103 protein-coding genes, 1 other RNA gene and 4 pseudogenes (2 of these 108 only partly in view) are annotated in these 113,392 nt (G+C 61.1%); 58 read left to right on the top strand and 50 right to left on the bottom strand.

Annotated features, from left to right (window positions below):
• A protein-coding gene (locus tag AC1D2R_RS16270; RefSeq protein ID WP_477968340.1) for a hypothetical protein crosses the window boundary here: on the top strand, positions 1-283 show its 3' portion. Its footprint begins 65 nt before the window's first position; the window shows 283 of its 348 coding nt (coding positions 66-348); its start codon lies off the left edge, out of view; its stop codon occupies positions 281-283.
• Positions 284-615: 332 nt separating this feature from the next.
• Here the strand turns inward: AC1D2R_RS16270 and AC1D2R_RS16265 are convergent, their stop codons facing one another.
• From AC1D2R_RS16265 to AC1D2R_RS16250, 4 genes are all read right to left on the bottom strand, one after another.
• A complete protein-coding gene (locus tag AC1D2R_RS16265; protein ID WP_477968338.1) occupies positions 616-3,093 on the bottom strand; it encodes an ATP-dependent helicase in 2,478 nt (825 codons plus the stop codon).
• Between the two features lie 75 nt (positions 3,094-3,168).
• Positions 3,169-3,495 (bottom strand): YoaK family protein, encoded by a 327-nt coding sequence (locus AC1D2R_RS16260; RefSeq protein ID WP_477968336.1) that lies wholly within the window; start codon positions 3,493-3,495, stop codon positions 3,169-3,171.
• A gap of 107 nt (positions 3,496-3,602) precedes the next feature.
• Complete coding sequence (locus AC1D2R_RS16255; RefSeq protein ID WP_477968334.1) at positions 3,603-3,728, bottom strand: hypothetical protein; 126 nt, start codon at positions 3,726-3,728, stop codon at positions 3,603-3,605.
• A 164-nt stretch (positions 3,729-3,892) separates the two neighbouring features.
• On the bottom strand, positions 3,893-4,714 hold the full coding sequence (locus AC1D2R_RS16250; RefSeq protein ID WP_477968332.1) for an alpha/beta fold hydrolase: 822 nt from the start codon (positions 4,712-4,714) through the stop codon (positions 3,893-3,895).
• Positions 4,715-5,041: 327 nt separating this feature from the next.
• Between AC1D2R_RS16250 and AC1D2R_RS16245 the strand changes: the two genes are divergently transcribed.
• The 4 genes from AC1D2R_RS16245 to AC1D2R_RS16230 all read left to right on the top strand — a co-directional run bounded on the left by AC1D2R_RS16245 (position 5,042) and on the right by AC1D2R_RS16230 (position 11,464).
• Positions 5,042-6,205: an efflux RND transporter periplasmic adaptor subunit gene (locus tag AC1D2R_RS16245; RefSeq protein WP_477968330.1), complete on the top strand. Its 1,164-nt coding sequence runs from the start codon at positions 5,042-5,044 to the stop codon at positions 6,203-6,205.
• Positions 6,202-9,357, top strand: coding sequence for an efflux RND transporter permease subunit (locus tag AC1D2R_RS16240; RefSeq protein ID WP_477968328.1), 3,156 nt, complete (start codon positions 6,202-6,204; stop codon positions 9,355-9,357). The genes AC1D2R_RS16245 and AC1D2R_RS16240 overlap by 4 nt, the downstream gene beginning before the upstream one ends.
• 244 nt (positions 9,358-9,601) lie before the next feature.
• Positions 9,602-10,597 carry a flagellin N-terminal helical domain-containing protein gene (locus tag AC1D2R_RS16235; protein WP_477968326.1) on the top strand — a complete coding sequence of 332 codons (996 nt, stop codon included), beginning with the start codon at positions 9,602-9,604 and terminating at the stop codon, positions 10,595-10,597.
• 201 nt (positions 10,598-10,798) lie between these two features.
• A complete protein-coding gene (locus AC1D2R_RS16230; protein WP_477968324.1) occupies positions 10,799-11,464 on the top strand; it encodes a YiaD family glycine zipper/OmpA-like lipoprotein in 666 nt (221 codons plus the stop codon).
• Positions 11,465-11,512: 48 nt separating this feature from the next.
• On the opposite strand, the gene AC1D2R_RS16225 is transcribed toward AC1D2R_RS16230, so the two are convergent.
• The gene (locus AC1D2R_RS16225; protein ID WP_477968322.1) at positions 11,513-11,920 is read right to left on the bottom strand and encodes a DUF2000 family protein; all 408 of its coding nucleotides are present in this window, start codon (positions 11,918-11,920) and stop codon (positions 11,513-11,515) included.
• Positions 11,921-11,954: 34 nt separating this feature from the next.
• Between AC1D2R_RS16225 and AC1D2R_RS16220 the strand changes: the two genes are divergently transcribed.
• A complete protein-coding gene (locus AC1D2R_RS16220; protein WP_477968320.1) occupies positions 11,955-12,842 on the top strand; it encodes an AraC family transcriptional regulator in 888 nt (295 codons plus the stop codon).
• On the opposite strand, the gene AC1D2R_RS16215 is transcribed toward AC1D2R_RS16220, so the two are convergent.
• Complete coding sequence (locus tag AC1D2R_RS16215; RefSeq protein ID WP_477968318.1) at positions 12,802-13,944, bottom strand: AbrB family transcriptional regulator; 1,143 nt, start codon at positions 13,942-13,944, stop codon at positions 12,802-12,804. The two genes, AC1D2R_RS16220 and AC1D2R_RS16215, sit on opposite strands and share 41 nt — an antisense overlap.
• Positions 13,945-14,105: 161 nt before the next feature.
• A complete protein-coding gene (locus tag AC1D2R_RS16210) occupies positions 14,106-15,008 on the bottom strand; it encodes a LysR family transcriptional regulator (protein ID WP_477968316.1) in 903 nt (300 codons plus the stop codon).
• A gap of 92 nt (positions 15,009-15,100) precedes the next feature.
• Between AC1D2R_RS16210 and AC1D2R_RS16205 the strand changes: the two genes are divergently transcribed.
• The 3 genes from AC1D2R_RS16205 (at position 15,101) to AC1D2R_RS16195 (ending at position 21,592) form a co-directional block, all read left to right on the top strand.
• A complete protein-coding gene (locus AC1D2R_RS16205) occupies positions 15,101-16,135 on the top strand; it encodes an aldo/keto reductase (protein WP_477968314.1) in 1,035 nt (344 codons plus the stop codon).
• A 108-nt stretch (positions 16,136-16,243) separates the two neighbouring features.
• Positions 16,244-17,656 (top strand): FAD-binding oxidoreductase, encoded by a 1,413-nt coding sequence (locus AC1D2R_RS16200; RefSeq protein ID WP_477968312.1) that lies wholly within the window; start codon positions 16,244-16,246, stop codon positions 17,654-17,656.
• A gap of 201 nt (positions 17,657-17,857) precedes the next feature.
• Positions 17,858-21,592, top strand: a complete 3,735-nt coding sequence (locus tag AC1D2R_RS16195) for an AsmA family protein (protein WP_477968550.1) — start codon at positions 17,858-17,860, stop codon at positions 21,590-21,592.
• Between the two features lie 66 nt (positions 21,593-21,658).
• On the opposite strand, the gene AC1D2R_RS16190 is transcribed toward AC1D2R_RS16195, so the two are convergent.
• The 5 genes from AC1D2R_RS16190 to ssrA form a co-directional block, all read right to left on the bottom strand.
• Positions 21,659-21,835, bottom strand: a complete 177-nt coding sequence (locus AC1D2R_RS16190; RefSeq protein WP_477968310.1) for a hypothetical protein — start codon at positions 21,833-21,835, stop codon at positions 21,659-21,661.
• Positions 21,819-22,097 carry a ribbon-helix-helix domain-containing protein gene (locus AC1D2R_RS16185; protein ID WP_477968308.1) on the bottom strand — a complete coding sequence of 93 codons (279 nt, stop codon included), beginning with the start codon at positions 22,095-22,097 and terminating at the stop codon, positions 21,819-21,821. The genes AC1D2R_RS16190 and AC1D2R_RS16185 overlap by 17 nt, the downstream gene beginning before the upstream one ends.
• A gap of 97 nt (positions 22,098-22,194) precedes the next feature.
• A complete protein-coding gene (locus AC1D2R_RS16180) occupies positions 22,195-22,389 on the bottom strand; it encodes a DUF4169 family protein (protein ID WP_477968306.1) in 195 nt (64 codons plus the stop codon).
• 48 nt (positions 22,390-22,437) lie between these two features.
• A complete protein-coding gene (locus AC1D2R_RS16175) occupies positions 22,438-22,950 on the bottom strand; it encodes an SspB family protein (RefSeq protein WP_477968304.1) in 513 nt (170 codons plus the stop codon).
• Positions 22,951-23,074: 124 nt separating this feature from the next.
• Positions 23,075-23,444, bottom strand: a transfer-messenger RNA (tmRNA) gene (ssrA, locus tag AC1D2R_RS16170).
• Positions 23,445-23,785: 341 nt separating this feature from the next.
• Between ssrA and thyA the strand changes: the two genes are divergently transcribed.
• Positions 23,786-24,709: a thymidylate synthase gene (gene thyA, locus AC1D2R_RS16165; RefSeq protein ID WP_477968302.1), complete on the top strand. Its 924-nt coding sequence runs from the start codon at positions 23,786-23,788 to the stop codon at positions 24,707-24,709.
• A gap of 299 nt (positions 24,710-25,008) precedes the next feature.
• Here the strand turns inward: thyA and AC1D2R_RS16160 are convergent, their stop codons facing one another.
• The 3 genes from AC1D2R_RS16160 to AC1D2R_RS16150 all read right to left on the bottom strand — a co-directional run bounded on the left by AC1D2R_RS16160 (position 25,009) and on the right by AC1D2R_RS16150 (position 30,056).
• Positions 25,009-26,304 (bottom strand): epoxide hydrolase family protein, encoded by a 1,296-nt coding sequence (locus tag AC1D2R_RS16160; RefSeq protein WP_477968300.1) that lies wholly within the window; start codon positions 26,302-26,304, stop codon positions 25,009-25,011.
• A gap of 210 nt (positions 26,305-26,514) precedes the next feature.
• The gene (locus tag AC1D2R_RS16155) at positions 26,515-29,532 is read right to left on the bottom strand and encodes a PAS domain-containing protein (RefSeq protein WP_477968298.1); all 3,018 of its coding nucleotides are present in this window, start codon (positions 29,530-29,532) and stop codon (positions 26,515-26,517) included.
• Positions 29,533-29,687: 155 nt separating this feature from the next.
• Positions 29,688-30,056 carry a response regulator gene (locus AC1D2R_RS16150; RefSeq protein ID WP_477968296.1) on the bottom strand — a complete coding sequence of 123 codons (369 nt, stop codon included), beginning with the start codon at positions 30,054-30,056 and terminating at the stop codon, positions 29,688-29,690.
• 520 nt (positions 30,057-30,576) lie between these two features.
• Here AC1D2R_RS16150 and AC1D2R_RS16145 point away from each other — a divergent pair.
• Complete coding sequence (locus tag AC1D2R_RS16145) at positions 30,577-31,509, top strand: LysR family transcriptional regulator (RefSeq protein WP_477968294.1); 933 nt, start codon at positions 30,577-30,579, stop codon at positions 31,507-31,509.
• A 332-nt stretch (positions 31,510-31,841) separates the two neighbouring features.
• Here the strand turns inward: AC1D2R_RS16145 and AC1D2R_RS16140 are convergent, their stop codons facing one another.
• Complete coding sequence (locus tag AC1D2R_RS16140; RefSeq protein WP_477968292.1) at positions 31,842-32,510, bottom strand: VOC family protein; 669 nt, start codon at positions 32,508-32,510, stop codon at positions 31,842-31,844.
• A gap of 222 nt (positions 32,511-32,732) precedes the next feature.
• Here AC1D2R_RS16140 and AC1D2R_RS16135 point away from each other — a divergent pair, with 222 nt between their 5' ends.
• The 4 genes from AC1D2R_RS16135 to AC1D2R_RS16120 all read left to right on the top strand — a co-directional run bounded on the left by AC1D2R_RS16135 (position 32,733) and on the right by AC1D2R_RS16120 (position 36,610).
• A complete protein-coding gene (locus AC1D2R_RS16135; RefSeq protein ID WP_477968290.1) occupies positions 32,733-34,019 on the top strand; it encodes an epoxide hydrolase family protein in 1,287 nt (428 codons plus the stop codon).
• 38 nt (positions 34,020-34,057) lie between these two features.
• The gene (locus tag AC1D2R_RS16130) at positions 34,058-34,870 is read left to right on the top strand and encodes an SDR family NAD(P)-dependent oxidoreductase (protein ID WP_477968288.1); all 813 of its coding nucleotides are present in this window, start codon (positions 34,058-34,060) and stop codon (positions 34,868-34,870) included.
• A gap of 69 nt (positions 34,871-34,939) precedes the next feature.
• Positions 34,940-35,968, top strand: coding sequence for a D-cysteine desulfhydrase family protein (locus AC1D2R_RS16125; protein ID WP_477968286.1), 1,029 nt, complete (start codon positions 34,940-34,942; stop codon positions 35,966-35,968).
• Positions 35,969-36,016: 48 nt separating this feature from the next.
• On the top strand, positions 36,017-36,610 hold the full coding sequence (locus AC1D2R_RS16120) for an NADPH-dependent FMN reductase (protein WP_477968284.1): 594 nt from the start codon (positions 36,017-36,019) through the stop codon (positions 36,608-36,610).
• A gap of 73 nt (positions 36,611-36,683) precedes the next feature.
• Here AC1D2R_RS16120 and AC1D2R_RS16115 read toward each other — a convergent pair whose 3' ends face one another.
• The 6 genes from AC1D2R_RS16115 to AC1D2R_RS16090 form a co-directional block, all read right to left on the bottom strand.
• Positions 36,684-38,213, bottom strand: coding sequence for an aldehyde dehydrogenase (NADP(+)) (locus tag AC1D2R_RS16115; RefSeq protein WP_477968282.1), 1,530 nt, complete (start codon positions 38,211-38,213; stop codon positions 36,684-36,686).
• Between the two features lie 207 nt (positions 38,214-38,420).
• Positions 38,421-39,056 carry a cysteine hydrolase family protein gene (locus tag AC1D2R_RS16110; protein WP_477968280.1) on the bottom strand — a complete coding sequence of 212 codons (636 nt, stop codon included), beginning with the start codon at positions 39,054-39,056 and terminating at the stop codon, positions 38,421-38,423.
• Positions 39,057-39,082: 26 nt separating this feature from the next.
• Positions 39,083-39,631 (bottom strand): hypothetical protein, encoded by a 549-nt coding sequence (locus AC1D2R_RS16105; RefSeq protein WP_477968278.1) that lies wholly within the window; start codon positions 39,629-39,631, stop codon positions 39,083-39,085.
• Between the two features lie 123 nt (positions 39,632-39,754).
• Positions 39,755-40,738 carry an enoyl-CoA hydratase/isomerase family protein gene (locus AC1D2R_RS16100; protein ID WP_477968276.1) on the bottom strand — a complete coding sequence of 328 codons (984 nt, stop codon included), beginning with the start codon at positions 40,736-40,738 and terminating at the stop codon, positions 39,755-39,757.
• Between the two features lie 36 nt (positions 40,739-40,774).
• On the bottom strand, positions 40,775-41,245 hold the full coding sequence (locus AC1D2R_RS16095) for a RidA family protein (protein WP_477968274.1): 471 nt from the start codon (positions 41,243-41,245) through the stop codon (positions 40,775-40,777).
• Positions 41,239-41,964 carry an SDR family NAD(P)-dependent oxidoreductase gene (locus AC1D2R_RS16090; RefSeq protein WP_477968272.1) on the bottom strand — a complete coding sequence of 242 codons (726 nt, stop codon included), beginning with the start codon at positions 41,962-41,964 and terminating at the stop codon, positions 41,239-41,241. The genes AC1D2R_RS16095 and AC1D2R_RS16090 overlap by 7 nt, the downstream gene beginning before the upstream one ends.
• Before the next feature lie 295 nt (positions 41,965-42,259).
• Here AC1D2R_RS16090 and AC1D2R_RS16085 point away from each other — a divergent pair, with 295 nt between their 5' ends.
• Both AC1D2R_RS16085 and AC1D2R_RS16080 read left to right on the top strand, forming a co-directional pair.
• The gene (locus tag AC1D2R_RS16085; RefSeq protein ID WP_477968271.1) at positions 42,260-43,348 is read left to right on the top strand and encodes an NAD(P)H-dependent flavin oxidoreductase; all 1,089 of its coding nucleotides are present in this window, start codon (positions 42,260-42,262) and stop codon (positions 43,346-43,348) included.
• 168 nt (positions 43,349-43,516) lie between these two features.
• Positions 43,517-44,722: a YbfB/YjiJ family MFS transporter gene (locus AC1D2R_RS16080; RefSeq protein ID WP_477968270.1), complete on the top strand. Its 1,206-nt coding sequence runs from the start codon at positions 43,517-43,519 to the stop codon at positions 44,720-44,722.
• Between the two features lie 7 nt (positions 44,723-44,729).
• On the opposite strand, the gene AC1D2R_RS16075 is transcribed toward AC1D2R_RS16080, so the two are convergent.
• The 4 genes from AC1D2R_RS16075 to AC1D2R_RS16060 all read right to left on the bottom strand — a co-directional run bounded on the left by AC1D2R_RS16075 (position 44,730) and on the right by AC1D2R_RS16060 (position 49,547).
• Positions 44,730-45,410, bottom strand: a complete 681-nt coding sequence (locus AC1D2R_RS16075) for a response regulator transcription factor (protein ID WP_477968269.1) — start codon at positions 45,408-45,410, stop codon at positions 44,730-44,732.
• Positions 45,411-45,620: 210 nt separating this feature from the next.
• Complete coding sequence (locus AC1D2R_RS16070; protein WP_477968268.1) at positions 45,621-45,989, bottom strand: response regulator transcription factor; 369 nt, start codon at positions 45,987-45,989, stop codon at positions 45,621-45,623.
• On the bottom strand, positions 45,986-48,886 hold the full coding sequence (locus AC1D2R_RS16065; protein ID WP_477968267.1) for a PAS domain-containing protein: 2,901 nt from the start codon (positions 48,884-48,886) through the stop codon (positions 45,986-45,988). Before AC1D2R_RS16065 ends, AC1D2R_RS16070 begins: the two co-directional genes overlap by 4 nt.
• 1 nt (position 48,887) lies before the next feature.
• On the bottom strand, positions 48,888-49,547 hold the full coding sequence (locus AC1D2R_RS16060) for an MEDS domain-containing protein (protein ID WP_477968266.1): 660 nt from the start codon (positions 49,545-49,547) through the stop codon (positions 48,888-48,890).
• Positions 49,548-49,852: 305 nt separating this feature from the next.
• Here AC1D2R_RS16060 and AC1D2R_RS16055 point away from each other — a divergent pair.
• Positions 49,853-49,987 (top strand): annotated as a pseudogene (locus AC1D2R_RS16055) (type 1 glutamine amidotransferase domain-containing protein); the annotation flags it as partial.
• 107 nt (positions 49,988-50,094) lie between these two features.
• Entirely contained in the window at positions 50,095-50,556 is a 462-nt protein-coding gene (locus AC1D2R_RS16050) for a YybH family protein (protein ID WP_477968265.1), read from the top strand.
• Positions 50,557-50,704: 148 nt separating this feature from the next.
• Here AC1D2R_RS16050 and AC1D2R_RS16045 read toward each other — a convergent pair whose 3' ends face one another.
• On the bottom strand, positions 50,705-51,763 hold the full coding sequence (locus AC1D2R_RS16045) for an LLM class flavin-dependent oxidoreductase (protein ID WP_477968264.1): 1,059 nt from the start codon (positions 51,761-51,763) through the stop codon (positions 50,705-50,707).
• A 190-nt stretch (positions 51,764-51,953) separates the two neighbouring features.
• On the bottom strand, positions 51,954-53,000 hold the full coding sequence (locus AC1D2R_RS16040) for an alpha/beta fold hydrolase (RefSeq protein WP_477968263.1): 1,047 nt from the start codon (positions 52,998-53,000) through the stop codon (positions 51,954-51,956).
• 227 nt (positions 53,001-53,227) lie between these two features.
• On the opposite strand from AC1D2R_RS16040, the gene AC1D2R_RS16035 reads away from it, so the two are divergent.
• A complete protein-coding gene (locus AC1D2R_RS16035; protein ID WP_477968262.1) occupies positions 53,228-53,452 on the top strand; it encodes a hypothetical protein in 225 nt (74 codons plus the stop codon).
• A 292-nt stretch (positions 53,453-53,744) separates the two neighbouring features.
• Here the strand turns inward: AC1D2R_RS16035 and AC1D2R_RS16030 are convergent, their stop codons facing one another.
• A complete protein-coding gene (locus tag AC1D2R_RS16030; protein WP_477968261.1) occupies positions 53,745-56,039 on the bottom strand; it encodes an FdhF/YdeP family oxidoreductase in 2,295 nt (764 codons plus the stop codon).
• A 396-nt stretch (positions 56,040-56,435) separates the two neighbouring features.
• On the opposite strand from AC1D2R_RS16030, the gene AC1D2R_RS16025 reads away from it, so the two are divergent.
• The 7 genes from AC1D2R_RS16025 (at position 56,436) to AC1D2R_RS15995 (ending at position 63,075) form a co-directional block, all read left to right on the top strand.
• Complete coding sequence (locus tag AC1D2R_RS16025) at positions 56,436-56,744, top strand: hypothetical protein (protein ID WP_477968260.1); 309 nt, start codon at positions 56,436-56,438, stop codon at positions 56,742-56,744.
• A 247-nt stretch (positions 56,745-56,991) separates the two neighbouring features.
• Positions 56,992-59,286 (top strand): PAS domain S-box protein, encoded by a 2,295-nt coding sequence (locus tag AC1D2R_RS16020; protein ID WP_477968259.1) that lies wholly within the window; start codon positions 56,992-56,994, stop codon positions 59,284-59,286.
• Between the two features lie 248 nt (positions 59,287-59,534).
• The gene (locus AC1D2R_RS16015; RefSeq protein ID WP_477968258.1) at positions 59,535-60,083 is read left to right on the top strand and encodes a VOC family protein; all 549 of its coding nucleotides are present in this window, start codon (positions 59,535-59,537) and stop codon (positions 60,081-60,083) included.
• Positions 60,084-60,698: 615 nt separating this feature from the next.
• Positions 60,699-61,412, top strand: coding sequence for an SDR family NAD(P)-dependent oxidoreductase (locus AC1D2R_RS16010; protein ID WP_477968257.1), 714 nt, complete (start codon positions 60,699-60,701; stop codon positions 61,410-61,412).
• Between the two features lie 70 nt (positions 61,413-61,482).
• Positions 61,483-62,115 (top strand): DsbA family protein, encoded by a 633-nt coding sequence (locus AC1D2R_RS16005; RefSeq protein WP_477968256.1) that lies wholly within the window; start codon positions 61,483-61,485, stop codon positions 62,113-62,115.
• Between the two features lie 36 nt (positions 62,116-62,151).
• Positions 62,152-62,388 (top strand): tautomerase family protein, encoded by a 237-nt coding sequence (locus tag AC1D2R_RS16000; protein ID WP_477968255.1) that lies wholly within the window; start codon positions 62,152-62,154, stop codon positions 62,386-62,388.
• A 294-nt stretch (positions 62,389-62,682) separates the two neighbouring features.
• Entirely contained in the window at positions 62,683-63,075 is a 393-nt protein-coding gene (locus AC1D2R_RS15995) for a tautomerase family protein (RefSeq protein ID WP_477968254.1), read from the top strand.
• An 89-nt stretch (positions 63,076-63,164) separates the two neighbouring features.
• On the opposite strand, the gene AC1D2R_RS15990 is transcribed toward AC1D2R_RS15995, so the two are convergent.
• Entirely contained in the window at positions 63,165-63,314 is a 150-nt protein-coding gene (locus AC1D2R_RS15990; RefSeq protein WP_477968253.1) for a hypothetical protein, read from the bottom strand.
• A 227-nt stretch (positions 63,315-63,541) separates the two neighbouring features.
• Here AC1D2R_RS15990 and AC1D2R_RS15985 point away from each other — a divergent pair, with 227 nt between their 5' ends.
• Positions 63,542-64,243, top strand: a complete 702-nt coding sequence (locus tag AC1D2R_RS15985; protein WP_477968252.1) for a type 1 glutamine amidotransferase domain-containing protein — start codon at positions 63,542-63,544, stop codon at positions 64,241-64,243.
• A gap of 477 nt (positions 64,244-64,720) precedes the next feature.
• Here AC1D2R_RS15985 and AC1D2R_RS15980 read toward each other — a convergent pair whose 3' ends face one another.
• Positions 64,721-64,978 (bottom strand): DUF2171 domain-containing protein, encoded by a 258-nt coding sequence (locus AC1D2R_RS15980; RefSeq protein WP_477968251.1) that lies wholly within the window; start codon positions 64,976-64,978, stop codon positions 64,721-64,723.
• Positions 64,979-65,250: 272 nt separating this feature from the next.
• Between AC1D2R_RS15980 and AC1D2R_RS15975 the strand changes: the two genes are divergently transcribed.
• The 7 genes from AC1D2R_RS15975 to AC1D2R_RS15945 all read left to right on the top strand — a co-directional run bounded on the left by AC1D2R_RS15975 (position 65,251) and on the right by AC1D2R_RS15945 (position 72,532).
• Positions 65,251-67,002 carry an MOSC domain-containing protein gene (locus AC1D2R_RS15975; RefSeq protein WP_477968250.1) on the top strand — a complete coding sequence of 584 codons (1,752 nt, stop codon included), beginning with the start codon at positions 65,251-65,253 and terminating at the stop codon, positions 67,000-67,002.
• Positions 67,003-67,048: 46 nt separating this feature from the next.
• A complete protein-coding gene (locus AC1D2R_RS15970) occupies positions 67,049-67,645 on the top strand; it encodes a redoxin domain-containing protein (protein ID WP_477968249.1) in 597 nt (198 codons plus the stop codon).
• Between the two features lie 227 nt (positions 67,646-67,872).
• The gene (locus tag AC1D2R_RS15965) at positions 67,873-68,010 is read left to right on the top strand and encodes a hypothetical protein (protein WP_477968248.1); all 138 of its coding nucleotides are present in this window, start codon (positions 67,873-67,875) and stop codon (positions 68,008-68,010) included.
• Between the two features lie 12 nt (positions 68,011-68,022).
• Positions 68,023-68,535, top strand: coding sequence for a dihydrofolate reductase (locus tag AC1D2R_RS15960; protein WP_477968247.1), 513 nt, complete (start codon positions 68,023-68,025; stop codon positions 68,533-68,535).
• A gap of 154 nt (positions 68,536-68,689) precedes the next feature.
• Entirely contained in the window at positions 68,690-69,775 is a 1,086-nt protein-coding gene (gene hflK, locus AC1D2R_RS15955) for an FtsH protease activity modulator HflK (protein ID WP_477968246.1), read from the top strand.
• 3 nt (positions 69,776-69,778) lie between these two features.
• The gene (hflC, locus tag AC1D2R_RS15950; RefSeq protein WP_477968245.1) at positions 69,779-70,732 is read left to right on the top strand and encodes a protease modulator HflC; all 954 of its coding nucleotides are present in this window, start codon (positions 69,779-69,781) and stop codon (positions 70,730-70,732) included.
• Between the two features lie 201 nt (positions 70,733-70,933).
• Entirely contained in the window at positions 70,934-72,532 is a 1,599-nt protein-coding gene (locus AC1D2R_RS15945; protein ID WP_477968244.1) for a DegQ family serine endoprotease, read from the top strand.
• A 31-nt stretch (positions 72,533-72,563) separates the two neighbouring features.
• Here the strand turns inward: AC1D2R_RS15945 and serB are convergent, their stop codons facing one another.
• A complete protein-coding gene (serB, locus tag AC1D2R_RS15940; RefSeq protein WP_477968243.1) occupies positions 72,564-73,454 on the bottom strand; it encodes a phosphoserine phosphatase SerB in 891 nt (296 codons plus the stop codon).
• Between serB and miaA the strand changes: the two genes are divergently transcribed.
• Positions 73,453-74,346 (top strand): tRNA (adenosine(37)-N6)-dimethylallyltransferase MiaA, encoded by an 894-nt coding sequence (gene miaA, locus AC1D2R_RS15935; RefSeq protein ID WP_477968242.1) that lies wholly within the window; start codon positions 73,453-73,455, stop codon positions 74,344-74,346. The genes serB and miaA overlap by 2 nt on opposite strands.
• Positions 74,347-74,361: 15 nt before the next feature.
• Here the strand turns inward: miaA and AC1D2R_RS15930 are convergent, their stop codons facing one another.
• A complete protein-coding gene (locus AC1D2R_RS15930; RefSeq protein ID WP_477968241.1) occupies positions 74,362-76,449 on the bottom strand; it encodes an ATP-binding protein in 2,088 nt (695 codons plus the stop codon).
• A 333-nt stretch (positions 76,450-76,782) separates the two neighbouring features.
• On the opposite strand from AC1D2R_RS15930, the gene AC1D2R_RS15925 reads away from it, so the two are divergent.
• Both AC1D2R_RS15925 and ilvN read left to right on the top strand, forming a co-directional pair.
• The gene (locus AC1D2R_RS15925; RefSeq protein WP_477968240.1) at positions 76,783-78,576 is read left to right on the top strand and encodes an acetolactate synthase 3 large subunit; all 1,794 of its coding nucleotides are present in this window, start codon (positions 76,783-76,785) and stop codon (positions 78,574-78,576) included.
• Positions 78,577-78,600: 24 nt separating this feature from the next.
• Positions 78,601-79,173, top strand: a complete 573-nt coding sequence (gene ilvN / locus AC1D2R_RS15920; RefSeq protein ID WP_477968239.1) for an acetolactate synthase small subunit — start codon at positions 78,601-78,603, stop codon at positions 79,171-79,173.
• A gap of 36 nt (positions 79,174-79,209) precedes the next feature.
• Here ilvN and AC1D2R_RS15915 read toward each other — a convergent pair whose 3' ends face one another.
• Positions 79,210-80,058, bottom strand: a complete 849-nt coding sequence (locus tag AC1D2R_RS15915; protein WP_477968238.1) for an aldo/keto reductase — start codon at positions 80,056-80,058, stop codon at positions 79,210-79,212.
• A gap of 44 nt (positions 80,059-80,102) precedes the next feature.
• On the opposite strand from AC1D2R_RS15915, the gene AC1D2R_RS15910 reads away from it, so the two are divergent.
• Entirely contained in the window at positions 80,103-80,474 is a 372-nt protein-coding gene (locus AC1D2R_RS15910) for an AbrB/MazE/SpoVT family DNA-binding domain-containing protein (RefSeq protein ID WP_477968237.1), read from the top strand.
• A gap of 105 nt (positions 80,475-80,579) precedes the next feature.
• Positions 80,580-81,173: a LysE family translocator gene (locus AC1D2R_RS15905; protein ID WP_477968236.1), complete on the top strand. Its 594-nt coding sequence runs from the start codon at positions 80,580-80,582 to the stop codon at positions 81,171-81,173.
• Here AC1D2R_RS15905 and AC1D2R_RS15900 read toward each other — a convergent pair.
• Positions 81,165-81,347: pseudogene (locus tag AC1D2R_RS15900) on the bottom strand (DUF2269 family protein); the annotation flags it as partial. The gene AC1D2R_RS15905 and the pseudogene AC1D2R_RS15900 sit on opposite strands and share 9 nt — an antisense overlap.
• A gap of 314 nt (positions 81,348-81,661) precedes the next feature.
• Here AC1D2R_RS15900 and nthA point away from each other — a divergent pair.
• Genes nthA through AC1D2R_RS15885 form a run of 3 tightly spaced genes read left to right on the top strand, consistent with a single transcriptional unit; the run spans position 81,662 to position 83,320 of the window.
• The gene (nthA, locus tag AC1D2R_RS15895; protein WP_477968235.1) at positions 81,662-82,306 is read left to right on the top strand and encodes a nitrile hydratase subunit alpha; all 645 of its coding nucleotides are present in this window, start codon (positions 81,662-81,664) and stop codon (positions 82,304-82,306) included.
• Positions 82,303-82,962, top strand: coding sequence for a nitrile hydratase subunit beta (gene nthB / locus AC1D2R_RS15890; RefSeq protein WP_477968234.1), 660 nt, complete (start codon positions 82,303-82,305; stop codon positions 82,960-82,962). Before nthA ends, nthB begins: the two co-directional genes overlap by 4 nt.
• Entirely contained in the window at positions 82,949-83,320 is a 372-nt protein-coding gene (locus AC1D2R_RS15885) for a nitrile hydratase accessory protein (RefSeq protein WP_477968233.1), read from the top strand. Before nthB ends, AC1D2R_RS15885 begins: the two co-directional genes overlap by 14 nt.
• Before the next feature lie 3 nt (positions 83,321-83,323).
• Here the strand turns inward: AC1D2R_RS15885 and AC1D2R_RS15880 are convergent, their stop codons facing one another.
• Genes AC1D2R_RS15880 through AC1D2R_RS15870 form a run of 3 tightly spaced genes read right to left on the bottom strand, consistent with a single transcriptional unit; the run spans position 83,324 to position 85,020 of the window.
• Positions 83,324-84,106, bottom strand: coding sequence for an anti-sigma factor family protein (locus tag AC1D2R_RS15880; protein WP_477968232.1), 783 nt, complete (start codon positions 84,104-84,106; stop codon positions 83,324-83,326).
• Complete coding sequence (locus AC1D2R_RS15875) at positions 84,103-84,618, bottom strand: RNA polymerase sigma factor (protein ID WP_477968231.1); 516 nt, start codon at positions 84,616-84,618, stop codon at positions 84,103-84,105. Before AC1D2R_RS15875 ends, AC1D2R_RS15880 begins: the two co-directional genes overlap by 4 nt.
• Positions 84,619-84,639: 21 nt before the next feature.
• The gene (locus AC1D2R_RS15870; protein ID WP_477968230.1) at positions 84,640-85,020 is read right to left on the bottom strand and encodes a COG4315 family predicted lipoprotein; all 381 of its coding nucleotides are present in this window, start codon (positions 85,018-85,020) and stop codon (positions 84,640-84,642) included.
• A 138-nt stretch (positions 85,021-85,158) separates the two neighbouring features.
• Here AC1D2R_RS15870 and AC1D2R_RS15865 point away from each other — a divergent pair, with 138 nt between their 5' ends.
• The gene (locus AC1D2R_RS15865) at positions 85,159-86,286 is read left to right on the top strand and encodes an ATP-dependent DNA helicase (protein ID WP_477968548.1); all 1,128 of its coding nucleotides are present in this window, start codon (positions 85,159-85,161) and stop codon (positions 86,284-86,286) included.
• 43 nt (positions 86,287-86,329) lie between these two features.
• Here the strand turns inward: AC1D2R_RS15865 and AC1D2R_RS15860 are convergent, their stop codons facing one another.
• The gene (locus AC1D2R_RS15860) at positions 86,330-87,019 is read right to left on the bottom strand and encodes a MerR family transcriptional regulator (protein ID WP_477968229.1); all 690 of its coding nucleotides are present in this window, start codon (positions 87,017-87,019) and stop codon (positions 86,330-86,332) included.
• Positions 87,020-87,447: 428 nt separating this feature from the next.
• Between AC1D2R_RS15860 and AC1D2R_RS15855 the strand changes: the two genes are divergently transcribed.
• Positions 87,448-88,200, top strand: a complete 753-nt coding sequence (locus tag AC1D2R_RS15855; protein ID WP_477968228.1) for a pyridoxine 5'-phosphate synthase — start codon at positions 87,448-87,450, stop codon at positions 88,198-88,200.
• 56 nt (positions 88,201-88,256) lie between these two features.
• Here AC1D2R_RS15855 and AC1D2R_RS15850 read toward each other — a convergent pair whose 3' ends face one another.
• Entirely contained in the window at positions 88,257-89,144 is an 888-nt protein-coding gene (locus AC1D2R_RS15850) for an SDR family oxidoreductase (RefSeq protein WP_477968227.1), read from the bottom strand.
• A gap of 120 nt (positions 89,145-89,264) precedes the next feature.
• On the opposite strand from AC1D2R_RS15850, the gene AC1D2R_RS15845 reads away from it, so the two are divergent.
• Positions 89,265-89,684, top strand: a complete 420-nt coding sequence (locus tag AC1D2R_RS15845) for a winged helix-turn-helix transcriptional regulator (RefSeq protein WP_477968226.1) — start codon at positions 89,265-89,267, stop codon at positions 89,682-89,684.
• Positions 89,685-89,715: 31 nt separating this feature from the next.
• Here AC1D2R_RS15845 and AC1D2R_RS15840 read toward each other — a convergent pair whose 3' ends face one another.
• From AC1D2R_RS15840 to AC1D2R_RS15825, 4 genes are all read right to left on the bottom strand, one after another.
• Positions 89,716-90,924, bottom strand: a complete 1,209-nt coding sequence (locus tag AC1D2R_RS15840; RefSeq protein WP_477968225.1) for an MFS transporter — start codon at positions 90,922-90,924, stop codon at positions 89,716-89,718.
• A 76-nt stretch (positions 90,925-91,000) separates the two neighbouring features.
• Positions 91,001-91,618 carry a TetR/AcrR family transcriptional regulator gene (locus tag AC1D2R_RS15835; RefSeq protein ID WP_477968224.1) on the bottom strand — a complete coding sequence of 206 codons (618 nt, stop codon included), beginning with the start codon at positions 91,616-91,618 and terminating at the stop codon, positions 91,001-91,003.
• A gap of 60 nt (positions 91,619-91,678) precedes the next feature.
• A complete protein-coding gene (locus AC1D2R_RS15830; RefSeq protein WP_477968223.1) occupies positions 91,679-92,596 on the bottom strand; it encodes a bifunctional helix-turn-helix transcriptional regulator/GNAT family N-acetyltransferase in 918 nt (305 codons plus the stop codon).
• Between the two features lie 68 nt (positions 92,597-92,664).
• Complete coding sequence (locus AC1D2R_RS15825) at positions 92,665-93,384, bottom strand: aspartate/glutamate racemase family protein (protein WP_477968222.1); 720 nt, start codon at positions 93,382-93,384, stop codon at positions 92,665-92,667.
• A 156-nt stretch (positions 93,385-93,540) separates the two neighbouring features.
• Here AC1D2R_RS15825 and AC1D2R_RS15820 point away from each other — a divergent pair, with 156 nt between their 5' ends.
• On the top strand, positions 93,541-94,005 hold the full coding sequence (locus AC1D2R_RS15820; RefSeq protein WP_477968221.1) for an Lrp/AsnC family transcriptional regulator: 465 nt from the start codon (positions 93,541-93,543) through the stop codon (positions 94,003-94,005).
• A gap of 300 nt (positions 94,006-94,305) precedes the next feature.
• Here the strand turns inward: AC1D2R_RS15820 and AC1D2R_RS15815 are convergent, their stop codons facing one another.
• Positions 94,306-96,867 carry a GcvT family protein gene (locus AC1D2R_RS15815; RefSeq protein ID WP_477968220.1) on the bottom strand — a complete coding sequence of 854 codons (2,562 nt, stop codon included), beginning with the start codon at positions 96,865-96,867 and terminating at the stop codon, positions 94,306-94,308.
• Between the two features lie 494 nt (positions 96,868-97,361).
• Positions 97,362-98,603, bottom strand: coding sequence for a flavin monoamine oxidase family protein (locus AC1D2R_RS15810; protein WP_477968219.1), 1,242 nt, complete (start codon positions 98,601-98,603; stop codon positions 97,362-97,364).
• A gap of 239 nt (positions 98,604-98,842) precedes the next feature.
• Here AC1D2R_RS15810 and AC1D2R_RS15805 point away from each other — a divergent pair.
• Both AC1D2R_RS15805 and AC1D2R_RS15800 read left to right on the top strand, forming a co-directional pair.
• A pseudogene (locus AC1D2R_RS15805) lies at positions 98,843-99,587 on the top strand (LysR family transcriptional regulator).
• A gap of 411 nt (positions 99,588-99,998) precedes the next feature.
• Entirely contained in the window at positions 99,999-101,264 is a 1,266-nt protein-coding gene (locus AC1D2R_RS15800) for an NAD(P)/FAD-dependent oxidoreductase (RefSeq protein ID WP_477968218.1), read from the top strand.
• Positions 101,265-101,290: 26 nt separating this feature from the next.
• Here AC1D2R_RS15800 and AC1D2R_RS15795 read toward each other — a convergent pair whose 3' ends face one another.
• Positions 101,291-102,334 (bottom strand): NAD(P)-dependent alcohol dehydrogenase, encoded by a 1,044-nt coding sequence (locus tag AC1D2R_RS15795; RefSeq protein WP_477968217.1) that lies wholly within the window; start codon positions 102,332-102,334, stop codon positions 101,291-101,293.
• Between the two features lie 194 nt (positions 102,335-102,528).
• Here AC1D2R_RS15795 and AC1D2R_RS15790 point away from each other — a divergent pair, with 194 nt between their 5' ends.
• The 3 genes from AC1D2R_RS15790 (at position 102,529) to ilvC (ending at position 105,309) form a co-directional block, all read left to right on the top strand.
• Positions 102,529-103,437: an AraC family transcriptional regulator gene (locus AC1D2R_RS15790; protein ID WP_477968216.1), complete on the top strand. Its 909-nt coding sequence runs from the start codon at positions 102,529-102,531 to the stop codon at positions 103,435-103,437.
• A gap of 149 nt (positions 103,438-103,586) precedes the next feature.
• Positions 103,587-104,237 carry a TetR/AcrR family transcriptional regulator gene (locus AC1D2R_RS15785; protein WP_477968215.1) on the top strand — a complete coding sequence of 217 codons (651 nt, stop codon included), beginning with the start codon at positions 103,587-103,589 and terminating at the stop codon, positions 104,235-104,237.
• Positions 104,238-104,289: 52 nt separating this feature from the next.
• Positions 104,290-105,309 carry a ketol-acid reductoisomerase gene (ilvC, locus tag AC1D2R_RS15780; RefSeq protein ID WP_477968214.1) on the top strand — a complete coding sequence of 340 codons (1,020 nt, stop codon included), beginning with the start codon at positions 104,290-104,292 and terminating at the stop codon, positions 105,307-105,309.
• Positions 105,310-105,361: 52 nt separating this feature from the next.
• Here ilvC and AC1D2R_RS15775 read toward each other — a convergent pair.
• A pseudogene (locus AC1D2R_RS15775) lies at positions 105,362-105,942 on the bottom strand (class I SAM-dependent methyltransferase); the annotation flags it as partial.
• Positions 105,943-106,046: 104 nt separating this feature from the next.
• Positions 106,047-106,304, bottom strand: a complete 258-nt coding sequence (locus AC1D2R_RS15770) for a GlsB/YeaQ/YmgE family stress response membrane protein (RefSeq protein WP_477968213.1) — start codon at positions 106,302-106,304, stop codon at positions 106,047-106,049.
• A 143-nt stretch (positions 106,305-106,447) separates the two neighbouring features.
• Here AC1D2R_RS15770 and AC1D2R_RS15765 point away from each other — a divergent pair, with 143 nt between their 5' ends.
• Together AC1D2R_RS15765 and AC1D2R_RS15760 are read left to right on the top strand one after the other, a co-directional pair.
• Positions 106,448-106,927 (top strand): YidB family protein, encoded by a 480-nt coding sequence (locus tag AC1D2R_RS15765; RefSeq protein WP_477968212.1) that lies wholly within the window; start codon positions 106,448-106,450, stop codon positions 106,925-106,927.
• Between the two features lie 204 nt (positions 106,928-107,131).
• A complete protein-coding gene (locus AC1D2R_RS15760; RefSeq protein WP_477968211.1) occupies positions 107,132-108,355 on the top strand; it encodes an aminotransferase-like domain-containing protein in 1,224 nt (407 codons plus the stop codon).
• An 18-nt stretch (positions 108,356-108,373) separates the two neighbouring features.
• Here AC1D2R_RS15760 and AC1D2R_RS15755 read toward each other — a convergent pair whose 3' ends face one another.
• On the bottom strand, positions 108,374-109,432 hold the full coding sequence (locus AC1D2R_RS15755) for an aldo/keto reductase (protein WP_477968210.1): 1,059 nt from the start codon (positions 109,430-109,432) through the stop codon (positions 108,374-108,376).
• 175 nt (positions 109,433-109,607) lie between these two features.
• On the opposite strand from AC1D2R_RS15755, the gene AC1D2R_RS15750 reads away from it, so the two are divergent.
• The 4 genes from AC1D2R_RS15750 to AC1D2R_RS15735 all read left to right on the top strand — a co-directional run.
• The gene (locus AC1D2R_RS15750) at positions 109,608-110,585 is read left to right on the top strand and encodes an ABC transporter substrate-binding protein (RefSeq protein WP_477968209.1); all 978 of its coding nucleotides are present in this window, start codon (positions 109,608-109,610) and stop codon (positions 110,583-110,585) included.
• Between the two features lie 14 nt (positions 110,586-110,599).
• Positions 110,600-112,294, top strand: coding sequence for an ABC transporter permease (locus tag AC1D2R_RS15745; protein WP_477968208.1), 1,695 nt, complete (start codon positions 110,600-110,602; stop codon positions 112,292-112,294).
• Positions 112,282-113,310 carry an ABC transporter ATP-binding protein gene (locus tag AC1D2R_RS15740; protein WP_477968207.1) on the top strand — a complete coding sequence of 343 codons (1,029 nt, stop codon included), beginning with the start codon at positions 112,282-112,284 and terminating at the stop codon, positions 113,308-113,310. The genes AC1D2R_RS15745 and AC1D2R_RS15740 overlap by 13 nt, the downstream gene beginning before the upstream one ends.
• A 69-nt stretch (positions 113,311-113,379) precedes the next feature.
• Positions 113,380-113,392 carry the start of an endonuclease/exonuclease/phosphatase family protein gene (locus tag AC1D2R_RS15735; RefSeq protein ID WP_477968206.1) on the top strand. The gene runs 1,097 nt beyond the window's last position, so 13 of the gene's 1,110 nt are visible here — the first part of the coding sequence; it begins with the start codon at positions 113,380-113,382; its stop codon lies beyond the right edge, outside the window.

Raw genomic sequence — 113,392 nt, 5'->3', positions numbered from 1 at the left:
CGGCATCATCCTCGGTTTTTCCCTGAGTTTCATCAGCCGGTGGGTCTCCAACCCGAACGACTGGAGCCGCATCGACATCCTGCCGATGCTGTGCCTCACCATCGGCATCGCCGTCCAGGTGAAGGTGTTCGCCGACCTCCTGGCGCGGGACTCGCTGATTGCAGCAAAGTACGACCGCTCGAGGCGGCTGTTCCTGATCGGGCTGGGGATCGTTGCGGCCGGGATCGGGCTGGCCTTGGTGAACGATATATTGGGGTTGGGGTCGATGCCGATCCTGGGGTGAGGGGCTGCTGCCGACCAATTGCCTCAACCATCCGGTAGAGCCGCCCATCAGTCGACGAAATTGAGCGGACGCCACGCCCGCTCAATCTATTCGTCCATCAGATCACGTTCCAATGATCTTGTTGCAGGCAAGCGCAATGCCCGGATTGCTCAGGATGGCAATCACCAGCGACATGCAGATCATCGATAGTGAGTAGCGCTTCATGTGCATCCTCCCGTTCCAGCCCGCGAACGCGCGGAAAGGCCAGTATGCGGGAGGCGGCAGGGGATGCGAAGTCACGAATGGGTGAAGGCGCCCGTTGGCATTCGTGGTGGCCGCAAACGCGAGCTGCGTTAGGAAACCCTCTCCACAAACCCGTCCAGCACGCGCTTCTGACCGGCCCGGTCGAATTCGATCGTCAGCTTGTTGCCTTCGATGCCGGTGATGTTGCCGTTGCCGAACTTGAGGTGGAAGACGCGGTCGCCGGTCTTGAATTTCGACGGTTCCGATGTGGTGGACTTGGCCACCAGTTCGCCGTCTATGGTGCGGGTCTTCGGGCCGCTTTCGCCGTAGCCGATGCGCTCGACGGAATGGCCGGAGCGTGAACCCCAGTTGTCGCGCGTGGCGTCGTTGCGGTTTTGCTGGGCGCGTTTCCAGCCGGGGGTGGAATAGGAGTTGGCGAAAGGTTCGGCCTTGTCGAAACGGGACTGGCCGTAGCCACCGCGGCCGTAGCCACCGTAGCTCTGCTCGACTTCGGCGACCTCGACATGGGTGTCCGGCAATTCGTCGAGGAAGCGCGACGGGATCGTCGATTGCCAAAGGCCGTGGATGCGGCGGTTGGAGACGAACCAGATGTGGCAGCGGCGCTTGGCGCGGGTGAGGCCGACATAGGCGAGGCGGCGTTCTTCCTCCAGCCCGGCGCGGCCGGTTTCATCCAGCGAGCGCTGGTGCGGGAAGAGGCCCTCTTCCCAGCCGGGCAGGAAGACGGTGTCGAATTCCAGGCCCTTGGCGGAGTGCAGCGTCATGATCGAGACGGCGTCGAGGTTTTCGTTCTGCTCGGCGTCCATGACCAGCGAGACGTGCTCGAGAAAGCCGCGCATCGACTCGAAGCTCTCCATCGAGCGGATCAGTTCCTTCAGGTTGTCGAGGCGCGTCGGGGCGTCGGCGGACTTGTCGTTCTTCCACATGTCGGTGTAGCCCGACTCTTCGAGGATCTGCCCGGCAAGCTCGGTATGTGGTGTATTTTCAAGCCTTTCCTGCCATCGGCGGAAAGATTGAATCACGTCGAAAAGGGCCTTGCGCGCCTTCGGCTTCAGCTCGTCGGTCTCGATCATGTCGGCGGCGGCTGCCAGCATCGGGATGTCGCGGGCGCGGGCATAGTCGTGCAGCGCGCGAACAGTGGTGTCGCCGAGGCCGCGCTTCGGGGTGTTGACGATGCGCTCGAAGGCGAGGTCGTCGGCTGGCTGGGCGACAAGGCGGAAATAGGCCATGGCATCGCGGATCTCGAGACGCTCGTAGAAGCGCGGGCCGCCGATGACGCGGTAGTTGAGGCCGAGGGTGACGAAGCGGTCTTCGAATTCGCGCATCTGGAAGGAGGCGCGCACCAGGATCGCCATGTCGTTCAGGGCATGAGGCTCGCCCGAGGCGCCGCGCTGGAGCTGTTCGATCTCCTCGCCGATGGCGCGCGCTTCCTCTTCCGAGTCCCAGGACGCGTGGACCTGCACCTTGGCGTCTTCGGGGTTGCTGCGGTCCGTGAAGAGCGTCTTGCCGAGTCGGCCCTCGTTGTGGGCAATGAGGTGGGCGGCGGCACCGAGGATATGTTCGGTCGAGCGGTAGTTGCGCTCGAGCTTGATCACCTTGGCGCCGGGGAAATCCTTTTCGAAGCGCAGGATGTTGTCCACCTCGGCGCCGCGCCAGCCATAGATCGACTGATCGTCATCGCCGACGCAGCAGACGTTCTGCGGCTCGCCCTTCGGGCGCTGGGCGAGTAGCCTCAGCCACATGTACTGGGCGGTGTTGGTGTCCTGGTACTCGTCGACGAGGATATAACGGAAGCGGCCGTGATATTCCTTGAGGAGATCGGGGTTCTTCCGAAAGATAGCGATCGGATGCATCAGGAGATCACCGAAATCGCAGGCGTTGAGCGTCGAAAGGCGTTGTTGGTAGGCAAGATAGAGTTCGCGGCCCTTGCCGTTGGCAAATGCGCGGGCGTCGCCTTCCGGGATATCGGCCGGGCCGAGGCCCTTGTTCTTCCAGGTGTCGATCATGCCGGCGAACTGCTTGGCCGGCCAGCGCTTGTCGTCCAGCCCCTCGGCCTGGATCAGCTGCTTGACGAGGCGCACGACGTCGTCGGTGTCGAGGATGGTGAAATCGGAGCGCAGGTTGACCAGTTCGGCGTGACGGCGCAGCAGCTTGACGCCGATCGAGTGGAAGGTGCCGAGCCAGGGCATGCCTTCGACCGCGCCGCCAACGAGCACGGCGATGCGCTCCTTCATCTCGCGGGCGGCCTTGTTGGTGAAGGTCACGGCGAGGATCTGCGAGGGGAAGGCACGGTTGGTGTTGAGGATATGGGCAATTCGGGTGGTGAGCACGCGCGTCTTTCCTGTGCCTGCACCCGCGAGCACGAGGACGGGGCCTTCCAGCGTTTCGACCGCGTCGGTCTGCTCGGGGTTCAGGCCCGAGAGGTAATCCGGACGATTGCCGCCGCTACGGGCGGCCATGGCGCGGGCGGCGAGCCCTCCTGTGGCGGGAGCTGAGGGGGCCTGCGGCTTGCGCGGCGCTTCGCCCGGCTCGTCATCGAAGAAGGGCATATCGTCGAAACTGTTGCTCATGGCGCGTAATGTAGTGATTCGGGATGGAAAGACCAGAAAAGATGTTCTGCTTTCATTCCCTGAAGGCCACTGTCCTCAGGCAGTTTTCGATGCGGGTGCCGAAAGCGCCAGGCTGAGCGAGGCTAGCGCTTCCAGCGGCGAAAGCGCGACACACCAGACGCCGGCGGCGGTATAGAGCAGGGCGGCCACGCCGCAACCAGGCCCGAAGGCCGCAACGGCAATCGCCATCCGTCCAAGGCGGGGACGAAGCGGGGCGCCGGTTTCGGCCGATGTGCCATGCGCGAGATCGGCCAGGTCGAGCATGATCTGCGTGGTCGCGCCGGTATCGGCATGCTCGGCGGGCGCGGATGGCATATGCAGATGCGCCGCATTCTGGACCGCCATGGCGATGACGGGCAGCATGCCTGTGAGCGCCAGGGGCAGACCGTCCGGGTCGGTGAAGGGCGCCGGCCAAGATGGCGCAGAAGAAGGCGACTATGAAGGCGAGAAGGATCTTCAAGCCGTTGTCGTCAGTCAAGGGCAGCCTGCGTGTGGGCATAACGCGGCACGAAAATCGTCAGGCAGAAGACCGGCAGGGCCATCAGCCTTGAAATGGTGCCCGACGTGTTGTGGGCGCGTGCTGCGCCGAGCGTCACGACGTTGCCGGTGACATGGGCGGTGACATGGGCGGTGACATGGGCGGTGAAGACCGAGCGCGAGAAAGCCTAGCAGGACGGGAAGGGCGGGGCGCATCCTCTGACTTTTTGCGGAAGCGGCGTTGAGGAGACCCCGGCCCCGTCGGCCGGGGTCCAGCCCGCAATCAGCCCTTGATGAAGGCAAGAACGTCGGCGTTGAAGCGTTCCGGCTCCACCTGGGCAAGGCCGTGGCTGCTGCCTTCGTAGACCTTCAGGATGGCGCCCTTGACGATCTTCGAACTCTTGTGTGCTGCAGCAACGATCGGCACGATCTGGTCGTCGGAGCCGTGGATGAAGAGGGTCGGCTTGTCGATCTTCCTCAGGTCCTCGGTGTAGTCGACCTCGGAGAATTCGCGGATGCAGTCATATTCGCCCTTGATGCCGCCGGCCATGCCCATCAACCAGAAGCTCTCGCGCAAGCCTTCGTTGATCTTGGCGCCGTCTCGGTTGAAGCCGTAGAATGGCATGGTCAGGTCGAGGAAGAACTGGGAGCGGTCGAGCGCCGTGCCCTTGCGGATGCCGTCGAAGACTTCGAGCGGCAGGCCTTCGGGGTTGGCGTCGGTCTTCAGCATCAGTGGCGGGACGGCTCCGACCAGCACGACCTTGGCGACACGCTTGGTGCCGTGGCGGCCGAGATAGTGAGCCACTTCGCCGCCGCCGGTGGAGTGCCCGATCAGGATCAGGTCCTTGAGGTCGAGCTTTTCAATCAGCTCCGCCAGATCGTCGGCGTACTGATCCATGTGGTTGCCTTCCCAGGTCTGGGAGGACTTGCCGTGGCTGCGGCGGTCATGGGCGATGACGCGGTAGCCGTTCTGGCCGAAGAACAGCATCTGTGCTTCCCAGGCGTCGCCCGCAAGCGGCCAGCCGTGAGAGAAGAGGATCGGCTGGCCGGTGCCCCAGTCCGTGTAGAAGATCCTGGTTCCGTCCCTGGTCGTTATTTTCGGCATGGGTATCATCCTCTTCGGGGTTGATGAAAGGCTGCCGTTTCGGCGGTGCTCGCCCGCGGTTCTAGCAGCGGCAGAAAACATCGTAATGACAGGAAACAAAAGCGTTATTTGACGTAGGTCGCGAAATTTTCCAGACAATGGTTGGGATGCCTTTCGCAAGGTACGGACCGGTCACTCAGTATTGATATTACAATTCGGTAATGAGGGGCCAATTTGCTTGCCGGTGACCCGCAAAGCGGCAATATTGTCGCAGATGCGCGGCAAATTGCCTCGCATGCGCCTCTTTCGATCGACCCTGGACAACCTCGTGTCCCTCCGGAGACGTCAATGCCTTTTTGGAAGCAGTTCGCTCTTTGCCTCGCCATCATCGTGGCCGGTTTCGCCGGATGGATCTTCCTTGTGCCCGGTGCCGGCGATACGTTGCGCAGCGCCGGGGTTCCGGACAATCTCCTTCCTGCCGTCGCGGCACCCGGAAAAGCGTCCGGTGCAGCCGAGCAGGGGACCGGGCAACGTCGCGGAGCGGGAGGCAACGGGGCTGTTTTGATCGCAACGCAAGCTGTCGTTCGCGGCATCGTCAACGACCAGCTGAGTGCGATCGGCACCGGCGACGCCATTCGATCTGTCGCTGTCACGCCGCAGGCGAGCGGCACGGTGCGGGAAATCCTGATCAAGTCCGGCGACAAGATAACCAAGGGGCAGGTTCTTGCGAAGCTCGACAGCGAAGAGCAGGTGATCGCAAAGGGGCAGGCGGAGGTTACGCTGAAGAGCGCGGTGGAAAAGTCCAGCCTCTATCACAATATCAAGTCCAGCGTTTCTCGCATGGACGTGTTCGACGCGGAGATCACCGAGCAAGGGGCGAGGCTGCAATTGCAGGCGGCCGAACTCAATCTTGAACGCCGCAACGTCGTTGCCCCTATCGATGGCATCGTCGGGATCATCCCGGTGAATATCGGTGACAACGTCGCGATCACCACCCCCATTGCAACGCTTGACGACCGGACGGAAATCCTCGTTGATTTTTGGGTGCCGGAGCGGTTTGCCAACACGATTTCGGTGGGCCAGCCGGTTGAAGCAACGTCGGTTGCGCTGCCCGGCCGTGGATTTTCCGGCGCCGTCGATGCGATCGACAATCGCATCGATGCAGCGAGCCGGACGCTGCGCGTGCGTGCGCGCATCGACAACGCATCGGACGAATTGCGCGCCGGCATGTCCTTCAACGTCGGGATGAAGTTTGCCGGAAACCAGTATCCGGCGGTCTATCCGCTTTCGGTGCAGTGGGATTCGCAAGGCGCCTTTGTCTGGCGCGTCGAGGACCAGCGGTCGAAAAAAGTCCGCGTCAGCATCGTTCAGCGCAATCCGGACTTCATTCTGGTCACGGCCGATCTGAAGGACGGCGACGCAATCGTCACCGAAGGGCTGCAGCGCGTTCGCGAGGGCGGACCGGTACGCGTCGCCGATCAGGTCGCGTCCAGCGGGGAGCTCACCCAATGAACGTCGACGACATGGACGGGAAGCCGGCCTCGGGCAAACAGAGCTTCACCGCCCTTTTCGTGCGCCGGCCAATTCTGGCCCTGGTCTTCAACACGTTGATGATCGTCGCCGGACTTGCCGCCTATGTCGGTATCGAGGTTCGTGAGCTGCCGGATGTCGATCGGCCCGTCGTGACCGTTCGAACGACCTTCGATGGGGCCTCTCCGCAGACGATCGACCAGGAGCTGACGAAGGTGATCGAGGGCGCCGTCGCGCGCGTCAGCGGCCTGAAGTCGATCTCCTCGAGCTCGCAGTTCGGCCAGAGCAGGGTGACGCTGGAATTTTCGGATTCCATCGACCTTGCCGTTGCCGCCAACGACGTGCGCGATGCGATCGGTCGCATAACGGACAGATTGCCTGAAGACGCGGACGCGCCGCAGATCGTCAAGGCGGATTCCGATTCCCAACCGATCATGCGTCTTGCCGTCACGTCAACGACGCTCGACATGGACGACCTTACCCTCCTGGTGGAGAACGAAGTGATCGACCGGTTGGCGTCCGTCGACGGGGTTGCCGACGTCGAGACCTACGGCGATCAGGAGAAGGTTTTCCGCGTCGACGTCAATCAGAGCGAACTCGCGAGCCGCGGCCTGACGGTCGGCGACCTCATCAAAGCGCTGTCGAGTGCCGCACTCGATGTGCCGGCCGGATCGCTAAAGAGCCCGACGCAGACGATCGTCGTCCGCGCCATGGCGAGCCTTCAGACGCCCGAGGATTTCGCCAATGTCATCCTGCAGAACAGGGTACGGCTCGGCGATGTGGCCAACGTCACGCTTGGGCCGCGCGACGGGCAGACCGCGCTGCGCTCCAACGGCGTTCCCGGCATCGGTCTCGGGATCATCCGCCAGGCGCAATCAAACACGCTCAACATCTCCAACGGCATCAAGGACGCCGTTCATCAGCTGTCAAAGACGCTGCCGAAAGGCACCCGGATTGCCATCACCAGCGATGACGCCGCTTTCATCCAGGGGGCCATCCACGAGGTCGTGCTGGCGCTCATCCTCGCCGCCGTCATCGTCACTGCGGTCATCTATCTGTTCCTGCGGGACTGGCGCGCCACGATCATTCCGGCGGTCAGCATGCCCGTGGCGCTGATCGGCACGCTGGCGGCGATCTACATGGTCGGTTTTTCGATCAACATCCTGACATTGCTGGCCATCGTGCTGGCGACGGGTCTGGTCGTCGACGATGCGATCGTCGTTCTCGAAAACATCGTTCGCCGCCGCAGCGAGGGCATGGGGCCGCGTGCGGCCGCCGTTCTCGGTACGCGCGAAGTGTTCTTTGCCGTCATTGCCACGACTGCGACGCTTGCCGCCGTGTTCATTCCGCTTTCGTTCCTGCCGGGGCAGGTCGGCGGATTGTTCCGGGAGTTCGGTTTCGTTCTAGCCTTCTCGGTCGGGCTTTCCTCCATCGTCGCGCTGACGCTTTGTCCCATGCTGGCGTCGCGCATGCTAACCAGAGAGATGCTTGAAGATCACGGTATTCTCGGACGGTTCGGCGATGCCTTCGCCCGGGCGTACAAGTCGGGTTTGCGTGCCTGCCTGAACGCACCGTTCGTCGTCGTTGTGTTTTCGCTGATGTTTGCCGCCGCCGCCGTCCTGGCGTTTTCGACGGTCAAGAGCGAGCTGACACCGGCGGAAGACCGGGCGATGGTGATGATGCGACTGACCACGCCGCAGGGATCGAGCCTCGAGTATACCCGCGACAAGCTTCAGTTGGTCGAGGAATACCTGCAGCCGCTGGTCAATAGCGGAGATATCCGGAACATCTTTTCGATCTCGGGCCAGGGCGGACAGGCCAATAGCGGTTTCATGGTCCTGACGCTCGCCCCGTGGGGCGACAGGCACCGCACGCAATCGGAGATCGTTGCCGACATCAATCAGGCTGCCGGAAAGGTGCCGGCGCTGCGTGGCAATGCGATACAGTCGAACAGCCTGCGCATCCGCGGTGCGGGCAGCGGCGTGCAGATGGCGTTGATCGGCAACAATCACGAGGCCTTGACCGCCGCCGCAGCGCAGCTGGTACAGGCGCTCGATGCCACCGGGCACTACGACACGCCGCGGCTGACGAACGAACCGTCGCAGGCCCAGGTGTCGGTCACGATCGATCGCGAACGTGCTTCCGATCTCGGCATCGACATAACTGGTCTTTCCATGGCCATGCAGTCGTTGCTTGAGGGCCGCTCCGTCGTCGATGTGTTCGTGAAGGGCGAAGCCTATCCTGTTCTCCTGACGTCAAGCACCCGGCCGCTGGACGATCCGACCGATCTCGAGAACGTTTTCCTGAAGACCGGGGACGGCAAGATCGTACCGATGTCGGTGATCGCCTCGCTGGTCGAGAGCTCGGTCGCGCCGGAACTCAATCGAGAACAGCAGCTCGCATCGGTGGCGATAACCGCGGGTCTCAGGAACGGCATGTCGCTCGGCAATGCCGTGAACGAGGTGACGCGACTCGCGCAGCCGCTCATGCCACCCGGCGCACGTCTGCTGCCGCTTGCCGAAGCCGCGACGCTGGAAGAGAATTCGAGCGGCATGGCGCTCACCTTCGGCTTCGCCATCGTCATCATCTTCCTGGTGCTGGCGGCGCAGTTCGAAAGCGTTCTCTCCTCGGTGATCATCATGTCGACGGTGCCGCTCGGTCTTGCCTGCGCGATTTTCGCGCTGGTCATCACGGGATCCAGTCTCAATATCTATAGCCAGATCGGGCTCGTGCTCCTCGTCGGCGTCATGGCGAAGAATGGCATTCTCATCGTCGAGTTCGCCAATCAGCTGCGCGACCGCGGTGTGGACGTCCGCACATCGATCGAGAGAGCCTGCGCGTTGCGCCTGCGCCCCGTCATGATGACGATGATCGCAACCATTCTTGGGGGCGTTCCCTTGGTTTTCGCTCACGGCGCGGGCGCCGAGGCCCGCGTGGCGCTCGGTTGGGTGATCGTCGGCGGTCTCGGATTCGCAACGCTGGTGACGCTCTTCATCACGCCCGTCGCCTATCTGCTGGTTGCCCGCTTCGCCAAGCCTCATGCGCACGAAGAGGCGCGCCTGCACGAGGAGATGGCCCATGCATCCCGGCCGCGCCCTGTCACCAAACCGGGCCGCCTGGAAGCTGCCGAGTGAATGGTTAAGGGGTGCGCAGACAGTTCGCTTGGTTTATGAGCGTTTGGCAGACGGGATAAATAATATCTGACCCTTAGCTGTTTTTTAAGTATGCTCGGTAATCATAAACAGTAGAAACCGAAAGGATCCTCCAGCGTGTAGGAGGGCCGCCCGGCGCTTTTGTTTGGCGCTCCCGGACATGAACGTCCGTGGTTCCGGTTCATTTGTATCAGTTGCGTATTGTTGTGTTCGGAGTCTAGTTTCCGTGAGTATTTATCGGCGCACCTCAGTGGATGCCGCGCTTTATGTATTGCGTGACATCGGTCGTAGTATGACACAGACCCAGAGGCAGGTTTCGACCGGTCTCAGGGTGGAAAAGGCGTCCGACAACGGCGCCTATTGGGCGATCAGTTCCATGCTGAAGTCCGACCGGGCTGCCCAGTCGGCAGTTCGCGATGCGCTCGGCCTGGCGGCCGCGACCATGGATACCGCCAACGCCGCAATCGACAGCTCCATCGATCTCGTCAGCCAGATCAAGGCAAAGCTTGTTGCCGCCACCGAATCCGGCGTCGACAAGGACAAGGTCAACGACGATATCACCCAGCTGAAAGCTCAGCTGCGCTCGGTCTCCCAATCGGCGACATTCAATTCGGACAATTGGGTCGCGATCGACGATGCAGACGATCCGTCCAAACCCAGGCAGATCCCCGCGTCGTTCACCCGGTATTCCGACGGGACCGTCTCGGTCGGAACGCTGAGCTATGAGGTCGATCTGGCACCTGTCGGGTCAACGTCATCAAAGGACGCGCGATATCTGGTCGATGATCGAACGACAGGATCGGGCGAATACGGAGTGCTCACGTCGCAGTTTTTTTCGACGGAAGCCGGCGCCTCCCAGAATTACGTCATGTTGAAGAGCGCGGGCAATACGGCCGGGCAAGTCGAGATCGGCGTATCCGCAAGCACGACGATGAGCCAAGTCAACGAAATGATCGCCGTGGTCGACAAGATGCTCGGCCAAATGACCACGGTCGGGGCGTCCTTCGGGGCGCTCGAGAAGCGTATCACTCTCCAGAACGATTTCGCGCAATCTCTCGACGATTCCTATTCGCGCGGCATCAGCCGGCTGATAGATGCCGACATGGAAGAGCGGTCGAGCCGGCTGACGGCGCTGCAGACCCAGCAGCAGCTCGCTCTCCAGTCATCGAACATCGCCAACGCCACATACGATACCGTCCGGCAGCTTTTCCAAAAACTCTGAAAGCCGTTCGTTCGTTTGGGAACGCCGCCAGCCATTCCGCAGGCGGCGTTGCACCGTGAGGTGTGTAACATATTTGCGATTGCCAACCTCTGCGGCTGTGCAATTGGCCGAATATCCAGTATCGAAGGCAACCGCTTCATCTTGTTGCCGCATTCCTTAATACTGCTCGCATCACCATTCGAACTGGAGATACGCCTATCCATGATCAAGAAATTCATACTTCTGGCCGTTGCCGCCACCTACCTTAGCGCCTGCACGACGACCGACCCCTATACGGGCCAGCAGAAGATGTCGAACACCTCCGGTGGCGCGATGCTTGGTGCCGGCGTAGGTGCACTGGCCGGCCTTGCTGTCGGCGGCTCGCCGGTTGGCCGACGCAATGCGGCGCTGATCGGTGCCGGTGTCGGCGCGCTCGCAGGCGGCGCGATCGGCAACTACATGGACCAGCAGGAATCCGAACTGCGTGCACAACTCCAGGGCACGGGTATCTCTGTTACGCGAAATGGCGACAACATCATCCTCAATATGCCGTCCAACATCACCTTCGACGTCGACCAGGACGCGGTGAAGTCCGGTTTCTATCCGACGCTGAACTCCGTCGCGATCGTTCTGCGCAAGTTCAACCGCACGCTGATCGACGTCAACGGCCATACCGATTCCACCGGCAGCCTGCAGCACAACCAGGATCTGTCGCAGCGTCGCGCCATGTCGGTCGCCGACTATCTCGGCACGCAGGGCGTCGATCCGCGCCGCGTTTCGTCCGTCGGCTTCGGCCCGTCGCAGCCGATTGCTTCCAACTCAACGGAAGCCGGTCGGGCGCAGAACCGCCGCGTCGAAATCCAGATCGCTCCGGTCACGCAGAGCTGATCTCCCCTGGATCAATAGAACGGCCGGGTCATTCCCGGCCGTTTTTCGTCATTGGTGCATTGTCGCGCCCTTGGTGATCTTGTCGACGATCTTCTTTTCCGCCCTGATGGCGATGCCGACGACCTTTGCGTCCTCAGGCGCATACTCGGCAAAAACGGCTCGATTGGCGCAGTCGTGGCCGGTCGCGAACATCTCTTCGATAAACAGGGACGAGGTGACGCCACGCTCCAGCGAACGGCGGTGGATCGTCGATATCGCCTCGTCTTCGGCCGCAAGGACGATGATCGGCTGGATGGAGAGCGGATTGTAGAGATTGCCGGTGCGATCCCTATAGGCTTCCCCTAACATCTCCGGGTGCTGCCCGGCGATGCCGCTCATCAGGAAGGCGGTAACATTCAGCTTCTGCCAGGACTGAAGATTGTTTCGCAGGACGATCGCAATTTTGGTATCAAACATGGCCCAGTCTCTTTCATGCGGGTTTGAAGTCGCGTTGAGCCAGGATCTAAACAGCCACGCTTTCGAAGGTCTTGAACGTTTGTGCGCAGAGCGCAGCGCAGATGGGATCACGACTGCGCCTGCCTTCCCCGGCATCGAGCGCATCGAAGCTCAATTCGCGGGCAATGCCTTCGAGCCGCACCGCCACGACACCTATGCGCTCGGCGTGACGATCAAGGGCGTGCAGGCTTTTTCCTACCGCGGCGAACGGCGTTTCAGCATGCCGGGGCAGGTGATCGTGCTGCATCCCGACGAGGAGCATGACGGCGGTGCCGGAACCGATGACGGGCTGCAGTACCGGATGCTCTATCTGGAGCCATCGCTGGTGGTCGAATGCCTCGAAACCCAGCGGATCGGGCTGCCCTTCGTCGATGAGCCGGTCATCGGGGATCCCTGGCTGGCAGGCACGCTGCTGGCAGCGCTCGGCGAACTGGACCGTGAACTCGATGAACTCTTCGTGGATGATTTTATAACAAGGATCGCCGGCGGCCTGGCGGGACACTCCCACACGCCGGAGCGGCCTCTCGGCAATGTGGCGTGGCGCAGGGCACGGTTGGCGCGGGAATACCTTGAGGCGAACGCCACCAGGACGGTTCGTTCCGGCGAACTCGAAGCGGTGACGGGTCTCGACCGCTTTGCGCTGGCGCGGCACTTCCGGGCGGCCTTTGCGACCAGCCCGCACCGCTATCTCCTGATGCGGCGCTTGCAGCGGGCGCGGGCGATGATCGGCATGGGCGAAGGACTGGCTGAGGTGGCTGTGGCGACCGGTTTTGCCGACCAGAGCCATCTCAGTCGCCACTTCAAGAAGGCCTACGGCATGACGCCCGGCCAATGGGCGGGCCTCAGGCGGGATTTTCCGCCAGGCCCGAGCGCCGGGCGATGAAACGGGCGAGCATCGGCCCGGTCAGCAGGATCACCAGAAAACGGCCAGTCTGCATGGCCATGACGAAGGGCACGTCGACATCGCTGGACGCGGCGATGATCGCCACGGAATCGGCGCCGCCGGGGCTGGTGGCGAGGTAGGCCGTCAACGGATCGATGCCTGCGAACGTGTGCAGGGAAAAGGCCATTAAGCCGCATAGCGACATCAGAAGGAGGATGGAGCCTGTGACGCGGGGCAGGGCACGTGCAGCGTGCAAGATGATACTGCGGGTGAAGCGCAGGCCGATGTTCCAGCCGATCAGGGCGTAGCTGATCGCCAACAGCCACATGGGCAGTTCGATCCTCAGGAGACCGAGGCCCTGCAGCAGCGAGCCTGAGACCAGCGCAACGATGATGGTGCCGCCCGGAATGCGAAAGCGAGCCGCTGTGTAGGCAGCCAGGCAGGTCAGTGCGACCGTTGCGCCAAGGGCCGGCCAGTCGGTCTGTGGAAAGAGAACCAGCGCCGGCGGTTCGCCGCCATCGGCTGCGACCCAGAGGCGGGAGACGACCGAGGCCGCGACCGCAACGAAGGCGACGCGCAAGTACTGCATGAAGGCGACAAGCCGTGCATCGGCTCCATGGGCCTCGGACATGATGACCATCGCCGATGCCGCGCCGGGTGACGATCCCCATACTGCCGTCGTTCCCGGCAGAACCTGCCAGCGCGTCAACACCCAGCCGAGCAGGGCGGCAATGACGACGACGGAGAATATAACCGCCAGGAAAAGCGGCGCGTCGGTTGCCATTGTCTGCAGGATATCGACGGTGATTGCCCGCGCCATGAGCATGCCGACGAGCGCCTGCGCAAACAGCAACGGCCAGCGTGGCACGCGAAGCGATCCCTGGCCGACGGATAACGCAAGAACGATCGCGGCCACCATCGGGCCGATGAGCAGAGAGGCAGGCAGGCCGAGCATTTCGAGGCCGACGACGAGCCCGGTCGAAACGCACAACAGCAGCGCCCAGCGCGGCAGGCTGGCCCTAAGAGCGTTTCTGCCTTTCTTCGCTGCCCACTTTTTCTGGAATTGCGCGCGGAACAGGCGGTTGGCGTATTTCAACGGCATCACCCCGTCAATGTCTTGCCGGCGGCGCCCCCCGTTGATGCAACGGAAAGAAGGGGAACCGCTGGCAGAGCGAATAACCGGCTGGAGACGCCGAATGGATTGAGGCGGTATAGGCTCGGGCGATGCCGGGGGTCAATTGCGAAATCTGAAGGTGAACGCCTTCAGAGCCGAACGTACTCTGCCAGAAAATCGAGCAAGGCGCGGACGCGTGCGGGCAGTGGACCGCCCTGACCGATGTAGACGGCATGAAATTCCTCGGTCTCACCGGGATTGAACGCCTCGAGAACCGGGACCAGCCGCCCGGCATCGATGTCAGCGCGGACGGTGAACGTCGTAAGCCGCGCGAGGCCGGCGCCTGACAACGCCATGTATCGCATGGCTTCGCCGTCTCCGACCTGAACGCCTGGAGTGACCGAAAGCGTCACGGTTTGCCCGTTCTGTCGGACGGGCCAACCCTCGACGCTTCGCGCATAGGAAAAGCCGATGCGGCAATGGCCCTGCAGGTCGGAGGCAGTCATCGGCGTGCCGTGGTGCTGCAGGTAGCCGGGTGAGGCAACGATGATCTTGCGGGCGGCGCCAAGCTTGCGGGCAATCAGGGTGGAGCTCTTCAACGGCCCGGCGCGGATGGCGACATCGGCTCGATCTTCCAAAAGGTCGATGACCCTGTCGGTGTGCGAGACGTCGAGCGTGACCGCTGGATGGAGCGCAAGGAAATTCGCAACCAGGGGTGCCAGAACATGATTGCCGAACGACCCGCTGGTGTTGATGCGGATCGGGCCTGCCGCGCGCTCTCCGGCCGAGGCGTAGCGCTCGGCCTCGGCGATATCGGCAAGAATCGAGACGCTGCGCTCGTAGAAGGCACAGCCTTCCGGCGTCAGCTGTAGCTTGCGGGTCGAACGATTGACGAGGCGGGCGCCGAGACGGGATTCAAGCCGTCCCACGAGCTTGCTGACGGCCGATGGCGTCATGCGGCAGGCACGGGCGGCTGCCGTGAAGCCGCCGAGTTCGACGGCACGCGCAAAAACCTCCATCTCTCCCGACCGGTTGACGTCCTGACGGCTCATGTTGAATTCAATTCATCAATGGTTTTCCTGATAGCAATCTATATCACTGTAATTTCAGTGTCTATCTATTCCTAGACAACAGGAGACAGATCATGGACCACAGAAATCTCGGCGCATCCGGCCTCAGAGTGCCGGTCTTGAGTTTCGGTGCCGGTACATTCGGCGGCTCGGGACCGCTGTTCGGCGCCTGGGGCAATACCGATGCCGCAGAGGCGCGGCGTCTGGTCGACATTGCGCTTGAAGCCGGTGTAAACCTCTTCGACACAGCGGACGTCTACTCCGCCGGTGCCTCCGAGACCGTTCTCGGGCAGGCGATCAAGGGGCGGCGCGATGCGGTGCTGATCTCGACCAAGATGGCGTTGCCAATGGGCGATGGGCCGGCGGACTGGGGCACCTCGCGGGCGCGGCTGATCCGCTCGACCGACGAAGCCCTCAAGCGACTTGGAACGGACTACATCGATCTGCTGCAGCTGCATGCCTTCGACGCATCGACGCCGGTCGAGGAGGTGCTGGCAACACTCGATGGACTGATCGATGCCGGAAAGGTCCGCTATGTCGGCGTATCGAATTTTGCCGGATGGCAGCTGATGAAGTCGCTCGCAGCTTCCGAGCGTCACGGCTATCCGCGCTATGTCGCACATCAAGTGTACTATTCGCTGGCCGGTCGCGACTACGAATGGGAGTTGATGCCGCTCGCCGCCGATCAGGGTGTTGGCGCGCTGGTCTGGAGCCCGCTTGCCTGGGGGCGCCTCACCGGCAAGATTCGCCGCGGCCAGCCGCTGCCCGAGGGAAGCCGGCTTAATCAGACTGCCGAGTACGGGCCGCCGGTCGACGATGAAAAGCTCTATGATATTGTCGATGCGCTCGACCGGGTCTCGGCCGAGACCGGCAAGACCGTTCCGCAAATCGCGCTCAACTGGCTGATCGGCCGCCCAACGGTGGCGAGCGTCATCATCGGTGCGCGCAACGAGGAGCAGCTGCGGCAGAATCTCGGCGCGGTCGGCTGGTCTTTGTCGAAGGAGCACTTGGAAATGCTTGACAGGGCGAGTGCCGTCACCGCGCCCTATCCCTACTTTCCGTACCAGCGACAGGAGGGTTTTGCCCGGCTCAATCCGCCTCTCGTGTGAGGCGCCGCGCGGCAGGGCCCTTACGACGATTCTTGCACTGGACAGGCGCCGTGTCATGTCTCATACCAACCTGCCTGCGGGCTGCTTGTGGTAAGGGAGATCAATGAGATGGCGCTCAAAGACGCGAAAGCCGGCAAACGAAACGAGGCAGGCATCGCGGCCGCTCTCGGCATCCTGAAGCAGAGCTTCGGCGAGCGCTTCCAGACCGGTGAGGCTTTTCGCGCCCAGCATGCCCATACGACGACCTATATACCCGCGCAGCTGCCCGACGGTGTGCTTTTTGCCGAGAGCGCCGACGATGTGACCGCCGCCGTGAAGATCTGCGCCGAGCACAAGGTGCCGGTGATCGGTTTTGGAGCCGGCTCGTCGCTCGAGGGGCAGGTGAACGCGCCGAATGGCGGTATTTCAATCGATTTCAGCCGGATGAATCGCATTCTGGAAGTGAACACTGAAGACCTGGATTGCACCGTCGAGCCAGGGGTCACCCGCGAGCAGCTCAATACCTATCTGCGCGATACCGGTCTGTTCTTTCCGATAGATCCGGGTGCCAACGCCTCGATCGGCGGCATGACGTCGACGCGGGCGTCGGGAACGAATGCCGTTCGCTACGGCACGATGAAGGACAACGTGCTGGCCGTCACGGCGGTGACGGCGAACGGCGAGGAAATCCGGACCGCACGCCGAGCCCGCAAATCGTCCGCCGGCTATGATCTCACAAGGCTCTTCGTCGGCGCCGAAGGCACACTTGGGATCCTGACCTCGGTGACGCTCAGGCTGCAGGGCATACCGCAGAAGATCGGCGGCGGTGTGTGCGCCTTTCCGAGCGTGCGGGCCGCTTGCGACGCCGTGATCATGACGATCCAGATGGGCGTACCGGTGGCCCGGATCGAAATTCTGGACGCACTGCAGATCAAGGCCTGCAATGCCTACTCGAAATTGAACTATGACGAGAAGCCGACGCTGTTTGTCGAGTTTCACGGCACGGACGAAACCGTTGCCCTGCAATCGGAGCAGTTTGCGGAGATCGTAGCCGAGTGCGGAGGCGGCGAATTTCACTGGACGGTGAACGCCGAAGAGCGGACGAAGCTGTGGAAGGCGCGGCACGACGCCTATTGGGCATCGCGTGCGCTGGCGCCAGAGATGGCTGCGCTCTCGACGGATGTGTGCGTTCCGATCTCGAGGCTTGCGGATTGCATCGGCGACACGCAGGCCGACATCGAGGAGCACGGCCTGCTTGCAATGATCGTCGGGCATGCGGGCGACGGCAACTTCCACGTTTTGCTGCTGTTCGACGACAAGACGGACGAGGGAATTGCCGTTGCAGAGGAGTTCGTAGGCAGGCTCAATACGCGGGCGCTGGCGATGGACGGCACCTGCACCGGCGAGCACGGCATCGGGCAGGGCAAGATGGCCTTCCTCGAACAGGAGCTTGGCGGCGCGGTCGATCTGATGCGACAGGTCAAGCAGGCGCTCGATCCGGATAATATCTTTAATCCGGGTAAGATTTTCCATTATGCCTGAAAATCAACATTCTATTCATCTTGGCTTGCTTGCGGCATGAATGCCACTAGAGACGAGGGTTCGTATGTCGAATCAGGCCACGAGCCAGACCGCGCCTCCAAACCAGGGAAATAGAGCATGATGTTGCCGGAAAGCCGCTTCACACCTTTCGGTTTCATGTTCTAGTGTCCGCATTGGATTCCCGAATGGAGAATGACTGACTTGGTGGGCCGGTTCCTCGTCGTACTGGGTGGGCTGATTGTCGTGGCGCTATTCGTGGCGCTGCTCGCGCCGCTATTCATCGACTGGACAGACTTCAGGAAAAATTTCGAGGACCAGGCAAGCCGAATCATCGGCAAGAAGGTCGTGGTGCATGGTTCGGTCGATGCGCGGTTGCTGCCGTTTCCGTCGGTGACGCTGCATGACGTGCGCGTCGGCCAGGAGACGGACGGTTCGCCGATCGTTCAGGTCGAACAGTTCTCGATGGATGCGGAGCTTGCTCCCTTCCTGTCGGGCGAGGCGCTCATTTTCGACATGCGGATCGTCAATCCGAAGGTGAAGCTGAGGCTTCTCAAGGATGGCACGCTCGATTGGACGCGCGGCAGTCAGCCGGAAATTCCGGCCAGGACCGTCGTCCTCGAGAATGTCCATGTCAGCGGCGCCGATGTCCAGTTTATCGACGACCAGTCGGGCCGGACGCGCCATTTGACCGGGCTGAACGCCGAAATGTCGGCAAAATCGCTGGCGGGTCCCTGGCGCATCGACGGTGACGCCGCACTCGACGGCGAGCATGGCAGTTTTTCCATCTCCAGCAATCAGCCGGACGACAATGGCGTGCTTCGCATGCGCACACGCCTGCAACCCGACAAGCATCCTGTCACCGTCGATCTGGATGGTGAATTGAAGCTGGTCGACAGCAGACCGAACTATCAGGGTAATATTTCCGCGGCGATCGACAGCGTGCGCAGCGCCAAGGCGGCCGACAAACCGTCTCTTCCACCGCGCATGAAGGGCAAGTTCGAGCTTACCAACGAGAGTATCCACATACCCGAATACCGGCTGGAGATCGGCTCGCAAGAGGATCCTTACGTCATTACCGGCGAGGCAACACTCGACACCGGCGGCAACCCGCAGTTTCTGCTGACGGCCGATGGCCAGCAAATCGACGTCAACCGCATCGGAAACGAGGGGGCGGGGGGGAAGACCGCGCGGGATCCGGGTCTTTCGGCCCGCCAGCGGTTGAACACGCTGATCCAGATCGTCTCGCAGGTGCCGGTGCCTCAGGTGCCCGGCAAGGCAAGCGTCCGGTTGCCGGCGATTGTCGCCGGCGACACGACGATCAGGGACGTGCAGCTCGATCTCGAACCGGCTGGAACCGGCTGGACAATCGACAATGCGGTCGGGACGCTGCCCGGACGCACGCAAGTGGAGGGCCGCGGACGGCTCAATCTTCAGGGACAACCGTCTTTCGACGGCGAGATCACCGTGGCGTCGAACCAGCCGAGCGGTCTCGCCTCATGGCTTGCGGGTTCCGTCGATCCCGCGATCCGTCAGTTGCGGCAGGCGGGCTTCTCCGCAAATGTCAGCCTGACCCACGGGCGGCAGCTATTCGACAATCTGGAAATCGCCATCGGGCCGGCGACATTGAAGGGCAAGCTGGACAGACAGGCCATCGCCAATCAGGCGCCGACCCTGGATGTAGCGCTTGCGGGCAATGCGCTCGATCTTGATGCGCTGAGGGCATTGACCGGGCTCCTCACCGGTCAGGAAGCCGGCGACGACGTGCTCGACCACAAGATCAGGGCGCAATTGAAAGCCGACAAGTTCACCGCCTTCGGTGTTGAGGCAGGCGACGTCGAGACGAGTTTCACCATTGCCGATGGCGCGCTGGCGGTCGACAAGCTCTCGGTGAAGAACCTGGCGGGCGCGGAACTGACCGCGACGGGCCGCGCGGAAGGGTCTCTGCTCGACTACAAGGGATCGGGCGAGATCACCTTCAAGTCCGCCGATCCCGGGTCCTTCTTCATGATGCTCAAGCAGCACCTGCCGCCGCATCCGGTCATGGATCGGCTTGTGCGCAATGCGGCCTGGTATACCAACACGGCGTTGCGCGGCGCTGTCACCCTTGGCGGCGACCAGGGCGACGGTCTTGCCGTCACGCTTGCTGGTGTCGCCAATGGCAGCCGCGTGAACCTCGACTACCGAATGTCCGATCTGCTGGCGCTGACGGGCAAGGGTACCACCAGCCTGGAAGCGACGCTGGAAAACAATGTGACCTCCATTCTGTTCGGTCAGGCCGGGCTCGACCCGCTGCCGGTGGACGCCGATGCGAACGGCCGTCTGACGCTGAAGGTTCAGGCAGAGGGGACAGATCCTGCCGACGCTGCGCTGACCTTCGCGACCGACCGCACCTCGTTTACGGCGAGCGGGAAAGTCGATGTTCGTCCGCATGCTTTCATGAACGGGCAGATGGCGGTTTCGTTGGAGAGTGCCGATCTCGACCCCTATCTGGTGATGAACGGTGTGGGCGTCCCGCAGATGGGGACCGGCCTACCTTTCAAGCTGACGACGACAGCGACGGTGGACGGCGACAAGATCGCTTTCGCCAACATTGCCGGGCATGCTGCGGACAATGAATTCAGCGGTGCCATGACCCTCGACCGCAAGGCCGAAAAGACGACGGCAACAGGCGAGCTTGCACTTTCGAAGGCCGATGCGGTCTGGCTCGGCGAGGCCGTGTACGGGCCGATGACGGAAGCGGCGACCGGCACCCTGTCGGCGGCACCTCTCGGCCTGCCTGTTTTCAAGGATATGGACGTCAATCTGACGCTCTCGGCCAAGCAGTTCTGGCCCGGCTGGTCGAGCCCGATCACGGACTTCACGTCTGCCGTCACTTACAAAGGCGATGAACTGCAACTGAATGCCATCAAGGGCGGCTGGGACGGCGGCACGGTGGATGGCAATGCGCAGTTTACCAATGCCGGCGGTACCGGTTTCTTCCAGACCAAGCTGATGCTTGCCGATGCCGATCTCGGCGGCGTCGTCTGGCCTCGTGACGGGGCTCCAGTTGCCAATGGCAAGTTCGGCATGTCGGTGTCGATGGAGGCTTCCGGCAAGTCGATGAAGGAGATTGCCGGCTCGCTCAACGGCTCCGGCGAACTGCGCCTCGGCGATACCAGCGTCCGCGGCCTCAATCTCGGAATGCTGGCGCCGCTGCTTGCGGCAACCGATCCGATGCAGGACCAGCTGAATGCCGGCAAGGTGCATCCGATCGTCGAGACGCTGCTCAACAATGGTGAGGCAAAGCTGCCGCCCACGGCTATACCCTTCAATGTCACGGACGGCGTCCTGCGCGTTCAGAACGTCACCGTCGCGACCAATCAGGCCAAGGTGACGGGCAATGCCCAGATCGACCTGCCGCAGGAGCGCATTACCGCGTCGCTCAACATCAACCTCAATCCCGGCGGCGAGGCGCTTCCGGGCGCGGAACCTGCGGTGCGGCTCGATTTTTCCGGTGTGCTCGGCTCGCCTGGCCGGGTAATGGATGTGACCGATATCACCGGCTACCTTTCGCTGCGCGCCTTCGAGCGCGAGCGGCGGCGTGTCGAGCGGCTGCAGTCGAATGTGCTGGAGAAGCAGCGCCTGCGGCGCGAAGTATCGCTCTATAAGTTCAACGATGCCGAGCGCGCGAAGGCGGCTGCCATCGAGGCGCAGCGACGCGCCGAGGAAGAACGGCTGAGGGCGCTTGCCGTACAGCAGGCCGAACGCGAGAAGGTGGAAGCCGAGGCGCGGGCAAAAGCTGAAGCGGAGGCACGCGCCCAAGAGAAAGCGAATGCGGATGCAAAGGCGGCGGCGGATGCCGCACGCCGCGCGCAGGAAGAGCTGTTCCTGCCGCCCCAGAACTCCCTCAATTTCAAGACGATGCCGGGTTTGCCCGGCGTGCAGGTGCCGCAGTAAGGACATCGGATCGCTCGGTCTGGCCAACGGTCGCGGGCTGTTGCGGGTCGCAGAATGCCCGTAGAGCTAGATACCTGCCAGGCGCGCCCGTTCGACAACGTCGTTCACAGACGCAGCCTTTGCGGCCGTGTATCCGTCGCCAACTACGTGCGCGCCAAGCAGCAGTCGCAGGGCGCCGGCGATCGTCAGAAAATGTTCGGGCCAGGCGTCATCGTAGGGTACGATCTCAACCCGTTCGGCCATCATTCGGTTCCCCATTCCGATCATGCGAAAGCTCCGTGGGTCCGACCGAAGCCGGTCGCACCTTCACAGAGGAAAGAACGTATACCCGCAGCGCCGAAGACAGGTTGCTGTCCGGGTCTCGCTGATCGTCGATTTCGGAAATGAGTGCTGCGAGGGGGACGGCGCGGGCCGCGGCGATGGCATTCAACTCGCTCCAGAACTCGTCTTCCAGCGAAAAGCTGGTGCGATGTCCGTGCAGGGTGGTCGAGTGCTTTCGGATCATCGCGTCGGTTCAGGTTTTGATTCAAGGCGTTGAGACGGCGATTCCGAAAGTGCGGCCAAGTGATTGATCGCAGATTCGTTTCGGCTGCCTGCTGATGTCATTCGCGGTCGTCGTTCCTGTCGATGTGACCCTGTTCGTGCGCCTGCTCGGCCTTCTCGTTCAGGGCCTTCGTCAGTTGCTTTTCAACCTTGGTCCGGCCGAAGGAGATACGGTTCTGCTCGGCCTGCTTTTGCTTGTCGGAGCGGGCCCGCTTTTTCCTGAACTGGCGGAGGTTGACGATTTCGGCGCTCACGGATGATCTCCGGCATGAAAAAGGGAAGCGGCTGCTTCCCTTGGATCCCTATTGTTTCTTGCGGAAGGCATCGAGCGAAACCACCGATCCGGGTTTCTTCTCGTCCCCCTCGATGGGCTTTGCCGCGGGCGTTTCCTCAGTCTTTTCCGACGCAAGGGGATAAGCGGTGATCTCGGCGTCCGGCAGTTCCTCACCGTCGGCGAGCGGCACATCGAATTCCAGCTCGAAATTGACCGAGGGATCATAAAATCCGCGAATGGCATTGAACGGAATGAACAGTTTTTCAGGAATATCCGAGAACGACAGGCCGATCTCGAAGCTCGAATCGGTAACCTTCATCTCCCAGAACTGATGCTGGATGACGATGGTCATCTGCTCCGGATATTTCGACTTCAAAAGCTGCGAGATGCGAACACCCGGGGCACCCGTGAGAAAGGTGATGAAGAAGTGATGATCGCCCGGCAGGCGGCCCGTTGCTGCGACTTCGGACAAAACCTTGCGGATAACGCCGCGCAGCGCGTCCTGCGCCAGAATGTCGTAGCGGATGTGATCCTGCCCCATGCTTTCCTGTCTTTCGTTGGTCCGTCGTCTTTTCCCAAGCTATATGCCATGCCCGGGCGCCTTGGAAAAGGCCGGAGCCGAGTCATACTTTGTCAAACATACATGATTTGCGCGTCAGGGAGAAGGTGAAGGCTTCTGTTGCCAGGTGCCTTCGGACCCCGCCTTAAGGTGCGAACCTTCAGGACTTGATTTGAAGTGTCACACTGCGATTAAGCAGCGAGACGAGCTTCCGCATAGTTGTCATTTGCAACTACAATTTTAGCCCGATAACGGCGGTACAATGCCGAGCAAAAAGACGATCTTTACACCCTTGTCGATCCTGTTTCGCCCCCATCAAAAGCCGGCCATCTCATTATAGGGCCGCCGGTTTTTGGTGGAGGCGCCGGGTACCGCCCCCGGGTCCAATAGGCTTATTACACCGCTCATTTATCGCCATAGCCAATCCGAAGACTGGCAGGGTTGATATAGTGTTTTCCGTTTCGGATGGGAAGAGCCATCGTCACAAAAGCATCGCGGGCGGCCAACAATTGTTGGGATGGGTCCAATTGCTTCGATGTCAATCGCGTGGAGAGGCGATGCATGGCGAGGTGATCTGCGACAAGACCGGTCAATGAGCCATCAGCGACAATGCGCTGTGTTCATCGCACGGGAGGAGATCAATACAAAAGCATCGCGTGGCACCCAAGATTTGTTTGGACAGGCCTGACTTGGTGATTGGTTTCAGGCTCCGGGGAGCCTAATTATAGGCAGAATGGAATCGGTGGTGGGCGATGAAGCAGTATCTCGATCTCTTGGATCGCGGGCGCCACGATCGCCCGCAATTCAGGAAAGAGACATGGCCCGTCACCAAGAATACCAGTACCTGGACATCGTCGAACATGTGCTGAACCATGGCGACAAGCGCATTGACCGGACAGGCGTCGGCACGCTTGCCTCGTTCGGCGCGATGATGCGCTTCGACATGAGCGATGGAACTTTTCCGGTTTACACAACCAAACGCGTCTACTGGAAAACGGCAGTGAAGGAGATGCTCTGGTTCCTCACTGGCCAGACGAACATTCGTTCATTGCTGATGGACAACGTCCGTATTTGGACGGATTGGCCGCTCGACAAATATCGCAAGGCGACCGGAACGCAAATCAGCCAAGAAGATTTCGAGGCGCGCGTGATCGCGGACGAAGACTTCGCTCTTCAATGGGGCGATCTCGGGCCGGTGTATGGCAAGCAATGGCGTCGCTGGGTCGGTCCGGATGGGCGTGAGTACGATCAGATCGCCGCTGTGATACAGACGCTTCGATCAAACCCTGCCAGCCGTCGTATGCTTTTTCACGCTTGGAACGTCGCCGATCTCGACCAGATGGCTCTCAATCCCTGCCACAATTTCTATCAATTCTTTGCAAGCGGCTTTGGAGAACGGGAAGAAGGGCAGGTGCCGAAGCTGTCACTCATGGTCGGAACCAGGAGCAATGATTTAGGCCTCGGAAACCCCTTCAACGTTTGCCAACAGGCGGCTCTGCTTGCGATGGTGGCCCAACAGGTGGATATGACACCGCACGAGCTGATATGGGTTGGAGGGGATGTTCACCTCTATCTCAATCACATGGAGCTTGCGCAGACGCTTCTCAAGCGCGAACCTCGACCTTTCCCGAAGCTTCGGTTGCTTCGGCGTCCGGACAGCATCGACGGTTATCGGATCGAAGATTTCGATGTGACGGGATACGATCCGCATCCTGCCATCGAGGCGCCAGTCGCAGTCTAGCGATGGCGTCGCTCCTGGAGTTCGATGACCTCGGCCCCAGGAGAACCTCTGCCGAGCAAGAAGGCTTTTGGTCAACACGACGCTCTGACGACCCACATCGCGCTGTTACCCGTTTGAAGAGCGGTTAGAAGGTACCAGGCGATATCGCGACGGAGATCTCCAGCGGATGGAAGTATGGCGCGATCCCGGTTTAGGTGTGAGCCGTCGGAAGCGCTGCCGGAGCATGCGCATCCTCGGTTCTCGGATTGCTCCCACTGATCGGAAGTGCTGGCTGGGTCGCGTGGCTCACCCAAGGTAGCTCAGATTTGGTCGCGCAAAGGCTTGAAGGATTCCCGCAGCTCGGCCGTGAAGAGCTCCGGCTGTTCCCAGGCGGCGAAGTGCCCCCCCTTCGGTGGCCGGTTGTAGTGAATGAGCTTTGGATATGCCTTTTCGGCCCAGCTTTGCGGTGCCTGGTAGATCTCGTCCGGAAAAGCGCTCACGGCGACCGGGATTTTGATGCCGCGGGGATCGAAGAAGCCGCCCGACGGAAAATGCGCGTTGTCCCAATAGAGCCGCGCCGACGAAATCGCGGTGTTTGTCAACCAGTAGAGGGTGACGTTGTCGAGAACGTCGTCGGGCGTAAGTCCCTCTTTTTCGCCATTGAAAGACCTTGCGATCATTCGGTAGCTGCGGATGTCGTGATCCAGCATCCAAGCCGCGAGTCCGATCGGCGAGTCTACGATGCCGTAGAGCGTTTGCGGCCGGTTGTTCATCTCGATCGCGTAGCCCAGGCCATTCTTGTTGAAATCGTCAAGCTGGTCATAGGCCCGCTTCTCGTCTGCAGACAGGTTCGCTGGCGGAGTGCCCGCTGCGAGCGCCTGCGAGATCTCGGCCGGCACGGTGGCCGCCATGTTGGTGTGGATGCCTAGCAGCCCTGGAGGCTCTTGCAACGCCATCAACTCCGTGACGGCGTTACCCCAATCACCGCCTTGGGCGACGTATTTTGTATAGCCGAGGCGCTGCATCAGGGCGGCCCATGCTTTGGCGATACGCGGTGGAGTCCAGCCTGGTTCCCTCGGCTTGGCGGAGAAACCGTAGCCCGGGAGGGAAGGGACGACGACATGAAAGGCGTCCGCTTCAGTGCCGCCGAACGCGGTCGGATCGGTGAGGGGCTTAATAATCTTCAACTGTTCGACAATCGACCCCGGCCAGCCGTGGGTAACGATTATTGGCAGCGCTTTTTCATGCTTCGAGCGAACATGGATGAAATGTATGTCGAGACCGTCGATCTCGGTCATGAACTGCGGGAAGGCGTTAAGCCGAGCCTCTACCTTGCGCCAGTCATGGACTTTCCAATGCTTGGCCAATTTCTTGATCGTATCCAGCCGGACACCCTGGCTATCGTCCGCAACGTTCTCCTGATCGGGCCAGCGAGTGGCGGCGACACGGCGGTGCAGGTCCGCGAGCTGCTCTTCGGTAGCGGAATACTTGAACGGCCTTAGGGCAGAATCCTTGCTAGTGGCCGCGAATGCTTGCGGAACCATACCGACGGCACCCGCGGACGCTGCGACGGCGAGAAGTGTACGACGAGTGACCTGCGGCTGTGTTCGGGACATATCATCCTCCTTCATATTGCCGTGCCTTTTCGGAAGGCAAGGTCACACCAATGAGGCCTCACAGCCATTGCACCATGGTATCGTCGATACCTTCGTACCGGCTGCACTAAAGTTTGCGAGGCTTCCCACTCCTATCCCCTGGGGAGGGAACAGCTCGTAGGGTAACTGATCGGGAGATCGAAGTTGCCTTGTGGGCCCCAATAGCTCTGGTCATGAATATTGCCCGTCCAGTGGGCCACCTTTGGCTGGGTCCAGACAAGGTGAGCTAGCACCATATTTCGGGAGGGTGAACGTTATTGTCACGCCATGATCGTCGTTCACCTGTGCCCAGATCCGCCCGAGATGGTTTTCCACGATCGTCCGGCTTACCGAGAGCCCGATCCCCATCCCCTCGTTTTTGGTCGTGTAGAACGCATCAAAAATCCTGTCCATCCCTTCAGATCCAAACCCCGCCCCGGTATCTTTGACAGAGACGCTGATCTCCTTGTCGTCATGGGAGGACGATCGGATTACGAGACGCCTCGGTCGGTCGCAAACGCTTTCCAAAGCCTCAATGGAATTGCGAATTAGGTTCATGATGACTTGCTGAAGCTGGACGCGGGCGCCTGCCACGCGCGGTAGCCCAACGCCGAAATCCGTGACCACTGACACACGTGCTCGCTGCAGATCGCTCAATGCCAATGCAATCACTTCACCTGTCACTTCATTGATATCCAGCGCTTCGACAGAAGCCGGCTTTCTGCTGAACAGGGCGCGAAGCCGGACAATGACTTCCGCTGAACGGTTTGCGTCACGAACCATTCGCCGCGCGGTTTCCTTGGCGAGTTCGATATTCGGAGGCTCGGCAACGAGCACACGAAGACACGTGCTGGCGTTCGCGACGATTCCCGCAAGCGGCTGGTTGACTTCGTGTGCGATGGACGCAGTGAGGACGCCCAGGCTCGTTATACGAGTGACATATGATAGCTGCGAGCGAGCTTCATTCAATGCCTCCTCAGCCAGTCGGCTTTCGGTGATGTCCTGCACAGCGCCGGTCAATTCCTGATCACTGTCCTTGTTTCGCTCGCTGTGGGCGAGAACGCGGACGTTCTTGATCGACTGGTCAGGCATTAAAAGCAGGATCTCGTAGTCGAAGTCGCCGCCTCCGTCGCGCGCCTGATCTACAACTTTCTGCACCGTCGGCACACTGTCCGGATGAAGCCGCGACAGTACGGTAGCAAGGGATATAGGGGTCGACGTGTCGACGTCGAAGATGCGATATGTTTCAGCGGACCATGTGATCGCGTCGGATCCGAGGTTCATTGAGAAGCTTCCCGTCCTGCTAAGACGCTGTGCGTCCGCCAGGAATTCTTCGCTCCGCCTCAGCTTCTCCTCGGCGCGCTTTCGGTCGTCTATGTCGGTAAGTAGCCCGTACCACCGGACGATTGCGCCGTCGTCGTCCCGAAGGGGAAGCCCTCGAAGCTGAAACCATCGCCACACCCCATCATGCCTGCGAAAGCGCGTCTCGTAGTCGTACGGCTCCCCCGTGACGATCGAACCCATGAAGTTGTCGATGCATATCTGCAGATCTTCGGGGTGGGTTATGCCGTTTGTGTCCCAGTGTTTCACCTCTTCCAACGGAAGCTGGAAATAGTCGAGCAGCTGTTGGTTTGCGCCATTCAACTCCCCCGTCGGCGAAAACAGAGCGATCATCCCCGCAATCCCGTCGACGATTAGCCTGGATTCGCGTTCACGGTCGGCAAGGGCCTGTGCGGCGCGCTTGCGATCCTCTATGTCAATATTCGTCCCGAGCCATCTGACGACGTTGCCTTGGTCGTCGCGGAGCAGATTGACGCGAAATAGAAACCAGYGGTATTCGCCATCGAATCTGCGCATGCGCGCTTCGAGATCATTGGGGACGCCAGTGGTCAGGCACTCACTCCAAAACGCGACTGCCTGTTCTTTGTCGTCCGGATGGAGCACCCCACTCCAGCCCCAGCCCTCTGCCTCTTCGGCAGTGAAGCCGGCATAGTCGAGCCATCGATCGTTGAGGAAGTCGCAATAGCCGTCGGGGCGGGTGCTCCATACCGACGTTGGCAACGCGTTGATAATTTTGCGAAGATCGAACTCGGCGTCTCTGAGGGCCTGCTCGGCGCGCTTGCGGTCATCAATGTCCACGTGGAGCGCGTACCATCGCACGACGCTGCCGTCTTCGGCTTTGAGCGGCTGACCGCTCACCTGGAACCACCGATACGTCCCGTCCGTTCCGCGCAGGCGTACTTCGATATCGTATGGAGCACCGACTTCGACTGCGCTGTCGAGGGCTTCGGCCAGACGCGGGACATCGTCGGGGTGAACGACGTCGTTGTGCGCCCATTGACGGATGGTTTCCAAGGTCTGCCCGTAGTAACGAAGCAGATGCTCGTTCGCCGCCTCGACCTGGCCGTCCGGGGAAAGTACGCCTATGCCAGCCGGAATGCTTTCCAGCATCAGGCGCGCTTCGTGCTCCCGCGCCGCCAGCTCGATCTCCGCCTTCTTGCGATCGTCGATGTCCACGAGCAGGTGGAACCAGCAGAGGATGCTTCCGTCCACGTCTCTTAAAGGAAGGCCCAGGACGTTGTGCCAGCGGTAGACGCCGTCGGCCCGAAGATGGCGGCTCTCGACGTTGTAGAACGTGCCGCTCACATGCGCCGCGATCTGGTGGTCGATCGTGCTTCGCAAGTCGTCGGGATGCACGACTGCCGTAGCTTTCCAGTCCTGGAGTTCCTTCAACGTCATGCCGAAATAGGCCAGCGCCGGTTCGTTGAGAGCCTCCACATCACCGTTCGGCGTGGTCACGGCGACTGGCACGGGGATACTGTCTACGATCCTTTGGAAGTCATTGTCGTGCTTGCTATGATCGATTTGCGTCGTCGGCGCTTCGACAGCTCGGCCGTACCATTTTACGATCCGGCCTTCATCGTGCAACGGATTGCAACAGATGGTAAGGCGGCAATGCTCGCCGTACCTGCCGCGCACGGGTATCGTCATCTCGAAGGGTTCGCCCGACGCAAACCTGATCCGCCAGATCCGGGCGATATCCGCTACGTCGTCGGGCGACGCAGCGATCGGCCAAATATCACCGTGCGGCCAGTTCTCGAGGGCACCGGCAAATTCCGCGAGGCTCATGTTGATGAAATCAATGCGCCCGCCGGGGTCGGCCGAAAACACCATCCCTGGTAGCGTGTCCAGAACCCGACCGAGTTCCACTCCGATACCTCTCCTCTCGCCACTTGCCACTAGCCCAAGGAAGCCATCCTACGAGTTAGGCGTCCTGCCATGTATTATCCAATGGTGTCGGGTGCGCAGCATGGCGCGCCCAAGGTTGCAAATAAAAGCGCCCACCGATAGCAGTCTGCAACCAACTATTGGAACACCTTGTCCAAGGCTTCCTGAAGTGCGACCTCGCTGAATGGCTTAAACAGGCATGCCGACGCTCCCCCTTGAATGAGAAGGAGCCGTTCATTTTCATCCTTGTGTGCGGTAATAAATACAATCGGAGTTTGTTGGCCAAGCCGTCTCAGTTCCACCTGCAGATCGGGACCCGACATCCCCGGCATTGCGACGTCCAATACCAGACACTCGGTCCTTGTCATCCAATCCGACTTAAGAAACTCCGCGGCGGAAGAAAACGCCCTGACTTCGAATCCAAGCACCCTCAAGAGGTCGGGGAGGGCTTCCCTGACCGATTCATCATCATCTACGACAGAAACGCGCCGTGCTTTTGACACCATCAAAATCCCGTCTGGATAGTTCTTTCACGGCATCTAAGCCTGCCGCGCGCCAGGAAGACAAGATGCTCAGGTCTATGTGTTCAATTGCAACAGGAAAGTGCGAACCGCATTCAACGCCACTCTGTCACGACGGGTTTTTCGCAAGGCAAAGTCCAAACGTTGTTCTGAACGATGACGTCGATCGTCCGCTATCCCAGGTTGCTGTTAACCCGTCGGAAGCGATCATGCTTCGTGCATGGAACACTGTCCATTGTACGAAGGTGTCGACCCCTTCTATTACAACCATACAGTGCGATATTTTCCGCCGGAATCCAACTTCAGAGCGCGGTTCGATGGCCGGATGAGAACCCTTCCCATGCATCGCCTCTACCATCGGTTCTCCCAGGCGCCAGCCCCCACATTGCCAGGGCCGCGCTCTTGCAACGAGGTATCGTCGATACCATTGGATGGGTTCTGCCGTATTTACCTGAGCAGCAAATCCTACGATGACTGGTGCCGAAGCAAAGTCACGGAGCAGGGAATGGATCGGATCGACGCAATGAAGGTGTTTGTCACGGCCGTGGAGGAAGGGAGCCTTGCGGGCGCGGCGCGACGTCTCAAACGGTCTCCGACGGCCATTAGCCGAGCCCTTGCGCTTCTGGAACAGCATGTGGGCGTCGAACTGCTCCATCGTACGACAAGAACCCTCAAGCTCAGCGAGGCCGGTCAGCGTTACATCGAAGCCTGCAGGAGGGTGCTTGTCGACCTCGAGGAGGCCGATATCATTGCCGGTGCTGAACGCTCCTCTCCACGCGGCGTGCTGACAATCTCGGCGCCGCCAATCCTTGGCGAAGAGGTTCTTCGACCGATTCTCGACGATTATCTCCAAAAGCATCCGAACGTCGCCGTCCGACTTCTGATGCTTGACCGTTTCGTGAACCTGGTCGACGAGGGCGTCGACGTCGCGCTCAGAATCGGAAATCTGACCGACTCAACGCACATTTCGACACGCATCGGTGGCGACGTCAGGCGGGTTGTCGTCGCTTCTCCACGGTACCTTGCGAACACTACTGCGATCGACGAGCCGTCCGATTTGTCGAAGCACCAGATCATCGCATTCTCGAATTTCGGTCTTGAGTCCTGGAGCTTCACGCCCGTCAGCGGATCGTCGATCCCGAGGACGGTTCACTTCGCTCCCCGATATGTCGTCAATAGCGTGCGCGCCGCCGCAGCGTCGGCGGCTGCGGGAATGGGCGTTACCAGACTCTACTCCTACCACGTTGCCGACCTTGTACGGGACGGAAGACTTCAGGTCGTCCTCGCGGCAGAAGAACCCGCTGCACTTCCAGTCCACCTTCTGACGCCCCAGGGACGGATAGGGGTTCCCAAGGTTAGATCCTTCATTGATTTCGCAGTTCCTCGCCTGAGATCGGAACTGGCACGGATCGCGACGCAGGCGCGGCCTGCATCTTGATTATGCCGAAAGCCGGTTGAGTGCCGTCTTCAGTGCGGCAATTCTCCCGACGCGTCAATGCATCTAAAAGGGGCCAACGCCGAAGTGGGCACGACACGACCCAAAGCAATCTGCCGTAGCAGAAAGCCATGAAGGAAGACCGGAATGCGAAGCAAGGCCGTCATGAATGCCGGCGTGGGCAGATCAGGTTGGGCACCTTAAACAACCGCGCGAACTGCCCAGTTGGTCGTCGAAGACGTCGAACTCGATGACGGGTGGGTTGGTCTCCGGAGTGCGCAGTATAGGAGTACCGCGCGGACGCTTTGCGCGGTCGAGCGCACTAAGAGCCCAATTCAGGTCGGCAGGGTCGCGCCTGCCTGCTCTTTGACCAGGTAGTCGGCGTACCAATCCGGCCAAGCGTCGTCGTGCTTTCCGCCCTCGCGCTTTTCGTGCTCGCCGTGGGCGGCGGCGACCCTTCGCAAAGCGGCGGCAAGATCGCTCACCGATGTGAACGCCGCACCCTTGGCGTCGATACGGCCAGGCAGTCTTGTCGTGACCTCCTGAAACAGCCAGCCATTTCCGTCCGGATCGGAAAAGGAAGCAAAAGAGCCGTAACTCGAACGCGAAGGGTGGGGGCCAGGCAGGCGGTGGTCGGCGCCCTTGTGATGGAAGACGCCGCCGGCATCGTGGAAGACGCCGCTCATCTCGGCGCCGCGGGAGGCAAGGGCGGCGTGGGCCATCTCGATGTCCGAGACGACAAGATGGAGTCCTTGTGCGGACCCCGGTGCTGCGGTCGTCACGTTCGATCCGAAGATGACGGAGCAGGGTGAGCCAGGAGGGGTCACCTGGACGACGCGGAAGCCGTCCTTGCCGGAAACGTCGGCGTCGAGCCGCCAGCCGAGGCCGGTGTAGAAGAGTTTAGCGCGATCGACGTCGGACACGGGAATGACGACGACCTCGAGCTTCATGTCGACGTCGTTGGTGGGGGCGGCCGTCGGTCTGTTCGGTTCCTGGATTGCCATTTCGATCTCCCTCGGTTTGGAATTCATCCGCGGCATTCCCGCCACGGGAACGATGCGCCCGCGCCCGCGTGGCTGTCCATTGTGCGAAGGTGTCGGTCCTTTTGCTGCACGCTCGCAACCGGTCCATAGGTATCGCCGATACCTTCGTGCAATAGCGTCCGAGCCGATGCCGGCCGATCCCTATGACGCATTCCAACCAGGTCGACCCAAACGGAGAACGTCATGTCTGCAGAAGTTGAAACCATGACCGCCCTGTCCCCGACAAGGCGCGAACTGCTCGCAGCCACGGCGGCGACGGCCGCGATCAGCGTCCTTGCGAGGGCGGCCCGCGCCTCATCGGTCGCAGACGCCATCCGCCCCTTTGAATGCGCGATCCCCCAGAACGAGGTCGACGAGCTTCGACGCCGCGTCCGCGCCACCCGCTGGCCCGGAAAGGAAACGGTCCCCGATCGGTCGCAGGGCGCCCAGCTTCAGAAATTGAAGCCGCTCGTGGATTACTGGGGCACCGAATATGACTGGCGCAGGGGCGAGAAGAAACTGAACGCGCACGCTCAATTCATGACGACGATCGACGGCCTCGACATCCACTTCATCCACGTCAAGTCCAAGCATGAAAACGCCTTGCCCCTGATCATGACACATGGCTGGCCGGGATCGGTGCTCGAGCTCGTCAAGACAATCGGACCACTCACCGATCCCTTAGCGCACGGCGGCACCGCCGAGGATGCCTTCCACGTCGTCATTCCTTCCATGCCCGGCTACGGTTTCTCGCAGGTTCCGACCGAGAGCGGGTGGGGTCCTGATCGCATCGGGCGGGCCTGGCATGTACTGATGAAGCGGCTTGGCTACAACCGCTACGTCTCGCAGGGCGGCGACTGGGGCGCTGTCGTATCCGACAAGATGGCAGCCCAGGCGCCGGAAGGGCTGCTTGGCATTCACACGAACATGCCGGCGACCGTTCCTCCTGAAATCGCAAAGGCGCTTGCCGATGGCGAACCAGCACCGGCCGGGCTTTCAGCAGACGAGAAAGCCGCCTACGAGCAGATGAACGCGCTCTACACGAAGGGAGCGGGCTACGCTCTCATGATGGTCACCCGGCCGCAGACGCTGGGCTACGCGCTGACGGATTCGCCCGTCGGTCTCGCTGCCTGGTACTACGACAAGTTCGCGGACTGGACATACAGCGGCGGCGATCCCGAGAAGTCTCTGACGAAGGACGAGATGCTCGACGACATCTCGCTCTACTGGTTCACGGGAACCGCGACCTCAGGCGCGCGCCTTTACTGGGAAAACAACGCCAACAACTTCAACGCCGTGGACATCAGGATCCCTGCCGCGATCACCGTGTTTCCGGGCGAGATCTACCAGGCACCGAAGAGCTGGGCCGAGAAGGCCTACCACAACCTCATCTACTACAACAAAGTCGACAAGGGTGGCCACTTCGCCGCCTGGGAACAGCCAGACCTCTTCACATCGGAGCTGCGGACGGCGTTCAGGACGCTGCGCTGACGATCCGCACGACTGCACGCCAAGCAAGGAGAAAAGACATGACAAACTTTCCAAGAGGAACTGCGCTCATCACAGGCGCGTCGTCTGGCATCGGGGCGCTCTACGCCGACCGGCTGGCGCGGCGCGGCTACGACGTCATACTCGTGGCGCGAAGCCAGGATTCGCTCACCAGAATTGCCAAGGATATCGCGAATGCGACTGGTCGAAACGTGAAAACCGTTCGAGCCGATCTCGGCCAGCGGGAGGACCTCCTGAAGATCGAAGGAATCCTTCGCAGCGATCCGTCGATCACGATGCTGGTCAACAATGCCGGCGTCGGCGCCGTCGAGCCGCTGCTCATGTCGGACGTGGAGGCCATGGAGCGGATGATCAAGATCAATGTGACGGCCTTGACCCGTCTGGTCTATGCCGTCGCTCCGTCCTTTGTTGCGCGCGAGCATGGAACGATCATCAACATGGCTTCCGCATTGGGCATTGCGCCGGAAATCCTCAACGGCGTCTACGGCGCGACGAAGGCGTACGTCATCGCGCTGACGTTCTCGCTTCAGAAGGAGCTGGCCGAAAAGAACATTCGAATCCAGGCAGTTCTGCCAGGCGCTGTCGAAACCCCGTTCTGGGAGGCCTCGGGAGGATCGCTCGACCATCTACCCGACCAGATCCTCATGAAGGCGGACGATGCGGTTGACGCCGCGCTCGCCGGTCTCGACATGGGCGAGCTGATCACCCTTCCTTCGGTGCCCGACGTTGACGACTGGAACGCCTACGAGGCGGCCCGCCAAAAGCTGATGCCAAACCTCTCTCGCAACATTCCGGCGGCGCGCTATCGGACACCGGCGCTAGCCTCCCAATAAAGGCGACGAACGCAGTGGCCGATGTTTCGATGAACTTGATGACACAACACTTCAAATGCGAGATGAGCGATGCCCGACAGTGATCTATTGAACCGGTTCCCGCGCGTGCCTCTGATGCAAGGACCGACGCCGATCCAGCGCATGAGTCGTCTTGAGCAGGTGCTGGGGGACCGGCGAAGAGCCGTCTCGATCTGGGCGAAGAGAGACGATCTCATGGAACTCGGCGGCGGAGGCAACAAGCTTCGCAAGCTCGAGTTTCTGATAGGCCAGGCGAAGTCCGAGGGTTGCGACACGATCATCGCGATCGGTGGAGTGCAATCGAACTTCGCCCGGCTGGCCGCAGCCGCCTGTGCGAGAACCGGACTCGCCTGTGAACTGGTGCTTGCGCAGATGGTCCTGCGCGACGCCGAGATCTATCAGGGCAATGGCAACGTGCTGCTGGACCAGTTGTTCGGCGCGCGCCTCCATATTCTCGCGAGGGGCGACGATGCGGGCGGGTTCGCCACGCGCCGGGCGTCCGAGATCGCCACGTCTGGCCGAAAGGCATTCGTAGCAACGCTTGGTGGTTCGACACCGGTCGGCTGTCTCGGATATGTCGACTGCGCCTTCGAGCTCGCGATCCAGTCGGCCGAAATGGGAATGGCGTTCGACCATATCGTCATTCCGAACGGCAGTGGCGGCATGCACGCCGGTCTGGCAGCCGGAATGGTGATCGAAGGAAGCGATCCTTCCCGGATAAGGGCGCATACCGTCCTGTCGCCCGCAGACGCCTGCGTCCGTGCGACGGTCGACAAGGTCAACGCAGTCCTCGAGCTCCTTTCGAGGAAAGAGCGGATCAAGCCGGAAGATCTGACGATAAGCGGCGGCCAACTCGGCGGCGGCTACGGCATTCCGACGCCGGACATGGTCGAGGCGGTCAGGATGGTCGGCCGATCGGAGGGCCTGCTTCTCGATCCCGTATACGGGGGCAAGGCTTTCGCCGGTCTCATTTCCGACATCGAACGCGGCGTCATCGCGCCAGGATCGAACGTACTGTTCCTGATGACTGGAGGTTCCCCTGGGCTCTATGCGTATGCGGACGCCCTGAACAGCAACTGATCCCCGGAACGAGGGGCATCAACACAAACCAACCCAAATGAGGATGCAATGGCTTCGAAACCGAAAATCGCCGTCATCATCGGCTCGACCCGTCCCACCCGCTTCGCCGATAAACCGGCGCAATGGATACTCAAGCAAGCGCAGGCGCGCGACGACATCGACGTCGAACTGGTCGACCTGCGGGACCATCCGCTGCCGTTCTTCGACGAGGTGGCGTCGAACGCGTGGGCGCCGAGCCAGAACCGCGAAGCAGTCCGCTGGCAGGAGACCGTCGGCCGTTACGATGGCTACATCTTCGTCGTTGCGGAATACAATCGCTCGATCACCGGCGTGCTGAAGAACGCCCTCGACCAGGCCTACACGGAATGGAGCCGCAAGCCGTTCACCGCCATCGCCTACGGCAGCACCGGAGGATCGCGCGCGCTCGAGCACCTGAGGGGTATCGGCGTCGAGCTGCAGATGGTCTCGACACACGCCGCTGTTCACATTGGCGGCGGGGACTTCTTCGCGGTGTTCCCGATGGGCGGCAACAAGCCGATCGAGGAAATCGAAGCGAATCTCCTGCCGTCTGCCAAGACTGCGCTGGATGAACTGGTCTGGTGGGCAAAGGCTACGATGGCCGCCAAAGCGGTGGAAATCTGATCGCCGGAGTTAGAGCTTGCGTCGTGGGAGCGTTGATCGCCCCCACGACATCGTTACCAAGGTCGCAGGGCGCTTATGACTTTCGGAGCGGCTTCGGAAGCAGCTCGACCGGAAAGTCCTGGTAGGAGACCGGTCGCAGGAAACGATAGATCGCCAAGGTACCGACCGAGGTCGATCTTCCGTCCGACGTGGCGGGATACGGCCCGCCGTGGACCATCGCCGGCGACACCTCGACCCCGGTGCCGAAGCCGTTGACGAGAAGCCGCCCGGCAAGAAGCTCCAATTGCGGGATCATCTGCGAGGCGGCCGGAAGGTCGTCCGCGTCGACATGCAGGGCGATGGTTAACTGACCTTCCAAGGATGCCACAACGCTTCTGAGCTCTGCATCATCCCGGCAGCGGACGATCAGTCCAGAGGCGCCGAAGACCTCCTCCTGCAGTTCGGGATCAGCGAGAAACGCGGCAGCCGTCGTTTCGAAGAGGGCGGCCGCGGCCTGGTGGTGCGTTCCGTCCTTCCCCACAGCGACCTGAGACACGCAGGACGAGGCCGCCAGCCTGGCAACGCCCTTGCGATAGGCCTCGCATATGCCGCCGGTCAGCATGGTCTGAGCCTGAGATTGCGCGAGTGCTGCAGCGGCGCTCTCGATGAATGCCTGGAGGCCCGCACCGTCAATGGCGATGATGAGGCCTGGATTCGTGCAGAACTGGCCAGCCCCCAGCGTCAGCGATGACGCGAACGATTTTCCGATCTCGGCTCCCCGGTTCCCCAGTGCGTCCGGATAGAGGATGACCGGGTTGATGCTGCTCATTTCTGCGTAGACAGGTATCGGCTGCTTGCGCTCAGATGCGATCTTCATGAGCGCAGTACCACCGCGGCGCGAGCCCGTGAAGCCGACGGCGCGTATCCGATGGTCGGCGACCAGGGCTTGGCCGACCTCGAACCCTGCATCGAACAGCAGCGCGAAGGTCCCAGAGGGAAGGCCGCATGCGGCGACTGCCTTCAAGACGGCTCTGCCAACGAGCTCCGATGTTCCGGGATGGGCGGAGTGGGCCTTGACGACGACCGGGCAGCCTGCTGCGAGGGCGGAGGCGGTGTCGCCGCCGGCGACGGAGAAGGCGAGTGGGAAGTTCGACGCCCCGAATACTGCGACCGGGCCGAGCGCGACGTTGCGAAGGCGAAGATCCGGTTTCGCAACCGGCTTGCGGTCAGCGTCGGCTGGATCGAAACGGAGTTCCTGGAAATCGCCGTCGCGGACCTCCTTTGCGAACAGGCGAAGCTGGCCCACGGTTCTGGCGCGCTCGCCTTCGAGACGTCCGCGCGGCAGGCCGGTTTCGTCCATCGCTCGCAGGATGAGATCGTCGCCCAGCGCGAGAATGCTTTCAGCGATGGCTTCCAGGAAACGCGCGCGATCCTCGAGCGAAGTCTCCTTGTAGACCGGGAAGGCGTCCCACGCCAAAGCCGTGGCTTTCTCCACCTGCTCTTTTGTCGCGCCCGCGAACCTCGGTTCCATCGGCGTGCCGTTGGCGGGATCGATTGCGGAGAAAGCCGCCCCCGCGCCGCGCATGTTCGCGCCACCGATAAGGAGGTCGCCGGAGAGTGTCATCGTGGATCCTTTCAAAACGAAGAGCCTAACACCGCCTCGCCAGGTCGATTGCAGAGATCGCCGTGGGCGGCTGGCCGTCGAACTCACATAGGCGTCGACGCTGAGCATGCCAACCCTTGGCGCGCAAAAAGTATTACTTTTAACGCGTGTGAAATCCGGCGTGCGTATGGACGCCCGACGGATGTTGGCGATGGCTCGGACGCGAGCCTATGGCGCGTGGGTGAGGGCGATCGCGGCGATGGTTTCCTCGGTGTCGACGATGGCGCTGGCATAGCTGGGGAGATTGACCTCCAGCGCTGCATGCATCATTTCCGGCGAGTAGTCGGCGACAGCGTCCTTCACGACCGTCACGTCGTAGCCAAGCTCCGCGGCGTAGCGGACCGTGGCCTCGATGCACGTGTGGGCGACAAGGCCGATCACGATGACCCTTTGGATCCCGTGCCGCTTCAGCTCCAGGTCCAGGTCGGTGTTGGCGAAGCCACTCGAGCACCAGTGCTCGGACGCGACGACCTCGCCGGCCACGGGCACGAATTCGGCGCGGAATTCACCGCCCCAGGTTCCGAATTCGAAACTCTTGCGGTGCCACGCCGCACGCTGGATCGGCGCCACGAACTTCCAGTTTTCGTAGTCGCCCGCGCGGTAGCGATGATGCATTGCGAAGAAGACGCGGAGCTTCGCCGCACGCGCCGCGTTCAATACCTCGAGCATGTGCGGAACGCAGTTGTTCGCCTCGGCCACCTCCTTGATACGCGGCCAGATCTTCCCGCCTTCCGAGATGAAGTCGTTGTAGGGGTCTACCACGAGCAATCCCGTGTTGCTCTGATCGAAGGACAGTTGTGTCATGGACTTCTCCTTAGGCGGTTCGGCGGTCAGGCCGCCTTCGAGGACGTGTTCTTCAGCGCCGCGCGCTCGATGCTGGCCGCAAAGAGCGGCGTCTCGCCCTTGTTGTGGGCGATGGACATCGGCTGGCGCTGGGTGCGGAACAGATCGAAGGGAATGCCTTGACGGTCGAGGAAGGCCATCATCTCGTCCGTCGCGTAGGATCTGACGCGGTTCGTGAATTCGCAGTGTGCGGCATCGATTTTCTTGACGCTCAGTTCCCAGGTGACATGGATGGTCACCCGGCCGTTCGGCGTGAACACGTCGGAATCGGAGTCCAGGATCAGATGGTCCTTTTCACCCAAGGTCTCGATATAATGCTGTACCATCAAGCTTCCGCCGATGGTCTCGACGTTGATCGACATCCGCGTGCCGTCGGGCGCTGTCGTAAAGCCCGCGGCGATGTGTGCGGGCGAGCACTCCTGATATTCCTTTTCCGGCAGGTTGAAGCACCACAGCGGAATGTCGATCTTCTCGATCGGTGCGTTGATTACGGCCGAAAAGGACGAGTCGACGATCTGGTTTTCGATGCTGTGCATGTGACGTCTCCATGGTTGCGTGGCTGCGTCCGCAGAGTGGACGCGCGATCTCGTGACATGGCCGGCAATTCGATAATTGGTGCCCGCGCCACCTGCCGTACCATTGCGCGGGCACCCCTCGGCCTACTTTTCGGCCAGAGACCCCGTGTAGTGCCCGAGCCTGGCTTCGATATCCGGATCCTTCTGCAGGCCCATGTCCATCAGACTGCCGATATTCTTCTGCGCAACCGGGCGCTGAACCGACGTGATGAAGGCGTCCCAGCCGGCCCCGATCTCCGGGTCGCTCGGGAGACTTGCGAAATCGACCAGTCGCTTCGTGTCGGCGATCGCCTGGCGGTCGAAGCCGGAGATCCTGGTCGCGAGGGCCTCGACGAACGGATCGAGCTTGTCGTCGTCAAACGAGCGGTTGACGTAGCCGTACTCCTCCGCGAGATCGCCGTTGATGTCGTCGGATCCGAGAAGAACTTCCAGCGCGCGGCCACGTCCCATCAGCCTGGGAAGGCGGGCCATCGGGCCGCCGCCGGGGACAAAGCCGGCTCCGACCTCCCATTGCGACAGGATCGCCTTCTGCCGGCTGGCGAAACGCATGTCGCTGGCAAGAGCAAGCTCGCTGCCGACGCCTGTCGCCCGTCCGCGGATCAGGGCAATGGAGACGACCGGCGCCCTGCTTATGCGGACCAGCATGTCTGGAAGCGGGTGGAGGCCGGTCGGTCCCGAGGGGAGGCTGGTCGACTCCGAAAGCGGGGGCGTGAAGTTGTAGTGGGTCAGAAAGAAACCGGGTACCGCGCTGTCGAAGACGACGACCCGGAGATCGGGGTCTGTCTCGATTTGAGTGACGACCTTCTCCATCTGCGGGATTGTCTCCGGTCCGAAGATGTTAAAGGGAGGGTTGTCGAACGTGACGTGCCAATAGGCGGGCGTCCGCTTTTCGACCCTGATCTGCGCCTGTCCAGACTCGGACTTCGTGTCGGAGGGACTTTCCACCCTTTCGGCGATCTTCGTCTGTCCGGAAAGGGCGAGCGCCGGCAGGAGCAGCAGGGCCGCGGCGGTGAGGAACTTTGACGACATGGCGAGGGCGCCTGTCGAATTCGGTGGTTTGACCTTCATAGCTGCCTCCATCTTGGATTTGAGCGAACGCGTTCGCTAGGATTCGATCTCGAAGACGAGTTCGATCTCGACCGGCATTCCAAGCGGTATGCTGGAAACGCCAAGAACGATGCGGGGTGGGAGACGCTCGGCGCCGAAGATCGAAAGGAGCAGCTCGGATGCACCGTCGGCGACCTTCGGATGCTCGCGGAAGTCTCCCGGCGTCGCGATGTAGACGCCGAGCTTTGTGACCGTCCGGATCCTGTTCAGCGAGCCCAAGTGCGAACGCGCTGCCGCCAGACCGCTCAAGCACGCCGTTCGAGCGGCGTCGTAACCTTCGGCGACCGAGATGTCCTTTCCGACAAGCCCCATGTAAACGGGAACGTGCCCGACCACCGGCAGCATGCCGCTCAGAAAAAGCAGCGATCCGCTCTGTACCGCCTCGACGTATGCGCCGAAGGGCGTCGGCGCCGGGGGAAGGACGAGGGAAAGCTCCCGTATGCGCGCTTCTGCGTTCGGAACTACCATTTTCCAAGATGTGCGCCGTTGTCGACGTGCAGCACCTCCCCGGTGATATTTGCGGACTCGGTCAAATAGACGACGCCGTCGACGATTTCCTGTACGGCCGTAATCGTTCCCATGGGCGAAAGAGATTTCAAAAAGTCCCTTGGGTTCTTCGCGTGCAGGGGGGTGTCAACGACGCCGGGCGAAACTGCGTTGACGCGGATGTTGTCCGCAGCGAATTCTAGCGCGAGGCTCTTCGTAATCGCGTTGAGGCCGCCCTTGGTGATCATCGGAACGGATGCGGTGACGCCCTTGATCGGGTGATCTGTCAGGGACGACGTGATTGTCACGATGCTGCCGCCCGACCTCTGCAGAAGCATTTGTCTGACAGCATGCTTGGTGAAGTGGATGAACCCTTCGATGTTTGTCGCGGAAAGGCGGCGGAAATCGTCGATGGTGTAGTCGAGGAAAGGCTTGGTGACGAAGATTCCAGCGTTGTTGATGAGGGCGTCGATCGACCCAAACTGCTCTACGGCCTGCTGCGTGACGCGCTCCGCCGTCTCCGGATCCGCGACGTCGCCGTCGATCAGTTCTAAGCGGCCCGCGCGGTCGAAAAGGGTCGTCTCGCTGATGTTTCTGGAGGTGCCGACGACGTTGTAACCCCTGTCGAGGAACGTCTTTACCAGGCCGGCTCCGATCCCCTGCGAAGCGCCGGTGATCACCACTGTCTTATGCACGCTCATGCCTGCCTCCGTTCTGCCGACGCGACGCGCTTCGTCCGCCAGACGGGGGCCGGTGCGCTTTTGTCTTCGATTGTTGTGCTAACGCCGGCCATGAGCCGGGAACGTGCCGGACGATCGCACCGTCCCTCCGCTCTGACGGGACCATCGCGCCAAAAGCCGCGCCGGGATATTGTACGAAGGTGTCCCCGATACCTTTGGATTGGAGGTCTTGGTCAGGCAGACCAAGGTGCAATAGACGTGGGAAGGTGCCGCGGCTATCACGCTTGCAACATCACTGCATGGAGTGGAGTTCGACATGATACGCTGGCCGGATCGCCGCATTCTCGACCTGTTCGGAATTGACCTTCCCATCATCCAGGCTCCTATGGCCGGTGCGACGACGGTCGACATGGTCGTCGCCACCGCCAAGGCCGGCGGTCTGGGTTCTCTTCCGAGCGCACAGTTGAGCGTCGATGGATTGCGTGAGGCATTGACCGCGATACGAGCGTCGACGAAGGCGCCGGTCAATGTGAACTTCTTCTCGCACGTGTCGCCGCCCGCCGATCCGGCGGCCCAGATGGTATGGCGAGCGTTGCTTGCGCCCTATTATGTCGAAGCCGACCTCGACCCGGCAGCACCCGTCGTCGGGGTCGGCCGCGCGCCCTTCGACGCGGCATTCTGCGACGTGGTGGAGGACATGAGGCCGGAGGTGGTGAGCTTCCATTTCGGGCTCCCGGAGAAATCGCTCGTCCATCGCGTCAAGGCGACCGGCGCAAAGGTCATTTCATCCGCGACCACTGTCGAAGAAGCGGTATGGCTCGAGGCCAATGGGATCGATGCAGTGATCGCCATGGGTTTCGAGGCCGGCGGTCACCGGGGCAACTTTCTGACCCGGGACATGTCCACGCAGGTTGGCACGATGGCTCTCGTCCCCCAGGTCGTCGATGCCGTCAGGATTCCTGTGATAGCGGCAGGGGGGATTTCGGAGGGCCGGGGAGTGGCTGCTGCACTGATGCTGGGCGCCTCGGCCGTTCAGATCGGCACTGCCTATCTGTACTGCCCGGAAGCCAAGATACCTCCTGTGCATGCGGCGGCTCTCGCCAGCGCATCCGACGACAGCACGGCCATCACCAACGTTTTTACCGGTCGACCGGCTCGAGGCATCATGAACCGCATCATGCGCGAACTCGGGCCGCTTTCCGACAGCGTGCCATCATTTCCGACGGCCGGGGCCGCACTCGGAGCTATCCGTGCGAAAGCGGAAGCAAGCGGACGGGACGACTTCACCAATTTGTGGTCTGGGCAGGCGGCTCGGCTGGCAAAGCGTCTGCCAGCCGGCGAACTGACCAGGGCGCTTTACGACGACGCGGTGACGGTCCTAGAGGCCCGCTCGAGAAGTTCGTGAATTTCTAACGTCTTGCGGCAGACAGTCCTCCGTCCGATCGACATATACGACCGACGTGGCCACCCCATAACAGACGAAGCGCTGGCGAAATCCGCTCGGCCGAGCCTGTTTCGTCGCCGGCTGCCCGCTGGTTCACGACCGCACACGTCCAAATATGGAGGTTCACTCATGTCCCAGCACGCTCGAAAACAACGCGTCGTTGTTCTTGCCGGATCGGCGTCGCTGGCCATCGCCATGGGCGTGGGGAGGTTCGCTTTTACGCCGATCCTGCCGATGATGCTGCACGACGGCATTCTCGACCTGAGAGTTGCGGGTCATCTCGCGACGGCAAATTACATAGGCTACCTCGTCGGCGCGCTCGCTGCGATGCTGGTCCCAAAGAAGTGGGATCAGACCACGGTGATAAAACTGGCGCTCTGCCTTACGGTCGTTTTCACCGCCCTGATGGCCTTGCCCCTCCCGTCTGCCTGGATAGCGCTGAGGTTCTTGGCCGGCGTCGCTTCGGCTGTCGGTTTCGTATTCACGTCGGGATGGGCTCTCGCAGAACTGGCCGGGACTTCCGGCTCGGTGGGCAGCGCGATCTATACCGGGCCTGGCGCGGGCATCGCGCTATCCGGCCTCACTGCAAGCGCCATGAGCGCCGCCGGGTCGACCGCGCAGTTGGGCTGGGTGACGTTCGCGGCAATGTCGGCGTTGATGAGCGCCGTCATCTGGAACGTCTTGCGAAAGCAGAGGAGAGCTGTCGATCCTTTCTATCTGGGAACAGCAAGAGGAACATCCGGAAAGGTCCCACGAACTGAGATGCCATTGTTTGCAGTCGCCTATGGGCTCGCGGGCTTTGGCTATATCGTCACCGCGACCTATCTGCCGGTCATCGCAAAGAATGCGATACCCGGCTCGCCGTTGCTCACAATCTTCTGGCCTCTGTTTGGGACGTCCGCCGTTGTGGGCTCGCTATTGGCGGCGCGGCTCCGAAAGAGCGCGGACGCCCGGCTCTACCTCATCGCGTCCTATTTGGTGCAGGCTGCCGGAGTCGCGCTTTCGGTCGTCTGGCACGACGCCGTCGGGCTCGCTTTCAGCAGCATCCTGGTAGGCGTTCCGTTCACCGCAATAAGCTTTTTCGCCATGAATGAAGTAAGAAGGATCCGCTCAACCCACCACGCCCGCCACATGGGATTGTTGACCGCGGTGTTCGCCGTCGGCCAGATCATGGGACCACCCGCTGTCGGAGCTATCTTGAGCCATGAGCCCAATGTTGATGCAGGTTTTGCCCTGGCCCTTGGAATCGCCAGTATCACCCTCGTGGTCGGGGCAGCGATATTCGTGGTTATGATCGTATTGTTCCCCGCCGAGGGAAGCCCACACAAAACCTGACGCTCGTTCAGTTGATCTCGGGACCGCATTCGATGCGAAGCTTTGCGGCCATGTTGACGAGTTCCGGAAGGGAACGGGCGCTCATTTTTCGCATCACCTGGCCGCGATGCGCTTTCACCGTGATCTCGCTGATGTCGAGTTCGTAGGCGACCTGTTTGTTCATCAGGCCTTTGACCACACCCGACATCACTTCGCGCTCTCGAGGGGTGAGCGCATCGAAGCAGCACTGTAGTCGACGTCGTTCGTCGTCTTCGCGCAGAAGCACTTCACTCTTGAAAAGTGCAGATTGAATGGCTTCCAACAGCGCCGTGGCGTCGATGGGTTTTGTGAGAAAATCCAAGGCGCCGCCTTTTATCGCCTTGACCGTTATCGGCACGTCTCCAAAGCCGGAAACGAATATGATCGGCATCCTGCTTCCGCTGACGGCAATCATGCTCTGAAGATCCAGACCGTTCAAGCCGGGCATGTTGACGTCGAGAACGAGGCAGCTCGGCGCAGAAGGCAGTGTAGCCTCCAGGAATGCCGGCGCGGAGTCGAAGAGAAGCGGCAGCCAGCCCGCGGAAGCGATGAGCAGTTCAAGGGACTCTCTGACAGAAACGTCGTCGTCAACGACGCACACGGTAGGTCGCTCTATGGCATCGACAGGCGAGGGGGTCGCATAATTCATTGCCGAGTTCATCCGGTACATGTGCTGCCTCCTAAAGAGGGCGCCAAGCTCGTCCAATGGAATTGGACCATATCACGATACGGCGTCGATGGTACTGCCCTGTCGTCAATTCAAGCATCCGCCACCCCGCAACGGGAGGATGCCCTTTTGCGCCAGAATGTCCATTGTACGATGGTATCGGCGGCCGGCGACACTGTTGCAGGTCACCCCCGTCGGGCGCATCAACGCGCCTTATTTAAAGACCCGGTCGAGGGCAGTCCGTAGTGCAGTGTCGCTGAAGGGCTTGGTGAGACAATCGACTGCCCCACGTCTGATGAGTGGCAGTCGCTCGTCGTCACCTGTATGGGCAGTGATGAAGACGACCGGAATCGTCTTGCCCCGGCGAGCAAGTTCGTCCTGCAACTCAGGACCGGACATGCCAGGCATGGCCACGTCCAACACCAGGCATTCGGTCTTGGCGGCCCAGACCGATTGAAGGAATTCGGCGGCTGACGAGAAAGCCTGTACTTCAAATCCAAACACTCGAAGCAAATCCGGCAAAGACTCTCTTATCGACAGATCGTCGTCGATGACCGCTACAAGCGGCTGCGATGACGTCATGATCGGCCCGCCGGAAACGCTTTGTCACCGTCGTTGAGAAGTTGCTCCGATGTGTCAGGGATGGAGAAACCGAATGTCGCACCGATCTCCGGGTTACTCCTCCCCCAAATCTCTCCGCCGTGGGCTTCGACGATCGAGCGACTAATGGACAGACCGATGCCCATGCCGTCCGCTTTCGTGGTGTGGAACGCGTCGAACAGCTGGTCCGCTTCGGCGCTTCCAATTCCGCAGCCGGTATCCTCGACTGATAGGCGGAGCGCCCTATCTGCCGCGAGCTCGGTGCGCAAGACTATGTCGCGAGGGTGTTGCGACCGGTCGCCAATTGCGTCGATCGAATTTCGAAGAAAGTTCATTATGACCTGCTGAAGCTGTACACGGTCTCCCCCGACGAAAGGCAGTGTCTCGCAAAGTTCTGCACGCAGAGATATCCGGTGTCGCTGCATGTCTGTCGAAAGAAGAGAGATCACCTCGATCGCTGCGTCGTTGATATCGACAGGTTCGAAAGTGGACGTTCCCCGCTTGAAAAGCACCCGCAGGCGAGTGATGACGTCGGCCGCCCTGTTGGCGTCGCGTATGGTCCGGCGGGCAGTCTCACGAGCGCCGTCGATGTTCGGCGGATCCGCGGACAGCATGCGCACCGAAGTGCTGGCGTTCGTGACAATTCCCGACAAAGGCTGGTTGACCTCGTGGGCGATCGCGGCAGCCATCGTACTGAGGCTCATGACACGGGCGATCTGCGCTAGTTCCGAGCGCAGCTTATCGCGGGCTTCTTCGGCCAACCGCTGTGCCGTGACGTCCTGAACCGCCCCGAGACATTCCGTGGTACCGTTCAGATGCTTTATGACACGTCCAACGACCCTTACGTACTTCACGCGATCACTGACACTCAATCTGATTTCGTAATCTGGATTGTCGCTCCCCGAGCGAACGTTGCTCATCTTCTCGGCAAGGAGCGGAAGATCCTCGTGGTAGACACGCTCCGTTATGCCAGGAAAATCGACGACCGCGTCGGGTGGAAATCCAAAGATGCGGTGGAGCTCGCTGGAAAATGTGATCTCGTCGGTGTCGACCTGCCAGGAGAATGTCCCAGTCAGGCTGATCCGCTGCCCTTCTGCCAACAGCACCTCGCTCCGACGAAGCTGTTCTTCGTCCATCTTGCGTTGCGTTATATCCGTTATCGCTCCGATGAACTCCGGCGCCAAGCGGTCTGGCCCTATGTTTTGAAGGACAAAGCGCACATATTTGACCTTCCCGTCCGGCATCAAAAGGCGGTGTTCAAGCTCCAGGTTCGCCCCATCTTCTGCGGCTTTCGCTACAACGGCTTGAACTTCGGTCAAGTCGTCCGGATGGCACCTGTCGAACATAAGCTTGACACTTGGCTGTCGCGATTTTGGATATCCTTCAACCCGGTAGGCCTCATCGGACCAAAACACTTCCTGGGTCAACGGCTTCCACCAAATGCTGCCGGTGTCCGTAAGCATCTGTCCTTGTGCTAGAAACGCGGCGCTCTTTCGAAGAGCCTCTTCAGCTCGCTTTCGGTCGTCGATGTCAGTATTGGTGCCATACCATCGCGTAACTGAACCATCTTCGGCATAGACGGGATTTGCGCGGAACAGGAACCATCTGTATTGCCCGTCAGACCTTCTAAGTCGCGCTTCAGTTTCTCCCGGGCGCTTAGAAGCCATGAGCGCCGCCCAGACACCAGTGAGGTTTTCGGCGTCTTCAGGGTGCAGCGCAGCCATCCATCCCCATCCGTGAGCCTCCTCGGACGTAATACCCAGAAAGGAGAGAAAGTGCTCGTTGAAGAAATCCGCGGTTCCATCCGCCAATGTCGACCAGGCCATGACCGGGATCGCGTTGATGATCTTGTTCAACTCTCTCACGTTTGTAGCGCGTGCTTCGTCCGCACGCTTTCTGTCCTCTACGTCAGTAAGGAAGACATACCAGCGCAGTATCGAGCTCGGAGCTGTTAGCAACGGCACGCCGCGTACTTCGAACCATCGATGGATGCCGTCGTTTCGCCTCAGCCGTAATTCGCAATTGAAAGCCTCCGCTTTCGGGGCCGAACCGGCGAAGGTGGCCCTGGCCGCGTCCCGGTCGTCGGGATGAATGCATTCGGTCGTTCCCCAGCTTCCGAACTCTCCCGCGTCTATGCCGCAATACTCGATCAGCCGCGCGTTCGCAGCCTGCACAGTGCCTTGAGGGGACAGTGTCGCCACCAGAACTGACATGCTATCGACGATAAGGCGCGCGCTCAACTCGCTGGTATGCAATGCCTCCTCGGTCTGTTGTCGCTCGACGATTTGCTTGCGTAGGGCGTCGTTGGCGACGCCGAGCTCCGTCGTACGCTTCGCGACAAGTCGATCGAGTTCAACCGCGATGTGTTGTTGTTGAGAAAGTCGCGACGCTTCGTTGGTCGCCAACGCGACCTGGTTTGCCGCGACGTTGAGGATCAGCCTGTCTTGCTCCGAGGGGAATGACGCTTTTCTTCGCGATCCGGCGACCAACACACCAGCAGTCCGATTGAGCCCAAGCTGCATGATGATCGTGCCATATGACGTTCCATCATGTTCCAGGGTCGCGTAGTGGGGCCAATCCCAAAGACTGCTTCCAAACACCTTGCGAAGGTGCTCGCCCAGCTCCCCCGCGTCGCGATAGATACCAAGGCGGGACAGGCGTGCAAGTTCCGTACCGGTCTCCTCACGCGGGCTCGTCAGCAGAAGGAAGAGAAAATCGACATCGAGTATTGTATCGAGGGCTTCGAGAAGGGTATTGCCGATCTGGACGAGGTCGCCTCCTGTCCACACTGAAGGCAGCGCAGTCACCGTTACCAGGTCGTTCAAGCACCGGCGGAGACGTTCGTTTTCGGCGGCATCGGGTGCAGAGAGATCTGACATGTCATCGTTCCGATCCGCGCTGCTGATTCCGGGCAGTACTTCTCGCGCGCAACTCGCCGAGAAATTTCTCGGGCGTTATGTAGAAAGGGTTTTCCTGAAGCACGCCTCCTATGACGACAAATGGATGCGTTCGCAGCATGTCGACCACCGTCTCGCCCCCGAATTTGGCGAGGTCGTAGACACAGATCACGACGTCGTCATGTCGGCTCCAGACGTCGTTGACGCGAGCCTCGAATTCGATGAGATCGAGCAAGTGGGGCCGATCGTCCGCAGCCCAGTCCATTTGGCAGACGATCCGGCTCAGGGGGTATGGCCCTGAGGCGTTGCCGCTGGCGAGGCTCTTGAAGGTCTCGAGCATGCGGTGCTTGTCGAAACGGCCGTCTTTCAGGTACGCATCGACCGTCGTCTTGATTTCGAGCTGTCCAGATTTCTCCGCCGCGTCCGTGTCAATGCCCTCGCACCGCAGACGATTTAGATGCGCTTCCCGCTGATCCGGATTGACGAGATGGATCGCCTTTTGGCAGCAGTCGAACCCCTCGCGAATGAATGGCCCCAGAACACGGTAGGCGTCGTCGTCGCTGTTGAAGAAGGCACAAACATGCCTCGGCCGGGTCAAATTCGAACCGGCGAAGCTGATAGGAGCGGACTTGGCTGGCGTCATAGGCCACCGCTCCCTTTTCGATCGTCCGTTGCGGTCGGACAGCTAGTACCGATCAATATCCCGCCTCAGATCTTTCCATTCGGCCTGGTTGGCGAGCAATCATGCATCAACTTTCAATCTCAGTCTACATTGTCCAAATTGTTGCTTCATGCCGCTTCAAAAGGGCCTCGCGCGGCTGGCGGATGTTCTGACGACACCTTCGTACAATAGATCAGCTTCAGTTTCTGTAGGAGCTTGTCCGCCACTCTCCCGTCGTCGTCCAGCCGTTCCAACATGCGCTGGCCAACACATCTGGAGGAAGGCAAATGAGTAAGATTTTGACGGCCCTTGCGTCGCATGACCGCCTCAGTGACACCGGACGAAAAACTGGCTTCTGGTTGGAAGAATTCGCGGCGCCGTACGATGTCTGCAAAGATGCGGACGAAACCATAACCGTCGCAGACTGGGAACGCTTCGCGATCGTGGACGGCCGCCTGATAACCGGCCAGACCCTCGCCGCCGGGCGGCCGCTTCTACAGTTAATCCATAGCGACGTGGAGGTTTCGAGATGAAGTGGCGCCTCATCGAGGTCACGGGAGACGAGACGAAGGCAGACGACGGCGGACCGCTCGATACCCTGATCGATTTCTATAGGGCCTTCAATGCTGGCGACTTGGCGGGGCTTGAGGCCATCTGGTTCGAGGGGCAGGCGCCCAGCATGGACAATCCTATCGGCGGCATTCGACGCGGATGGGGGTCGATCTCGGAAGGGTACTCCAAGCTCTTTGAGGGGCCGGCGACGGTTCATGTGATCTTCCATGACTTCACCAGTCAGGGTGGCGACGACTGGCATCTATTCGTAGGTCGCGAACGAGGCGCATGTCAGACGCCGACCGAGACAATGGATTTGGCCTTCCGGACCACGCGCTGGTTCGTCCGGAACGACGGCCGGTGGAGACAGCTTCATCACCATGGATCGATCGAAGATCCTAAAATGCTTGCAGACTATCAGAGACTGATCTTCGGCTAGGTGAAAGGGTGCGTCGGCGCATGCCGAAGCACCTCGTGTTTGAGGGGACTGCCTTCAAAGGCATTTCGCTTTCTTCGTCGAAGTCGGAACTCAGGGCAACGGAACGGTAGCGCCTTTTGCCTTGTCAGTTCGACGAGCGCCATCGACATCACTTTAAGCCATTCTGCGGTTCGTCATGGTGCTTTACCCTAACCAGCGGAGCAACCGCCGTGCCGAGCAGTTCGATTGACCGGCGCATCGCTTCAGTCTCCAGCGCGGCGGTGCTCATCTGGAAAGTGAAGCGAGAAACCCCTCCAAATGTCCTGTTGACATACAACATCTTCGCCGCGACCGTTTGTGGGCTACCGACGATGAACGCGCCATGCGGGCCGCACATATGTTCGAATTGGGCTTGCGTCGGGGGCGGCCAGCCCCGTTCTTTTCCGGCTTCCGTGAACATCTGAAACCAGCCGGGGAAGAACGCTTCCCTGGCAGCCTTGTCGGTCTCTGCGACAAAACCGAGAGCGTGGACGCCGATCCTCTGGTTCTCGGGAGAATGGCCAGCGGCGAGCCATGCGCGACGATAGAGCTCGACCAAGGGCAGGAAACGCTCGAAGCTTCCGCCGATGATGGCGACCATCAGTGGCAAACCAAGCGTTCCTGCGCGGACGAAGGAACCGGGCGTACCGCCGACGCCCAGCCAGATCGGCAAAGTGGGTTGATGTGGGCGAGGAAAGACACCCTCGCCATTGAGCGAAGGACGAAAGCGGCCTTGCCACCTGATATTGGGTTGCTCTCTGATCTTGAGCAGCAGGTCGAGCTTTTCTACGAAAAGTGCATCGTAATCCCGCAAGTCGAAGCCAAACAGGGGATAGGCGTCCACGGACGAGCCGCGACCCACCACAATTTCCGCTCGGCCGCGGGATATGAGGTCCAGGGTGGAAAACTCCTGGAAGACCCGCACGGGGTCGGCGGCGCTCAGGACGGCGACAGCGCTTGTCAGCCTGATCGACTTCGTGCGTGCAGCGGCTGCCGACAAGATCACGGCAGGCGCTGAGTCAAGCGCGCTTTCTCGATGGTGTTCGCCCATTCCGAAGACATCCAGGCCGACTTGATCCGCCAGTTCGACCTCGGCGAGCACGCTCTCCATACGATCGACGGCTGACTGCAACCGGCCCGTAGCAGGGTCGGTCAGAAGCATCGCAAAACTATCGACACCGATTTCCAATGATGGATCCTTTCAAGGCCTGGTTGCCGCCAGCACTCTGAAGCGTCGATGCCCTCCGGCAGAATGCGAGCCACTCATCACACGGCAGACGAGCGTCGCGCCAGCCTCCTTTTTATGATGGAAATGATCGAAATATTCGATACGTGAAATGGGTCACGAGGTCTCCCGCGGTCGGCCGTTCTTGTTGCCGTCATGCCCAGGAAGCGGCATCATGTACCGCCTTGGCGAAGGCCTCAGGCGCCTCCTGAGGGAGGTTGTGGCCGATCCCGCCTAAGACCAGACGGTGTTCGTATTTCGCCTTGAACTTCCCGGCGTAGGCCTTGGGATCGGGATGGGGCGCTCCGTTTGCGTCCCCTTCCATCGTGATCGTCGGCACCTGGATCTCAGGAGCGGATGCGAGCTTGGTTTCGAACTCGTCGAACCTTTTCTCTCCCTGCGTCAATCCGAGCCGCCAACGGTAGTTGTGGACGACGATCGCGACGTGGTCCGGATTGGAGAATGCTGCGGCGCTCCGTTCGAACGTGGCGTCGTCGAACTTCCAATGCGGGGAGGCGAGCTGCCAGATCAGCTTGGCGAAGTCGTTCGTGTATTTTTCATATCCTTCGCGACCGCGGTCTGTCGCAAAATAAAACTGGTACCACCATTGGAGTTCGGCGGACGGCGGCAACGGCGCCTTTCCGGAAGTCTGGTTCCCGATCAGATAGCCGCTGACGGAGACAAGCCCCTTGCAGCGCTCCGGCCAGAGCGCGGCGACGATGTCGGCTGTACGAGCGCCCCAGTCGAAGCCGGCGACGGTCGCCCTCTCCATCTTGAGAGCGTCCATCAGCTTGACAGCGTCGATGGCAAGCGCCGACTGCTGGCCATTGCGCATCGTGTCGCCGGAAAGGAACGTCGTACTGCCGTATCCGCGCAGATGCGGCACGATCACGCGATGACCCCTGACGGCCAGCAACGGGGCCACCTCGGCGAAGCTATTGATGTCGTATGGCCAGCCGTGAAACAGGAGAACCGGCGACCCGTCTCTAGGACCGAGTTCGGCATATGCGATGTTGAGGTCTCCGGCGTCGATACGTCCGTCGGCAACGAGTCCATGGTCATTCGTCCGTGCGGCCTTCGCCGCCTTCGTGCCCTGGTCCGCACCCGAGGCCCGTCCCGCAAGGATTCCCGCCGCCGTCAGTCCGAGTGCGACTCCGCTGAAGGACCGACGTGTGAAGTTCGCCGTTTCAAGATTTGGCATGACTGCTTTCTCCGATAATGGACTGCTGAATGGCTGCCGCCCGAGATTCTGCTCGCGGGGGCGTTCGCCGGTGGAGTTTGGGACAGGCGGGTGAAACCCGCTAGTGGACGAAGGTGTCGGGCATACCAACGTATCGCCGATACCTATGTGCAACTGCCTACCTTTGAGCTGTTCGACATAGTGACCTCCTGGCCGCGGTGTTCGGCCGACAAGCCTCAGGAGACACGATGAGTGACAGAGACGACGAACCGTCGGGCACAATCTTCCCCGGCGTCGTGATCCTTCTTGCGATGGCGGTTCTCGTCGGTACCTTGGTATCGATCAGGACACCTGTCGCTTCAGTCCGTATCTGGGTCCCCGTCCAGTCCAGTGGCGCTCACTCCGTCGGGACCAGGTCGACATCGCCGTGCTCGCCAGTGTCGGCGGGGTGCAATCCTGCAGACCCGGTCTGACATTGTGCATCGAAGGGCGGCGAGACAATGAAGCGGCACGACACCATGTGCGGGACACCGCTGGGGCCCGAAGACGTGGCCATGATACGCGGCCTTATCAGGACCATTGAGAAAGCCGCCAGTGCGAGAGACAAGGTGCGCAAGCCGAGGATGCGGCCAGGCAGCTCCTCCGGCGGTTCCAGAGCGCAACGACAGACCAAGGGAACCTTCGGCGTCTTCTCAAGACTTGAGACGACCGCCGCATCGACGCTTCAAGATGACGAATGAAACCCTCAGGCCGTCGGGCCGCTGTTTAAGATAGTGCGGGTGTCACCCTGACTGGTACGCCCTTGTAGGACGGGGTCCCGGACTGCCGATCGAAGTGGCGCAGGGACACGACGACATTCATCTCCGGATAGTAGCCCGCGATCGACCCTCTCGGAATATCGTAGGCGACCGCCGTGAAGCCACTCACCAGATGCTTGGCGTCGTCCTCGCCGATCAGCCCCCGGACGTCGATACGGTCGCCGTCCTTCAGCCCTCGACGCTCGAGATCCTCCGCGTTCATGAAAACCACGTCGCGCCGGCCGAACACTCCGCGATATCGATCGTCCAGCCCGTAGACTGTCGTGTTGTATTGATCATGACTGCGGATGGTGGTCAGCACCAGAGCGTCCTGGCGTTCAGGCAGAACGTCGTCGGAGAGGCCGGGAGACAGCAGGAAGTTCGCCTTGCCGTCGGGCGTGTTCCAGCGGCGAAAGGAGGCAGCGACGTCAAGCCTGAAGCCGCCTGGCTTGCGCACGCGCTTGTTGAACTCGAAGAAATCAGGAAAGACCTCTTCGATCTTGTCGCGGATAAGGTCGTAGTTCGCGACCAACCCGATCCAGTCGATGCCATGGCGGTTGCCAAGCGTAGCGCTTGCGATCCCAGCGATGATCGCCGGCTCGGACCGGACAAGTTCGCCGGGCGGATTCAGGAAGCCTCGCGAAGCATGCACCATGGACATCGAATCCTCAACGGTGACCGCTTGCGGACCTGATGCCTGCGTATCGAGGTCGGTGCGCCCAAGACACGGCAGAACGAGGGTGGTCTTCGCCGTCAGCAGATGGGAACGGTTGAGCTTCGTGGCGACGTGGACGGCTAGATCGAGGTTCCGCATGCCTGCGAACGTGGCCTGCGAATCCGACATGGCAACCGCCAGATTTCCGCCAAGGCAGATCAGCGCCTTCGCTCGCCCATCGATGGCGGCCTCCACGGCCTCGATCGCGTTGTGACCTTTTTCATTCGGCGGGCGAAAGCCGAAGGCGCGCTCGATACCGTCGAGGAGCGCCTTGTTCGGAATTTCGGTTATGCCGACTGTCCGGTCGCCCTGGACATTGGAATGACCGCGGATCGGCGCGATGCCCGCGCCTTGGCGACCAATGTTCCCGCGCAGCATCAGGAGGTTGGCGATTTGCTGGACGTTGTAGGTTCCCCTTTCATGCTGCGTGATGCCCATGCCGTAGCAGACGATCACCTTCCCGGCGCTCGCGTAGACGCCCGCCGCGCGCGCGATGGCCCCCTTTGTCAGGCCACTGGCCGCGACGATCTCGTCCCAACCGGTGGCTTCGATTTCGGCGCGAAGCCGGTCGAACCCTGACGTGTGCTCGCCGATGAAAGGCCGATCGAGTATGCCGTAGCCGCCCGCGGCAAGACTTGCCGCGTCGAGCTCGAGCACCGCCTTCATAAGGCCCTTGAGTGCAGCCAAATCGCCGCCGACACGGACCTGGTGATAGGCAGAGGCGATAGGGGTCGAGGACAGCGTGACCATCTCGACGGGATCCTGAGGTGCTGCAAACCGCTCGAGCGCGCGCTCCTTCAGCGGATTGAAGACGATGATCGGCACGCCGCGCCGCGCCGCTTCATGCAGCGTCGTCATCATGCGCGGGTGGTTCGTGCCCGGATTGTGCCCGAAGCTGAAGATGGCATCGGCGTGATCGAAGTCTTCGAGCGTCACGGTGCCCTTACCGACGCCGATGGACTTCGGAAGCCCCACACTGGTGGCTTCATGACACATGTTCGAGCAGTCTGGAAAATTGTTGGTGCCGTAGGCCCGGACGAATAGCTGATACAGAAACGCAGCTTCGTTCGACGCGCGTCCGGACGTGTAGAATTCCGCCTGATCGGGAGAGCCGAGCCTGTTCAATTCACTCGCGACGAGCGCGAATGCCGCGTCCCAGTCGATCGGTTCGAAGCGGTCGCTGTCGGCGTCATATCGCAGCGGAAGCGTCAGGCGTCCGGCATCTTCCAGCTCGTGGTCCGTCCAGTTCCAGAGTTCCGACACGGTGTGCGCTGCGAAGAAGCTTGCGTCGGTTCTCTTTGCGGTCGACTCCCACGTGATCGCCTTGGCGCCGTTTTCGCAAAACTCGAACGAGGAGGTGTGCTTGGGATCTGGCCACGCACATCCGGGACAGTCGAAACCTTCCGGTTGATTTGCCTTCAGCAAGGTCCTGCTGCCCTGGGCGACGATCTGCTGATGGGCCAGCGTCTTTGCAACTGCCTTCAATGCGTCCCAGCCACCCGCTGGGTGATCGTAGCGCTGAATACCGTCGGGGCGTTTCTTCTTCATTGCAGACTCCTTGATAGGTGCTTTCGACTTGGAGCGGTTGGACACCCACTTGGCGACCAGATCCATCTACACGGGCGACCATGGCACATGAGCAGGATTCTCGATCCTGAAAGAGGCCGTCTCCAGGCGGATGGAGACGGCCTAGGGCGGATCTTGGCTTAATCCGCGCGCGCTCCAGCGGAGGGGAGGACGCAGGAGCGTTTCGCTGCTTGCAGCGTATCGCCTTGTGGAGGACGGAGGCGACATATGGAAGGTAGACCGGCCGCCGCCGTTGCATAAGTGGACTTTGGTATTGGCCCGTTATGCTTTGGTATTGGCCTGCCATGGTTTGGCCTTGCTGTCGGACAACAAGCACCGCCCGCAGTGTGAACTGCACCATCGAAAAGGGATGACTTGATGATGAAACGAATGGTCCTCGCAGCGGCCGCGACGGTCTGCCTGTGCTATACAGCGTCGGCTTCGAGCGACGGTGCATGGAACGCTCTGTTTGCCAAAGCGAATGGAACCTGCATCGGCCAGTCAGGATTGACGACGCCCGAGGCATCAGCTCCAGTGGTCTTCGACGATGTGACCGGCAAGATCGCCGTGCTGCTTCGCGGGCAGTCGGGTCGAGGCAAATCCAAGTCAAACGTGAACCTCATCTGCCTCTACGACAAGAAATCCGGAAGGGCGTCGATCGCCGAATATCGCTGGCTCGGCAACTGACGGGTCCAATTGCGGGCTGATTGGTGCGCAGGTGGGGGGCGAGTGCGGGGGTACCTGCCTGCCGAAAGGCCGGACGACTGCCCCCTGAGGCACTCCGTCACGGGCGTCGATCCCGAACTACTTATGAGCGATTGCCGTCAGCCCGGCCCAACCAATAGTACTCTATGGATTTACTGGTATTTGGATTGTACGTTCAGGTGATAAAGGCGATTGCAACGCAAGACATCGCGTCGGGGATTTCATCGCAATGGGCTACGAAATCCTGGTCCTTAAAACTCTTCTCGACGCAGTGCTTAGCGGACTGAAAGTAGATTTCGCCTGCATACTCCTCAATGAAGGGCCGCGTAACGGGACCTTCGAAATGGTGCGGAGTTCGCAAGAATTCACGACGGGCGACGTCCAGACCAGCATCAACCGCCTTCGTTCCCCGGATACGGGCGATTTTCGCGACACGGTGACCATCGCTGGAACCACGATCGCGCTTCATGTGACCTCGGTCGGCGAGGGAGACGTGTCGGGAAAACTCATCGTTGGTTCCAGGCGGCAGGGTTTCCCGCTTGACGACGAGCGCCGATTATTGTCCCAAGCCGTCCTGCAGGCAATGATCGGGCTTCAGCACGGGCGGGCTGAAAGGAGCGGGGATGATCGCTTTGAACCCAAGAACACAGCCGATCTTACCGAAGTGGTGGATTCCATTCCCGGCCTCGCATGGTCGGCAGCCCCGGACGGTTCGGCCGAATACTTCAACGGCCACTATCTGAACTATGTCGGTCTGAGCGCGGACCAACTTCGGGGCATCGGCTGGACGGCGACGGTGCATCCAGACGACATCGACGGGCTAGCGGCAGAATGGCGTGGGATGTTGTCCTTGCGTCGTGGAGGTGAAGCCGAGGCGCGGCTGCGTCGTTTTGATGGCGAATATCGCTGGTTCCTTTTCCGCACCAACCCATTGCTCGACAGATCGGGGGCGGTCGTACGTTGGTATGGGTTGAACATCGATATCGAGGATCGAAAGAGCGCCGCCGATGCGCTCGAGGCGAGCGAGTTCCACTTGCGTCAGCTCACCGAGACCATCCCGCAGGCGCTCTGGAGTGCGACGCCGGACGGGGCCATAGGGTATCTCAACAAAAGAGGCCTGAAATTCCTCGGTGTCGAAGCGGACGATCTGACGGATGGAACCTGGTGGACCGATGGACTTCATCCCGACCAGGTGGAGGCGACCATTCGAACGTGGCGGCATTCGGTCGCCACCGGGGAGCCTTATCAGGTGGAGGTTCTCAACCGGCACCCCTCTGACAAGGACTATCGTTGGGTTGATGTGAGGGCGCTGCCGATGCGCGGCGACAACGGCGAAATTCTCATGTGGTACGGCAGCCTCATAGATATTCATGACCGCAAGATGGCGCAGGAGGATATGGCGGCCAGCGAGAAGAGACTGCAGCTTATCATCGATACGATACCGGGCATGGTCTGGTCAGCACTTCCGGACGGAGGGGGCGATTTTGCAAATCGTCACTTCCGCACATACCTCGGTCTGTCGATGGACGAAGCTCGGGACTGGGGCTGGGCGTCGGCGGTCCACCCGGACGATCTCCCGGAGCTGATGGAGGCCTGGCGTGTCATGGCGGAACTCAGGCAGGCCGGAGAGTGTGAGGCAAGGTTGCGCCGCTTCGATGGGGAGTACCGGTGGTTTCTGTGTCGTGGCAATCCCCTCGTGGATGCCGCCGGCGACGTTAAGTGGTTTGGGATCAACGTTGATATCCATGATTGGAAGCTCGCACAGGACGAACTGCGCGAGGCGCAGGCGGAGCTTTCCCACATGACCCGTGTCATGGGGATGGGGCAGCTCACAGCCGCCATCGCCCACGAACTCAGCCAGCCACTGTCAGGCATCGTGACAAACGCCAGCGCGGGCCTGCACATGCTGAGCACGGAGCCGCCGAACGTGGCAGGTGCACAGGAAACGGTCCGGCGGACAATCCGAGATGCGAACCGCGCTTCGGACGTTACCGAGAGGCTTCGGGCGCTCTACAGCAAAAGTGATCCCGTGGTCGAGGTGGTGGACCTCAACGCCATTGCTCAGGAGGTTATTGGCTTCGCCCACGGCGACCTGCGCAAGAATGGCGTGAGCCTGCGAACCAGTCTCGCCGCCGATCTTCCGGCGGTCAGAGGCGACCGCATCCAGTTGCAACAGGTCATCTTCAATTTCATCAAGAATAGCACCGAGGCGATGAACGGCGTCGTCGGTCGTTCAAAGGATCTGGAAATTTCCACCACGCTGGAGGGGGCGGGTCATGTCCGTCTCGCCGTCAAGGACGCAGGAGTGGGTTTCGATCCGGTGATGTCCGAAAAGCTGTTCAGCCCGTTCTTCACCACAAAGACGAACGGCATGGGGGTGGGCCTGTCGGTTAGTCGCGCAATCGTCGAGAGCCATAACGGACGCCTATGGGCGGAGCCGAACAATGCGTATGGCGCGACGTTTGCCTTCTCGATCCCGGCAGGCGGAGCTGTGTTGGCCAGTTCCGACAGTGACATGTCTTGACGAAACGAAGCCCTTGGCGACCCCCGGCCGATCCTGGCCAGCCCGCAGGAAGGTCACAATGTCTCAGCCCAATCCGGGTGGCCACTGTACGATGGTGTCGGGAACATCAAGGTATTGGGAGTCCAATTTGCCTCAGCTTGGGTGGCCATACCTAAGTGCAATGGCGGGAAACCGCCTCATCCATAAGCTTGTCCTTGCTTTCGCCGTCCATCAAATCCCGCTGGCGATCGTTCACAAGGAGCATTGTCATGGATAGCGAACTCAAAACGACCACGAAAGAAGCCTTGCAGACCGTTTCAGGTGTTATGATGACGCTTGAGCTTGCCGTCATCGCCGTTTCCGACGCCGACCGGAGCAAACTCTTTTACGCAAGTCTAGGCTGGCGGTTCGATATCGATTTCCAAGGCGACGACTACCGGGTGATCCAGTTCACTCCGCCCGGATCAGGATGCTCCGTCATGTTCGGACGAAACATCACCGCGGCGCCCGCTGGTTCGTCGCGCGGATTGCATCTGGTCGTTTCGGACGTGGAGGCCGCGCGACGTGATCTCTTGTCTCGAGGCGTAGAGACGAGCGAGCCCTTCCACGATGTCGGTGGAATATTCCATCATTCCGATGGACGGGGCATCACCCTTGGCGTCAATCCCGAGCGGAAAAGCTATGCGTCCTACGTGGTGTTCCACGATCCGGACGGCAACGAATGGACCATTCAGGAGATCACCACTCGCTTGCCGGGCCGCAGGGGCGATACGGCGTTTACCGACCAGCTCACCAAGGCCGTATGGCCCCCGAATTAAGGTCCACGTTTCATATCGTCCTCTTTGGCCGACCTTTCCCCGGAGGGAACATCGTCGCTCACTCACTGACCGTTCAGTCCACGGCTGGCAGCGCGCCTCCTCGTGCGCTCAGCCCTTTGGTCCATCGCAACCCATCGATTGTCTACCGGTACAATATCGCCCGCGTTCGTCGGTGCTGCGTTATCTTTCAAACACATATCCCCGGGCTGCCACCACGACATATGTCCGAGACGACACTCCAGCGGTCAGTCGGCTGGGTCGAACTCAAATGCCTAACACGGCGGTTGCTTGGTACCGGACGGAGTCTGTCGGCCAACGAAATTCCAGGATCACCGACCTACGCCAGGGCCGTCGATGACACTCCCCGTCAATACGCTCCGCCTCACAGTCAGACGGCAAATCCAACGTCCGAGCCGTCCTGGAAACTGCGGTTCCGCCACTGATTTCCACCAGATGACATCACCGGTATTCTATCACTATCCCGAAAAACGGTTGAGTGAATGCCGTTGTGTGGCAATTCTCCCGACGAGCGACAAGACTTAAATCATTTGCACCGACGCCGAGGGCGGCGGGCGGCCCGAGCAAGGACCGCTGCAATTGAAAAGGACCTATATCATGAGCAATCAGCAGAAGGTCGCCATCATCACCGGCGCATCGCAGGGTATTGGCGAAGGTCTCGTCCGCGCCTATCGCGAGCGGAACTACCGCGTCGTCGCCACCTCGCGTTCGATCAAGCAGGGTTCGGACGATGGCGTGCACGCCGTGGCAGGAGACATCTCCAGTTCGCAGACGGCAGACCGCGTCGTCCGCGAGGCACTCGAGCGCTTCGGCCGCGTGGATACGCTGGTCAACAACGCCGGCGTGTTCACCGCAAAGCCGTTCGTCGACTTCACTCAGGAAGACTACGACCTGAACTTCGGCGTCAACGTCGCCGGTTTCTTCCACATCACCCAGCGTGCGGCCAGGGAAATGCTCAAGCAGGGTTCCGGCCACATTGTCAGCATTACGACGAGCCTTGTAAACCAGCCAGTCGCCAGCGTACCTGCGGCTCTCGCATCGCTCACCAAGGGCGGGTTGAACGCAGTGACGAAGGAACTGGCGATCGAGTTCGCCAAGACCGGTGTCCGAGTGAACGCCGTGTCGCCGGGCATCATCAAGACCCCGATGCACGCTCCTGAGACTCATGAGTTCCTGTCGGCGCTTCATCCCGTCGGCCACATGGGCGAGATCCGCGACATCGTTGACGCCGTGATCTACCTCGAGGGCGCAAGCTTCGTCACCGGAGAGATCCTCCACGTCGACGGTGGTCAGAACGCTGGTCGCTGGTAGGCCTCGATGAGGAACCAGGTGCGTGGCGTGAACGTGCCACGCACCCTCCTGGCAAGTGAAAGGAAAGACAATGGAACTCGTATTGGCCGCCGATCCGATGTGCTCATGGTGCTATGGATTCGGCAAGCAAATGGAGCTTCTGCTCCAGCGGCGTCCGGGCACCGTCTTGAAGATCGTCCTCGGGGGACTTCGCGCGGGCGCAACCGACGTTCTCGACGACGCAGGCAAGCAGTTCAGACTGCACCACTGGGCGAAGGTCGAGGACGCCAGCGGTGTGCCATTCAACCGTGAAGGCCTGCTCGCCCGAACCGGCTTCATCTACGACACCGAACCCGTCTGCCGCGCGGTTGTGACCGCTCGAATCCTTCGGCCGGAAGCGGACCTTCTGAAGGTCTTCCGTGCATTCCAGCACGCCTTCTACGTCGATGCGCTCGACACCACGAACGGCGCGGTGCTTGCAGATGTTGGATCCCGCGCGCTCGAAGCGCTTGATCATCCCGTCTCCCTCGACCAATTCCTTGAAACGTGGAAGAAACGGAGCACCATCGAAGAGGCCGCGACAGACTTCGCGACGGCTCGTGCCATGGGCGTTTCCAGCTTCCCCACGCTGTTTTTGAAGAAGGGTGGAACTCTTCGCAGGGTCGGCGCTGGATATGCACACGTCGACGAACTTGAGAAGCATCTTGCGGCAATGGCCGCCTAGCAGATCGATCCAGGTCTCGAACGAGGAGATTACGAAATGCCAATAGTCACCGTACAGGTAACCCGCGAAGGCACGAAGCCCGATCGCAGCTCGGTCACCGCCGAGGAGAAGGCCGCGATCATCGCCGGCGTGAGCCAGGTCATGCTCGACGTTCTCAACAAGCCGCTGGAATCGACCTACGTGGTGATCGAGGAGGTCGAACTGGACAACTGGGGCTGGGGAGGCCTTCCGACTGCACAGTACCGGAAGAAGAAGGCTGAAGGAAAAGCCTGATTCCGGCAGAGATCCGGGGAACATGAACATCACGCCGCCGGTGGCCGGCCGGCGGCGTTACGAAGGTGGCAGGGCCATCGCTCAGCAACTGGGACCCGGGACCCCATCAACGTATCAGCCATACCATCGTTCAATTGTGCTGGATTCCGTTCTGACCGATGTCTGGATCCCATGCCTGGCGACGTTTCGATCGCAATGCCGAGGAACAGAAAAATTGTGAAGCGGCGCGTTGGAACTCGTGCCGACTTTTTCCGAAGCGCGGGCAATAGATGCAACACCTACGGGAGACGCCCGATGCCCCTCGTTAAAGTACACGTCTTGAAAGGCCGTTCACCTGCGGAGCTCGATACGCTGCTCGACACCATCCACGACGTCGTCGTTGAATCCTTTGGAGTTCCGCATAAGGATCGATATCAAATCCTTCACGAGCACGGCTCGTCGCACCTCCGGGCGCTGGATACCGGGCTCGACATCGCACGGACCGGCAAATTCCTTCTGCTCGAAATTATCAGCCGTCCGCGATCCCGCGACGCCAAAGTGGCATTCTACTCGAACCTCGCACTCGCGCTGCAAGCTCGCTGCGACGTCGGACCAAACGACGTGATGGTCTCCATGCTTAACAATTCGGACGACGACTGGTCGTTCGGCTTGGGCAGGGCGCAGTTCCTGACAGGGGAGCTTGAATAGACACTGATCGCCCCAGTGGTTGAGATCGCTGTCATCGAATACGAAGCAGGCGCTCCGATACCGTTGGGCTTGCGATACGGCGCCGCCCGTCATTGACGGTCGATGATGGACCGGCCGACCGAAGGCCCCATGCCCATGCCCATGCCCATGCCGTCGGGTTTCGTCGTGTCGAAGGCGTCGAATATCGTCGTCGAGACAGGTTTGGCAACTGTCCCTCGTTGCTGAGGTTCGTGAGCCATGGGAGCAATGACGTCGGGCGGGGGAGCTCGACATCGCCTGCCCGAATTCACGATTGGCGATGAGTATGAGCGATACGATCGTCAGAACGTTTTTGCTTCCCATCTGGCGCTAACCGATACCAAGGTACAGGCGATACCAACGTGCAAATGTAATCCGAAGCGATCCTCGGCATACTTCGGTTCGTGCAGTCATTGCGCTGCGGAACAGAATTGGAAGGAGCCGAACGATGAAGATTCTGATGGTATTCACCTCGCATGACATGCTCGGAAACACCGGGCGAAAGACGGGATTCTGGCTCGAAGAGGGTGCTGCGCCCTACTATGTCTTCCGCGACGCCGGCGTAGATTTGACGCTCGTGTCACCCAAGGGCGGCCAGCCGCCGGTCGACCCCAAGAGCGATCTGCCAGAGAACCAGACTCCAGCCATGACGAGGTTCAAGCAGGACGCGGTCGCACAGAAAGTGTTCGCGACGACAAAGAAGCTGAGCGAAGCGCGCTCCGAAGATTTCGACGCAGTCTTCTATCCTGGCGGCCATGGTCCCATGTGGGATCTCGTGGACAATCCCGAGTCGATCAAGCTCATCGAGTCTTTCTACAACTCTGGCAAGCCTGTCGCTGCAGTCTGCCACGCGCCCGCCGTGTTGCATCGGGTGACCTATCAAGGAGCTCCGATCGTCAAGGGCAAGCGGGTGACGGGCTTTACCAACGGCGAGGAGGAAGAAGTGCAACTCACGAAGGTCGTGCCGTTCCTCGTCGAGGACGAGCTGAAGCGGCTCGGCGGTCTCTACGAGAAGAAGCCGAACTGGGAGAGCTTCGCAATTACCGACGGCAGGCTGATCACGGGACAAAATCCGGCATCTTCGACCGCCGGAGCGCAGGCACTCGTCAAGCTTCTCACCAGCGCGAATGCCGGCGTAACCGCCGCTTAGGCCAGGCATATATGAGCGAAAAGTGGCCGCGAGATGAGTACTCGCGGCCGATCTTGAACGACGAGATGCGCGAGGCATGGGTTTCGATGCCTGTCGGCAGTTCCCGCGTTCGGCGGCACAGGGGCAGAACTGGTGGTCGTCGAAGATGGCAATGATATCGAGGTGAGGGCGAAAGCCGCCGAGAGGCGGCAGGCCGTCTCGGGCGGGAGGGAGACGGCTGCCCGGATCTGGACGATCCGCTTGCTCCAGCGGAGGGGAGACGTTGAGGGTTCTTCGGTTTTGCCAGATCGTCTCAGGCGCTGGATGAAAGCTGTCTTGAGCAGCCGGGTCGCCTAAGTGAACTATGGTATTGCCCGTTGGTGCCGGAAGAGATCCAGAATGGCTGACGCCGCCGGGAACTCCGATCTCAGGTGAACTCCAACCTTTGAGCCTGGGAACCTCAGATCCGCCGCAAATACCTGGCGGATCTGGGCTCGATCAGACTGGCTGACCGCCATCCTCTTCTTCGAACGTGACCGCAACGTCCGCGTTCGCCGAAAGACGGACCGTGTCGCCTTCCACGTCAGCTACGAGACTGATGTCGATAAAGTGGTGATGACCCTTGTGAGAACCTTCACCGCTATCCTTCTTGGTCAACTTGATACGGTCGCCGTCGACCCTGTCGACGGTTCCAACGTGGACGCCGTCCGCGCCGATAATTTCCGCATGTTCTTTTATTTTCGAGTGATCGATCATTTTCGTTCTCCTTTGTGCGAGGACAACGCACCGGGAGGGCAAAAGTGCCGTTGTCCTCGCACGCTTGCTGGCGGCTGCTCGCTTTCGTTGCGCGACGAAAAAGCCAGCCTTCCTGAAGCGTTTCCGTCCAACGAATGTGTCGGGCGATACCATCGTATAATGGATCGAGGGAGCGTAAGGTTGTTCTCTGCCCTGGAAGACGGTTCGGGTCGCCCGTGGCGTTACCTCGCTGGGCGACGCAGCCCTCGTCATCACCGTTGGGAGAGCGTGGCATGGTCTACCTGCTTTCGGTCAACGTCGGCCTGCCGCGCGACATCGAATGGCAGGGAAGGGTTGTGAACACTGCCATATGGAAGATGCCTGTCGAGGGCTTGCGCATGGTGCGTCGCCTGAATATCGACGGCGACGGGCAGGCGGATCGTGCCGGGCACGGTGGCGAGACGCGCGCGGTGTATGTCTACCAAATGGATTCCTACCGCTATTGGGAGGAACACCTAAACCGGAGCGATTTCGTCTCCGGCCAGTTCGGCGAGAATTTCACCGTAGAGGGCCTTCCGGACGCAGAAGTGTGCATCGGCGACCGTTATCGCATCGGCGAAGCCCTGTTCGAAGTGACGCAGCCACGTGTCACCTGTTACCGGCTTGGTATCAGAATGAACGTGCCGGAAATGGCGGCGCTATTGGTGTCGCACGGGCGACCGGGATTCTACTTCCGTGTCCTCGAAGAAGGAAAAGTTCAGGCAGGGGACGAAATCACACAGGTGGCATCGGGGAAGGGCGGCATGACAGTCGCCGACATCAATGCCCTTCTCTACAAGCCGGGTCATCCGCGCGATCGGCTGGAACGCGCACTGCAAATTCCGGCCCTTAGTGCCGGCTGGCGTCGCTCGTTCCAGGCATTGCTGGAAGAGACCGACGCCTCTACCGGAAATGCAGGGCTTACCGGAAAGCCGCACACCAGGCCGGGGTGGAACGGCTTTCGTCAATTCAGGGTATCGCGCAAGACGGTAGAGAGCGATCGCGTCACGTCCCTCGAGCTCGAGCCGACCGATGGCAAGCCGCTGGCGGACTATCAACCAGGGCAGTTTATCGTGCTGCGGCTAAGGCCGTCTTCCGCTCCGCTTCTGCTGCGCAGCTACTCCCTGTCGGGTAGGTTGGACGGCATGCATTACAGGGTTAGCGTCAAAAGGGAAAACCACGGCGCGGCCAGCCGCTACGTCAACGGCGAACTGAGCGTTGGCGAGATAGTGGAGGCTAGCGCCCCGCGCGGCGGCTTTACGCTGGTGCCGGGCGACGCGCCTGTCGTCCTGATGAGTGCAGGTATCGGAGCGACGCCCGTCCTGGCCATGCTTCATGCCCTGGTTGCCGAACATTCTACAAGAGTAATCTGGTGGCTCTACGGCGCGCATAATGGCCGGGAGCATCCGTTTGCAGGAGAAGTGCGCGGGCTTCTAAGATCCCTCCCGAATGCTCGAAGCATGATATGCTACAGCGCGCCCGACCCTCGCGATGATCCGGGCATCGATTACGATAAGCGATCCCACCTGGATGCTGCGGTGATCGAGGAGCTGGGCCTGCCTTTGGACGGCGACTTCTATCTCTGTGGACCGTCGAGTTTCATGAGCGATCTAACAGCAGGGATCGCTAACCTCGGCGTCGAACCCGGTCGCATACACACCGAAATGTTCGGCTCGAGGTCATCGATAACGCCAGGAATCGCTGCTTCGCCGAGCCGACCGCCGCATCAGCCGGACGGGCCTCCCGGATCGGGTGCTCTGGTCACCTTTGCCCGCAGCGGTCTCAGCGTGCCGTGGAACTCGCAGTTCACCAGCCTGCTCGAACTCGCTGAGGCATGCGACGTGCCGGTGCGCTGGTCATGCAGGACCGGCGTCTGCCACACGTGTGAGACGGGAATGGTCTCTGGTGCGGTTTTCTACCGTCCTGAACCGATCGACTATCCGGCGGAGGAAAACGTACTTCTTTGCTGCGCCAAGCCGAAAGCCGACATCGTCATCGATATGTAGCGTTCCTGCTCCCGCCAGTCATTGCCAACGCGAAATGGAGAAACAGATGAGATCGGACATTGTGCCCGGAGCCGCCTTCCCAGACTACGAACTGAGCGATCACACGGGAAAGCGCCGGAAGCTCTCGGAACTTCAAGGGTGGTATCCAATGGTGCTTGTCCTCAGCCGCGGCAGCTTCTGCCCGAAGGACCGTCGCCAGGCGGAAGGCCTCCTTCAACTCCACCGAGAGATGGAAGTGGGATACTGCAGGCTGGTCACTATCAGTACCGACACCATCGTTGAAACCCACGAGTTTCGAAGTGGGGTCGGGGCGCACTGGCCCTTTTTGTCGGACCCGCGACGAACGGTCCAAAAGGACTTGGACATTGCAGAGTACACCGATCCGGGGCACGATCCGATGATTCCTCACGTCATCGTTCTTGAACCGGGACTGGTTGTCCATAAGGTCTACAATGGCTACTGGTACTTTGGTCGGCCGACAGTGGAAGAACTTCGACAGGATCTTCGCGCGGTCGGGAAGAAGTGCTTGCCGGACTGGGATATCACCCGGCCAGAGCTTCGCAAGGCTGTGGCGGAAGGGCGCAAGGAGCTGTTCTTTCCATACGGCAAGTCGATTGGTCAGTCCCTCGCCGACGGGTCGTGAGGCGGAGGGATGCCAGTCCGAACTCGTAACCTTGTCGGTGTGGGCACCTGCCGCCTATTGGGCAGATCCGGTGGCCTGCGCGACCAGGTAGTGTTTTTGATCGCGGGCAGATATTGCAATTCATAGTGTTGAAAAATGTGGCGTTATCCTGTTTCCACCACCCAGGCGCGACGATATGCGCGTGGGTCCGGTTCGGCCATTGACCCCCGCAGTCCCTGGCGGCGTCCATGGATGAAGAGATCATGAGCCGCACCAACGCTACGGTCTTCCGGCTAAATCAGGGGATACCGGCAGGAACTGTTAGACGGGTGCGGTCATTCCATGACATTATCGACACTGCGGACATCGAAATTATCGCCGCCTGACCGGGGAATTTCATGTCGGATATTCGCAAGACCATCGTCGTTGCCGTCGCCGAGAACGGCATCATCGGCCGCGACGGCGACATGCCCTGGAGGCTGGCGACCGATCTGAAGCGCTTCAAGGCGCTGACTTTAGGCAAACCCGTCATCATGGGCCGCAAGACCTATGATTCGATCGGCAAGCCACTGCCCGGCCGTCCGAACATTGTGATTTCCCGGCATGCCGCCATCGATCATCTCGGCGTGAGGACAGTCGGCTCAGTGGTCGAGGCCGTGGCCGTTGCCGAGGAACTGGCGCGGCAGGACGGCGTCAGCGAAATCTGCGTCATCGGTGGCGGTCAGATATATGGACAGGCCATCGGCCTTGCCGATCGTCTCTGCGTCACTCATGTGAAGACGGTCGTGGACGGCGACGCATCTTTCCCGGCTATCGATCCGACAGTTTGGCGCGCCGGGGAAACCGTCGATGTGCCGGCTGGCGACAAAGACAGCTACCCCACACGTTTCGTGGTCTACGACAGGCGTTGAACGCTGAAAACCAACTATTTTCCAATAAATATCGCCAAGTTCCTCATGTCGCGTTGAAAGCCGATGCGGCGATACCTATAACGGTCACGATCGCAGATCTCCGCCGCCCCCGTGGGTTCGGCGATCGCAAGTTTTAACGAACAACGAGGTTTTGATGCCCTGGAGCAATCAGAATGGCGGCGGCGGCCCTTGGGGCGGCGGCGGCGGTAACAATCAGGGACCATGGGGGCAGGGGCCGAACCGCCCACGCGGCGGTGGTGGCGGGAAGGGCGGTCCGCCCGATCTCGAGGATATCATTCGGCGTGGTCAGGACCAGCTTCGCGGCATCGTGCCGGGCGGGTTCAACACCGGCGTCCTTCTTATCGTTGCGGCTGTCGTCGCAGCGTTCTGGCTTTTCCAGTGCATCTATATCGTGCAGCCTGATGAGCGTGGCGTGGAATTGCGCTTCGGCAACCCGAAGTCGGAGATTTCGATGCCCGGCCTGCACTTCCACCTGTGGCCCATGGAAACTGTCGAGATCGTCAAGGTGACGGTGCAGCAGCAGAACATCGGTGGGACAACCTCTTCGTCGGCAACCGGACTGATGCTGTCGGGCGACCAGAACATCCTCAACGTTCAGTTCTCGGTCTTCTTCACCGTGACCGATCCGAAGGCGTATCTCTTCCACGTCGAGAATCCGGCGGAAACGCTGCAGCAGGTCGCCGAAAGCGCCATGCGCGAAGTCGTCGGCCGTCGTCCTGCGCAGGATACGTTCCGCGATAACCGCCAGCCGATCGAGGCCGAAGTCGCCGCCATCGTGCAGGGCACGATGGATCGCTATCGGAGCGGCATTTCGATCAATGCGATCACCATTCAGGACGTTGCGCCGCCGCGTGAGGTCGCCGATGCCTTTGAAGAAGTGCAGCGCGCCGACCAGGACAAGCAACGTCTCGTCGAAGAGGCAAACCAGTACGCCAACCAGAAGCTCGGCCAGGCCCGCGGTGACGCGGCGCAGATCCGGGAAGCGGCTGCTGCGTACAAGGATCGCGTCGTCAAGGAAGCGGAAGGTGAGGCGCAGCGCTTCAACTCCATCAATGACGAATACTCCAAGGCCCCCGAAGTGACACGCAAGCGACTGTTCCTCGAAACGATGGAGCAGGTGCTGAAGAATTCCAAGAAAGTCGTGATCGACGAGAAGCAGGGGGTCGTACCCTATCTGCCGCTCAACGAGATCGGCAAACCCGCACAGCAGGGAGGTTGAGCCATGACTTCGAACAAACTCCCAGTCATTCTCATCGTTCTCGCGGTGCTGCTGCTCGGCCTCTATTCGTCGGTCTTCGTGGTCAATGCGCGCGAACAGGCGATCGTCGTCCGCTTCGGTCAGATCCAGTCTGTCAAGACTGAGCCAGGAATCTACTTCAAGCTACCCTTCACGTTCATGGATGCCGACCGCGTCCAGATCGTCGAAAAGCAGGCACTGCGCTTCGATCTCGACAACATCCGTGTCCAGGTTCGCGGCGGTGCGACCTTCGACGTCGATGCCTTCGTCATCTACGACATCAAGGATGTCCGCCGCTTCCGCGAGACGGTTTCTGGCGATCGCGAGTCTGCCGAAGCTCGTCTTCGCACGCAGCTCGATTCCTCCCTGCGCCGCGTCTACGGTCTGCGTGATTTCGACGCTGCTCTTTCCGAAGAGCGTGTCGCGATGATGCTCGAAGTTCGTGACGACCTGCACCGGGATGCCGAGGCACTTGGTCTCAACATCCAGGATGTTCGTATCCGTCGTACCGACCTGACGCGCGAAGTTTCGCCGAAGACCTATGACCGCATGCGCGCCGAACGTCTGGCGGAAGCCGAACTGCTGCGCGCACAAGGTGGCGAAGAAGGCCAGCGCCGTCGCGCTATCGCCGACAGGCAGGTGGTGGAGATCACTGCCGAAGCGCAGCGCGACTCGGAAATCCTGCGTGGCCAGGGTGATGCCGAACGCAACCGTCTGTTTGCCGACGCCTTCAACAAGAACCCGAACTTCTTCGAGTTCTACCGCTCGATGGCGGCTTACACCACTGCGCTGTCCTCGCAGGACACGACCCTGGTGCTGTCGCCGAACTCGGAGTTCTTCCGCTACTTCAACAGCGCGTCGGGCTTCCCGGGGGGCGTTCCGCCGGTGCCTGTGACACCGCCTGCGGCTCCAACGCCGCCGGCTGCGCCCGCGAACTGATCGCGCTCGATCGCGCTTTCCAAACAAGGGGCCGGCATCTTGCCGGCCCCTTGCATTTTGGTGGAGCGACGGCTCGCCCTGGCGCTTCCGCGGTGTCCCACGCAGATTGCACGGGATTTCGCGAAAAGGTGATTTCACCCTCCATCATTCCGCCTTATGCTCATGGTCTTAGTGCGCTTTTGACCCACACGAGGATGCTTGATGGCCCCCACGATACGCCCGACCTACAGACGATCGCTCGCTCTTCTGGCCGGCGCTGCACTTCTGGCTAATGTCGGTTTCACCGGGGTGGTCCATGCGCAGGGCACACCGCCGACGAACGGTCCGGCGTCCGTTGCCGATCTTGCCGAAGGGCTTCTCGATGCGGTCGTGAACATCTCCACATCGCAGAATGTGAAGGACGACGAAGGGGCAGGTCCGGCTCCGCGCGCCCCGGACGGATCGCCTTTCCAGGAGTTCTTCAACGACTTCTTCAACAAGCAGAAGGGCAAGCCGGGCGGCAATCACAACGTCAATTCGCTCGGTTCTGGCTTCGTGATCGATCCGCAGGGCTATATCGTCACCAACAACCACGTGATCGAGGGCGCTGACGACATCGAAGTGAATTTCGCCGACGGCAGCAAGCTCAAGGCCAGGCTGATCGGCACCGACACAAAGACGGACCTTTCCGTGCTGAAGGTGGAGCCGAAGACGCCGCTGAAGTTCGTGAAGTTCGGCGATTCCAGCGGTATGCGCATCGGCGACTGGGTGATGGCCATCGGCAATCCGTTCGGTTTCGGCGGGTCGGTGACCGTGGGCATCATTTCCGGGCGTGGCCGCAACATCAATGCCGGCCCCTACGACAATTTCATCCAGACCGATGCGGCGATCAACAAGGGCAACTCTGGTGGACCTCTGTTCAACATGAAGGGCGAGGTGATCGGCATCAATACGGCCATCATTTCGCCGAGCGGTGGTTCGATCGGCATCGGCTTCTCTGTTCCTTCGGAGCTTGCGGCAGGCGTCGTTCAGCAGTTGCGCGAATTCGGCGAGACGCGGCGCGGCTGGCTCGGCGTGCGCATTCAGCCGGTGACCGACGATATCGCCGACAGTCTCGGCCTGTCGAGCGCCAAGGGAGCGCTGGTTGCAGGCGTCATCAAGGGTGGACCGGTGGATGACGGTTCGATCAAGGCCGGCGATGTCATCCTGAAATTCGACGGCAAGGCTGTCAACGAGATGCGCGACCTCCCGCGCGTCGTGGCGGAAAGCCCCGTTGGCAAGGAAGTCGATGTACTGGTGTTGCGCGATGGGAAAGAGCAGACCGTCAAGGTGAGGCTCGGGCGCCTGGAAGACAGCGATCAGGCGGCTGCCAACGACGACGGTTCGGATAGTTCGCAGGGTGGCGTTATCAATCCGGATCCCGATGAGAACCAGGATATGGATGAACCCGGCGGCGACCAGACCCAGCCGGTGCCTGACGGAAAGGGTAAGCCTGCTCAGCCGGCGCCGGATGCCTCCTTGGCCAAGAACGTTCTCGGTCTCTCGCTCTCGGCATTGAGTGCCGAAACCCGCAAGACCTTCGGCATTGCCGAAAGCGTTGACGGTGTTCTCGTTGCCGAAGTGGCGCCCGGATCGCTTGCGGCGGAAAAGGGGTTGAAGGCCGGCGACGTGATCGTAGAGGTGGCGCAGGAGTTCATGCGCTCTCCTGACGCCGTCGCTGCCAAGGTGCAGTCGCTGAAGCAGGAAGGCCGACGCAACGCCCAGATGATGATCGCGTCGGCGAATGGCGACCTGCGCTTCGTCGCAGTGCCCATGGAATGAGCGTCAGGACCGGGCCCTCGGGGCCGCTCCACTACGCCGTGACGAAATCCGTCTTTCGGTAACCCTGGATGTAGAGCAGGGCGCTCAGGTCGCCGTGGTTGATCTCGATCCTCGCTTCCGCTGCCACAGCCGGCTTGGCGTGGAGCGCGACACCAGATCCGGCCAGGTGCAGCATGCCGAGATCGTTCGCCCCATCGCCGACGGCGATTGCCTCTTCCGGCAAAATGCCAAGCTTTTCCGAGATGTCGTTGAGCGCATCGACCTTGGCTTGCCTTCCAAGGATCGGCTCGGCGACGAAGCCGGTCAGGATGCCGTCTTCTTCCAAAAGGATGTTGGCGCGATTTTCGTCGAAGCCAAGCGTCTCAGCGATCCGGCTCGTGAAGACGGTGAAGCCGCCGGAGACGAGGGCTGTATGGTGCCCCTTCGACTTCATGGTGGCGATCAGCTCCGGGCCGCCTGGCGTGAGCGTGATGCGCTTGGCGATGACGTCATCGACCACGGAGATCGGCAGACCCTTCAGCAGGGCGACGCGCTCGCGAAGGGCCGGCTCAAAGGCGATTTCGCCGTTCATCGCGCGGGCGGTGATCGCCGCTACCTTGTCCTTGAGGCCGACTTCGGCGGCGAGCTCATCGATGCATTCCTGCCCGATCATTGTCGAATCCATATCCGCGATCAGCAGTTTCTTGCGCCGCGTCTCCGCCTCCTGGATGACCAGATCGATCGGCGCGCCGGCGATCGCCGCCAGAATGGCGGCTCGCGCAGCCTTCGCCTCCGTGCCATCGCGGAGGGCGATGTCGCAGGCAATTCCATCGGCGAGCCAATAGAGACCGGACGCTTTCACGGCCTCGGCGGCCTTCTCGGCGATTACCGCCGTGAGAACGGGATTTGACGGATTGGCAACAAGCGTGGCAACGAGGGCCATGATGGAAAACCTTCTGAGCGCAATGGACGCGATCCTGATAACCGGGCCAACCGCCAGCGGCAAGTCCGCGCTGGCGGTTGAATTGGCGAAACGCCACAACGGCGTCGTCGTCAATGCCGACAGCATGCAGATCTACGATACGCTGCGGGTCCTTACTGCGCGTCCTTCCGAAGACGACATGCAGGGCGTGCCGCATTGTCTCTATGGCCATGTGCCGGCCGGCAGCGCCTATTCCACCGGCGCTTGGCTGCGCGACGTGGCAGAGCTTCTGCCGCGTCTTCGGGCTGAAGGCCGCTTGCCGGTTTTCGTCGGCGGCACCGGCCTCTATTTCAAGGCGCTGACAGGTGGCCTGTCGGACATGCCGGCGATTCCCGATGAGGTCCGCGCCCGCCTGCGAGCCCGCCTGCAGGAGGAGGGCGCCGAGCGCCTTCATGCGCAATTGGCCGAAGGCGATCCACCTGTTGCCGCAGTGCTTGGCCCGYAGGACGGGCAGCGGATCGTTCGGGCACTGGAAGTGCTGGAGGCGACCGGTCGGTCAATTGCCGAGTTCCAGGGACGCGCAGGGCCGATGATCGTGGATCCGGAGGCTGCGCGGAAGATCGTCGTGCTGCCCGAGCGCGCCGTCCTGCATGCGCGGATCAACGGCCGGTTCGAAACGATGCTGGATCAGGGGGCGGAGGACGAGGTCAGGGCGCTTCTGGCCCTTTCTCTCTCCACCGACATGCCCGTCATGAAGGCGATCGGCGTGTCCCAGATCGCAGCCATGCTCGAGGGTGCGATGTCGCGCAGCGAGGTTCTGGAAAAGGGCGCCGCAGCAACCCGCCAATATGCCAAGCGGCAGATGACATGGTTCCGCAACCAGATGGATAAGAGCTGGGAACGGCGGGAGTAAACCCGCACGAGGCACTTAATCCTTGTCGTAGAGGCTGCTGAGCGGCTTCTTCAGTATGCTTTCGCGCAGGGAGACGCCTGGCTCGCGGCGAATGCTCGCCGGCGCTGCCGGCGGCTCGGCCGGCCGTGGCGGTTGTCTCGGCTCCGCACGCATCTCGCGGCGTAGGGCCTCGAGGCGGCTGTCGATGGATGACATGTCGGCAGGTGCGCCGAAGCTGTCGCGCGACGGTGACGAGGAGAGCGGTTCGCGCGGCGCAGGGGCTCGCGGCAGCATGTCCTGGCGGTATGGTTCGATCGGCGCAAGCGGCGGAGTGGTCGTCGTCTGGGCGGGAATGAGCGGAGGGTAGGTTCGGTCTGCAAAATTCAGCGGGTACTCTTCGTCACCCTCTTCCTGCAGGCCAGCGGAGGCGGCCTTGTAACTCTGCTGGAAGGCGGAGATATCGGGGGCGCTGACAGCACGCATGCGCGTCACGATCTTGCGCAGATCGACATTGTCAGGATCCTCCTCAACGACCTTGGCACTGGCACTCGCGCTGTTGGCCTTTGGAATAAGCTCTTGCGAGACACGCGAGAAGCGCATGCGCATCGGCACGCTGATGGCCTCGCCGAAGGCGATCGCCTCGCCGTTGCCGATCGAGGAAATGAAGCTCGTCGTCGAGATGGACGAATTCGGGATGGCGGAGCGGATGATTTCCTGGTCGCGGTCGTTGGAAAGGCGCATGGCAAAAAGCGTCGAGCACTGCGACAGGATCGTCTGGTCAAGTTCGCCCGGACGTTGCGTAATGATGCCGAGCGAGACACCGTATTTGCGGCCCTCCTTGGCAATACGGGCAATTGCCTGCCTGGTCGGGAAGAAGCCGAGGGTCGGGTCCGACGGAATGTAGCGGTGCGCCTCTTCGCAGACCACCAGCATATGAATGGCACCCTCGCTCCAGAGCGCGATTTCGAAAGCCATTCGGCAGAGCACCGATGCGACCGAATTCACCACTTCGGACGGGATGCCGGAGAGCTGGAACGTGCAGATAGGCTTGTTGTCGCCGGGTACCCGGAAGATCTCCGCCACCGTCTCCATGATCGTATCGCTGATCGTGTTGTTGGAGAACATGAAATGGTAGCGCGGGTCGTTGATCGCGGCGATGACGCGCATCTTCAACGAGCGCAGGAACGGCTTTTCGCTGCGGCCTTCCAGGCGCCCGATGCGCTCGTCGATCAGGGCGAGCAGATCCGCCATGCGGTAGGGAACAGGGGTATCGGCGGTAACCGAGCTCTTTTCCGTGGCGCGCCGAACCAACGAATTGTCATTGCCGCGGAAGGCACGCTTTGCTTCCGGCAGGATATCGCGGAGCATATCGAGTTCTTCCGGCACCGGCGGTCTACCGCGGAAGACGACTTCGGCAAACTCCTCCAACCGCATCAGCCAGAAAGGCAGATCGAGCGTATCCGTGTCGATGACGACCGAGTGGTTCGGGAAGGCGGCGGCGAATTCGTTGTGGGGATCCAGGATCAGGACGCGCAGCTTGGGGTCGGCCTCGATCGCCTTGTGCAGCAACAGCGAGACGGCGGTCGATTTGCCGACGCCGGTCGATCCGACAATGGCGAAGTGCTTCGACAGCATCGAGGGAACGTGGATCGCCGCGTCGATGCTCTCGTCTTGCGTCAGCTTGCCGATGACGGCGGTCGTGCCACTGCCGGCGTCATAGATGCGCATCAGATCGGTGGTGCGAATGCGGTGGGCGACGGCACCCAGATAAGGATAGCGCGAAATGCCGGTCGAGAATTCCTCGGTGCCGTCCTCGTCGACGCGGACTTCGCCGAGCAGTTCCGTCTCGACCTTGAAATAGTTGTCTTCGCCTTCGCCCCAGGCGTGGGTGCCTGTGTTCATGGCGTAGACCAGAGCCACCACGCGATTGCGGCCGACGCTGATGGAAATCAGTCTGCCGACGGACCAGAGTTCGGTGAGATCGGTGTTGCCCGCTTCGGCTGTGGCGCCGATCGTGGCCTTGGAACCGCTGCACGCAACGACGCGCCCGAGAAGCCTGTTTCCCGGCACTTGACCGTCGCGACGGTCATCCTCGCCTGACGTCTCTGAGTCGCTGTTCAGCAAAGGGCTACTCCCTGCGATTGCGAAGAAGGATAGGGGCGAACCTTTAATAAAACCTTCAACCCGCTGCTGGCTCTGGCCGATCGGCATGGCGAGGGCCGGATTTTTATTGCTGTGAGCGTTGACGATGCGAAATTTTGTGTCTATCACTTCCGCCCATGAAGATAGCAGCAGCTCTTATTGTGGTGGGACAGCGCATGGGCAGGATGGTGTAACCATCCGGCGATAGCCACCCATGCGCGACACAACAGGCTCCCGAAGGGGCCTTTTTTTATGCCTGAAATTCAGGCTCCCGGACACAGAACTCAATTCCAGCAGTCAAAACGGAACAAAAACATGACGGGCACGGACAAGCAGACGGACGATAATCGTATGACGGGCGCAGAGATCGTTCTCCGTGCCCTGAAAGACAATGGTGTCGAACACCTCTTCGGCTATCCCGGTGGTGCGGTGCTGCCGATCTATGACGAGATCTTCCAGCAGGAGGACATCAAGCATATTCTCGTTCGCCACGAGCAGGGTGCCGGCCACGCGGCCGAGGGCTATGCCCGTTCCACCGGCAAGGTCGGCGTCATGCTTGTCACGTCGGGTCCGGGCGCGACCAATGCCGTCACGCCGCTGCAGGACGCGCTGATGGATTCTATTCCGCTCGTCTGCCTGACCGGCCAGGTCCCGACCTCGCTGATCGGCTCCGACGCGTTCCAGGAATGCGACACGGTCGGCATCACGCGTCCCTGCACCAAGCACAACTGGCTGGTCAAGGACGTCAACGAACTGGCGGCGACCATTCACGAAGCCTTCCGCATCGCCCAGTCGGGTCGTCCGGGTCCTGTTGTCGTCGACATTCCGAAGGACATCCAGTTTGCCACCGGCACCTACACGCCGCCTGCAGCGCATGCGATCCAGAAGAGCTACCAGCCGAAGGTCCAGGGCGACTTGAACCAGATCCATGCGGCGATCGAGCTGATGGCAAATGCGCGCCGTCCCGTCATCTACTCCGGCGGTGGCGTCATCAACTCCGGTCCCGAGGCTTCCAAGCTGCTGCGGGAGCTTGTCGAACTGACAAACTTCCCGATCACGTCGACGCTGATGGGTCTCGGCGCCTATCCGGCATCCGGCAAGAACTGGCTGAAGATGCTCGGCATGCACGGATCCTATGAGGCCAACATGGCAATGCATGATTGCGACGTCATGGTCTGCATCGGCGCGCGGTTCGACGACCGCATTACCGGCCGTCTCAACGCCTTCTCGCCGAACTCCAAGAAGATCCATATCGACATCGATCCGTCGTCGATCAACAAGAACGTTCGCGTCGATATCCCGATCCGTGGCGATGTCGGCAATGTTCTCGAAGATATGGTTCGCTTGTGGCGGGCCCTGCCGAAGAAGCCGGAGAAGAGCCAGACCGCCGAGTGGTGGGCGGATATCGAGCGCTGGCGTGCGCGCAACTCCTTCGCCTACACCAAGAGCAACGACGTCATCATGCCGCAATATGCGCTGGAACGCCTGTTTGCCCTGACCAAGGATCGCGACACCTACATCACGACTGAAGTCGGCCAGCACCAGATGTGGGCTGCGCAGTTCTTCGGCTTCGAGCAGCCGAACCGCTGGATGACATCGGGTGGCCTCGGCACCATGGGTTATGGCCTGCCGGCAGCGCTCGGCGTCCAGATCGCTCATCCCGACAGCCTCGTCATCGACATCGCCGGTGATGCGTCGATCCAGATGTGTATCCAGGAGATGTCGGCTGCGATCCAGCACGATGCGCCGATCAAGATCTTCATCATGAACAATCAGTACATGGGCATGGTGCGCCAGTGGCAGCAGCTGCTGCATGGCAACCGCCTGTCGAATTCCTACACGGAAGCGATGCCCGACTTCGTCAAGCTGGCCGAAGCCTACGGCGCCGTCGGCCTGCGTTGCGAAAAGCCGGGCGATCTCGATGCGACCATTCAGGAAATGATCGACGTCAAGAAACCTGTCATCTTCGATTGCCGCGTTGCCAATCTCGCCAACTGCTTCCCGATGATCCCGTCGGGCAAGGCGCACAACGAGATGCTGCTGCCCGATGAAGCGACTGATGAGGCGGTCGCCAATGCGATCGACGCCAAGGGCCGCGCGCTCGTTTGACAATAAGGTAGAGGAACCCACACTATGAATGCACACCTACAGCCGACGGGCTCTGCCTATTTCATTTCGCCCGAGACGGCGACCGTCGAAAGCCACACGCTTTCGGTTCTTGTCGACAACGAGCCGGGCGTGCTTGCACGCGTCATCGGCCTGTTCTCAGGTCGTGGCTACAATATCGAGAGCCTGACGGTCTCGGAGACCGAGCATCAGGCACATCTCTCTCGCATCACCGTCGTGACGCGCGGCACGCCGCACGTGCTCGAGCAGATCAAGGCGCAGCTCGACCGCATCGTGCCGGTGCACCGGGTCGTCGACCTGACGGTTCGCGCCCGCGAGCTTGGGCAGGAGCGGCCGATCGAGCGTGAAGTGGCGTTGATCAAGGTGGTTGGCGAGGGAGACACCCGGGCCGAGACGCTGCGCCTTGCCGACGCCTTCCACGCCAAGGTTGTCGATGCGACCGTCGAGCACTTCATCCTGGAGCTTACGGGCAAGTCTTCGAAGATCGACCAGTTTGTGGCGATCATGAAACCGCTTGGCCTGATCGAGGTGTGCCGCACCGGGATCGCGGCGATGAACCGCGGCCCGCAGGGCATGTAAGGCGTTCGATTTTGTCAGGCTATAGGCCGCTGGGGATCACAGCATCTCCAGCGGCTTTTTCCGTACCGGCGGCGGGAAGGCGGTGTCGAGCGCAGCCCAGTCCTCGTCGGTGATATCAAGTGAGATAGTATCGCGGTTTTCGGCTGCGCGCACTGCATTCGCCGTCTTCGGGATGACGATCACGCCGTCGCGCTCCAACAGGAAGGCAAGAGCTACCTGGGCGGGCGTTGCCTGATTGGCTTTGGCAATGCGGATCAGTTCGGGGTGATTGAGGATGCGGCCCTGGTCGATCGGCGAATAGGCCATGATGGGGATATTGCGTTGCTGGCACCAGGGCAGCAAATCGAACTCGATGCCGCGGCGCGAGAGATTGTAGAGCACCTGATTGGCAGCAACGTTTTCGCCCGAGGGGACCGCCAGCAGGTCTTCCATGTCTTCTGCGTCGAAATTCGAGACGCCCCAGGCGCCGATCTTGCCGGCGGCTTTCAGCGTCTCGAATGCCTCGACGGTCTCGGCGAGGGGAAGGTCGCCGCGCCAATGGAGCAGATAGAGATCGATGCTGACCGTTGCCATGCGCGAGAGGCTGCGTTCGCAGGCTTCGATCGTTCCCTTGCGGCTGGCATTCCACGGATAGACCTTGCTGACGAGGAAGACTTTTTCCCGCCTGCCACGGATCGCTTCACCGACGATCTCTTCTGCACCGCCGTCGCCATACATCTCGGCCGTGTCGATGAGTGTCATGCCAAGGTCGAGGCCGGCCCTGAGGCTCGCGACTTCGCGTTTTGCCTCTGACGATTTTTCGCCCATGCTCCAGGTGCCCTGGCCGAGCGCCGGCACCTCGATGCCATCAGGGAACCTGATAGTGGGCATGGGGTCGTCCTGCATCGCTTCCTCCCGTGTTGTCGGTTTTTCGATATCTAGGGTGAAGGATGACCAAAGCCACGATTTCCAAGTGGGGCAACAGCATTGCCATACGCCTGCCGAAGGCGGTGACGGAGGAGCTGCGTCTGAGGGTCGGCGATGTCGTCAACCTTGACGTCAGGAACGGCAAGGCGACGATCGAAAAGCTGAAGCCCAGACTTGCACCTCGCTTGGAGGAGATGGTTGCCGAGATGGACCGGTTAGGTTGGGAAAACGAGCCGGATATGGTGGGTATGGTGCTGGTCGATCAAATTCGGTCGATCGACAAGGCCGAGCGCCTGTTGTGTCATATCGAGCCGACATCGACAGAGTTCCTTCAAGAAGTCCGCAGCTACGTCGGCAGGCTTCTCGGGCTCGAGGCATCGGACGCCACCCCGTAATCCTGTCACCATGACAATCGAGGTATGGCATCTCCGGTTTAGGTCAACTATCCTGACCTAAACTAACAAGATCCGCGTTCATCAATCGCGGGTTCGGGAGGTCTCATGCCGCTGGACACGTTTCTGGCACTCGTTCTGTTCGCTTTCACGACGTCGATCACGCCGGGCCCGAACAACATGATGCTGTTTGCGTCGGGCGTGAACTTCGGCTTTCGACGGACGATCCCGCATATGCTCGGCATCGGTGCGGGTTTCTTCTCGCTGTTGCTCGGCGTCGGGCTGGGGCTCGGTGCACTGCTGCACACGGTGCCGGTTGTGTATACGGTCTTGAAGTTTGCCGGTGGCGCCTACCTCGTCTGGATCGCCTGGAAGATCGCGACGTCACGGTCGCTCAGCGAAGGCAAAGGCGCCGTGAAGCCGATGTCGTTCCTTTCGGCGGCCGCCTTCCAGTGGGTCAATCCCAAGGCTTGGGTGATGGCGGTGACGGCGATGGCAACCTATACGATCCAGGACATCTATTTCGCCAGCGTGCTCATCGTCGGGCTGGCCTTCGCCGCCGTCAACGTGCCGAGCGTTTCGACCTGGGCCGGTTTCGGCTCGGCGCTGCGTGAGTGGCTGTCGGATCCGGTGCGGCTCAGATGGTTCAACATCACGATGGCCGTCCTTCTGGTCCTCAGCCTCTGGCCGATGCTAAAATAGCGAGATCGAAGGCTTCGTCGCCACCAGCCAGAGTATGCCGATAACGGTGAAGAAGGCGGGGAAACCGAAGGCGAGCCAGACGCCGTGGAGGCGGAAGCGGGCCGCCGGCAGCGAAGCTTGCGCCATGGCCGCACTCCTTGCCAGATCGCGAAGGCGGAGCTGGATCCAGACCAAGTTGATTATCACATCCTGGCCGTGGATCGTTTCGATCCATCGGCTGCGGATGTCATGCGCGGGAGGTCGGCTCGGATCCAGCATATGCCGGCCTGCTTCAGCCGGGCGCGGCCGGGGTTGCATCCAAGGCCGGCGACCGTATGACCCTCGTCCTTCATGCGGGGTCGCAATCGCTGAGCCGATGAAGACTGTAGCGCCAAGAATGAGGATGGTCATGTCGGTGAGCCTATCTGAAAAGTTCATTCGCATAGAAGGGCTTGGCGCGCTACATTCTAACGCTTAAAAGTAGGATCGCATTGGCGGAGGGCCCTCTCTTGCACGACGATCACGATCACGATCACCATCACCACGATGACCATCATCACGACAACCGTTATTCCGACATGCAGGCGCGGGTGAAGGCGCTTGAAACGGTATTGACGGAGAAGAGGCTGATCGACCCGGCAGCGATCGATGCCATTGTCGAAAACTACGAAACGAAGATCGGCCCGCGAAACGGTGCGCGCGTCGTCGCCAAGGCGTGGAGCGATCCGGCATTTGCCGAATGGCTGAGGAGCGACGCAACCGATGCCATCGCAAGCCTCGGCTACACCGGCCGACAGGGCGAACACATGCGGGCGGTCTTCAACACAGCCGATACTCACAACCTCGTCGTCTGTACGCTCTGCTCCTGCTATCCCTGGTCGGTATTGGGCCTGCCGCCTGTCTGGTACAAGGCGCCGGCCTATCGTTCGCGAGCGGTCATCGATCCGCGCGGCGTGCTTGCCGAGTTCGGTGTGACCTTTCCGCAGAGCAAGAAGATCCGGGTCTGGGATTCGACGGCGGAATTGCGCTACCTGGTAATCCCCGAGCGGCCCGCAGGGACTGACGGCTGGAGCGAGGAGCAGCTCGCCGATCTCGTCAGCCGGGATGCGATGATCGGTACCGGCGTCGCAGCCAAGCCGGGAGCACCGGCATGAACGGCCCACACGATCTCGGCGGGCAGATGGGATTTGGGCCGGTCGCGCCCGAGAACAGCGAGCCTTGTTTTCATGCGGAATGGGAAAAGCGGGCGCTTGGGCTGACCTTGTCCAGCGGTGCATTCGGTGCTTGGAACATCGATGAAAGCCGGCATGCGCGCGAGAGCATTCCGCCTGCCGTTTACCTTTCCGCGAGCTATTACGAAATATGGACCCGGGCGCTCGAGGTGTTGCTCGAGCGGCATGGCTTCGTGAGCGCCGGCGAAATCGCTGCCGGGCACAAGCAGACCGCTGGAGCCGTGCCCAAGCGCGTCCTCAAGGCCGACATGGTGGCGGGCGTTCTGGCAAGGGGTGGCCCTTGCGACCGCCCGGTCGACGCACCGGCGCGCTTTGCGGTCGGCGACATCGTGCGCACGAAGAATTTCAACCCGACGGCCCACACACGGCTGCCGCGTTATGCGCGCGCCAAGGTCGGCGTCGTCGAGGCGGTGCAGGGCTCCTTTGTCTTCCCCGACGACAATGCGCATGGCAAGGGCGAAAACCCGCAATGGGTTTACACCGTTGTCTTTGAGGGCGGTGAGATTTGGGGCGAGGGTGCGGATCCGTCGCTGACGGTGTCGATCGATGCCTGGGAGAGCTATCTTGAGCCAGCGTGAAACGCGATCGCCGCTGGTCCAGTCGCCACAACTGCCGAAGTCGGACGATGGCGAGCCGGTCTTTCCGGAGCCCTGGGCAGCCGAGGCATTTGCCATGACCGTGCATCTGCACGAGCAGGGGCTATTCCCCTGGGGCGAATGGGCGGAAAATCTGTCGGCCGAGCTGCACAGGCCCGCCCGGGCTGAAGACGGCAGCGACTACTTCGATTGCTGGGTCGCGGCGCTCAGCGGTATTCTCGTCAATCGCGGCGTTGCCGATGCGGACACGATCCTGGCCTTGCAGGAAAGCTGGCAGCGCGCGGCAGAAGCGACACCGCACGGCCAGCCGATCGAACTCGCGAACGATCCGCAGCGCTGATCGTCAGGACGGGAACTGGCGGTAGCATTCCTCGGCGACCTTTCTCAGCATGTCGCGCGATATCTCGCCGGTGACGGCGTAGCCGAGCTCGCCGTCGATCCAGTAGAAGGTTTCAACCTTGTCGGCGGCGGCGAAGCGGAAGCTCGTCGTTCGGTTGTCGGCGTTGCGCCCGACCAGCACCGTCAGGCGTTCGCCGCCCTGGTTCTCGTACATGAACATCGCGCCCGGTTTGCCGTCGACCGGGAGCAACCGCCCGCCCACCAGATGGAAGCCGAGGCTTTGCAGATCGGGTACCTTGAGGTTCGCGATGGCCAGGCGCTTGCCAAGCCACGTCGCAAGGTGTGCCTCTTCGTTTGCGAAAACCTCGACCGGATGACGAACCTCACCGGCGTAGACCAGGAAGGCGTTCTTCGCTTCCTTGGGAAACGTTTCGGATGCGGCCAGCTGCAGTTCCGGTCTCGCGAAGAACTGGGGTGCATAGTGCCCCACCAAGGCACCGATGACAAAAACGGCGGCGAGTGTTGCGGCCGCGGCAGATTGCCTTGGCCACGCGAGGGGCAATGGTGATCGCCTGACGAGGTCGCCATCCGTTTCCTTGCTCTTCTCGTGGCTGTCAAAAAGCGTCCTGATCTCGGCGTTCTGGGCCTCCCATGCGGCCACTTGCGCAGCATCGTCGGCGTGTTCGCTCAGCCACGCCTCGATTCGCGCCCGCTCTGCCTCGGGCATCTGCCCGTCGGCGTAGGCATGAAGGTCCGCTTCGGTCACGGTGGGGTTGATCTCGCTCATTTCGGTCTCCGAAGCGTAATGATGTTGTCGGCTTTCATGCGTTGTCCGATCTGTTGGCGCGCGCGCGACAGGCGCGACATGACGGTGCCGATCGGGATGTCGAGGGCAGTCGCGACCTCCTGGTAGGTGTAGCCCTCGATGACGACCAGCATCAGAACGGAGCGGTGGTCCTCCGACAGGCTGTTGAGCGCAGTCTCAAGCCGCGTGCGTTCCAAGGGGTCGGTCGGTGCCTCGGGTGCGGCGATGTCGACGGCGCCATCGAGGTCGACGAGGCGGCTGCGGACGGTGCTGCGACGCTGGTTGCGATAGAGGTTTGTCATGACCGTCAGGACCCAGCCGCGCAAATTGAGGCCGCGCCATTGCCTGCGACGGGCGAGTACCTTTTCGACGCAGTCCTGAAGCAGATCCTCGCCGTCGGCATCGGAGCGCGTCAGGCTTCGCGAATAGCGTCTCAAAGAGGGGAGGAGGGCCAGGATCTGGCCCTCGAAGGTTTCGGGTGCGGGCGGCTTCATGCCTGCTGTCCCAGCTGCAGCCTACGGTTTTGCGACATCCCAGACATCCTTGAAGCCGTCACCTGAAATATCGCCCATCTTCTTGTCCTTGACCCAGAAATAGAGCGGCATGCCGTCCTTCGCCCACTGTTTCGTGCCGTCCTTGCGGTCGACGACCGAGTATGCTCCCTCAGCCTTGGCATTGCCATCCGCGATCAGCGGTGGCCAGGCCTTGGCGCAATCGTCATAGCAATTGGAGACGCCCGCCTTGTCTTTCTTGAAGGTGTAAAGGGACATGCCGTTTTCGCCCGCGAGCACCTTGCCCTTGGCGGATTCGACAGTTTTGACGGGCGGTGCTGCGAAGGCGGATGTTGCGGCTACCGATGCAACGGCCATCGCGATCATGAACTTCACGGATTTCATCAGATCTCTCCTCGGGTTGGGCGCACGCTTTTTTGCGTTGCCTGACATGAGACACGACAGACTGCGGATTTATTCCCGATGCAGCGGACATTTTTTGCGGTTGCCTATCCCGCGCGAATCCTGCCAAGTCGATTGACCATGCAATTTGCTCCGCAACAAGATGAAGCCCTGAAAGCCGTTTCGAAATGGCTGAAGGAGGGAAGGACCCCGATTTTTCGCCTGTTCGGCTATGCCGGTACGGGCAAGACCACGCTTGCCCGGCATTTTGCCGAGCATGTCGACGGCGAGGTGCTGTTTGCGGCCTTCACCGGCAAGGCGGCGCAGGTACTGCGTTCGCGTGGTGCCAGCAATGCGAGGACGATTCACTCGTTGATCTATCGCCCCCGCGGCGAGGAGGCAGTGGAAGACGAGGAGACGGGCAAGACGTCGATTGCGCCGATGTTCTCGATCAACCGGCAGAGCCCGGTCGCAAAGGCTGCTCTCATCATCGTCGACGAATGCTCGATGGTGGACGAGGCGCTGGGCAAGGATCTGATGAGCTTCGGCACACCCATTCTCGTTCTTGGCGATCCGGGCCAGTTGCCTCCCGTTTCGGGCGGGGGTTACTTTACCAATCAGGAGCCGGACTACCTGTTGACCGATATTCATCGGCAGGCGCGCGACAATCCCATCATCAAGCTTGCGATGCAGGTGCGCGAAGGCAACGAGATCATGCATGGCGACTACGGTGCCGCGCGGGTGATCTCCAAGAACGAGGTCAACCAATCGCTGGTGCTGGATGCCGATCAGGTCCTCGTCGGCACCAATCGCACACGCCGGCGCTACAATCAGCGACTGCGCGAATTGAAGGGCTTCTCGACCGATTATCCGCAGACGGGTGACAAGCTTGTGTGCCTGCGCAACGACCCCGCCAAGGGGCTGCTCAACGGTTCGCTCTGGCAGGTCATGACATCTTCGAAGGAGACGACCAAACCGGGGATCAACCTGCTGATACGTCCTGAGGACGACGACATGGATCGCGGTGCGGCCAAGATCAAGCTGCTGAAGCAGGCGTTTGAGGACGTCGAGGGGGAAATTCCCTGGAACACACGCAAGCGCTACGACGAATTCGATTTCGGCTATGCGCTGACCGTGCACAAGGCGCAGGGTTCGCAGTGGAACAATGTGGTGCTGTTCGACGAAAGCTGGGCGTTTCGCGATACTCGCGAGCGCTGGCTCTACACGGCAATAACGCGCGCTGCGGAAACGCTGACGATCGTTCGCTGAACGGCCTTGGAATGAGGCGGCAGCCTCACGCAAACGGATGGTTTCAGACCTGTACGACGCCGAGCAGGATGGCCTTGGCGATTGCCTGAAAGCGGTTGTGGGCCCCGAGTTTGCCGATGATTGCTGTCTCGATGGATTTTGCCTCGTCGTCCTTCAAGCCAAGCACACGTGCCAGACGGTGTGTCGACAGGCCCTCGGCCATCAGGGCCAGACACCGGCGCTCCTGGTCGGTCAAGGCGTGTTCCAACTGATTGTCGTTGAGGGGCGGATCGTCCTTGCCGTTCCCGACTTCAAGCAACTCGCTGACCTGCTGGAGCTGACGGTGGAGCGTGGACATCTCGGCGCAGAGCTCACGCTTGCGCAATGTCAATGCGGAGCGAAATACGGCATCGGCAGCTTCCTGCGATGGGGAGTTGCAGAGATCGGTCATCAGTTCCTGGATGACTGCCACAGCCATCCCCGCTTCGCGACAGACGTTGATCACCGCCATCCGCATGACGTCGGTCGGGAGATAGACGCGCATCAGACCTATCCTGCTCGATGCGATAAGTCCCTTCTCCTCGTAGAAATGCAATGTTCTGTGCGTTACCCCAAACGCGTTGGCCATGTCGGCGATCGGCACTTTACCGTGCGGAAGATCTGGCGGCAGCGCGGCCGACGGCAGAAATCTATGTGCCGGTGGCACCTGCGCGGAAACGCTTGTCGAAAGCGTTTGCTTGTATCTATCGGCCATGAACCCTCCTGTTGTGCACATTGTGCAGCTTGCGCAGTGCGGAGATGCGGGCGCGGTCGAACTGGGTTTTCCTCTAGCGGTCCTTTGGTTTCTGTAGCAACGGCCGGTGCGCTGTGACGATGCATTGTGGTCAGGTTATGCGTCGAGTAGCTGATTTGTTAGTGTTAAAAATTATCACTTTTAAATAATAGAGCAATGTAGCCGACAGACTATCATCCCGCGGGAATTTTTTGGTTGGAAATAGCCAGAATATTGCGATCTAATCGTTTCATCAGGCGGAATAGAACCAGAACTACTTATTTTGGGCCTGTGTGCGGAAGTCGTGCCTCTCATCAGAGATTCACATGCGTTCATGCACGAATCTCGTTGGCCCTGATCGCGTCCTTGGCCTAAAAGCGTTCTAGCCTTCGCTTCAATGGAATCTCGCCATGCCGACCACGCTTTCTGTAAATCTCAACGCCGTCGCAATGCTGCGCAATCGCCGCGACTTGCCCTGGCCGAGCGTCGAGGGATTGGGACGAATAGCTCTCAAGGCGGGTGCTAGCGGACTGACCGTTCACCCGCGGCCGGACCAGCGGCACATTCGCTTTTCCGATCTTCCTGTCATCCGCAATCTGATCGACGACGAGTTTCCGCATGCGGAGTTCAACATCGAGGGCTACCCGACGGACGAGTTTCTGGACATCTGCGCGAGCGCTGCCCCGGAGCAGGTTACGCTGGTGCCTGATGATCCCTCACAGGCAACGTCGGATCACGGCTGGGATTTTCGCAAGCATCAAGCTTTTCTGACTGAGGTGATTGCGCGCCTGAAGACGATGGGTACCCGCGTCTCGCTGTTTGCCGACGGCGACGGTGATGCGGAAGCTGTAGCGATCGCCAAGGCGGTGGGCGCCGACCGGATTGAGCTTTATACGGGCCCCTATGGCGGCTGCTACGATGCCCCGGAGCAGGCAGCGCCGATTCTGGAAGCGCTTGGCAAGACGGCTGATGCAGCGCTGGCGCTCGGGCTTGGTGTCAATGCTGGCCACGATCTCACGGTCGCCAATTTGCCGCCGCTCGTGAAGCGCATTCCGAAGCTTGCCGAAGTCTCGATCGGACACGGGCTGACTGCGGACGCACTTGAATACGGAATGGCCGAGACCGTTCGGCGCTTCTGCCGGGCGTGTGGACAGAAGATCTAGGCTCTCGCCTATGGACAAGGCCCGCCCGGCAAAGTGCAGGGCGGGCTTGTGCGACGTCAGGCGGTGAGTGCCGCCTTGTGCGCCACGAAGAAGTCCTTCAGGTTTTCCTGCTGCCTGCCGGTGAGCTTCGTGTAGTCGCCGGTCACCAGGTCGAAATTGCCGGCGCGGATGTTGGCGTCGGCTGAGACCAGCATGTCGGCCACGAAGTCCGGCAGGCCGGCGCCACGCAGACCCTTTCCCAGTTGTTCGTCGGTCACCTTCACGGCGGCAAGCGGTTTGCCGACAGCGTCCGCTATTGTGGCGGCGATCTGGTCTGCGGTCAGCGATTCACGTCCGGTCAGCGTGTAGGTCGCGCTTTCGCTCGTGCCCGACGCAAGAGCGGCGGCGATCGCCAAGGCGCAGTCTTCGCGGGAGATGTTGGCCACCTTGCCGTTGTCCGATGCGGTATACCAGTTGCCGGCCTGCAGATTGTGCGGCATTGCGTGCAGGTAGTTGTCCATGTACCAGGCGTTGCGAAGGATCGTGTAGGGCAGTCCGCTTGCCTTGATCGCGTTTTCAGTGCCGAGATGGTCCGGTGCGAAGGTGACAAGCGACTTGTCCGGCGACGGCATCGACGTGTAAGCGAGATGTTTCACGCCGGCCTTGATTGCGGCTTCGATGGCAGCCTTGTGCTGCTTGAGGCGCTGGCCGGGAACGGCGAGCGCGTCGGTGCTGATGATCAGAAGGCGATCGACCCCCTCGAATGCGGTTGCCAGCGTCGCGGCGTCGTCGAAGTCGGCCTTGCGGGTTTTGACACCCCTGGCGGCCAGGCCGGCGAGCTTGTCGGGGTCGCGTGTGGCCGCGATCAGGTCGGCCGCTTCAACCTTGTAGGTTTCGAGCAGGTGATGAAGGACGCGCTGGCCGAGCTGGCCGGCCGCGCCGGTGATGAGAATCGTGTCGCTCATGTCTTTGCCTTTGGGTTCAACTACTGGTCTCAAAAAGAGACTAGCACTAAAATAGGAATTGACGAGGTGCTGTAAAGGAGGCAGTTTTTAGGCTGTACGTTACCAAAAGGGAACCAAGGCATGAGCGGCGCCGTCGTCAACCTGAAGAGCAAGACTGCACCGGGTGTCCGGCGCGAGGTCGATCTCAGCAGTCTCGATTTCAACAATTGCCCGGTTCGGGACATGATGCAGCAGATCGGCGGCAAGTGGGCGACGCTGATGCTCGAGGCGCTGTCGAAGCGACCCTATCGCTTCGGTGAATTGCGGCGAATGATCCCGGATATTTCACAACGCATGCTGACGCAGACCTTGCGGGATCTGCAGCGCGACGGCTATGTCGAGCGCGAGGTGTTTCCGACAAAGCCGCCGAGCGTCGAGTACCGAATGACGGAACTCGGGCGCTCGCTTTATAATACGCTGGCTTTGCTGCTGAACTGGGCGGAGGCGAACCATGATGCCGTTCGCGCCGCCCGTGTTCGGTTCGATTCAACGCAGAGCTGAGGGCAGAGCTGAGGGCAGAGCTGAGGCTTGATCAGCTGCGCCGGCTTTCCGTCAGGAACAGCAGGAAGGCGAAGGCGGGGAAGCAGAGGCCGATCCAGGCCGTCATCGCCCAGCCGCCCGTCGCAAATGCCCAGCCGCCGATCGCCGAGCCAACGGCGCCGCCGGCGAAGAACGTCGCCATGTAGAGGCCGTTGAGGCGGCTGCGGTGTTCGGCGCTGATGGCGTAAATGGCACGCTGGCCGACGACAAGATTGGTCGTTACGCCGAAATCGAGAAGAATCGCAGCGGCGGTCAGCAAGAGCAAGGCAAGCATCGAGCCGTCTGCTGCAAAATGGCCGATGAGGAATGCCGCCATTCCGAGCAGCATCGCAAGCGCAGAGGCAATTCTCGTCAAGCCCCGGTCGGCAAGACGCCCGGCGATCGGTGAGGCGATGGCACCGGCCGCGCCCGCCAGCGCGAAGAGTGCGATACCGTTCTGCGTCAGCCCGAATTCAGGACCTGCCAGCAATAGCGGCGTGGTCGTCCAGAACAGGCTGAAGGCGCCGAACATGCCTGCCTGGTATAGCGCGCGGCGTTGCAGTACGCGCGAATGCAGCGCTAGATGCGCCATCGACGCCAGCAGCTCGCCGTAGCTCAACTTCGTGTGGGGGACGCGAACCGGCAGATTGGCGCGCAGGACAAGGACCAGCACGATCATGATTGCGGCGGTCACGAAATACACCACGTGCCATGAGGTGGCTTGTGCGAGGAAGCTGGCGAAGGGGCGTGCGAGCATGATGCCGCAGAGCAGGCCGCTCATGACATTGCCGACAACCCGTCCGCGTGTGGCGTCCGGTGCCATGTTGGCGGCAAAGGGAACGAGCACCTGCACAGCGACGGATGACAGGCCGATGCAGAGCGAGGCGGCCAGAAACATCATGGGCGTCGATGACAGGGCCGCACCGACCAGGGCGACAGCGGAGGTGGCGATCAACGTCAGCACGAGCTTGCGGTTTTCGAGCAGATCGCCGAGGGGCACGATCAGCAACAAGCCGAGACCATAGCCGATCTGCGTCAACGTCACGATGAGGCCGGTCGCTGCCGGACTGAAGCCCAACGATGTGCTGATCGGCCCGGCGAGCGGTTGGCCATAGTAGAGATTGGCAGCCACAAGCCCGCAGGCAGCGGCGAAAAAGAATGTCATCAGGGGGGAAATCGACGGTGGGGCGACGGTTTCTCGCGTTGCGGCAGAGAGGCTCATGCTGGGCTCCGGTGGGACGATCGGATGATCATTGCAGTCTGCGGGAGCGGAAAGCCGCTTCCCGTAGGGATGAGGGTCAGTCGAGAAGCTTCATGGCTGCCTCGGCGACGGCGGCCATGTCCTGCGCCGTGCGTCCGGTCTTTCCGACGATGCGCATGCCCTTCGTCAGGCAGAGCAGCGCCCGGGCTGTCGTCTCCATGTCGATACCCATGGAAATCGAACCATCGCTTTTTCCGAGGTGAAGGAGATCGAGGATGAGCGTCTCGTTGGCGTGGAAGGCCGCTGCCACGCGCTCGGCGGCTTCCGCGTCGAGGATCGCCAGTTCGTTGGCGCTGCCGACGACGAGGCAGCCGCGCCTGCCGGACTCGCCGCAAGACGAAATGGCATAGGATGTCAGGACTGCGCGGATCTTTTCGCGGCCTGTCCCGGCCTTTGCCAGTCGCGCGTCAAGCAGACTGCGACGAACCGCGCGGTAGCGATCGAAGGCTGCGAGGAAGATGCCGCGCTTGTCCTTGAAGGCCTTGTAGACACTCCCGGATGCAAGCTCCATGGCGTCGGTCAGGTCGCTGATGGAGGCGGCGTGATAGCCGCGTTCGGAGAAGACGCGCAGTGCCTTGTCGAGCGCTGCGTCCATATCAAACTCCCGCGGTCGTCCGCGCGTCTTTGACTTTTCATCTGCTGTCGCTGAGATCATGACGACCTAATTAGGAAATGATCGTTTCCAAATCAAGCGAAACCTTTGCGATGCGCAGGATCAGAGGTCGAGCACCCAGGTCTGGCCGTTCTCCTCTGGTCCGAACATGCGGTGTTTCTCCTGCGAGACCAGGCGGAATCCTGCCTTGACGTAAATGCCTCGGGCCGCATGCAGGATGTCGTTGGTCCAAAGTGATATCTGGCGATACCTTTTGGCCTTGGCAAAGCGGATGCATTCTTCCACAAGCGTCCTGCCCAGCCCAAGCCCGCGGGCGGCCTTGTCGACGTAGAGAAGCCGCAGCTTGGCGACGCCGCCGCCGCCATTGGCGATCACGATCGAGCCGACGTTGATGCCGCCGCGCTCGGCGATCCAGCAATATTCCAGCTCGGGATCGAAGTTGTTGAGGAATTTGCCCGCGACGTCTGCAACCAGGCCCTCGAAGCGCATGTTCCAGCCGTATTCCTCGGTGTAGGCCTTTGCCTGGCTTTGCACGATCCATCCGAAGTCGCCGGGGCGATGGGCGCGGATGACAGCGGGCGCCGGCGTCGCGTTCGGATCCAGCAGTGTGCGGATCGTCGTCATGGCAGAGACGATGATTTGGGGCTCGCCAAGCGCGAGGCCATCAAACCGTTCGGCAATCTGCGCGCTGGAGCGCCTGCCAAGTTCCTGAAATTGCGTACGTCCCTTGTCGGTGACAGAAATGATCTGGCTGCGCAGGTCGGCGGGATCGGGCGTCGTCTCGATCAGAAGCTCCGCGCGGAAGCGCTTGAGGATGCGGCTGAGATAGGCCGGGTCGAGCTGAAGATCGCGCGCAAGCGTCACTGCGCTGATGCCGTCCTGCGAGCCGATCTCGAACAGAACGCGTGCATCGGTCAGAGTGAACGGCGTATCGAGGTAGGCCTTGTTCAGGACGCCCAGGATGTTCGTATAGAAGCGGTTGAAATCGCGAGTGGCCTCGACGAGCGCGGAATCGCACATGGACAAAATCTCCTTATGGGAGATTTTGTCCTGTAAATAGTTGACTGAGTCAACTAAATTCTGCCTGGTTATGCGGCGACGGTTTCCGACTTTTGCTCATCGCCGAGCGCGAAATCGACGGCGGCCCTTGCGTGGATCTCGGTCGTGTCGAAGCCGGGCAGGGGGAGACGGTTCGGATCGAGGATCAGGCAGATTTCCGTGCAGCCGAGGATGATGCTGTCGGCACCCTTTTCCCGTTCTCGCTCGATGATCTGCAGCAGCTTCTGGCGAGAGCCGTCGAGGACCTTGCCGGCGCATAGCTCGTTGAAGATGATGTCGTGGACCGTCGTGCGGTCTGCAGCGTCGGGCACCATGATCTCGACGCCAAGGCCCTTCATGCGGTCGGCATAAAAGCCGTGCTCCATGGTGTAGCGGGTCGCGAGAAGCAGCGGACGCTTGCGGCCGGCGCCCTTCAGCGCGGTTGCTGTTTCGTCGATGATATGGATGAGCGGGACGGAGATCCGCGCAGCGACCTGATCGGCGATCAGGTGCATCGTATTGGTGCAGATGAGAACGCTGTGTGCGCCAGCCATCTGTAGACGCAGCGCGACGTCGCCGAGGCGCGCTGCCGCACCCTCCCAATTGCCGGCCTTCTGCAGGGCGACGATGTCTTCGAAGTTGACGGAATGCATGACCAGTTCGGCCGAAGCGAGACCGCCGAGGCGTTCGCGTACCATCTCGTTGATCAGACGATAGTAGACCGAGGAGCTTTCAAAGCTCATGCCGCCGATCAAGCCGATTGTCTGCATTTCGTTGTACTCCCTCGTTGGATTTGATTTGGCAATGATGCATGGATTTTGACGCAAATAGTTCGCGTTGTTTGATAATGCTGCCGGAATTGCAGTGGATATTTGCATGTTTCTGAAAAAGCGTGCAAAAAATAGGCGTGGCCTATGGAGTATGCGATGCTGGATGAACGCGACAGACGAATCCTGGGATTTCTGCAGGAGGATGCCGGCATTTCGGTGACGGATCTCGCCGGACATGTGGCGCTCTCCGTTTCCGCCTGCTCTCGCCGCATTCAACGCCTCGAGGAGAGCGGCCACATCGCGCGGCGGATCGTCGTTCTCGACCGCGAGAAGATGGGCGTTCCGACGACCCTCTTCGCGTTGATCAAGACCGCGCACCATTCTGACGAGTGGATCGACAAGTTTCGCAGGGTCATTGCCGATATTCCGGAGATCGTGGAGGCTCACCGGCTGACGGGAAATCAGGACTATGTGCTCAAGATCGTGCTGCCCCGGGTCGAGCACTATGACGTCATCTACAAACAGATCGTGCGCAAGATCGAACTCTTCGAGGTATCCGCGTCGATCTCCATGGAGCTTTTGAAGGGCGGCAGTTCCATTCCGGTCGGTTACGCCGTCTGAGGCTCGTCGGTGATCCACAGTCTGGGCTGGAAGGCTTTGAAGAGCGATTCACGTCTGCTTCGCGACCGCCAGATGGCGCGGACCGACCCGTTTTTCCCGCCGGCGCACGCGGTGCCGCGGGTTGACGACCGAAGGGTGATCAGCGGCCTGGTCCAGGTCATCAAGCACGGCAACGGAAAGAAGCCCCAAAAGGAACAGCGGCCGCCGTCACGCTATCCTTAAAGCACGCATGCCCGCTTGGCATTGAAGCGGGCATGCGGTTGCGCGGGCGGCGTGCCCTTGGCGGTCAGAGAGATAAGATCAGGTCCGAGGCTTGAGGTTCTCGGGATCGTAGAGCGGCTTGTAGCCGACGCTCATCACTTCAACGGGATAGGTCTCCCCGAAATATTCGACCTTCAGCTTGCGACCCTGCTGGGCATGGGACCAGGGCAGGTAGGCGAGCGCGATATTCCTGCCGATCGTCGGGCCGAAGGCGATCGAGCTCGTGAACGAGCGGCGGCCGAGTTCGTCGACGAGCGTCTCGCCGGTTTCGGGATCCAAGACTGGCAGGATTCCGACCGGGTAGCGTGCCACGCCCTTGGAATCGAGGTTGTCTGTCATGACGAGTGTGCAGAGCATGGCAGGCTGGTGTTGGCGTGCGCGGTATTCCAGGTGCTTGGCCTTGCCGCAGAAATCGGCTTCCTTGACCTTCGGGCGGGCAAGATCGGCCTCGAGGAGATTGTATTCCGTGAGCAGATCGGCGTTCTGCAGGCGAAGGCTTTTCTCCATGCGGCGGCTGTTGGCGTAGGTTTCGACGCCGAAAGGCATCACGCCGGTGGCGCGCAGGGCGTCCCAGACGGCCAGCGCGTCGCCATAGGCCATGTGCAATTCCCATCCCTGCTCGCCGACATAGGAGATGCGGAAGGCAGTGACGGTCTTGCCGGCGATGCGGATCTGCTTGATCGCCGCGAAGGGGAAGTTCTCCAGCGACAGGCCATCGGCGTTCTCGACGACCTTCTGCAGAGAGGTGCGTGCATTCGGACCCCAGATGCCGATCGTGACGTACTTTTCCGTCACATCGGTAATAGTGACGTCAAAGCCCTTGTCCTGCGCGACACGCCTCATGTAGTTGAAGTCGCGCGGACCGGCATCGGCGCCGTCGATCAACCGGCAACGGTCGGCCATGCGGATGACGGTGAAGTCGGCGCGCACCATGCCCTCTTCGTCGAGGAAGTGGGTGTAGATCCCCTTGCCGATATTGGCGTCGCCGCCGACCTTGGCCGCGCAGAGCCATTCCAGCAGCTCGACATGGTCCGGACCCTCGATATCGTACATCGCGAAATGCGACAGGTTGACGATGCCGCAGTCCTCGCTCATGGCGAGATGTTCGGCATTGGAGACGCGCCAGAAATGGCGGTTGTCCCATTCGTTCTCTCGAACCGGCACGCGGTCGGCGTATTTCTCAAGCAGGTGTTCGTTGGCGGCATAGCCGTGCGCACGTTCCCAACCGCCGAGTTCCATGAAGTAGCCGCCGAGTTCCTTCTCGCGCTCGTAAAACGGCGAGCGGCGCACGTTGCGACCGGTCGCATAGGGCTCGCGCGGATGGACTGCCGGATTGTAGATCTTCTGCGCTGCCTCGGTGCAGCGGCCCTCGATGAAGCTCTCCTCCAGCATGTGGGGATAGAAGCGGGAATAGTCGATCTTGTTGTGATCGATCGGCGTGCGACCGTCCGTCATCCAGTCCGCGATCAGCTTGCCCATGCCCGGGCCGTCCTTCACCCAGATGGCGACGGCATACCAGAGACCCCGGACCTTCTGGCTTTCGCCCATCGAGGGTCCCCCGTCCGTTGTCACCTGCAGCAGACCGTTGAAGGAGTGGCTTTCGTTATAGCCCAGTTCGCCCAGGATCGGGGTCAGCTCCATGGCGCGCTCCAGCGGCTCGAGGATCTGTTCCATGTCCAGGTCGCGCTGAGAGGGCGAAAGTCGGGCTTCGTGTTTTTCGAGGAGGTCGCGCGGGTGGCAGAGGCGAGGGTTCTTCTCCTCGTAGTAGCCCCACTCGATCTGGCCGCCTTCGGCGGTCTTCGGATCGCCCGTGTCACGCATATAGGCGGAGTTGCCCTGGTCACGCATCAGTGGAAAGCCGATCTCCTTGCCCGTGCCGGCGAATTCGTCATAGGGGCCGAAGAATGTGAGCGGGTGGTCGACCGGCATGACAGGCAGGTCCTCGCCGGCCATTTCCGCGATCAGGCGGCCCCAAAGGCCGGCGCAGACTACGACGTAGTCGGCCTCGATCGTACCGCGGTGGGTCACCACGCCCTTGATGCGGCCGTCCTTGATGATCAGTGACTGGGCAGGCGTGTTGGCGAAGGACTTCAGCTTGCCGCTTTGCTCGCCAGCGTCGATCAGCTTGCCGGCAACGGTCTGCGACCGCGGAATGACGAGGCCGGCATCGGGATCCCACAGGCCACCCTGCACCATGCTTTCCTCGATCAGGGGGAACTTTTCCTTGATCTCCGCGGGCTCCATCAGGCGGGCACGCGTGCCGAAGGCTTTGCCAGAGGCGACCTTGCGCCTGATTTCCTCCATGCGGTCATCGTCGCCGACGCGGGCGACCTCGATGCCGCCGACGCGCGCATAGTGGCCCATCTTGTCATAGAAATCGATGGAATAGAGGGTCGTCCAGCAGGACAGGAAGTCGTGGCTGGTCGCATAGCAGAAGTCGGAAGCGTGTGCCGTCGAGCCGATGTCCGTCGGGATGCCCGATTTGTCGATGCCGACGATATCGTCCCAACCGCGCTCGATCAGATGATGAGCGATCGATGCGCCCACGATACCGCCAAGCCCGATGATTACGACCTTCGCCTTTTGAGGGAATATTGCCATTGCGTGCGACCCTGATTGAAACTGAAATCCGATTTTAGGATTTGCCGAGCTGCGACTAGAGCCTGTCTACGACATAATCATCCTACTGCACGACCAGAGCCGTTCAGTCCGCAGCCGAGGATACACCGAACCCTCGACGTTGATAGCGTGGCAGTGGACGCGATGGATGCAATCCGATCGCTCTGGGACGGAGCCAGGAGCGGCCTCGGCACGGCAACGGCGCGGCATCTCGCGAGGCGGGGCGCCAGGCTTAGGCTTGGGGCACGTCGCCTCGACCGGCTGCAGGCGCAATCCACTACGGCAGCGGCATTGTCGGTTCTGCACTCGTCGGCGCATTTGCCGACGGTACGCCGTGGCCGATGGGTTGGGTCATCGGGCTCGCCGGAATAGGGAGCCTGCTCTGCGCACGACTGCTTGCGCGGCCTCTCACGGGTTCGACGACACGCTGAGCAGGAACGACGGTGGAGAGTCCGGTCTGCGCACCGGCTCGCTGCCTAGCGAGCCGGTGCCAGCACCCCTATCGCTTCCTCCGCCGCGCGAACGCCGCTTTGGAAAGCGCCATGCGCCGTCGAGAAGTCGGACGTGTGCGTTGCCTCGCCCGCAAAGAAAAGCCGACCGTCAAGCGGACGGGCGAGCGCGAGGCGGGCATCCGCCTGGCCGGGAAGCGCATGGCTGTAGGCGCCGCCGATCGATGCGGTGCCAGCCCAATTCGACGCAATGAGCGGCTTCAGGTTGCGCCGGACCGCCGAACCGAACAGGTTGACGAGCTGGTCGATCGCACGCTCGAATCCGCCCTCAACGCCACCCTTCGCGACCGCCCGTGCGCCGGCTCCGCCGAAGAAGCATTCGATCACCGGCCAGCCGAATGGCCGGATGTAATAGGAGCCGGTCGAAGCATCGTTGAGGTTTCCCAGCACATGACTCTCTGGAGCAAAGGGGCTATCTCCGACGATCTGCAGAAACAGCTTTTCGTTGGAGCCGAGCGGCAGGCGCGCGGCGGCATCCCGCCAAGGATCGAGCGCCGAGGGCCAGGCGGTGCTGTTTCCAGCAAGGACGTTGCTCGAGACCGTGATGATGACAGCGCGTGCGCGAACCGTGCCGGCAGGTGTCCTCAACGCTACGCGTCGTTCATCGAGCGAAATCGAGTTCACCAGCGTGGAAAGGCGCAATTCACAATGGGCGGGCAGGCTCGCCGTGATCAGCGTGCCGTAGCCTGCCGGTACTCGCCAGTTGCAGTCTGTCGAGGCCGCGTCGTAGGCGCCATAGTCTTTGGCCGAAATACGCTCGAGCTCGTCGCCGCTGATGAAACTGCTCAATGCCTGGAGGTAGGCAAACCACGGCTCGCCGGGCTCCAGGGCGTCGGCGGCACTGTCGCTGGCGGGAGGGGTCCCGGCGATACGCTCGCTCCAGCGCTCAAATGCAAGCCGTGCCTTGTCCCGTTCCGCACGCGAGAAGCCGAGATCGCGGAACTGGGTGCCCCATGCGGTTTGTCCGCTTTCCACCGCGAAGCCTGCCTCTTCGGCAATGCGCGTCCAAGGATTGCGGTCGGCCGAGTGAAGCCAGCCACAACCGAGATCGAGTGGAACGCCTGCAGCTTGGCGCGTCCATGCACGGCCGCCGGCGCGCGGCAGAGCCTCAAGTACCAGCAAGGTCAGGCCACTGGCGGCCAGTCTCCGTGCCGCCCCAATTCCTGCCGCACCGGCGCCGACGATGACGATATCCGGTTCGAGGGTCATGGATCTATCGCGCCATCGTTCGAACGAGGCCCAGCGGCGAGCGTCGTCGGGCGCGACGGGATCGCAGGCCTATTCTTTGTATGCATCGCCAATCCTCAGTATGCCGGCCACCACAGCCTGCGGATTGGCGGCAACGGACAAGGTCCGACACGCAGTCTATCCGGCAAGACATTCTAACGGCAAGACATTCCGCCGAATAGCCGCTATGTCTTGCAAGCAGTTATATCGGGAGTTCATGAATGCAGCGCGAGGAACTGGTCGATCTCAATGCATTCCTTGCAGGCGCCGAGGACCGGAGCTTTATCCGGGCAGCAGCGAAGTTGGGGACCTCCCAATCGGCGCTGAGCCACACGATCCGGCTGCTGGAAACGAGGCTTGGCGTGCGCCTGCTGACCCGGACCACGAGGAGCCTCGCGCCGACCGAGGCCGGGGGAAGGCTGCTCGCCACCTTGAGGCCGGCGCTCGACAGTATCGGGGCGCAGCTGCCTCGCTTGGCGAATTGCGGGAGAGACCCGCCGGAACGATCCGCATGGGGGATGCGCTCGCGAAGGACATGATCGCGACGCGCATCAGCCCGACCTGCGGATGGCGGTGGTCGGTTCGCCCGCCTATTTCGAGACGCGGTCGGTTCCGATCACGCCGCAGGACCTCGCCGACCACCAGTGCATCAATCTGCGCCTGCTGAGCAACGGTGGCCTTTACGCCTGGGAACTCGAAAAGGACGGCCGCGAGCTGCGGGTGCGGGTCGAAGGGTAGCTCGCCTTCAACAACGTCCAGATGATCGTCCGTGCGGCCACCGCCTGGTTCGGGCTCGGCTTTGTCATGGAGGATCAGGTAAGGGCGCATCTCGCGGACGGACGCTTGGTTCGGGTGCTGGAGGATTGGTGCCCATCGTTTGCGGGTTATCACCTCTACTATCCCAGCCGTCGGCAGCCCTCGGCTGCTTTTGCGGGTCTGGTGGAGGCACTCCGGTATCGTGCATGAGGCTGCCGTCGCCACAGGATTGCTGTCATGTCCCTGGTCGGTGACGATGGTCCTGGCCGGCGGGAAAGTGTCCAGGACAGCACTCGCGTCCTTGTAGTGCTGTCCTGGCCTTCGTTGAGCGGGCATTAGATCGGTCGGCCCTGACTGTCGCAAACGATGTGCAGCTCCGAGCTTTGCGGCCAGTATTCCTTTGGGGCATACCGCTGATCACCCTTCGGTCGCCAACGCGCCGCACACTCGTGCGCCCAGGAAAAACGGTTCTTTCTCGCGCCATCTGGCGCCCACCAGAAACAAATCGCTCATCTCAAAACATATTCGTCTGTGCAGGCCAGCTATGATCAAACGGCTCTTGAAGGCGATGTGCGATCAATGAGATGGTCGCGACGAATGCCAGGACCGAAAGGGCAGATCATGAGCGACCATCATGTCGTCGTTGTTGGCGGCGGCTTCGGCGGCCTTCAACTGGTGAATGATCTAAAGGGAGCTGGCGTACGCATCACTCTGCTCGACCGGCGCAATCACCATCTCTTCCAGCCGCTTCTCTACCAGGTCGCCACAACCATTCTTTCGACGTCGGAGATCGCCTGGCCCATCCGTCAACTGTATAGTGATCGACCGGACGTTACGACGCTGCTCGGCGAGGTTTCAGGCGTGCGGACGGTCGCGAACGAGGTCGCGTTGCGCGACGGAACGACCTTGCGGTACGATACCCTTGTTCTCGCCACCGGTGCGACGCATGCCTATTTCGGCCGCGACGAGTGGGAGCCTGTCGCGCCCGGGCTGAAGACGCTCGAGGATGCAACCACGATCCGCCGGCGCCTGCTGCTTGCTTTCGAGCGCGCGGAGACCACGACCGATCCGGCTGTGCGCGATGCCCTTTTGACCTTCACCATCGTCGGCGCCGGACCGACCGGCGTCGAGCTTGCCGGCATCATAGCCGACCTCGCGCACAAGACGCTGCCGCCGGAGTTCCGCAACATCGACACCCGCAAAACGAAGGTGGTCCTCGTGGAGGCCGGGCCGCGCGTGCTTCTGGGCTTTGCACCGGAGCTGTCGGCCTATGCGCAGAACGTGCTCGAAGACCTGGGCGTGGAGGTCCGTCTCGGTCAGCCGGTCACGAACTGTTCGGCCGATGGCGTGCAGATCGGCGAGCAGTTCATTGCGAGCCGGACGATTGTCTGGGCGGCCGGCGTGCAGGCGTCGCCGGCGGCAAAATGGCTGGCGGTTGCCGCCGACCGTGCGGGGCGTGTCATTGTCGGGAAGGATCTGACGGCGCCCGGATTGCCCGAGATTTTCGTGATCGGCGATACGGCGTCGGTCGTGCAGGAAGACGGCGCGCCGGTGCCCGGCATTGCGCCCGCGGCGAAGCAGCAGGGCTCCTACGCAGCCAGGGTTATCCGGGCGCGCGTTGCGGGGAAGGCCCCGCCAGCGCCATTCCGCTACCGGCATCAGGGCAGTCTGGCGACGATCGGCCAGAGTGCGGCAATTGTCGACTTCGGCAGGATCAAACTGAAAGGTTGGCTTGCATGGTGGATATGGGGCATCGCCCACATCTACTTCCTGATCGGCACGCGCTCGCGGTTCGCCGTTGCCTGGAGCTGGCTGTGGATCTATCTCAGCGGCCAGCACAGTGCACGGCTGATCACGCAGAAGGAAACCATGCGGGAGGAGAGTTAGGCGGCTCCGGAGAGCCGCCTGGCGTTTCATGCCAGCGAGGCGATATCGATGACGAAGCGGTAGCGCACGTCGCTCTTCAGCACGCGCTCGTAGGCTTCGTTGACCTCCTGGATGTTGATCTTCTCGATTTCCGACACGATGTTGTGCTTGCCGCAGAAATCGAGCATTTCCTGGGTTTCCTTGATCGAACCGATCATCGAGCCGGAAAGGCTCTTGCGGCCCGGGATCAGCGAGAAGGCGTGGACCGGGATGGCATGTTCCGGGGCGCCGACGATGACCATCGAGCCGTTGACCTTGAGAAGGCCGAGGTAGGCGTTCCAGTCGATCGCGACGCCGGCGGTGCAGATGATCAGGTCGAAGGTGCCGGCGAGCTTTTCAAAAGTCGTCGCATCGCTGGTGGCGTAATATTCCTTGGCGCCGAGCTTGAGGCCGTCTTCCTTCTTCGACAGCGTCTGCGAGAGGACAGTTATATCCGCACCCATGGCCGCACCAAGCTTGACGCCCATATGGCCAAGTCCGCCCATGCCGACGATGGCGACCTTCTTGCCGGGGCCGGCATTCCAGTGGCGCAGCGGCGAATAGAGGGTGATGCCAGCGCACAGCAGGGGAGCCGACGCGTCGAGCGGAAGGTTTTCCGGGATCGACAGGACATAGCCTTCCTTGACGACGATCGAGTCGGAATAGCCGCCCTGGGTCGCCGTCTTGCCATCGGCTTCGACGCCGTTGTAGGTTTGCACCAGACCCGGCATGTAATGCTCGTCGTCGAGATCGCGGGTGGCGCATCCGACGCAGGAATCGACGAAGCAGCCGACGCCGACGCGGTCGCCGACCTTGAACTTCGTTACAGCAGAGCCGACGGCGGAAACGATGCCGGCGATCTCATGGCCGGGGACGATCGGGTAGACTGCATTCTTCCATTCGTTGCGGACGGTATGGATGTCGGAATGGCAGATGCCAGCAAACTTGATGTCGATGACGACATCGTCCGGATTGGGCTCGCGACGCTCGAACGTGAACGGCGTCAGCGGCTTCGAGGCATCAGTGGCAGCATAGCCTTTTGCGATAGCCATTGGAAAACTCCATATATCTGGGTGGGTTGTTCGGACGCAGTGACTTATGGGCTAAAGGCGGCCAGAGGCGGTAGAGCGATCCTCCTAGCTTTTTGCACAATCCTGCAAATGTCAGCATACTGGCTGCTTGCAGCCGCGTTCGTTTCCCTTAGATAAAGACGTCTCCGATTGCTTCAAAATACGGATTTTCGCGCATGACTTTGCCTTTCAGTCCCTATGGGGAAATAGCCTCCATTGCTGAGCGGTTTGCACCTGGCGACGGCGAGTTCGCCACAGCCGTCGACAATCTGTTCGTAAGTCGCCGATCGCGGCCGACGGAGCCGCTCCATACCGCCTATCGGCCGTGTTTTGCGCTCGTGCTGCAGGGTGCAAAGAGCCTGCGTCTCGGCACGGAAACGCTGAGCTACGGGACCGGCGACTATCTGCTGACGTCGCTTGACCTGCCGGTGGCGTCACGGGTCACGGAAGCGAGCGAGCAATTGCCGCATCTCTGCCTGGCGCTCGCGATCGATGCCGAAAAGCTGTCGGCGTTGCTAAGGCGCGTCGAGGTTCCGCGCCAGGCGACCGACAAGAAGGGCCTTCGCGGCATGGCCGTCAATATAGCACCGCCAGAGCTGCTTGACGCTGCCGTCAGGCTGCTGCGGCTGCTGGATCGCCCCGACGACATTGCTGCGATGGCACCGCTGATCGAGGAGGAAATTCTCTATCGCATCCTGACGGGGCCGGACGGTCCGCGACTTCTCAATATCGCAATGGCGGAAAGCCAGGGAAACAAGATTGCGCGCGCTGTCGGCTGGCTGCGCGAGAATTTCTCGCGGCCGCTTCGTATCGAGGAACTCGCCGAACGCGTCAACATGAGCGTGTCTTCCTTCCATCATCACTTCAAATCGGTGACAGCAATGACGCCGGTGCAATACCAGAAGCAGCTTCGGCTGCATGAGGCGCGGCGCCTGATGTTTGTCGAGCGGCTGGATGTCGGGACTGCGGGATTTCGTGTGGGCTACCAGAGCCCATCGCAATTCAGTCGCGAATACGGTCGTCTATACGGCCTGTCGCCGCTGCGCGACCTTGATATCATCCGGGAATCCATCGCGGCGGAGTAGGCTGGGTCGAAATGTGCGCATGATCCGTATCGTGCCGCCGGGCGGGCAACAACAACGAAGTTTCCCTTAGATGGTGCTTGACGCGTCAGGAACTTTGCAGCATAAAGCGCACGAACCGTACCGTACGGTACTTATCGGGAGCTTGCGTCGTGTCCGTCGAAAACTTGGAGCCCAGCGAATTTTCGCCGCGCCAGAACGCTGTTCTGGAGCAGGCGCTGCGGCTGCTCGTGGACGGCGGCGAAAAGGCGCTGACGACATCGGGTGTTGCACGCGCGGCGAATTGCTCCAAGGAAAGCCTTTACAAATGGTTCGGCGACCGCGACGGCCTGCTATCGGCGATGATCGCCTATCAGGCCAGCAAGGTCAGGACCTTCGAGCGCAACGGTGAGCGGCTGACGACGACCAGCCTCCACGACCATCTCGTCATTTTTTCGCGCGATCTGCTCGAAGTCCTCGCGGGCGATGTTTCGCTGGCGCTGAACAGACTTGCGATCGGCCAGTCTCCTCGAGACGGCTCCAAGCTCGGCAAACTTCTGCTCGAGCGCGGACGCCGGCAGATCGACCGTCGGGCAATGGGTCTGATCGATTCCGGCAAGCGCGCAGGGCTGCTTCGTTTCTCCGACGCCGACGAGGCGTATCATGTGCTCTATGGCCTGATCGTTTCCGATCTGCATGTGCGCATGCTGCTTGGCGATACCGGCGTGAAGGATTCCGGGCGTCAGGCGGAGAGGGCGGTGACCTCGTTTCTCCGGCTCTACGGCACCGAAAAAGCATTGGCGGAAATGCCCGCTATCGGCTGATTTCGCTTTTTACGGACACTCAACAAGACAAGCAAAGGGAAGGACCATTCAAATGCGCGTCTATTACGATCGTGATGCTGACCTCAACCTCATCAAGTCCAAGAACGTCGTCATCGTCGGCTACGGCTCCCAGGGCCGCGCGCACGCGCTGAACCTCAAGGACAGCGGCCATGCAAACGTCGTCATCGCTCTCAAGGCCGGCTCGCCGACCATAAAGAAGGCAGAGGCCGACGGTTTCAAGGTCATGACCGTTGCCGACGCTGCCAAGTGGGGCGATCTCCTGATGATGGCGACGCCTGACGAACTTCAGGCTGACATCTACAAGGCCGACATCGCCGGCAACATCCGCGACGGCGCTGCGATCGCTTTCGCACACGGCCTCAACGTTCACTTCGGCCTCATCGAGCCGAAGGCGTCGCTCGATGTCGTCATGATCGCACCGAAGGGCCCTGGCCACACGGTTCGCGGCGAATACCAGAAGGGCGGCGGCGTTCCCTGCCTCGTTGCCGTTCACCAGAACGCTTCGGGCAACGCGCTTGAACTCGCTCTCTCCTACGCCTGCGGCGTGGGTGGCGGTCGTTCAGGCATCATCGAAACCAACTTTCGCGAAGAGTGCGAAACCGATCTCTTCGGCGAACAGGTCGTTCTCTGCGGCGGCCTCGTCGAACTCATCCGTACCGGCTTCGAAACGCTGGTTGAAGCAGGCTACGCGCCTGAGATGGCCTACTTCGAGTGCCTGCACGAAGTGAAGCTCATCGTTGACCTGATCTATGAAGGCGGTATCGCCAACATGAACTACTCGATCTCGAACACGGCAGAATGGGGCGAATACGTCACCGGCCCGCGCATCATCACGGCTGAAACCAAGGCTGAAATGAAGCGCGTTCTGCACGACATCCAGACCGGCAAGTTCACGTCGGATTGGATGCAGGAATATAAGGCTGGCGGTTCGCGCTTCAAGGGCATCCGCCGCATGAACGACAGCCACCAGATCGAAGAAGTCGGCGCCAAGCTGCGCGGCATGATGCCTTGGATCGGCAAGAACAAGCTGGTCGACAAGTCCGTCAACTAAGCTTTTCTGCTTTGGCAGGAACAGAGGCCGGCGCGAAAGCTCCGGCCTCTTGTTTTTTGGCGCACAATGCGAGCCAGCGCGTCGGCATGCTGTCGTAACCGCTGCCATCGCTCCCGCTGATGACGACGTCGTGCCAACCGGCGCGGCTCAGCAAGCCTAAGAGCAATTCCGCCGAGGGATAGTTGTAGTAGCGTCCAAAGCCGTCGTGCCCCTCGGCGTCTCCGGCCTTGAAGGTGGCATGAAAGGCGCCTGCTGGCCTCAGGGCTCGTCTGATGCGCCCGATGACGTCAGGCAAGGTTGCGCGGGGGGACATGCAGCAGGCTCGCTTCGCCCCCACACGCCGTCGAACGCGTCTTCATCGTCGAGTTCCTCGAACGCTATGATCTTCACAGGGGTCCAGGCAGCGCCTCCGCCTTGCCGGCAAGTTCCGCGGAACCATCCGTCGGCGTGACACGAAAACCCCTGGACAGCATGTATTCGCTGTCCTGACCGCAGCCGAGTTCGAGCACGGCTGCGCCTGGAGGCAGCATCGACAGGAAATCGTCGAGGCGCCTGATCGGCAAGGTGCGTTCCCCGCGTGGCATAGGTTGCCGCGTTCACTCTGTAGAAGGAAGACGTCGTTTCGCCGGGCATAGTGGGTCGATCCGTCGGTCATGGCTGGGGCCGCGATACGACGGTCTTGCCGCTGCCGCACGAGGCACGGATGCTCACCTATCGCAACGCGGCGCCAGACGACTTTATATGGAGCGCCGTCCGCTGAATGCGTGATAGAGCCACAGGACAACGACAGCGCCGATAACGGCGACGACGAGGCTGTAGATATTGAGCCCCGTTACGCCGGCAGCACCGAAGAATGTGAAAATGACGCCGCCGACTATCGCTCCGACGATACCGAGGACGATGTCCATTAGCATGCCAGAACCGCTCTTGTTAACGATCTTGCTGCCAATAAAACCGGCGATGAGGCCAAGAACAATCCACGCGATAACAGACATCTCTCATTCCCCTCCTTGATTGGCCGAGTATTCCGACCATCTCCACACGTAAGCTAAATGGATGGATCAGAAATTCAAGGCTCAGCCGGAGCCTATGCTGTTGTTTCACCCTTGGTGCCAAGAAAATCGAAGAGGAGAATAGCATGGGATTCTTTGATGACGCCGTACCCGGCGGCAATATATCGAAACCGATCATGATCGCGCTCGGCGCCTTACTTGTCGGCAAACTTCTGGGCGGCGGCAAAGCTCAGGAGGATCCGGCCGCACAGCAGGCCAATCCCCAGACCGGCGATGGCGGTCTGACCGGCGGACTTGGGGGCCTTGGCGGCCTCGGAGGCCTGGCGGGAGGGCTTGGCGGTCTTCTCGGCAAGCTGGCGGAGGCAGGCCAGGGCGACACTGTCGATTCTTGGGTCAAGCCCGGCGAGAACAAACCCATCGCGCCCGGCAATCTGGAAAGCGCACTCGGCTCGCAGACCATCAGCGACCTGGCTCGCCAGGCGGGGATCAGCGAGCAGGAACTGTTAAAGCAGCTTTCGACCGTTCTGCCTGGCGTGGTCGATAAGTTGACGCCGCAAGGACAGCTTCCGAGCCGGGATCAGATTGCCGCGCTGTTTCGGTCCTGACGCGCTCTTCGACCGACGAGGAAATTGCCCTGCCTCCTTCGGGGGCGGGGATTTTCTCGCTGTTTTTTCCGGTCGCCGTCCTCTGCTTTTTGGAATAAAAGGCCTCAGAATTGTCACGGTAGCGAACAAATAGGTCAGCAATGTTGACTTATCATTTGTTGCGTGGTTCTGTCGGCCAAAGACAAAAAATTACGAGGAAGCCCCATGTTGAATTGGGATAATATCTTTGCAACCCGCTCGTCGCGCATGCGCGCGTCCGAGATTCGCGAACTTCTAAAGCTTCTCGACCGCCCCGACATCATTTCGTTCGCCGGTGGCATTCCGGATCCGGCGCTGTTTCCCGACAGGGAGTTCAAGCAGGCTTACGCCGATATCTTCGACAGCGCTGCCGTCAGCTCGGCGCTGCAGTATTCGGTGAGCGAAGGTTACAAGCCGCTGCGGGAGTGGCTGATCACGCAGCTCGGAGCGCTCGGCATTCCCTGCGAACTCGACAATGTCTTCATCGTCTCGGGTTCGCAACAGGGCCTCGACTATCTCGGCAAACTTTTCCTTTCGCCCAACGATACGGCATTGGTGACGTGGCCGACGTATCTTGGTGCGCTGCAGGCTTTCAATGCCTATGAGCCGGCCTACGACCAGCTGACGCCGAACGGCAATCGGACGCCAGATTCCTATCGTGCCCAGGCGGCGGCAGCCGGCGGCAAGGTGAAGTTTGCCTACCTGTCAGCCGATTTCTCCAATCCGACCGGCGAAACCGTCGATCTCGCCGGGCGCAAAAAGCTCATCGATCTCGCCAACGAGATGGATATCGCGATCATTGAAGACGCGGCATACCAGTCGCTGCGCTATGACGGCGAACCGGTCCCGCCGATCCTGGCGCTGGAGATCGCTCAGAAAGGCCACATCGACGATACCCGGACCATCTATTGCGGAAGCTTCTCGAAGACGTTGGCGCCAGGCCTTCGCGTCGGCTTCATCGTCGCCAACGCGCCGGTTGTTCGAAAACTCGTGCTGATGAAGCAGGCGGCGGATCTGCATTCCTCGACCATCAACCAGATGGCGATCGCCGAAGTCGCACGGAAGGGTTTCGACGCTCAGGTCGCGAAGATCAAGGCTGCCTACAGCAAGCGCCGTGATTGCATGCTGGCGGCGCTCGAAAAATATATGCCGGAAGGCACAAGCTGGACCAAGCCGGAAGGCGGCATGTTCATCTGGGTGACGTTGCCGAAGGGCATGGATGGTGCCAGGCTTTTGGCGAAATCGATCGAGACCGCCAAAGTCGCCTTCGTCCCCGGCCGCGCGTTCTTCGCAGACGGTTCGGGCGAGAATACGTTCCGCATCAGCTTCTCTTCCAGCAACGAAGCCAAGATCGAAGAAGGCATCGCTCGTCTCGGCGCGTTGATCGCAGGCGAGATCGGCGGCAAGTAGGCAGCCGATCTCTTTGCGCTATTGTGCCAAGTGAGGGCCGAGCAATGCGAGATCGGCCTCACCAAGCCTGTCGGCTGCCGTATTGCGCTGGTGCCAGTAGGGATAGAGCAGCGGCGGCAGGCTGACATCATCCAGCCGCTTGCGCTCCTCGTCCGATAGCTTGAGGTCGGCGGCGGCAAGGTTGTCCCTGAACTGGGCTTCGTTGCGACCGCCGATGACGACTGACGTTACGGCCTTGCGGCCGAGCAGCCAGGCGAGTGCCACCTGGGCTGCCGAAACGCTGCGTTCCTCGGCGATCGACACCAGCGTTTCAACGATGTTCCACAGACGGTTCTCATCGCGGATCGGGGGTTCCGTCCAGCCGGCAAACTGGCGCGTGCCTTCGGGCGCGGCCTGGTTGCGACGGTGCTTGCCAGACAGCAGCCCGGCGGCTAGCGGGCTCCAGACGAGCACGCCGAGCTCCTGGTCGATGCTGATCGGCAGCAGCTCGTATTCGGCGTCACGCGCTTCTAACGTATAGTGAATCTGCTGGCTCACGAAGCGTTCGCGCTTCTCCCTTTCGCTGACGCCCAGCGCCTTCATAATGTGCCAGCCCGAAAAGTTCGAGCATCCGATGTAGCGTACCTTGCCCTGACGGACGAGGGTGTCGAGCGCCTCCATCGTTTCTTCGAGTGGTGTCTGGCCATCCCATTCGTGCAGCTGGAAAAGGTCGATGACGTCCGTGTTCAGCCGTTTCAGGCTGGCTTCGCACGCGTTGATGAGATGGTAACGCGACGAGCCGGCGTCGTTCGGACCGCTGCCCATGGGAAAGCGGGCTTTGGTTGCGATGAGCAGGCCGTTCTTGCGCGGTCCTGCGAAGATCTCGCCAATGATCTCCTCCGAGACCCCTTGCGAATAGACGTCCGCCGTGTCCAGCAGATTGACGCCTGCGTCGACGCAGATGTCGACCAGCCTTCGTGCTTCGGCGACACCCAGATCACCGACAGCCTTGGCCCAGCCCTTTCCGCCAAAGGTCATCGTACCCATGGTCAGCGTCGAAATCTTGAGGCCGGAACGGCCGAGCGAGCGGTATTCCATCTACCTTCCTCCAATCCCAAAAATGAAAGCGTGAATTGCGCGCTAGAAGATAGGGGCAGCAGCGCTCGGTCAAGGGCGGCCCGTCTGTTTCGCCACAACCGAAAAAGCCGACTGTCACAATCATGTTGTCGGCCGTGGCTAAGGAACGGATCTTCCATCACCCGAGGGCAATATCATGAAGACCATCGTTTCCGCTGCCGCACTTCTCGCCGCCAGCCTCTTTGCCGTGCCGGCTTTGGCCGCCAACCTCGTGCTCTATACCAGCCAGCCGAACGAGGACGCGCAGGCGACCGTCGATGGCTTTATGGCCGCGAACCCCGACATCAAGGTCGACTGGGTCCGCGATGGCACGCCGAAGATCATGGCGAAGCTGCAGGCCGAGATCGAGGCGGGCAATCCGGTTGCCGACGTTCTTTTGATCGCCGACACGGTAACGCTCGAGCGCCTGAAAGAGGCCGGCAAGCTGCTCGCCTACAAGTCCCCGGAAGCCGCGAATTACGACGCTGCGCTTTATGACGCCGACGGCTACTACTACTCCACCAAGCTCATCACGACAGGCATCATTTACAACACGGCCGCTTCGTTGAAACCGACGAGCTGGAAAGACCTGACCAAGCCGGAGGCGAAGGGCCTCGTCTCCATGCCGAGCCCACTTACGTCCGGCGCAGCGCTCATCCATGCGCAGACCCTTGCGGGCGTCGATGGCCTCGGTTGGGGCTTTTACAAGGACCTCGCCGCCAACGGTGCGACGGCTGCCGGCGGCAACGGCGCGATTCTGAAGGCCGTCGCTTCCGGCGAGAAGGCCTACGGCATGATCGTCGACTACATGCCGATCCGCGAGAAGGCGAAGGGGGCGCCAGTCGAGTTCGTCTTTCCGGCTGAAGGCGTTTCTGCGGTGACCGAGCCGGTCGGCATCCTTTCAAGCTCGAAGAACACGGATGCCGCCAAGAGGTTCGTGGACTACGTGTTGTCGGAAAAGGGCCAGGAAGGCTTCCTGAAGCTCGGCTATATCCCCGCCCGCGACGGCATGAAGGTTCCTGAAGGCTTCCCTGCGCGCGCGAGCATCAAGGTGCTGCCGATCAATGCGACTGCTGCGCTCAAGAGCACCGATCAGGACCTCAAGACCTTCTCCGGTATCTACAGCTCGAACTGATCGACGCAGACAAGATGTATGGATATGTTCGTCCCGGGAGCAGCCAGCCGGCCTGGCTGTTTCCGTTTGTCGTCATCATCGTCCTGATCCTCAGCGTGCTTCCGCTTGCGCGGCTGGCAGTGACCGGCATCGCGGCACTCGCCGACGGCGGCGCGGTCGCTGTGTTGACGGATCCGGCACTCTGGTCGGCCACCTACTACACACTCGTCACTGCCGTCCTCGGCACCATCGTTTCACTGCTCATCGGCTGCGCCTTTGCATTCATTTTGACGCTGACGGACATAAGCGCGAAGAGCGTGCTCAGCTTCCTCTTCGTTCTGCCGATGATGATTCCGCCGCAGGTTACGGCTCTAGCCTGGGTGCAGATGTCCGGACCATCGAGCCCGCTGCTGAAGGCCTTGCATATCGCCCCGCCGCTCGGTTCGCCGCAGCCGCTTTACTCGGTCGGCGGGATTGCGCTGCTTTACGGCGTCCAGCATGCGCCGCTCGTCTATCTGGCGCTGCGCGCAGGCTTGATGGCGCTTCCGCGCGACGGTGTCGAGGCGGCGCGCCTTTCGGGCGCTTCAAGCCTGCGTGTCTTTCGTGACATCATCATGCCGCTGTCGCTGCCCGGGATCATTGCCGGCGCAGCCATCTCCTTCGTCTCTTGCACCGGAAATTTCGGCATTCCCGCCATTCTCGGCATTCCCGCGTCGATCTACACGCTGCCGACGCTGATCTTTACGAAGTTTTCCGCCTTCACGAACCGGACGTTCGGTGACGTGGCGCTGCTGTCGGCGATCATTGCAATTATCTCCGTTGCCGGCCTTGCCGTTCAGGATCGCGCACTGCGCGGCCGCGACTATCGCATGCTGGGCCTGTCCGGCGCGACGGCGACCTTCGAGCTCGGCCGCTGGACGTTCCTCGCTGTGCCGCTGCTGTGGTTGACGGTGTTGTTGATGTTTGCGGCCCCCTTCTTCGCACTCCTGGCGGGTGCCCTGGTGCCTGCCTACGGTGTACCGCTGACGTTCAAGACGATGTCGTTCACCGCATTTTATGAAATCCTCTTCCGACAGTCGGTCACGCAAACGGCATTTGCCAATTCGATCTCGCTTGCCGCCGGCACTGCCATTTGTCTCCTGGTGGTGAGTGTCCTCACAGCCTATGCCCTGACCCGACGCAGAGATGCGTTGAGCCGCGTCGTTTCCAGCGCCATCGAAATACCGTATTCACTGCCCGGCATCGTCATCGCTGTATCCTTCATCCTAGTCCTTGCGACGCCGATCCCCGTCCTCCACGTGACGCTGTACGGTACGGTGTGGATCATCCTCGTCGCCTACCTGTCGAGCTTCTTCGCCGTCAGCCTGAAACCCGTTGTCAGCGCTTTCCATCAGCTCGATCCCGCGCTAGAGGAGGCGGCGCGACTGTCCGGTGCCGGCTTCTTCTGCCGTTTGAAGGACATCGTTCTGCCGCTGATCGCGCCTGCCGCGGGTGCGTCGGTCATCCTTGTCTTCCTGATCGCCTGCAACGAACTGACCATATCAGCGCTTCTCTGGTCGGCGGGGACGCAGACGCTCGGCGTTGCGATCTACAATCTCGATGATAGCGGCAGCTCCGATCTGGCATCCGCCCTCTCGGTACTTGTCGTCCTCATGGTCGTTTTCATGATGCTGCTTCTTGAACTCATGGCAAAGCGGCTGCCGAGGGGAGTGGTGCCGTGGCGAAGCTGATCCTCAACTGTGTCGCCAAGGATTTCGGGACCGGACGTGCGGCTGTGAGCGGCCTTTCGCTGGATGTGCGGGAAGGCGGTTTTCTGGCGCTGCTCGGTCCCTCCGGCTGCGGCAAGACGACGGTGCTTCGCATGATCGCCGGGTTCGAGACGCCGACGGATGGTTCGATCCACCTCGGCGAGCGCCTGCTTGCGGACGCCGCGCAATCCTTGCCGCCGGAACGGCGCAACATGGCGATGGTGTTCCAGTCCTACGCACTGTGGCCGCACATGAGCGTCGCCGACAATGTCGGCTACCCCCTGAAGGTAAGGGGCATCTCAGGCGAGACGTACAGGCAGAAGGTGCGCGAGGCGCTCTCCACTGTGAAGCTGGCAGACTATGCGCAACGGCGCCCGGCCGATCTTTCAGGTGGGCAGCGGCAGCGAGTGGCTCTGGCGCGCTGCCTGGTGACATCGCCCGATGTGGTGCTGCTCGACGAGCCGCTGGCCAATCTCGACCGGCATCTGAAGCAGGAGATGGAAGAGACGTTTCGCGAGTTCCACCAAAGGTCCGGTGCGGCCATGATCTATGTCACCCATGACCAGAGCGAGGCCATGGCACTCGCTACCGATGTGGCCGTGATGTCGGAAGGGCAGCTCCTGCAGGTGGCGCCGCCGGCGGAAATCTACGCCCGCCCCGAAGGCCGCATCGTCGGCGGTCTGATCGGCCGCGGCGCGATCCTTTCGCTTCCATCACCAGCTGGTGACGTCAGGCGGTTCGGCTGGGACGCGATCGCGCCGCTGATGGCTGTCGAGGGGTGCGATGGTATGAAGGCGGACATTCTCGTCCGGCAGGAGGATGTCATCCTCGACGCCGAAGGCGCAAAGGCAAGCGTGGTGTCCGTCCTCTATGAGGGTGAGCGCTACGCCGCCAGGCTGCGCCTCGTCGATGGCCAGACACTGCGCGCCTTCAGCCGCATGCCTCTGCGGATCGGCGAGGAGGTGCGGGTGGTCATTCGCAGTGCTTGGCGATTGTGAGTGTCGCGCGGTCTTTCCGAACCGGTCTTTCGCCTCTACTAATGTTGCAATGCCAATCGGAAATGCCTGATGTCGCTACGCA

This window comes from Rhizobium sp. P1_C7 (assembly GCF_056406295.1).
The sequence above is the reverse complement of the archived record's forward strand: the minus strand, read 5'-3'. Positions and strand labels throughout refer to the sequence as shown.

Bases quoted from the DNA above. Each gene is read 5' to 3' on its own strand.
- hflC (WP_477968245.1), top strand. From the start codon at position 69,779: ATGACTTCGAACAAACTCCCAGTCATTCTCATCGTTCTCGCGGTGCTG.
- AC1D2R_RS16145 (WP_477968294.1), top strand. From the start codon at position 30,577: ATGGATCGGATCGACGCAATGAAGGTGTTTGTCACGGCCGTGGAGGAA.
- AC1D2R_RS16020 (WP_477968259.1), top strand. From the start codon at position 56,992: ATGGGCTACGAAATCCTGGTCCTTAAAACTCTTCTCGACGCAGTGCTT.
- AC1D2R_RS16110 (WP_477968280.1), bottom strand. From the start codon at position 39,056: ATGACACAACTGTCCTTCGATCAGAGCAACACGGGATTGCTCGTGGTA.
- nthB (WP_477968234.1), top strand. From the start codon at position 82,303: ATGAACGGCCCACACGATCTCGGCGGGCAGATGGGATTTGGGCCGGTC.
- AC1D2R_RS15860 (WP_477968229.1), bottom strand. From the start codon at position 87,019: ATGGCCGATAGATACAAGCAAACGCTTTCGACAAGCGTTTCCGCGCAG.
- AC1D2R_RS16125 (WP_477968286.1), top strand. From the start codon at position 34,940: ATGCCCGACAGTGATCTATTGAACCGGTTCCCGCGCGTGCCTCTGATG.
- AC1D2R_RS15980 (WP_477968251.1), bottom strand. From the start codon at position 64,978: ATGATCGATCACTCGAAAATAAAAGAACATGCGGAAATTATCGGCGCG.
- AC1D2R_RS15995 (WP_477968254.1), top strand. From the start codon at position 62,683: ATGCCCCTCGTTAAAGTACACGTCTTGAAAGGCCGTTCACCTGCGGAG.
- AC1D2R_RS15915 (WP_477968238.1), bottom strand. From the start codon at position 80,058: ATGCAGGACGACCCCATGCCCACTATCAGGTTCCCTGATGGCATCGAG.
- AC1D2R_RS16085 (WP_477968271.1), top strand. From the start codon at position 42,260: ATGATACGCTGGCCGGATCGCCGCATTCTCGACCTGTTCGGAATTGAC.
- AC1D2R_RS15925 (WP_477968240.1), top strand. From the start codon at position 76,783: ATGACGGGCACGGACAAGCAGACGGACGATAATCGTATGACGGGCGCA.
- AC1D2R_RS16000 (WP_477968255.1), top strand. From the start codon at position 62,152: ATGCCAATAGTCACCGTACAGGTAACCCGCGAAGGCACGAAGCCCGAT.
- AC1D2R_RS15880 (WP_477968232.1), bottom strand. From the start codon at position 84,106: ATGAGCGAGATCAACCCCACCGTGACCGAAGCGGACCTTCATGCCTAC.
- AC1D2R_RS16140 (WP_477968292.1), bottom strand. From the start codon at position 32,510: ATGGCAATCCAGGAACCGAACAGACCGACGGCCGCCCCCACCAACGAC.
- AC1D2R_RS16100 (WP_477968276.1), bottom strand. From the start codon at position 40,738: ATGAAGGTCAAACCACCGAATTCGACAGGCGCCCTCGCCATGTCGTCA.
- AC1D2R_RS15825 (WP_477968222.1), bottom strand. From the start codon at position 93,384: ATGCAGACAATCGGCTTGATCGGCGGCATGAGCTTTGAAAGCTCCTCG.
- AC1D2R_RS15910 (WP_477968237.1), top strand. From the start codon at position 80,103: ATGACCAAAGCCACGATTTCCAAGTGGGGCAACAGCATTGCCATACGC.
- AC1D2R_RS16240 (WP_477968328.1), top strand. From the start codon at position 6,202: ATGAACGTCGACGACATGGACGGGAAGCCGGCCTCGGGCAAACAGAGC.
- AC1D2R_RS16250 (WP_477968332.1), bottom strand. From the start codon at position 4,714: ATGCCGAAAATAACGACCAGGGACGGAACCAGGATCTTCTACACGGAC.
- AC1D2R_RS15750 (WP_477968209.1), top strand. From the start codon at position 109,608: ATGAAGACCATCGTTTCCGCTGCCGCACTTCTCGCCGCCAGCCTCTTT.
- AC1D2R_RS16245 (WP_477968330.1), top strand. From the start codon at position 5,042: ATGCCTTTTTGGAAGCAGTTCGCTCTTTGCCTCGCCATCATCGTGGCC.
- AC1D2R_RS15835 (WP_477968224.1), bottom strand. From the start codon at position 91,618: ATGATCTCAGCGACAGCAGATGAAAAGTCAAAGACGCGCGGACGACCG.
- AC1D2R_RS15800 (WP_477968218.1), top strand. From the start codon at position 99,999: ATGAGCGACCATCATGTCGTCGTTGTTGGCGGCGGCTTCGGCGGCCTT.
- AC1D2R_RS16210 (WP_477968316.1), bottom strand. From the start codon at position 15,008: ATGAGCCGTCAGGACGTCAACCGGTCGGGAGAGATGGAGGTTTTTGCG.
- AC1D2R_RS16115 (WP_477968282.1), bottom strand. From the start codon at position 38,213: ATGACACTCTCCGGCGACCTCCTTATCGGTGGCGCGAACATGCGCGGC.
- AC1D2R_RS16160 (WP_477968300.1), bottom strand. From the start codon at position 26,304: ATGTCCCGAACACAGCCGCAGGTCACTCGTCGTACACTTCTCGCCGTC.
- serB (WP_477968243.1), bottom strand. From the start codon at position 73,454: ATGGCCCTCGTTGCCACGCTTGTTGCCAATCCGTCAAATCCCGTTCTC.
- AC1D2R_RS16230 (WP_477968324.1), top strand. From the start codon at position 10,799: ATGATCAAGAAATTCATACTTCTGGCCGTTGCCGCCACCTACCTTAGC.
- ilvC (WP_477968214.1), top strand. From the start codon at position 104,290: ATGCGCGTCTATTACGATCGTGATGCTGACCTCAACCTCATCAAGTCC.
- AC1D2R_RS15870 (WP_477968230.1), bottom strand. From the start codon at position 85,020: ATGAAATCCGTGAAGTTCATGATCGCGATGGCCGTTGCATCGGTAGCC.
- AC1D2R_RS15970 (WP_477968249.1), top strand. From the start codon at position 67,049: ATGAGATCGGACATTGTGCCCGGAGCCGCCTTCCCAGACTACGAACTG.
- AC1D2R_RS16030 (WP_477968261.1), bottom strand. From the start codon at position 56,039: ATGAAGAAGAAACGCCCCGACGGTATTCAGCGCTACGATCACCCAGCG.
- AC1D2R_RS16025 (WP_477968260.1), top strand. From the start codon at position 56,436: ATGATGAAACGAATGGTCCTCGCAGCGGCCGCGACGGTCTGCCTGTGC.
- AC1D2R_RS16050 (WP_477968265.1), top strand. From the start codon at position 50,095: ATGAAGTGGCGCCTCATCGAGGTCACGGGAGACGAGACGAAGGCAGAC.
- AC1D2R_RS16070 (WP_477968268.1), bottom strand. From the start codon at position 45,989: ATGACGTCATCGCAGCCGCTTGTAGCGGTCATCGACGACGATCTGTCG.
- AC1D2R_RS16205 (WP_477968314.1), top strand. From the start codon at position 15,101: ATGGACCACAGAAATCTCGGCGCATCCGGCCTCAGAGTGCCGGTCTTG.
- AC1D2R_RS15875 (WP_477968231.1), bottom strand. From the start codon at position 84,618: ATGAAGCCGCCCGCACCCGAAACCTTCGAGGGCCAGATCCTGGCCCTC.
- AC1D2R_RS16185 (WP_477968308.1), bottom strand. From the start codon at position 22,097: ATGATCCGAAAGCACTCGACCACCCTGCACGGACATCGCACCAGCTTT.
- AC1D2R_RS15760 (WP_477968211.1), top strand. From the start codon at position 107,132: ATGTTGAATTGGGATAATATCTTTGCAACCCGCTCGTCGCGCATGCGC.
- AC1D2R_RS15960 (WP_477968247.1), top strand. From the start codon at position 68,023: ATGTCGGATATTCGCAAGACCATCGTCGTTGCCGTCGCCGAGAACGGC.
- AC1D2R_RS15865 (WP_477968548.1), top strand. From the start codon at position 85,159: ATGCAATTTGCTCCGCAACAAGATGAAGCCCTGAAAGCCGTTTCGAAA.
- AC1D2R_RS16260 (WP_477968336.1), bottom strand. From the start codon at position 3,495: ATGCTGCCCGTCATCGCCATGGCGGTCCAGAATGCGGCGCATCTGCAT.
- AC1D2R_RS16035 (WP_477968262.1), top strand. From the start codon at position 53,228: ATGAGTGACAGAGACGACGAACCGTCGGGCACAATCTTCCCCGGCGTC.
- AC1D2R_RS16065 (WP_477968267.1), bottom strand. From the start codon at position 48,886: ATGTCAGATCTCTCTGCACCCGATGCCGCCGAAAACGAACGTCTCCGC.
- AC1D2R_RS15845 (WP_477968226.1), top strand. From the start codon at position 89,265: ATGAGCGGCGCCGTCGTCAACCTGAAGAGCAAGACTGCACCGGGTGTC.
- AC1D2R_RS16120 (WP_477968284.1), top strand. From the start codon at position 36,017: ATGGCTTCGAAACCGAAAATCGCCGTCATCATCGGCTCGACCCGTCCC.
- AC1D2R_RS16130 (WP_477968288.1), top strand. From the start codon at position 34,058: ATGACAAACTTTCCAAGAGGAACTGCGCTCATCACAGGCGCGTCGTCT.
- AC1D2R_RS16150 (WP_477968296.1), bottom strand. From the start codon at position 30,056: ATGGTGTCAAAAGCACGGCGCGTTTCTGTCGTAGATGATGATGAATCG.
- AC1D2R_RS15745 (WP_477968208.1), top strand. From the start codon at position 110,600: ATGTATGGATATGTTCGTCCCGGGAGCAGCCAGCCGGCCTGGCTGTTT.
- AC1D2R_RS15945 (WP_477968244.1), top strand. From the start codon at position 70,934: ATGGCCCCCACGATACGCCCGACCTACAGACGATCGCTCGCTCTTCTG.
- AC1D2R_RS15770 (WP_477968213.1), bottom strand. From the start codon at position 106,304: ATGTCTGTTATCGCGTGGATTGTTCTTGGCCTCATCGCCGGTTTTATT.
- AC1D2R_RS16060 (WP_477968266.1), bottom strand. From the start codon at position 49,547: ATGACGCCAGCCAAGTCCGCTCCTATCAGCTTCGCCGGTTCGAATTTG.
- AC1D2R_RS15855 (WP_477968228.1), top strand. From the start codon at position 87,448: ATGCCGACCACGCTTTCTGTAAATCTCAACGCCGTCGCAATGCTGCGC.
- AC1D2R_RS16080 (WP_477968270.1), top strand. From the start codon at position 43,517: ATGTCCCAGCACGCTCGAAAACAACGCGTCGTTGTTCTTGCCGGATCG.
- AC1D2R_RS16005 (WP_477968256.1), top strand. From the start codon at position 61,483: ATGGAACTCGTATTGGCCGCCGATCCGATGTGCTCATGGTGCTATGGA.
- AC1D2R_RS15830 (WP_477968223.1), bottom strand. From the start codon at position 92,596: ATGTGCGATTCCGCGCTCGTCGAGGCCACTCGCGATTTCAACCGCTTC.
- AC1D2R_RS16135 (WP_477968290.1), top strand. From the start codon at position 32,733: ATGTCTGCAGAAGTTGAAACCATGACCGCCCTGTCCCCGACAAGGCGC.
- AC1D2R_RS15990 (WP_477968253.1), bottom strand. From the start codon at position 63,314: ATGGCTCACGAACCTCAGCAACGAGGGACAGTTGCCAAACCTGTCTCG.
- hflK (WP_477968246.1), top strand. From the start codon at position 68,690: ATGCCCTGGAGCAATCAGAATGGCGGCGGCGGCCCTTGGGGCGGCGGC.
- AC1D2R_RS15820 (WP_477968221.1), top strand. From the start codon at position 93,541: ATGCTGGATGAACGCGACAGACGAATCCTGGGATTTCTGCAGGAGGAT.
- AC1D2R_RS16075 (WP_477968269.1), bottom strand. From the start codon at position 45,410: ATGTACCGGATGAACTCGGCAATGAATTATGCGACCCCCTCGCCTGTC.
- AC1D2R_RS16015 (WP_477968258.1), top strand. From the start codon at position 59,535: ATGGATAGCGAACTCAAAACGACCACGAAAGAAGCCTTGCAGACCGTT.
- AC1D2R_RS15795 (WP_477968217.1), bottom strand. From the start codon at position 102,334: ATGGCTATCGCAAAAGGCTATGCTGCCACTGATGCCTCGAAGCCGCTG.
- AC1D2R_RS15840 (WP_477968225.1), bottom strand. From the start codon at position 90,924: ATGAGCCTCTCTGCCGCAACGCGAGAAACCGTCGCCCCACCGTCGATT.
- thyA (WP_477968302.1), top strand. From the start codon at position 23,786: ATGGCCCGTCACCAAGAATACCAGTACCTGGACATCGTCGAACATGTG.
- AC1D2R_RS16215 (WP_477968318.1), bottom strand. From the start codon at position 13,944: ATGCCGTTGAAATACGCCAACCGCCTGTTCCGCGCGCAATTCCAGAAA.
- AC1D2R_RS16010 (WP_477968257.1), top strand. From the start codon at position 60,699: ATGAGCAATCAGCAGAAGGTCGCCATCATCACCGGCGCATCGCAGGGT.
- AC1D2R_RS16095 (WP_477968274.1), bottom strand. From the start codon at position 41,245: ATGGTAGTTCCGAACGCAGAAGCGCGCATACGGGAGCTTTCCCTCGTC.
- AC1D2R_RS15765 (WP_477968212.1), top strand. From the start codon at position 106,448: ATGGGATTCTTTGATGACGCCGTACCCGGCGGCAATATATCGAAACCG.
- AC1D2R_RS15815 (WP_477968220.1), bottom strand. From the start codon at position 96,867: ATGGCAATATTCCCTCAAAAGGCGAAGGTCGTAATCATCGGGCTTGGC.
- AC1D2R_RS16200 (WP_477968312.1), top strand. From the start codon at position 16,244: ATGGCGCTCAAAGACGCGAAAGCCGGCAAACGAAACGAGGCAGGCATC.
- AC1D2R_RS15905 (WP_477968236.1), top strand. From the start codon at position 80,580: ATGCCGCTGGACACGTTTCTGGCACTCGTTCTGTTCGCTTTCACGACG.
- AC1D2R_RS15790 (WP_477968216.1), top strand. From the start codon at position 102,529: ATGACTTTGCCTTTCAGTCCCTATGGGGAAATAGCCTCCATTGCTGAG.
- AC1D2R_RS15975 (WP_477968250.1), top strand. From the start codon at position 65,251: ATGGTCTACCTGCTTTCGGTCAACGTCGGCCTGCCGCGCGACATCGAA.
- AC1D2R_RS16040 (WP_477968263.1), bottom strand. From the start codon at position 53,000: ATGCCAAATCTTGAAACGGCGAACTTCACACGTCGGTCCTTCAGCGGA.
- AC1D2R_RS15850 (WP_477968227.1), bottom strand. From the start codon at position 89,144: ATGAGCGACACGATTCTCATCACCGGCGCGGCCGGCCAGCTCGGCCAG.
- AC1D2R_RS15985 (WP_477968252.1), top strand. From the start codon at position 63,542: ATGAAGATTCTGATGGTATTCACCTCGCATGACATGCTCGGAAACACC.
- AC1D2R_RS15965 (WP_477968248.1), top strand. From the start codon at position 67,873: ATGGATGAAGAGATCATGAGCCGCACCAACGCTACGGTCTTCCGGCTA.
- AC1D2R_RS16190 (WP_477968310.1), bottom strand. From the start codon at position 21,835: ATGGCCGAACGGGTTGAGATCGTACCCTACGATGACGCCTGGCCCGAA.
- AC1D2R_RS16265 (WP_477968338.1), bottom strand. From the start codon at position 3,093: ATGAGCAACAGTTTCGACGATATGCCCTTCTTCGATGACGAGCCGGGC.
- AC1D2R_RS16105 (WP_477968278.1), bottom strand. From the start codon at position 39,631: ATGCACAGCATCGAAAACCAGATCGTCGACTCGTCCTTTTCGGCCGTA.
- AC1D2R_RS15755 (WP_477968210.1), bottom strand. From the start codon at position 109,432: ATGGAATACCGCTCGCTCGGCCGTTCCGGCCTCAAGATTTCGACGCTG.
- AC1D2R_RS15810 (WP_477968219.1), bottom strand. From the start codon at position 98,603: ATGACCCTCGAACCGGATATCGTCATCGTCGGCGCCGGTGCGGCAGGA.
- AC1D2R_RS16090 (WP_477968272.1), bottom strand. From the start codon at position 41,964: ATGAGCGTGCATAAGACAGTGGTGATCACCGGCGCTTCGCAGGGGATC.
- AC1D2R_RS16225 (WP_477968322.1), bottom strand. From the start codon at position 11,920: ATGTTTGATACCAAAATTGCGATCGTCCTGCGAAACAATCTTCAGTCC.
- ilvN (WP_477968239.1), top strand. From the start codon at position 78,601: ATGAATGCACACCTACAGCCGACGGGCTCTGCCTATTTCATTTCGCCC.
- AC1D2R_RS16175 (WP_477968304.1), bottom strand. From the start codon at position 22,950: ATGGGGCAGGATCACATCCGCTACGACATTCTGGCGCAGGACGCGCTG.